Annotated in this window: 112 protein-coding genes and 1 pseudogene; 51 read left to right on the top strand and 62 right to left on the bottom strand. The window is 71.6% G+C overall.

What is annotated here, in order from left to right; all coding sequences use genetic code 11:
• Positions 1 to 733: 733 nt before the first annotated feature.
• The 3 genes from AB0B68_RS01870 to AB0B68_RS01860 all read right to left on the bottom strand — a co-directional run bounded on the left by AB0B68_RS01870 (position 734) and on the right by AB0B68_RS01860 (position 2,377).
• The gene (locus AB0B68_RS01870; RefSeq protein ID WP_007465523.1) at positions 734 to 988 is read right to left on the bottom strand and encodes a Smr/MutS family protein; all 255 of its coding nucleotides are present in this window, start codon (positions 986 to 988) and stop codon (positions 734 to 736) included.
• Positions 989 to 1,107: 119 nt separating this feature from the next.
• Positions 1,108 to 1,476: a tetratricopeptide repeat protein gene (locus tag AB0B68_RS01865; RefSeq protein WP_355005736.1), complete on the bottom strand. Its 369-nt coding sequence runs from the start codon at positions 1,474 to 1,476 to the stop codon at positions 1,108 to 1,110.
• Positions 1,477 to 1,606: 130 nt separating this feature from the next.
• Positions 1,607 to 2,377 carry an ROK family protein gene (locus AB0B68_RS01860; protein ID WP_124860484.1) on the bottom strand — a complete coding sequence of 257 codons (771 nt, stop codon included), beginning with the start codon at positions 2,375 to 2,377 and terminating at the stop codon, positions 1,607 to 1,609.
• Between the two features lie 62 nt (positions 2,378 to 2,439).
• Between AB0B68_RS01860 and AB0B68_RS01855 the strand changes: the two genes are divergently transcribed.
• From AB0B68_RS01855 to AB0B68_RS01845, 3 genes are all read left to right on the top strand, one after another.
• The gene (locus AB0B68_RS01855; protein ID WP_357257406.1) at positions 2,440 to 4,077 is read left to right on the top strand and encodes an ABC-F family ATP-binding cassette domain-containing protein; all 1,638 of its coding nucleotides are present in this window, start codon (positions 2,440 to 2,442) and stop codon (positions 4,075 to 4,077) included.
• Between the two features lie 38 nt (positions 4,078 to 4,115).
• Positions 4,116 to 4,424 (top strand): hypothetical protein, encoded by a 309-nt coding sequence (locus AB0B68_RS01850; protein ID WP_357196436.1) that lies wholly within the window; start codon positions 4,116 to 4,118, stop codon positions 4,422 to 4,424.
• A gap of 494 nt (positions 4,425 to 4,918) precedes the next feature.
• Complete coding sequence (locus AB0B68_RS01845; protein WP_357257404.1) at positions 4,919 to 5,644, top strand: methyltransferase domain-containing protein; 726 nt, start codon at positions 4,919 to 4,921, stop codon at positions 5,642 to 5,644.
• Between the two features lie 241 nt (positions 5,645 to 5,885).
• Here the strand turns inward: AB0B68_RS01845 and AB0B68_RS01840 are convergent, their stop codons facing one another.
• Positions 5,886 to 7,382: an amino acid permease gene (locus tag AB0B68_RS01840; protein ID WP_355005742.1), complete on the bottom strand. Its 1,497-nt coding sequence runs from the start codon at positions 7,380 to 7,382 to the stop codon at positions 5,886 to 5,888.
• A gap of 201 nt (positions 7,383 to 7,583) precedes the next feature.
• Between AB0B68_RS01840 and AB0B68_RS01835 the strand changes: the two genes are divergently transcribed.
• Positions 7,584 to 9,239: a family 10 glycosylhydrolase gene (locus tag AB0B68_RS01835; RefSeq protein WP_357257402.1), complete on the top strand. Its 1,656-nt coding sequence runs from the start codon at positions 7,584 to 7,586 to the stop codon at positions 9,237 to 9,239.
• 180 nt (positions 9,240 to 9,419) lie between these two features.
• Positions 9,420 to 9,956 (top strand): phospholipase, encoded by a 537-nt coding sequence (locus AB0B68_RS01830; protein WP_357196448.1) that lies wholly within the window; start codon positions 9,420 to 9,422, stop codon positions 9,954 to 9,956.
• A 185-nt stretch (positions 9,957 to 10,141) separates the two neighbouring features.
• Here the strand turns inward: AB0B68_RS01830 and AB0B68_RS01825 are convergent, their stop codons facing one another.
• The gene (locus AB0B68_RS01825; RefSeq protein ID WP_357196451.1) at positions 10,142 to 12,982 is read right to left on the bottom strand and encodes an NB-ARC domain-containing protein; all 2,841 of its coding nucleotides are present in this window, start codon (positions 12,980 to 12,982) and stop codon (positions 10,142 to 10,144) included.
• Between the two features lie 152 nt (positions 12,983 to 13,134).
• Complete coding sequence (locus AB0B68_RS01820; RefSeq protein ID WP_357257400.1) at positions 13,135 to 13,350, bottom strand: zinc ribbon domain-containing protein; 216 nt, start codon at positions 13,348 to 13,350, stop codon at positions 13,135 to 13,137.
• Positions 13,351 to 13,387: 37 nt separating this feature from the next.
• Here AB0B68_RS01820 and AB0B68_RS01815 point away from each other — a divergent pair, with 37 nt between their 5' ends.
• The 3 genes from AB0B68_RS01815 (at position 13,388) to AB0B68_RS01805 (ending at position 19,346) form a co-directional block, all read left to right on the top strand.
• Positions 13,388 to 14,884, top strand: a complete 1,497-nt coding sequence (locus AB0B68_RS01815; RefSeq protein ID WP_357257398.1) for a lytic murein transglycosylase — start codon at positions 13,388 to 13,390, stop codon at positions 14,882 to 14,884.
• 75 nt (positions 14,885 to 14,959) lie between these two features.
• A complete protein-coding gene (locus tag AB0B68_RS01810; protein ID WP_355006076.1) occupies positions 14,960 to 15,976 on the top strand; it encodes a GNAT family N-acetyltransferase in 1,017 nt (338 codons plus the stop codon).
• 91 nt (positions 15,977 to 16,067) lie between these two features.
• On the top strand, positions 16,068 to 19,346 hold the full coding sequence (locus AB0B68_RS01805; RefSeq protein ID WP_357257396.1) for a lamin tail domain-containing protein: 3,279 nt from the start codon (positions 16,068 to 16,070) through the stop codon (positions 19,344 to 19,346).
• A 68-nt stretch (positions 19,347 to 19,414) separates the two neighbouring features.
• On the opposite strand, the gene AB0B68_RS01800 is transcribed toward AB0B68_RS01805, so the two are convergent.
• The 6 genes from AB0B68_RS01800 to AB0B68_RS01775 all read right to left on the bottom strand — a co-directional run bounded on the left by AB0B68_RS01800 (position 19,415) and on the right by AB0B68_RS01775 (position 26,242).
• Entirely contained in the window at positions 19,415 to 19,903 is a 489-nt protein-coding gene (locus AB0B68_RS01800; RefSeq protein ID WP_357196460.1) for a helix-turn-helix transcriptional regulator, read from the bottom strand.
• A gap of 628 nt (positions 19,904 to 20,531) precedes the next feature.
• Positions 20,532 to 21,515: a porphobilinogen synthase gene (gene hemB, locus AB0B68_RS01795; RefSeq protein ID WP_355005749.1), complete on the bottom strand. Its 984-nt coding sequence runs from the start codon at positions 21,513 to 21,515 to the stop codon at positions 20,532 to 20,534.
• A 20-nt stretch (positions 21,516 to 21,535) separates the two neighbouring features.
• On the bottom strand, positions 21,536 to 23,116 hold the full coding sequence (locus AB0B68_RS01790; protein ID WP_355005750.1) for a uroporphyrinogen-III synthase: 1,581 nt from the start codon (positions 23,114 to 23,116) through the stop codon (positions 21,536 to 21,538).
• Entirely contained in the window at positions 23,113 to 24,081 is a 969-nt protein-coding gene (gene hemC / locus AB0B68_RS01785) for a hydroxymethylbilane synthase (protein WP_355005751.1), read from the bottom strand. The genes AB0B68_RS01790 and hemC overlap by 4 nt, the downstream gene beginning before the upstream one ends.
• Positions 24,078 to 25,475, bottom strand: coding sequence for a glutamyl-tRNA reductase (locus AB0B68_RS01780; RefSeq protein ID WP_355005752.1), 1,398 nt, complete (start codon positions 25,473 to 25,475; stop codon positions 24,078 to 24,080). The genes hemC and AB0B68_RS01780 overlap by 4 nt, the downstream gene beginning before the upstream one ends.
• The gene (locus AB0B68_RS01775) at positions 25,472 to 26,242 is read right to left on the bottom strand and encodes a redox-sensing transcriptional repressor Rex (RefSeq protein WP_357197600.1); all 771 of its coding nucleotides are present in this window, start codon (positions 26,240 to 26,242) and stop codon (positions 25,472 to 25,474) included. Before AB0B68_RS01775 ends, AB0B68_RS01780 begins: the two co-directional genes overlap by 4 nt.
• Positions 26,243 to 26,718: 476 nt before the next feature.
• On the opposite strand from AB0B68_RS01775, the gene AB0B68_RS01770 reads away from it, so the two are divergent.
• Positions 26,719 to 28,023, top strand: coding sequence for a sensor histidine kinase (locus tag AB0B68_RS01770; RefSeq protein WP_357257393.1), 1,305 nt, complete (start codon positions 26,719 to 26,721; stop codon positions 28,021 to 28,023).
• 215 nt (positions 28,024 to 28,238) lie between these two features.
• Complete coding sequence (locus AB0B68_RS01765; RefSeq protein ID WP_030329744.1) at positions 28,239 to 28,892, top strand: response regulator transcription factor; 654 nt, start codon at positions 28,239 to 28,241, stop codon at positions 28,890 to 28,892.
• Here AB0B68_RS01765 and AB0B68_RS01760 read toward each other — a convergent pair.
• Genes AB0B68_RS01760 through AB0B68_RS01750 form a run of 3 tightly spaced genes read right to left on the bottom strand, consistent with a single transcriptional unit; the run spans position 28,873 to position 31,407 of the window.
• Complete coding sequence (locus AB0B68_RS01760; RefSeq protein ID WP_357257391.1) at positions 28,873 to 29,535, bottom strand: HAD hydrolase-like protein; 663 nt, start codon at positions 29,533 to 29,535, stop codon at positions 28,873 to 28,875. The genes AB0B68_RS01765 and AB0B68_RS01760 overlap by 20 nt on opposite strands.
• A 20-nt stretch (positions 29,536 to 29,555) precedes the next feature.
• Positions 29,556 to 29,810, bottom strand: coding sequence for a glutaredoxin family protein (locus AB0B68_RS01755; RefSeq protein ID WP_030490173.1), 255 nt, complete (start codon positions 29,808 to 29,810; stop codon positions 29,556 to 29,558).
• Positions 29,800 to 31,407, bottom strand: coding sequence for an AMP-binding protein (locus AB0B68_RS01750; protein WP_357257389.1), 1,608 nt, complete (start codon positions 31,405 to 31,407; stop codon positions 29,800 to 29,802). The genes AB0B68_RS01755 and AB0B68_RS01750 overlap by 11 nt, the downstream gene beginning before the upstream one ends.
• A 587-nt stretch (positions 31,408 to 31,994) precedes the next feature.
• Between AB0B68_RS01750 and AB0B68_RS01745 the strand changes: the two genes are divergently transcribed.
• The 3 genes from AB0B68_RS01745 (at position 31,995) to AB0B68_RS01735 (ending at position 35,106) form a co-directional block, all read left to right on the top strand.
• The gene (locus tag AB0B68_RS01745; RefSeq protein WP_357197613.1) at positions 31,995 to 32,951 is read left to right on the top strand and encodes an ECF subfamily RNA polymerase sigma factor, BldN family; all 957 of its coding nucleotides are present in this window, start codon (positions 31,995 to 31,997) and stop codon (positions 32,949 to 32,951) included.
• Between the two features lie 289 nt (positions 32,952 to 33,240).
• Positions 33,241 to 34,110: a DUF5667 domain-containing protein gene (locus tag AB0B68_RS01740; RefSeq protein WP_357257387.1), complete on the top strand. Its 870-nt coding sequence runs from the start codon at positions 33,241 to 33,243 to the stop codon at positions 34,108 to 34,110.
• A 126-nt stretch (positions 34,111 to 34,236) separates the two neighbouring features.
• The gene (locus AB0B68_RS01735) at positions 34,237 to 35,106 is read left to right on the top strand and encodes an HAD-IB family hydrolase (protein WP_357257386.1); all 870 of its coding nucleotides are present in this window, start codon (positions 34,237 to 34,239) and stop codon (positions 35,104 to 35,106) included.
• A 28-nt stretch (positions 35,107 to 35,134) separates the two neighbouring features.
• Here AB0B68_RS01735 and AB0B68_RS01730 read toward each other — a convergent pair whose 3' ends face one another.
• The 11 genes from AB0B68_RS01730 to AB0B68_RS01680 all read right to left on the bottom strand — a co-directional run bounded on the left by AB0B68_RS01730 (position 35,135) and on the right by AB0B68_RS01680 (position 45,598).
• A complete protein-coding gene (locus AB0B68_RS01730; RefSeq protein ID WP_357197687.1) occupies positions 35,135 to 36,016 on the bottom strand; it encodes a lysophospholipid acyltransferase family protein in 882 nt (293 codons plus the stop codon).
• A 236-nt stretch (positions 36,017 to 36,252) separates the two neighbouring features.
• A complete protein-coding gene (locus AB0B68_RS01725; RefSeq protein WP_357197617.1) occupies positions 36,253 to 37,329 on the bottom strand; it encodes an NAD-dependent epimerase/dehydratase family protein in 1,077 nt (358 codons plus the stop codon).
• Between the two features lie 121 nt (positions 37,330 to 37,450).
• On the bottom strand, positions 37,451 to 37,552 hold the full coding sequence (locus tag AB0B68_RS01720; RefSeq protein ID WP_007465623.1) for an AURKAIP1/COX24 domain-containing protein: 102 nt from the start codon (positions 37,550 to 37,552) through the stop codon (positions 37,451 to 37,453).
• Positions 37,553 to 37,822: 270 nt separating this feature from the next.
• Positions 37,823 to 38,032, bottom strand: coding sequence for a helix-turn-helix domain-containing protein (locus AB0B68_RS01715; protein WP_007465625.1), 210 nt, complete (start codon positions 38,030 to 38,032; stop codon positions 37,823 to 37,825).
• Positions 38,033 to 38,244: 212 nt separating this feature from the next.
• Complete coding sequence (locus tag AB0B68_RS01710; protein ID WP_357197620.1) at positions 38,245 to 39,429, bottom strand: ABC transporter permease; 1,185 nt, start codon at positions 39,427 to 39,429, stop codon at positions 38,245 to 38,247.
• On the bottom strand, positions 39,426 to 40,412 hold the full coding sequence (locus tag AB0B68_RS01705) for an ABC transporter ATP-binding protein (RefSeq protein WP_357197623.1): 987 nt from the start codon (positions 40,410 to 40,412) through the stop codon (positions 39,426 to 39,428). Before AB0B68_RS01705 ends, AB0B68_RS01710 begins: the two co-directional genes overlap by 4 nt.
• On the bottom strand, positions 40,409 to 41,764 hold the full coding sequence (locus AB0B68_RS01700; RefSeq protein ID WP_357257514.1) for an efflux RND transporter periplasmic adaptor subunit: 1,356 nt from the start codon (positions 41,762 to 41,764) through the stop codon (positions 40,409 to 40,411). Before AB0B68_RS01700 ends, AB0B68_RS01705 begins: the two co-directional genes overlap by 4 nt.
• A gap of 79 nt (positions 41,765 to 41,843) precedes the next feature.
• Positions 41,844 to 43,133 (bottom strand): hypothetical protein, encoded by a 1,290-nt coding sequence (locus AB0B68_RS01695; RefSeq protein WP_357197626.1) that lies wholly within the window; start codon positions 43,131 to 43,133, stop codon positions 41,844 to 41,846.
• A 69-nt stretch (positions 43,134 to 43,202) separates the two neighbouring features.
• On the bottom strand, positions 43,203 to 43,778 hold the full coding sequence (locus AB0B68_RS01690; protein WP_357197629.1) for a WHG domain-containing protein: 576 nt from the start codon (positions 43,776 to 43,778) through the stop codon (positions 43,203 to 43,205).
• Positions 43,771 to 44,571, bottom strand: coding sequence for an alpha/beta hydrolase (locus AB0B68_RS01685; protein ID WP_357257384.1), 801 nt, complete (start codon positions 44,569 to 44,571; stop codon positions 43,771 to 43,773). Before AB0B68_RS01685 ends, AB0B68_RS01690 begins: the two co-directional genes overlap by 8 nt.
• 106 nt (positions 44,572 to 44,677) lie before the next feature.
• The gene (locus AB0B68_RS01680; protein ID WP_357257382.1) at positions 44,678 to 45,598 is read right to left on the bottom strand and encodes a proline dehydrogenase family protein; all 921 of its coding nucleotides are present in this window, start codon (positions 45,596 to 45,598) and stop codon (positions 44,678 to 44,680) included.
• A 106-nt stretch (positions 45,599 to 45,704) separates the two neighbouring features.
• Between AB0B68_RS01680 and AB0B68_RS01675 the strand changes: the two genes are divergently transcribed.
• Genes AB0B68_RS01675 through AB0B68_RS01665 form a run of 3 tightly spaced genes read left to right on the top strand, consistent with a single transcriptional unit; the run spans position 45,705 to position 47,752 of the window.
• Entirely contained in the window at positions 45,705 to 45,977 is a 273-nt protein-coding gene (locus AB0B68_RS01675) for a hypothetical protein (RefSeq protein ID WP_357257380.1), read from the top strand.
• A 1-nt stretch (position 45,978) separates the two neighbouring features.
• Positions 45,979 to 47,145, top strand: coding sequence for a glutathionylspermidine synthase family protein (locus AB0B68_RS01670; RefSeq protein WP_357197637.1), 1,167 nt, complete (start codon positions 45,979 to 45,981; stop codon positions 47,143 to 47,145).
• A gap of 19 nt (positions 47,146 to 47,164) precedes the next feature.
• On the top strand, positions 47,165 to 47,752 hold the full coding sequence (locus AB0B68_RS01665) for a CGNR zinc finger domain-containing protein (RefSeq protein ID WP_357197640.1): 588 nt from the start codon (positions 47,165 to 47,167) through the stop codon (positions 47,750 to 47,752).
• A gap of 29 nt (positions 47,753 to 47,781) precedes the next feature.
• Here AB0B68_RS01665 and AB0B68_RS01660 read toward each other — a convergent pair whose 3' ends face one another.
• Positions 47,782 to 48,588 carry a sugar phosphate isomerase/epimerase gene (locus tag AB0B68_RS01660; protein WP_357197643.1) on the bottom strand — a complete coding sequence of 269 codons (807 nt, stop codon included), beginning with the start codon at positions 48,586 to 48,588 and terminating at the stop codon, positions 47,782 to 47,784.
• A gap of 75 nt (positions 48,589 to 48,663) precedes the next feature.
• Complete coding sequence (locus AB0B68_RS01655) at positions 48,664 to 49,608, bottom strand: Ppx/GppA phosphatase family protein (RefSeq protein ID WP_357257378.1); 945 nt, start codon at positions 49,606 to 49,608, stop codon at positions 48,664 to 48,666.
• 80 nt (positions 49,609 to 49,688) lie between these two features.
• Here AB0B68_RS01655 and AB0B68_RS01650 point away from each other — a divergent pair, with 80 nt between their 5' ends.
• Complete coding sequence (locus AB0B68_RS01650; RefSeq protein WP_357197692.1) at positions 49,689 to 50,486, top strand: hypothetical protein; 798 nt, start codon at positions 49,689 to 49,691, stop codon at positions 50,484 to 50,486.
• Between the two features lie 39 nt (positions 50,487 to 50,525).
• On the opposite strand, the gene AB0B68_RS01645 is transcribed toward AB0B68_RS01650, so the two are convergent.
• Positions 50,526 to 51,104 carry a TetR/AcrR family transcriptional regulator gene (locus tag AB0B68_RS01645; protein WP_357197649.1) on the bottom strand — a complete coding sequence of 193 codons (579 nt, stop codon included), beginning with the start codon at positions 51,102 to 51,104 and terminating at the stop codon, positions 50,526 to 50,528.
• 406 nt (positions 51,105 to 51,510) lie between these two features.
• Between AB0B68_RS01645 and AB0B68_RS01640 the strand changes: the two genes are divergently transcribed.
• A complete protein-coding gene (locus tag AB0B68_RS01640; RefSeq protein ID WP_357257376.1) occupies positions 51,511 to 52,164 on the top strand; it encodes an NAD(P)-binding domain-containing protein in 654 nt (217 codons plus the stop codon).
• 61 nt (positions 52,165 to 52,225) lie between these two features.
• On the opposite strand, the gene AB0B68_RS01635 is transcribed toward AB0B68_RS01640, so the two are convergent.
• Positions 52,226 to 52,909 carry a response regulator transcription factor gene (locus AB0B68_RS01635; protein WP_030329696.1) on the bottom strand — a complete coding sequence of 228 codons (684 nt, stop codon included), beginning with the start codon at positions 52,907 to 52,909 and terminating at the stop codon, positions 52,226 to 52,228.
• 24 nt (positions 52,910 to 52,933) lie between these two features.
• The gene (locus tag AB0B68_RS01630; RefSeq protein ID WP_357197655.1) at positions 52,934 to 54,217 is read right to left on the bottom strand and encodes an ATP-binding protein; all 1,284 of its coding nucleotides are present in this window, start codon (positions 54,215 to 54,217) and stop codon (positions 52,934 to 52,936) included.
• 204 nt (positions 54,218 to 54,421) lie between these two features.
• Between AB0B68_RS01630 and phoU the strand changes: the two genes are divergently transcribed.
• Positions 54,422 to 55,075, top strand: coding sequence for a phosphate signaling complex protein PhoU (gene phoU / locus AB0B68_RS01625; protein WP_238666950.1), 654 nt, complete (start codon positions 54,422 to 54,424; stop codon positions 55,073 to 55,075).
• A gap of 80 nt (positions 55,076 to 55,155) precedes the next feature.
• Here phoU and AB0B68_RS01620 read toward each other — a convergent pair whose 3' ends face one another.
• The gene (locus AB0B68_RS01620) at positions 55,156 to 55,923 is read right to left on the bottom strand and encodes a phosphoglyceromutase (RefSeq protein ID WP_355005777.1); all 768 of its coding nucleotides are present in this window, start codon (positions 55,921 to 55,923) and stop codon (positions 55,156 to 55,158) included.
• A gap of 152 nt (positions 55,924 to 56,075) precedes the next feature.
• Here AB0B68_RS01620 and AB0B68_RS01615 point away from each other — a divergent pair, with 152 nt between their 5' ends.
• A complete protein-coding gene (locus AB0B68_RS01615) occupies positions 56,076 to 57,356 on the top strand; it encodes an MFS transporter (RefSeq protein ID WP_357197660.1) in 1,281 nt (426 codons plus the stop codon).
• Between the two features lie 74 nt (positions 57,357 to 57,430).
• The gene (locus tag AB0B68_RS01610; RefSeq protein ID WP_357257374.1) at positions 57,431 to 58,726 is read left to right on the top strand and encodes an MFS transporter; all 1,296 of its coding nucleotides are present in this window, start codon (positions 57,431 to 57,433) and stop codon (positions 58,724 to 58,726) included.
• 366 nt (positions 58,727 to 59,092) lie between these two features.
• On the opposite strand, the gene AB0B68_RS01605 is transcribed toward AB0B68_RS01610, so the two are convergent.
• The gene (locus AB0B68_RS01605; protein ID WP_357257372.1) at positions 59,093 to 59,416 is read right to left on the bottom strand and encodes a hypothetical protein; all 324 of its coding nucleotides are present in this window, start codon (positions 59,414 to 59,416) and stop codon (positions 59,093 to 59,095) included.
• Between AB0B68_RS01605 and AB0B68_RS01600 the strand changes: the two genes are divergently transcribed.
• Positions 59,400 to 60,224 (top strand): hypothetical protein, encoded by an 825-nt coding sequence (locus tag AB0B68_RS01600; RefSeq protein WP_357257370.1) that lies wholly within the window; start codon positions 59,400 to 59,402, stop codon positions 60,222 to 60,224. The genes AB0B68_RS01605 and AB0B68_RS01600 overlap by 17 nt on opposite strands.
• A 392-nt stretch (positions 60,225 to 60,616) precedes the next feature.
• Here AB0B68_RS01600 and AB0B68_RS01595 read toward each other — a convergent pair whose 3' ends face one another.
• Together AB0B68_RS01595 and mshA are read right to left on the bottom strand one after the other, a co-directional pair.
• Complete coding sequence (locus tag AB0B68_RS01595; protein WP_357197666.1) at positions 60,617 to 61,132, bottom strand: YbjN domain-containing protein; 516 nt, start codon at positions 61,130 to 61,132, stop codon at positions 60,617 to 60,619.
• Positions 61,133 to 61,191: 59 nt separating this feature from the next.
• On the bottom strand, positions 61,192 to 62,556 hold the full coding sequence (gene mshA / locus AB0B68_RS01590) for a D-inositol-3-phosphate glycosyltransferase (protein ID WP_357197669.1): 1,365 nt from the start codon (positions 62,554 to 62,556) through the stop codon (positions 61,192 to 61,194).
• A gap of 205 nt (positions 62,557 to 62,761) precedes the next feature.
• On the opposite strand from mshA, the gene AB0B68_RS01585 reads away from it, so the two are divergent.
• A complete protein-coding gene (locus tag AB0B68_RS01585; protein ID WP_357197672.1) occupies positions 62,762 to 63,523 on the top strand; it encodes an SDR family oxidoreductase in 762 nt (253 codons plus the stop codon).
• A 92-nt stretch (positions 63,524 to 63,615) separates the two neighbouring features.
• Positions 63,616 to 64,404 (top strand): class I SAM-dependent methyltransferase, encoded by a 789-nt coding sequence (locus tag AB0B68_RS01580; protein WP_357257368.1) that lies wholly within the window; start codon positions 63,616 to 63,618, stop codon positions 64,402 to 64,404.
• 234 nt (positions 64,405 to 64,638) lie between these two features.
• On the opposite strand, the gene AB0B68_RS01575 is transcribed toward AB0B68_RS01580, so the two are convergent.
• Positions 64,639 to 65,676 (bottom strand): UDP-N-acetylmuramate dehydrogenase, encoded by a 1,038-nt coding sequence (locus tag AB0B68_RS01575; RefSeq protein WP_357257512.1) that lies wholly within the window; start codon positions 65,674 to 65,676, stop codon positions 64,639 to 64,641.
• A 114-nt stretch (positions 65,677 to 65,790) separates the two neighbouring features.
• On the opposite strand from AB0B68_RS01575, the gene AB0B68_RS01570 reads away from it, so the two are divergent.
• The 7 genes from AB0B68_RS01570 to AB0B68_RS01540 all read left to right on the top strand — a co-directional run bounded on the left by AB0B68_RS01570 (position 65,791) and on the right by AB0B68_RS01540 (position 73,465).
• A complete protein-coding gene (locus tag AB0B68_RS01570; RefSeq protein WP_357197678.1) occupies positions 65,791 to 66,549 on the top strand; it encodes a maleylpyruvate isomerase family mycothiol-dependent enzyme in 759 nt (252 codons plus the stop codon).
• Positions 66,550 to 66,779: 230 nt separating this feature from the next.
• Positions 66,780 to 68,084 (top strand): extracellular solute-binding protein, encoded by a 1,305-nt coding sequence (locus tag AB0B68_RS01565; protein ID WP_357197681.1) that lies wholly within the window; start codon positions 66,780 to 66,782, stop codon positions 68,082 to 68,084.
• Between the two features lie 68 nt (positions 68,085 to 68,152).
• Positions 68,153 to 69,136, top strand: coding sequence for a sugar ABC transporter permease (locus tag AB0B68_RS01560; RefSeq protein ID WP_357202062.1), 984 nt, complete (start codon positions 68,153 to 68,155; stop codon positions 69,134 to 69,136).
• Positions 69,133 to 69,966: a carbohydrate ABC transporter permease gene (locus AB0B68_RS01555; protein WP_357202059.1), complete on the top strand. Its 834-nt coding sequence runs from the start codon at positions 69,133 to 69,135 to the stop codon at positions 69,964 to 69,966. The genes AB0B68_RS01560 and AB0B68_RS01555 overlap by 4 nt, the downstream gene beginning before the upstream one ends.
• A complete protein-coding gene (locus AB0B68_RS01550; protein ID WP_357257366.1) occupies positions 69,963 to 71,375 on the top strand; it encodes a GH1 family beta-glucosidase in 1,413 nt (470 codons plus the stop codon). The genes AB0B68_RS01555 and AB0B68_RS01550 overlap by 4 nt, the downstream gene beginning before the upstream one ends.
• A gap of 19 nt (positions 71,376 to 71,394) precedes the next feature.
• Entirely contained in the window at positions 71,395 to 72,402 is a 1,008-nt protein-coding gene (locus AB0B68_RS01545) for a LacI family DNA-binding transcriptional regulator (RefSeq protein WP_357202054.1), read from the top strand.
• 166 nt (positions 72,403 to 72,568) lie between these two features.
• Positions 72,569 to 73,465 (top strand): GNAT family N-acetyltransferase, encoded by an 897-nt coding sequence (locus tag AB0B68_RS01540; RefSeq protein WP_357257364.1) that lies wholly within the window; start codon positions 72,569 to 72,571, stop codon positions 73,463 to 73,465.
• A gap of 190 nt (positions 73,466 to 73,655) precedes the next feature.
• Here the strand turns inward: AB0B68_RS01540 and AB0B68_RS01535 are convergent, their stop codons facing one another.
• Both AB0B68_RS01535 and AB0B68_RS01530 read right to left on the bottom strand, forming a co-directional pair.
• On the bottom strand, positions 73,656 to 74,171 hold the full coding sequence (locus tag AB0B68_RS01535; protein WP_357257362.1) for an O-acetyl-ADP-ribose deacetylase: 516 nt from the start codon (positions 74,169 to 74,171) through the stop codon (positions 73,656 to 73,658).
• A 1-nt stretch (position 74,172) separates the two neighbouring features.
• Positions 74,173 to 74,964, bottom strand: a complete 792-nt coding sequence (locus AB0B68_RS01530) for an EI24 domain-containing protein (protein ID WP_357202044.1) — start codon at positions 74,962 to 74,964, stop codon at positions 74,173 to 74,175.
• Between the two features lie 200 nt (positions 74,965 to 75,164).
• On the opposite strand from AB0B68_RS01530, the gene AB0B68_RS01525 reads away from it, so the two are divergent.
• The 5 genes from AB0B68_RS01525 to AB0B68_RS01505 are packed head-to-tail and all read left to right on the top strand — an operon-like array spanning position 75,165 to position 79,729.
• Positions 75,165 to 76,073: an ABC transporter ATP-binding protein gene (locus tag AB0B68_RS01525; protein WP_357202041.1), complete on the top strand. Its 909-nt coding sequence runs from the start codon at positions 75,165 to 75,167 to the stop codon at positions 76,071 to 76,073.
• An 11-nt stretch (positions 76,074 to 76,084) separates the two neighbouring features.
• Complete coding sequence (locus AB0B68_RS01520) at positions 76,085 to 76,819, top strand: ABC transporter permease (RefSeq protein ID WP_357202038.1); 735 nt, start codon at positions 76,085 to 76,087, stop codon at positions 76,817 to 76,819.
• A gap of 11 nt (positions 76,820 to 76,830) precedes the next feature.
• Positions 76,831 to 78,099 (top strand): sensor histidine kinase, encoded by a 1,269-nt coding sequence (locus tag AB0B68_RS01515; protein ID WP_357202035.1) that lies wholly within the window; start codon positions 76,831 to 76,833, stop codon positions 78,097 to 78,099.
• Positions 78,096 to 78,737 (top strand): response regulator transcription factor, encoded by a 642-nt coding sequence (locus AB0B68_RS01510; RefSeq protein WP_357202032.1) that lies wholly within the window; start codon positions 78,096 to 78,098, stop codon positions 78,735 to 78,737. Before AB0B68_RS01515 ends, AB0B68_RS01510 begins: the two co-directional genes overlap by 4 nt.
• Positions 78,738 to 78,760: 23 nt before the next feature.
• Entirely contained in the window at positions 78,761 to 79,729 is a 969-nt protein-coding gene (locus tag AB0B68_RS01505; protein WP_357202029.1) for a YafY family protein, read from the top strand.
• Here AB0B68_RS01505 and AB0B68_RS01500 read toward each other — a convergent pair.
• The 6 genes and pseudogenes from AB0B68_RS01500 to AB0B68_RS01475 all read right to left on the bottom strand — a co-directional run.
• Positions 79,720 to 80,634: an SDR family oxidoreductase gene (locus AB0B68_RS01500; protein WP_357257360.1), complete on the bottom strand. Its 915-nt coding sequence runs from the start codon at positions 80,632 to 80,634 to the stop codon at positions 79,720 to 79,722. The genes AB0B68_RS01505 and AB0B68_RS01500 overlap by 10 nt on opposite strands.
• A 55-nt stretch (positions 80,635 to 80,689) precedes the next feature.
• Positions 80,690 to 81,427 (bottom strand): alanyl-tRNA editing protein, encoded by a 738-nt coding sequence (locus AB0B68_RS01495; RefSeq protein WP_357257358.1) that lies wholly within the window; start codon positions 81,425 to 81,427, stop codon positions 80,690 to 80,692.
• Between the two features lie 11 nt (positions 81,428 to 81,438).
• Complete coding sequence (locus AB0B68_RS01490; protein WP_357257356.1) at positions 81,439 to 82,326, bottom strand: alpha/beta hydrolase; 888 nt, start codon at positions 82,324 to 82,326, stop codon at positions 81,439 to 81,441.
• Positions 82,323 to 82,637, bottom strand: coding sequence for a DUF2516 family protein (locus tag AB0B68_RS01485; protein ID WP_334507220.1), 315 nt, complete (start codon positions 82,635 to 82,637; stop codon positions 82,323 to 82,325). The genes AB0B68_RS01490 and AB0B68_RS01485 overlap by 4 nt, the downstream gene beginning before the upstream one ends.
• A gap of 71 nt (positions 82,638 to 82,708) precedes the next feature.
• Positions 82,709 to 83,365, bottom strand: coding sequence for a hypothetical protein (locus tag AB0B68_RS01480; protein WP_357257354.1), 657 nt, complete (start codon positions 83,363 to 83,365; stop codon positions 82,709 to 82,711).
• Positions 83,366 to 83,478: 113 nt separating this feature from the next.
• Positions 83,479 to 83,949, bottom strand: a pseudogene (locus AB0B68_RS01475) (helix-turn-helix transcriptional regulator); the annotation flags it as partial.
• 112 nt (positions 83,950 to 84,061) lie between these two features.
• Here AB0B68_RS01475 and AB0B68_RS01470 point away from each other — a divergent pair.
• Positions 84,062 to 84,859, top strand: a complete 798-nt coding sequence (locus AB0B68_RS01470; protein ID WP_357257352.1) for an alpha/beta hydrolase — start codon at positions 84,062 to 84,064, stop codon at positions 84,857 to 84,859.
• A gap of 7 nt (positions 84,860 to 84,866) precedes the next feature.
• On the opposite strand, the gene AB0B68_RS01465 is transcribed toward AB0B68_RS01470, so the two are convergent.
• The 4 genes from AB0B68_RS01465 to AB0B68_RS01450 form a co-directional block, all read right to left on the bottom strand.
• Positions 84,867 to 85,826: an asparaginase gene (locus AB0B68_RS01465; RefSeq protein ID WP_355005806.1), complete on the bottom strand. Its 960-nt coding sequence runs from the start codon at positions 85,824 to 85,826 to the stop codon at positions 84,867 to 84,869.
• A gap of 94 nt (positions 85,827 to 85,920) precedes the next feature.
• Entirely contained in the window at positions 85,921 to 86,748 is an 828-nt protein-coding gene (locus AB0B68_RS01460) for a 3-keto-5-aminohexanoate cleavage protein (protein ID WP_357257350.1), read from the bottom strand.
• Between the two features lie 23 nt (positions 86,749 to 86,771).
• Entirely contained in the window at positions 86,772 to 87,884 is a 1,113-nt protein-coding gene (locus AB0B68_RS01455) for a folate-binding protein (RefSeq protein ID WP_357257348.1), read from the bottom strand.
• Positions 87,881 to 88,309, bottom strand: coding sequence for a Fur family transcriptional regulator (locus tag AB0B68_RS01450; protein ID WP_091402843.1), 429 nt, complete (start codon positions 88,307 to 88,309; stop codon positions 87,881 to 87,883). Before AB0B68_RS01450 ends, AB0B68_RS01455 begins: the two co-directional genes overlap by 4 nt.
• 68 nt (positions 88,310 to 88,377) lie before the next feature.
• Between AB0B68_RS01450 and AB0B68_RS01445 the strand changes: the two genes are divergently transcribed.
• A complete protein-coding gene (locus AB0B68_RS01445; RefSeq protein ID WP_357257346.1) occupies positions 88,378 to 89,259 on the top strand; it encodes an aminotransferase class IV in 882 nt (293 codons plus the stop codon).
• 3 nt (positions 89,260 to 89,262) lie between these two features.
• Here the strand turns inward: AB0B68_RS01445 and AB0B68_RS01440 are convergent, their stop codons facing one another.
• Positions 89,263 to 89,853: an FABP family protein gene (locus tag AB0B68_RS01440; protein ID WP_357202068.1), complete on the bottom strand. Its 591-nt coding sequence runs from the start codon at positions 89,851 to 89,853 to the stop codon at positions 89,263 to 89,265.
• Positions 89,854 to 89,914: 61 nt separating this feature from the next.
• Positions 89,915 to 90,019 (bottom strand): small membrane protein MtfM, encoded by a 105-nt coding sequence (gene mtfM / locus AB0B68_RS01435; RefSeq protein WP_030327764.1) that lies wholly within the window; start codon positions 90,017 to 90,019, stop codon positions 89,915 to 89,917.
• A 12-nt stretch (positions 90,020 to 90,031) separates the two neighbouring features.
• Here mtfM and AB0B68_RS01430 point away from each other — a divergent pair, with 12 nt between their 5' ends.
• From AB0B68_RS01430 to AB0B68_RS01420, 3 genes are all read left to right on the top strand, one after another.
• Positions 90,032 to 90,406: a DsrE family protein gene (locus tag AB0B68_RS01430; RefSeq protein ID WP_124820325.1), complete on the top strand. Its 375-nt coding sequence runs from the start codon at positions 90,032 to 90,034 to the stop codon at positions 90,404 to 90,406.
• A 79-nt stretch (positions 90,407 to 90,485) separates the two neighbouring features.
• The gene (locus tag AB0B68_RS01425) at positions 90,486 to 90,866 is read left to right on the top strand and encodes an SCP2 sterol-binding domain-containing protein (protein WP_357202000.1); all 381 of its coding nucleotides are present in this window, start codon (positions 90,486 to 90,488) and stop codon (positions 90,864 to 90,866) included.
• Entirely contained in the window at positions 90,863 to 92,917 is a 2,055-nt protein-coding gene (locus tag AB0B68_RS01420; RefSeq protein WP_357257343.1) for a glycogen debranching N-terminal domain-containing protein, read from the top strand. The genes AB0B68_RS01425 and AB0B68_RS01420 overlap by 4 nt, the downstream gene beginning before the upstream one ends.
• 10 nt (positions 92,918 to 92,927) lie before the next feature.
• On the opposite strand, the gene AB0B68_RS01415 is transcribed toward AB0B68_RS01420, so the two are convergent.
• From AB0B68_RS01415 to AB0B68_RS01385, 7 genes are all read right to left on the bottom strand, one after another.
• Positions 92,928 to 93,791: a hypothetical protein gene (locus AB0B68_RS01415; RefSeq protein WP_357201994.1), complete on the bottom strand. Its 864-nt coding sequence runs from the start codon at positions 93,789 to 93,791 to the stop codon at positions 92,928 to 92,930.
• 71 nt (positions 93,792 to 93,862) lie between these two features.
• Entirely contained in the window at positions 93,863 to 94,321 is a 459-nt protein-coding gene (locus tag AB0B68_RS01410) for a winged helix-turn-helix domain-containing protein (protein WP_357202065.1), read from the bottom strand.
• Between the two features lie 195 nt (positions 94,322 to 94,516).
• Positions 94,517 to 94,837 carry a DUF1416 domain-containing protein gene (locus tag AB0B68_RS01405; RefSeq protein WP_355005813.1) on the bottom strand — a complete coding sequence of 107 codons (321 nt, stop codon included), beginning with the start codon at positions 94,835 to 94,837 and terminating at the stop codon, positions 94,517 to 94,519.
• A 2-nt stretch (positions 94,838 to 94,839) separates the two neighbouring features.
• Positions 94,840 to 95,688 carry a sulfurtransferase gene (locus AB0B68_RS01400; RefSeq protein WP_355005814.1) on the bottom strand — a complete coding sequence of 283 codons (849 nt, stop codon included), beginning with the start codon at positions 95,686 to 95,688 and terminating at the stop codon, positions 94,840 to 94,842.
• Between the two features lie 206 nt (positions 95,689 to 95,894).
• Positions 95,895 to 95,972: an Ms5788A family Cys-rich leader peptide gene (locus AB0B68_RS01395; protein WP_310503780.1), complete on the bottom strand. Its 78-nt coding sequence runs from the start codon at positions 95,970 to 95,972 to the stop codon at positions 95,895 to 95,897.
• 105 nt (positions 95,973 to 96,077) lie between these two features.
• The gene (locus AB0B68_RS01390) at positions 96,078 to 96,866 is read right to left on the bottom strand and encodes a DUF2993 domain-containing protein (protein ID WP_355005815.1); all 789 of its coding nucleotides are present in this window, start codon (positions 96,864 to 96,866) and stop codon (positions 96,078 to 96,080) included.
• Positions 96,867 to 96,970: 104 nt separating this feature from the next.
• Positions 96,971 to 98,029 carry a hypothetical protein gene (locus AB0B68_RS01385; protein ID WP_357257341.1) on the bottom strand — a complete coding sequence of 353 codons (1,059 nt, stop codon included), beginning with the start codon at positions 98,027 to 98,029 and terminating at the stop codon, positions 96,971 to 96,973.
• Positions 98,030 to 98,270: 241 nt separating this feature from the next.
• Here AB0B68_RS01385 and AB0B68_RS01380 point away from each other — a divergent pair, with 241 nt between their 5' ends.
• The 7 genes from AB0B68_RS01380 to pstB all read left to right on the top strand — a co-directional run bounded on the left by AB0B68_RS01380 (position 98,271) and on the right by pstB (position 105,415).
• Positions 98,271 to 98,990 carry a response regulator transcription factor gene (locus tag AB0B68_RS01380; protein WP_184188346.1) on the top strand — a complete coding sequence of 240 codons (720 nt, stop codon included), beginning with the start codon at positions 98,271 to 98,273 and terminating at the stop codon, positions 98,988 to 98,990.
• Positions 98,991 to 99,222: 232 nt separating this feature from the next.
• Complete coding sequence (locus AB0B68_RS01375) at positions 99,223 to 100,023, top strand: polysaccharide deacetylase family protein (RefSeq protein WP_357206459.1); 801 nt, start codon at positions 99,223 to 99,225, stop codon at positions 100,021 to 100,023.
• 58 nt (positions 100,024 to 100,081) lie between these two features.
• On the top strand, positions 100,082 to 101,008 hold the full coding sequence (mshD, locus tag AB0B68_RS01370) for a mycothiol synthase (RefSeq protein ID WP_357206454.1): 927 nt from the start codon (positions 100,082 to 100,084) through the stop codon (positions 101,006 to 101,008).
• Positions 101,009 to 101,299: 291 nt separating this feature from the next.
• Positions 101,300 to 102,406 (top strand): phosphate ABC transporter substrate-binding protein PstS, encoded by a 1,107-nt coding sequence (gene pstS, locus AB0B68_RS01365; protein WP_355005818.1) that lies wholly within the window; start codon positions 101,300 to 101,302, stop codon positions 102,404 to 102,406.
• A gap of 38 nt (positions 102,407 to 102,444) precedes the next feature.
• Entirely contained in the window at positions 102,445 to 103,536 is a 1,092-nt protein-coding gene (pstC, locus tag AB0B68_RS01360) for a phosphate ABC transporter permease subunit PstC (RefSeq protein WP_355005819.1), read from the top strand.
• Complete coding sequence (gene pstA / locus AB0B68_RS01355; protein WP_357206456.1) at positions 103,533 to 104,621, top strand: phosphate ABC transporter permease PstA; 1,089 nt, start codon at positions 103,533 to 103,535, stop codon at positions 104,619 to 104,621. Before pstC ends, pstA begins: the two co-directional genes overlap by 4 nt.
• A gap of 17 nt (positions 104,622 to 104,638) precedes the next feature.
• On the top strand, positions 104,639 to 105,415 hold the full coding sequence (gene pstB / locus AB0B68_RS01350) for a phosphate ABC transporter ATP-binding protein PstB (protein WP_112584183.1): 777 nt from the start codon (positions 104,639 to 104,641) through the stop codon (positions 105,413 to 105,415).
• 207 nt (positions 105,416 to 105,622) lie between these two features.
• Here the strand turns inward: pstB and AB0B68_RS01345 are convergent, their stop codons facing one another.
• Positions 105,623 to 106,456 carry an NUDIX hydrolase gene (locus tag AB0B68_RS01345; RefSeq protein WP_357257339.1) on the bottom strand — a complete coding sequence of 278 codons (834 nt, stop codon included), beginning with the start codon at positions 106,454 to 106,456 and terminating at the stop codon, positions 105,623 to 105,625.
• Between AB0B68_RS01345 and AB0B68_RS01340 the strand changes: the two genes are divergently transcribed.
• Entirely contained in the window at positions 106,455 to 106,739 is a 285-nt protein-coding gene (locus tag AB0B68_RS01340) for a hypothetical protein (protein WP_357257337.1), read from the top strand. The genes AB0B68_RS01345 and AB0B68_RS01340 overlap by 2 nt on opposite strands.
• Positions 106,740 to 106,748: 9 nt before the next feature.
• The gene (locus AB0B68_RS01335; RefSeq protein ID WP_357206458.1) at positions 106,749 to 107,717 is read left to right on the top strand and encodes a Gfo/Idh/MocA family oxidoreductase; all 969 of its coding nucleotides are present in this window, start codon (positions 106,749 to 106,751) and stop codon (positions 107,715 to 107,717) included.
• A gap of 56 nt (positions 107,718 to 107,773) precedes the next feature.
• On the opposite strand, the gene AB0B68_RS01330 is transcribed toward AB0B68_RS01335, so the two are convergent.
• The 3 genes from AB0B68_RS01330 to AB0B68_RS01320 all read right to left on the bottom strand — a co-directional run bounded on the left by AB0B68_RS01330 (position 107,774) and on the right by AB0B68_RS01320 (position 110,481).
• On the bottom strand, positions 107,774 to 108,781 hold the full coding sequence (locus AB0B68_RS01330; RefSeq protein WP_357194058.1) for an inorganic phosphate transporter: 1,008 nt from the start codon (positions 108,779 to 108,781) through the stop codon (positions 107,774 to 107,776).
• A 4-nt stretch (positions 108,782 to 108,785) separates the two neighbouring features.
• Positions 108,786 to 109,412, bottom strand: coding sequence for a DUF47 family protein (locus AB0B68_RS01325; RefSeq protein ID WP_053655020.1), 627 nt, complete (start codon positions 109,410 to 109,412; stop codon positions 108,786 to 108,788).
• A gap of 127 nt (positions 109,413 to 109,539) precedes the next feature.
• Positions 109,540 to 110,481 (bottom strand): PPK2 family polyphosphate kinase, encoded by a 942-nt coding sequence (locus AB0B68_RS01320; RefSeq protein WP_355005826.1) that lies wholly within the window; start codon positions 110,479 to 110,481, stop codon positions 109,540 to 109,542.
• Between the two features lie 189 nt (positions 110,482 to 110,670).
• On the opposite strand from AB0B68_RS01320, the gene sigJ reads away from it, so the two are divergent.
• On the top strand, positions 110,671 to 111,636 hold the full coding sequence (gene sigJ, locus AB0B68_RS01315; RefSeq protein WP_357194054.1) for an RNA polymerase sigma factor SigJ: 966 nt from the start codon (positions 110,671 to 110,673) through the stop codon (positions 111,634 to 111,636).
• Between the two features lie 24 nt (positions 111,637 to 111,660).
• Here sigJ and AB0B68_RS01310 read toward each other — a convergent pair whose 3' ends face one another.
• On the bottom strand, positions 111,661 to 112,167 hold the full coding sequence (locus tag AB0B68_RS01310) for a DUF402 domain-containing protein (RefSeq protein ID WP_357194051.1): 507 nt from the start codon (positions 112,165 to 112,167) through the stop codon (positions 111,661 to 111,663).
• Between the last annotated feature and the right edge of the window lie 15 nt (positions 112,168 to 112,182).

Genomic DNA, 112,182 nt, shown 5'->3' with positions numbered 1-112,182 from the left:
CGCCCTCTGCGTCGAACTTCCACCGGAGCACCTTGCCGGTCTCCGAATCGTCAGCGCGGGCGATCACGTGCCATTGGACTTCCCTGGCAAGCCATACGTCACGCCGTGTGAGTCGTCCCCACACACCGTTCCACCAGCGGCCCTCTAGCTCTCGCACCACGGAGCGATCGTACATACGTGCGAGTCAGCGTGGCCGCTTCTGGCAGGCATCTGCCCGGACGTGGATGCCGCACCACGACGGCACGTCGACAGACCGCCATTGCTTACGCAGCTCGCCATGCCGGCGCTTGCCCAGAACGTCCGTGACAACCCCAACGCCGCGCCGGTACTTGAGGGGCAGGACCCGGACCAGCGCGGCGGACCCAGGAGAGGCTTCGCCCCCGCTCGGCCTCGGCCTGCTTCCGTTGCGCCGGTCGACCTGCTCTCCTTGGCTGGGGCGGTCGCCATCCTGGCAGTTCCTCCCCCACGGTCATCTCGGTCCTCCTGGACGGCGGAGAGCATCAGGGCTCTGTCGGCCTACCGGGGCCACGCGGACCCAGGCTTCACCCTCCGGACCTACACCCACCTACTGCCGGCCAGCGAGGATCGCACCCGCCGGGCCATCGACAAGGCACTCGGTGAGGACCAGGGCAGCGATGTTGCTCCGGAAGCCCTTGACGGCCTGGACACGGCATGATCATGGTTCATCGGCCCAGACAGCGGCTTGCTATGCAGGTCAGCAGCTATGCCGCTTCTACTTCCAGCGGAAGTGGACGAAGAGGCGGCCGAAGTTCTTCGAGTCCTTCTCCACGCGGTGGTAGAGCTGCTTGACGTCCTTCTGGTCGAGGAACCGCAGCACCCGCTTCTTGAGCTGGCCGGACCCCTTGCCGGGGATGATCTCGACGAGGGTGGCCTTCTTCGCCACCGCCTCGTCCATGATCCCGCGCAACGCCCGGTCGATGTCCTGGCCCTTGTTGAAGATCTCGTGCAGGTCCAGCTTGAGCTTCATGCCGCAGCCCCCGGCCGGTCAGGTCCCATGTCCGCCATCCTAGGCACGTCCGCCAGGTCGCCCGACGACGACGAAGGGGCGGCCCCGAAGGACCGCCCCTGCCACGTGGACTCGCACGCTCAGCGCCGGCCGCCCACTCGGGTCTCCACCCGCTCCAGCGCGGTCCGGTAGTCGTCGTTGGCCGCGTACATCGCTGCGGCGATCCGCAGGTGCCGCAGCGCGTCAGTGTGCCGGTTCAGCCGCTCCAGCGTCCGACCGAGCACGTGGTGCGCGTAGTGGTCGCTCGGGTCCCGTTCGACCAGCTCACGCAGGTGCTCCTCGGCCCGGTTGAGCTGGGCCGACTGGAAGTACGCCCGGGCCAGTAGTTGCCGGACCGCAGCGTTGCCGGGTTCGGCGTCGATGATCGGCTCCAGCAGTCGGGCTGCACCGCTGGGGTCACCGGTCTCGAAGAACATGGTCGCCCGCCGGTAGTCCGCCAGAAGATCCATCTGCCACCTCCTCGGGTCGCACCGTCACCTGTTCCGACGCTGGCACAACACCGGACGTTTGGCGACTGTTCCCGGGGTCGAGATCAGGTCACTTCCGGCCGCCGACGGCCGCCGAAGAGGCGTCGAACGGTCAGGTGCGGGCGTTGCGTCGTCCGGCGGAAAGTTCCCAGGCGCGGACACCGCCGACGATTCCGGCGGTGTTCGGCACCACCACCACGTCGTCGCCCATCCGGGCCAGCTGCTCGGGCCGGATCAGTCGGGAGTTGCCCCCACCCAGGTAGAGCCGGTCCCAGCGGAACACCGGGCGGAGCCCGTCCACCACCTGCCGGATCCGACGGGACCAGAAGGCGTCGCCGAGCCGCCGCCGTTCCGGCTCGCCGACGTACGTGTCGTAGGTGGTGCCCCAGCGCACGGGCGCGTGCGACAGCTCCAGGTGCGGTGCGAGCACCCCGCCGTCGAAGAGCGCGCTGCCCAGCCCCGTCCCCAGGGTCAGCACCAACTCGCAGCCGGTGCCGGCGACCACTCCGGCACCGTGCACCTCGGCGTCGTTGAGCACCAGCGCCGGCACCCCGAACGCGTCGGCCAGCGCGCCGCGCGCGTCCCAGCCGGACCACTCGGCGAGCAGGTCCGGGTCGACCCGACTGCGGGGGCCGCTGCGGGTCACGTAGTGCGGCGTGCTCACGACCACTCCGTGCCGGATCATCCCGGGTACGCCGACAGTGAGCCGGTCCGCCGTTGGCAGGCGCCCGCCGAGATCCAGCAGGGTCCGGACAAACAGCGCGGGCGGCAACGGGTACGGGGTGGGCACCCGCAACGGCCGGGCCCGCATCGTTCCCGCCTCGTCGAGCACGGACGCCTTGATGCCCCCGCCGCCACAGTCGATCGCCAGTGTGGTCACCACGTCGTTGAGTCTGCCCGCTGGGGAGCGGTGATATGCAGGCGGCCGGATAGGCTGCCGTCCTGATGAGCGCCACGATGATCGTCAAGGACCTGGCCGCCGGGCACGGCGACCGCCCGCTCTTCGCCGGATTGGACCTGGTGGTCGCCCCCGGCGACGTGGTCGGGCTGGTCGGGCCGAACGGGGCCGGCAAGTCGACGCTGCTGCGTACCCTCGCCGGGTTGTTGCCGGTCGAGGCCGGCAGCGTGCGACTCAGCCCACCCACCGCGAGCGTCGGGCACCTGCCGCAGGAGCCGGAACGGCGACCGGGCGAGACGGTACGGGACTTCCTGGCCCGCAGGACCGGGGTGGCCGCCGCGCAGGCGGCGTTGGACGCGGCGACCGAGGCGCTGACCGCCGGAGCGGCGGGCGCCGACGACGCGTACGGCGACGCGCTGGAGCGCTGGCTCGCCCTCGGCGGCGCGGACCTGGACGAGCGCGCCGAGCAGGTGAGCGCCGACCTGGGGCTCGCGGTCGACCTGGACCACCCGACGACGGGGCTCTCCGGCGGTCAGGCGGCCCGGGCCGGGCTGGCGTCGCTGCTGCTCAGCCGGTACGACGTGTTCCTGCTCGACGAGCCGACCAACGACCTGGACCTGGCCGGGCTGGAGCGGCTGGAGGAGTTCGTCACCGGGCTGCGCGCCGGCACGGTGCTGGTCAGCCACGACCGGGAGTTCCTCACCCGCACGGTGACCCGGGTGTTGGAGCTGGACCTGCCGCAGCAGCAGGTCAATCACTACGGCGGCGGCTACGCGGCGTACCTGGAGGAGCGCGACGTGGCCCGCCGGCACGCCCGCGCGGACTTCGAGGAGTACGCGGAGACCAAGGCTGGGCTGGAGGCTCGGGCCCGGACCCAGCGTGGCTGGATGGAGAAGGGCGTCAAGAACGCCCGCCGCAAGGCCACCGACAACGACAAGATCGGCCGCAAGTTCCGAGCCGAGTCGAGCGAGAAGCAGGCCGCCAAGGCCAAGCAGACCGATCGGCTGATCGAACGGCTCGACGTGGTCGAGGAGCCCCGCAAGGAGTGGGAGCTGCGGATGGAGATCGCCGCCGCGCCCCGCGCCGGCGCCGTCGTGGCCACGCTGCGCGGAGCCGTGGTACGCCGCGGTGGCTTCACCCTCGGCCCGGTCGACCTCCAGATCGACTGGGCGGACCGGGTCGCGGTGACCGGGGCGAACGGCTCGGGCAAGTCCACCCTGCTGGCCGCGCTGCTGGGCCGGCTGCCGCTGGACGAGGGCACCGCCTCGCTGGGGCCCGGCGTGGTGATCGGCGAGGTGGACCAGGCCCGCGGGCTGTTCCTCGGCGACATGCCGCTGATCGACGCGTTCGAGGCGGCCGTACCTCACCTGTCGCCGGCGGACGCGCGGACCCTGCTGGCCAAGTTCGGCCTGCGGGGGGCGCACGTGCCCCGGCCGGCGGCCACCCTCTCCCCCGGTGAGCGGACCCGGGCCGCGCTGGCCCTGCTCCAGGGCCGTGGGGTCAACCTGCTGGTGCTGGACGAGCCGACCAACCACCTGGACCTGCCCGCCATCGAGCAGCTCGAATCGGCGCTGGCCAGCTACCCCGGAACGCTGCTGCTGGTCACTCACGACCGACGGATGCTGGCCGCCATCGAGACCAACCGGCGACTGCGGGTCGACGCCGGGCGGATCGCCGAGGATTGATCCGTGCCCGCGGGCCGGCGCGGGGTGAGAATGACGCCATGCTCAAGTGGGAGTACGCCCTGCTGGTCCGCCGCCGCCAGGCCGCGACCACCGACCTCGGCTGGGAGGTCGTCTTCGTCTGGTACGGCCCGGACGGCTCGATGGTCGACGTGACGCCGTACGGCGACACCTCGCTGGCCCACCTGAACCGGGCCGGCGATCAGGGCTGGGAGTTGGTCGCGATGAGCGAGGACCCGTCCCTGCCCGGCAACCACGAACTGCACCGCTACCACCTGAAGCGGCCGAAGCCCGCCGACCCGCCACCCCGCCAGCGAATGCGCGGCGGCCGACGCACCATCTCCGGCTGACCCGACCGCTCCGAGGCGACCCCCTCCCCGGCCGGCGGCGAGGCGACCTGCCCTCCGTGCGTCGGGGTCAGCCGCGTGGACCGCTTCGCGGCTCAGCCGGTGCCGGGCGCGAAGCCGGTGCCGGCCGCTCAGCCGGTGCCGGCCGCTCAGCCGATGCCGGCCGCTCAGCCGATGCCGGCCGCTCAGCCGATGCCGGCCGCTCAGCCGATGCCGGCCGCTCAGCCGATGCCTGCGCGAAGCCCGTGCCCAGCGTGAAAGGCGTGCCGGCCTGAAGCGCATGCCGGCCTGAAGCGCCTGCCGGCCTGAAGCGCCTGCCTGGGTTGACCCTGATGTCGTGGAGTCATCGTGATGACTGTGTGACATCACGATGACTGCGCATCTGCCCGCAAGGCGCGACACGCGCGTGGGCGGACCGCGCCTCAACGGACGGCGAGGTGGACGAGTGGGGCATAACGGGCGGGATTGCGGGTATCGCGCGGCGGGAGGTGGCCCGAATGGTCGCTTTGGCACAGACTCCGCCCTCGGCCGACCGGCTGCGGGCGATAGATGATTTCCTCGCCCAGGCATGGGCGGATCAGGTCCAGCATGATGATCGGTTGCGGGGCCTGGCGGTCGAAGTGAGGTTCGACCGGGGGGTGGCGCATCTGAGCGGTGATGTCGCCGAGCCCGCCCAGCTACGGCTGGTGCGTGAGCTGGTCGGACGGCTGGCCGGTGTCTACGGCGTCTGGTGCCGGGTCGGCATCGGCGGGCGGGCACCGGTGGTGGTGGACCTCGGTTGTGGGCCGACCAAGCAGTGGTCGAGCAACCTGGGGCTGGACATCTACCCGGCGCCCGGCGTGGATGCGGTGGCGGACCTGTCCGGCTCGCTGCCACTCGCCGACAACTCGGTGGACGTCCTCTTCGCGGTGCACATCCTGGAGCACCTGATCGACTTCCTGCCGCTGGTCGACGAGTGTCACCGGGTGCTCCGCCCCGGTGGGGTGCTGCACGTGATGAGCCCCTGGTGGGGGCATGTGAACGCGGTGGCCGACCCGACTCACGTCCGGCTGATGGACGTGCAGACCTTCAAGGGGATCTGCCAGTTGCGGCCACCGGGGACACCGCGCTGGTACCCACTGCACGCGGGCTGCGACGGCGCCTCGATCTTCGCCGACCTGACGCCCCTCCCCCCGGACGCCGACCCGGCACCCCAGTCCCACCTGGCCCGTTTCTTCGACTAGCTGATCCGGGTCAACTCACGGAGTTCCAGGCGGTGGGGGGCGCGGAGTTCCTGGGCGGGGTCGGTGCGGTCACCGTCCAGGCGATTGGCGAGGAGTTGGACGGCCAGGCGGGCGACGGCCCCGCATCGCGGCCGCGCCGTCCGCGCGGTGCCAGGCCGGCGCGGACGCCACCAGGGACTGGTCATGGCTGCGCGGGTCGCGCGGAAGGGCCCCGCCGATCGGGCCCTTCCGCACCTTCGGGTCAGGCAGTCGGCTCACGGGGGGTCGGAGCGACGGCGGGCTCGTGCTGGGCCAGCCGGTTGCGGCGGTAGCCGTAGCCGAAGTAGATCAGCGCGCCGAGCAGCATCCAGGCCAGGAACCGCAGCCAGGTCTCCACGGACAGGTTGAGCATCAGGTAGAAGCAGGCCAGCGCCGAGACGATCGGCAGCACCGGTGAGAACGGCACCCGGAACGGCCGCTCCAGGTCCGGCCGCTTGCGGCGCAGGATCGGCACCGCCAGCGAGACGAGGACGAACGCGCAGAGCGCGCCGATGCTGACCAGGTCGGCCAGCGCGGACAGCGGCAGGAAGCCGGCCAGCAGCGCGACCGCCACCGTCATGATCGCCGAGATCCGGTACGGGGTACCCCAGCGCGGGTGCACCTTCGCGATCGAGGGCGGGATCAAGCCGTCCCGGGCGATGGCGAAGCCGATCCGGCCCATCGCCACCAGGTCGACCAGGATGACGCTGGTCAGGCCCGCGACCGCGGCGATGGAGACCAGCACTGCGGCCCAACCCGCGCCGACCGACTCGAAGGCCGACGCGATCGGGGCGCCCCGGTCGATCTCGGTGTACGGCACCATCCCGACCACCACCAGCGAGACGCCGATGTAGAGCACAGTGGAGATCAGCAGCGTGCCGAGCAGACCCAGGGTGAGGTCCCGCTTGGGCTTGCGCGTCTCCTCGCCCAGGTTGGCAACGGCCTCGAAGCCGGTGTACGCGAAGAAGACAACGGCGGCGGCGCTGAGCACCCCGACGAAGCCGAAGACCGACGGCTCAAGCCCGAAGAGCGCCTGGGTGACCGGCTGCTTGATGCCGTCGTCGCCGCTCCCGGCGGGCTCGGCCGGCGGGATGAACGGGGTGAGGTTGGCGGCCTTGACGAAGAACAGCCCGGCTACCACCACGAAGACGCAGATGGCCACCTTGACCAGCACCAGCAGGTTGGTGATCCGGGCGGATTCCCGGATGCCGACGATCGCCACGACGCCGAGGATCAGCACGATGGCGATGGCGCCCACGTTGACGGTGCTGCCCTCCTCGCCGAACCATCGGGTCGGCAGGTCGAGCAGTTCGGCGAGGTAGCCGGACCAGCCTCGGGCCACCACTGCGGCGCCGAGCGCGAACTCCAGCAGCAGGTCCCAGCCGATGATCCAGGCGACGATCTCGCCCATCGTGGCGTACGCGTAGGTGTAGGCGCTGCCGGCGGTCGGCACGCTGGAGGCCAGCTCGGCGTAGCAGAGGGCGGCGAGCAGGGCCACCACGCCGGCGATGGCGAAGGAGATCACCACGCCCGGCCCGGCGCTGTCCCGGGCCTCGATTCCGGTGAGCGTGAAGATGCCGGTGCCGATCACGATGCCGATGCCGAAGCCGGTGAGGTCGATCGCGCCGAGCCGTCGCTTCAGCCCCAACTGGCCGTCGCTGCCGTCCGCCTCGCCCTGGGCTATCACGTCCTTGATTGGTTTTGTGCGCAGCACGGACACCCGGTCACCCCTCCCACCGTGCGACCACCCCGTGGCGGCCGGTGACCGGCGTTGCTACCCAGCGGAGCGATTGGTCAACCACGAACTCTTGCGGCGTCGGCGAGATTGTGAAAATTTCCTACCAGCGATGCGGACATCGACGGCGAATCTTGCCGCGCACCGCGCGAAACATCCGGGAGCCCCAACGAAGGGACACACCGCATGAAAGCCACCCGACTCGGAGTCGCCGGGCTGGTCACAGCCCTGCTCGGTACGTTCGTCACCGCCACCCCCGCGAGCGCCGCGCCCAGCGCGGCCGACACCACCACCACCTGCGCCACCGACCCGGCCACCCCGAAACGGCAGTTCCGGGCCATGTGGATCTCGTCGGTGGTCAACATCGACTGGCCCAGCAAGGCGTCCCAGACCAGCCCCGACCGGATCGCCGCGCAGCAGACTGAGTACCGCGAACTGCTCGACCTGGCCGGGCGACTGCACCACAACGCCGTCGTGGTGCAGGTCCGGCCCACCGCCGACGCGCTCTGGCCCTCGCCGTACGAGCCCTGGTCGGAGTACCTGACCGGAGTACGCGGCCAGGACCCGGGCTGGGACCCACTGGCCTTCCTGGTCGACGAGTCGCACAAGCGGAACCTGGAGTTCCACGCCTGGTTCAACCCGTACCGCGTCTCCATGCCGGCCCCCGGTGGCGCCGGCGCGGACCTCGCCCAGCTCGCCCCCGGCCACCCGGCCCAGCAGCACCCCGACTGGGCCTTCGCCTACCCACCGGCCGGCGTGGCCGGCAGCCGGCTCTACTACAACCCCGGAATCCCCGAGGTACGCGAGTTCGTCCAGACCGCCATGATGGACGCCGTCAAGCGGTACGACATCGACGGCGTCCACTTCGACGATTACTTCTACCCCTACCCCAGCGGCACGTACCAGGTGCCGGACGACGCGACCTTCGCGGCCCACAACCGGGGCTTCACCGACCGGGCCGACTGGCGGCGGGACAACATCAACCTGCTGATCCAGGAGATGAACGGCAAGATCAAGGCGGCGAAGCCGTGGGTGAAGTTCGGCGTCAGCCCGTTCGGCATCTGGCGTAACAAGACCGCCGACCCGCTCGGTTCGGACACCACCGGCAGCCAGTCGTACGACATCATCTCCGCCGACACCCGTAAGTGGATCAAGCAGGAGTGGGTCGACTACGTGGTGCCGCAGCTCTACTGGTACATCGGCCAGTACCCAGCCGCCGACTACGCGCGCCTCGTGCCGTGGTGGGCCGAGACGGTGCGCGGCACCCGCGTGCAGCTCTACATCGGCCAGGCCGACTACAAGAGCGGAGACCCGGCGTACGGGCCGTACTGGCAGAACTCGCGTGAGCTGTCCGACCACCTGACGCTCAACCGGTCGTACCCGGAGGTGCAGGGCAACGTGCACTTCTCCGCGGTGCAGGTACGGGCCAACCGGCTCGGTGCCACCGACATCTACGCGAGTGAGCACTACTCCCGACCGGCGCTGGTGCCGGCCATGCCCCACCTGCCGGCGCGACCGCTGCTCTTCCCGGTGGTCACCAAGGCGACCCGGCAGGCCGACGGCGTCCGGCTCACCTGGCGGCAGCCCGCCGACGGCGTCGGCCCGCTCGGCACCGCCACCTCGTACGCGATCTACCGGTTCGACGGCACCACAGTGCCCGGCCGGTGCGCCACTGCCGACGCCGCGCACCTGGTCGACACCGTCCGGGCCACGCCCGGCAGCGTCCAGTCCTGGGTGGACACCTCGGCCGAGCCCGGTCGGCGCTACACCTACCAGTTGACCGCGGTGGACCGGTCGGCCAACGAGAGCCCCGCCAGCCCGCCGGCATTCGTCCTGCGCTGACCGTTCTCTCTGAATGCCCCGGACGCCCCGTGCGTCCGGGGCATTCGTCTGTTTCGACGCATGTCACCAATAGTTGGCGATGCGCATACCACCTAGTTGATCAGCTGATCGACACTCATCGACATCCGGTAACCCGCCGGTAACTTCCGTCCCACCCGCTCACCCCCGCGGAGGTAACCCGTGCCCCGACGTCTCGCCACCCTGCTCGCCTCGGGCGCGTCAGCGCTGCTCGCCACCCTCGCCATCGCCTCACCCGCCGCCGCCGTCACCCCCGCCCAGAAGCTCTCCGTGCTGTCCAGCTGGACCCAGACCAGCGCGTCCAGCTACAACTCGTGGAACAGCGCCCGGGTCAACCGGGCACCCTGGGCCGACTACAACTTCAACTGGTCCACCGACTACTGCTCGTCCAGCCCGGACAACCCGCTCGGCTTCACCTTCAACCTGGGCTGCTACCGGCACGACTTCGGCTACCGCAACTACAAGGCGGTCGGCCAGTTCTCCGCAAACAAGTCCCGCCTCGACAACGCCTTCTACGAGGACCTGAAGCGCGTCTGCACCACGTACAACTCGGTCGTCCGACCGGCCTGCTACAGCCTGGCCTGGACCTACTACCAGGCGGTCAGCATCTTCGGTTCGGTAGCGGCCGTCCAGCAGGCCGACATCGACCGCGCCGCCCGAATGAAGGCCCAAGCCGAAGCCAACGCCGCAACCCACTAACCCCGCAACCCGAGCCCTGCCCCGCGCCCTCGCACCTGGCGCCTCGCGCCCGCGCCCGCGCTCGCGCCCCGCGATCTTGCACTTTCGGTTGTCGATATGCCGCTTTGACACCGGTATCTCACGACAGAAAGTGCAAGATCGGCGGGGCAGGGCGGGGGCGCGGGGGCAGGGCAGGGTGGGTGGGGTTAGGCGCGTTCGGTTCGGGTGGCTGGGTGGCGGTCGGGGTCGGCGGGACGGCGGGGGGTTGGTTGGGACAGGCCGGTGCTGAAGCGGGTCGAGTCCGCCGCCAGGTCCGGGTGTTCCACGTCGAGTGCCAGCGCCGCGGCCTCGTCCAGCCCCAGCTCCGCACCCTCGCCGTACGCGTCGTCGAAGGCCGTGTCGCCCAGCACCGCGCGCAACTCCCCCTGCTGCTCGGCCCAGTAACCGCCGAAGATGCCGGGGGTGGCCCGCATGCTCGCCCGGGTGGCCTGCGCCGCCCCGAACAGGCGGGCGGCGGTCAACCGCTCCCCGCCGATCGCGCAGCGCACCGCTATCGCGTTCAAGGTGTCGCACGCCCGCCCGTGGTAGCCGTGACCCATCCGGGAGCGCAGCGCCACCAGCAGATGCTCGTGTGCGGCGATCACGTCGCCGCGGGCCAGCGCGACCATGCCGAGCAGCATGTCCACCGAACGCCGGCCCCGCTCCACGGGCCGGGCGGCCTCCACCGGGCGCACCGCGCCCAGCAGCTCGGCGGCCTCCTCCAGGGCACCCCGCCGCCAGAGCAGCTCGGCCAGGCTGAAGACCGCGAACAGAGCCTCACCGACCACGTCCTGCCCGTGCGCCCAGTCGATGACCTCCCGGCACACCCGTTCGGCCTCGGCGAACTGCCCCATGTCGACGAGCGGTGCCGCCCGGCCGGCGAGCACCCGAGCCAGCAACCCGGCGTCGCCGGCCTGCCGGGCCGCTGCCTCCGCCCGCTGGGAGTAGCGCAGTTCCTCGGCGAACTCACCGTCGGCGCTGGCATGCAGCGAATGCATGTGGTACGCCGCAGCCAGCTCCGCCTCCGGGATCCGCTCCCCCGTCTCAGCGATCCGTCCGTACAGCCGGAACAGCCACAGCCGCCCCTCGCGGGCCAGGCCCCGCTCCAGCCACCACTGGTCAAGCCCACCCGCCAGGCCGAGACCCGCACGGGCGCTGCCGCCGGTGGCGCACCACCGCAGCGCGGCGCGCAGCTCCCCGGCCAGTGGATCGAGGGCATACAGCGACAGCGTCACCGGCCGGCCGTCCTGGCCCAGGTGGGCCCGGTCCAACGCGTGCGCCGACCAGGCCACGTGCCGGTCCCGGGCGGCCTGCTCCTCGCCCGCCTCGGCCAGCCGTCGCGCCGCGTACGCCCGGATGGGGTCGAGCATCCGGTAGGTGCTGCCGGAGGCACGCGGCTCGGCCAACACCATCGACTTGTCCACAAGGACCGACAGCGGGTCCAGCGGATCGTCACCCAGCAGCCACTCCACCGTCGCCAGATCCACCGGGCCGGCGAAGACCGCCAGCCACCGCAGCAGGCGGGCGGCCCGGGGCCCCAGCGTCCGGTAGGACCAGGTGACGGTGGCCTGCATGGTCAGATGCCGTTCGGTGGCCGAGCGATGCACCGCTCGGCTGGCCGGTGAGGGTGGCGACGCTCCGGCCGCCGCGGCGACCAGGTCCACGGTGTCCTGCTGGTTGCCGGACCAGCCCCGCTCCACCGGCGGCGGATCCGGGTCCTCCCGGCCGGCGTCCAGGGTGCCGAGGACGTCGTCCAGGCGCTCGGCGAGCTGACCGACCGAGAGCACCCGTAGCCGGGCGGCGGCCAGCTCGATGGCGAGCGGCAGGCCGTCCAACCGCTGCACGACCCGACGCAGGTCGGCGGACTCGGCCGGGTCCGGCTGCCGACCACCACGGGCCGCAGCCGTACGGTCCAGCAGCAGCGCCACCGCGTCGCTCTCCGCGCCGTCCGCGCGCGGGTCGACCGAGAGCGGCGGAATCCGCCACACCACCTCGCCGGGCAGACTGAACGACTCGCGACTGGTGGCAAGCACCCGTACGCCGCTTCCACCGGACAGCAGCCGCGCGATCACCTCGGCGCAGGCGGCCGGTTGGGTGTCACAGGTGTCCAGTACGACCAGCATCCGACGGCCGGCCGCGTACTCGACGAGGGTGTCCAGCATCGGCCGACCGGGCTCGGGACGCAGGCCGAGCACAGCGGCGATGGCGAACGCCACCAACCCCGGGTCGGTCACCGAGGCGATGTCGACAAACCAGACCCCGTCCGGGTACGCCTCGACAACTCCGCTGGCCAACTCCACCGCGAGCCGGGTCTTGCCCGCGCCGCCGGCGCCCAGCACGGTGACCAGGCGGTTCTGACGCACCAGCAGGCTCAGCTCGATGCGCTCGGCCTGCCGGCCGACGAACGAGGTGACCTGGGTGGGGAGGTTGTGCGGCACCGCGTCGGCGGTGCGGGGCCGGGGGAACTGTCGCTCCAGACCCGGTGCGACCAGTTGGAACAGCCGTTCACGGTCGTCAAAGCCGCGTAGCCGGTGCAGCCCCAGGTCGAGCAGGGTCGCACCCGGCGGCATCGGCTCGGCCCGACGGGCGGTGGACGCCGTGCAGAGCACCTGCCCGCCGTGCGCGGCGGCCGCCACCCGGGCGGCCCGGTGCACCTCGGCGCTGGCGTACTCGCCGTCGCGTGGCTCGGCATAGCCGGTGTGCAGGCCCATCCGCACCCGGGGCGCGGCCTCGGGGGTGGGCCAGTCGTGGCTGGACAGTGCCCGCTGAGCGGTCAGGCACGCGGTCATCGCCGCGGAAGCTTCCTCGAAGGCCAGGAAGAACGAGTCGCCCTCGGTCAGCAGCTCCGCGCCACCGGTGCTGGCCAGCGTGCGGCGCAGCAGCCGTCGATGCTCGGCGAGCACCGGGCGGTAGTCCGGGCCGAGCAGCTGAGCCAGCCGTGTGGAGCCCTCGATATCAGTGAATACGAAGGTCACCCAACCGCTCGGGAGCTGGATCCGTGGCGACATGCGAGGAACCTCCGCCCGTGACGTCGGGTTCATGCTGCCTGAGTCCGAACGATCACACATCGTGAGAACGGCCGGGCAAGTGCCGCCTCAACGTGCCACTCGGACCCGCTCCCGGCAAGGCTGGCCCACCAGGCGGCGGCGAATTGACCCGATCAGCAGCCGCAGGCGCCGCCGCAGCAGCCACCACCACCAGCGGCGGGTGCCGGAGCACCACCACCGCTGCGACCGGTGACCGCGACCGCGGAAAGAAGCTTGACCGTGTCGGCGTGTCCCTGAGGGCAGCTGGCCGGCTCGCCGGCCGCCGCCATCGAACGGTTGACCTCGAAGGTGTCGCCGCAGGCGCGGCAGCGGAACTCGTACCGGGGCATGCCACCCAGGGTACGTGGATCTGACGGTTCGCGGAGCATGGGTGATACTCGACAGGTGGTGGACGGCGAGGACGACACGCGTGTGCAACCGTTACGACCGGCCGCGCCGCTGGACGGGCCGCTCGAAGGCTCCGGGGCCGCGCCCGACCAGGCGCGCAAGGTGCCCCGCCCCCGCCGCCCCTGGCTGAGCGGGCGTTCCGCCGGCGCGTCGAGCACGCCAGCGACCACCACGCCACCAGCCGCCACGGCGGTTCCGCCAGCGGTGAAGTCCTCCGCAGCCGACTCCGCCGGGTCCGAAGCGGACTCCCGCGCCACCGGCACGGAGGTTCCGGCCGGATCAGTCCCGACCGCAAGCCCCGCGGCCGACCCCCTGGCCGCGGCAGCCAACGCCGACGCCACGAAGGGCGACGCCGCGAAAGCCGACGCCGCGGAGGCGGACGGCAGCGCCAGTGGTCCGGCCGCGTCGAAGGCGGCCGGCGCGTCGAGCGCCGACGCGCCCGCCGACGCCGCGAAGACCGGTGCCGCAGGTCCGGCCAAGACCACTGTGGATGAGATCCCGGCCGTGCCGGCGTCCGACCCGGCGCGCCGACGGCGGGTGCAGTTCGCGCACGCGGTACGGCTGCCGCCCCGTCGGGCAGCAGCCGCAGCGACCCAGGCGACCCGCGCCTGGGCGCGCCGGCCGAGTGGTCGGCTGACCCTGCCCGGTGTCTTCCTGCTGGCACTGGTGGCGGCGACCGGTGCGGTGGGAGCGCTGCTCGTACCGGCCACGATCCGTGCACCGCGCCCGGTCGCCGTCGACGCCTCGGCCGCGCCGAGCGGGGTGGCAGCGCCTGGGATGCCCTCCGGCCTGCCGACCAGCCCGCTGCCCACCGGGCCGCTGCCGACCGGACCACTGCCGACCCTTCCGCTGCCCACCGGCGGGTTGCCCGGCAACGGGCTGCCGACCGGGTCGGTGGTCGGCGGCCGACCGTCGGACGCCCTGGCCGGCTGGGCGCAGCAGGTCGGTGCCAAGGTCGGTGTCCCGGCGGTGGCCATGCAGGCGTACGGGTACGCCGAGCTGGTGCTCGCCCAGACCAACCGCAGCTGTGCGCTGAGCTGGACCACGCTGGCCGCGATCGGAAAGGTCGAATCGGATCACGGCTCGACCAACGGGGCGCAGTTGGGGCAGGACGGCAAGGCGGTACCCAACATCTTCGGGCTGCCGCTGGACGGCAAGGACGGCCGGATGCGGATCATCGACACCGACCGTGGGGCGCTCGACGGGAACTCGACCCTCGACCGCGCCATCGGGCCGATGCAGTTCATCCCGACCACCTGGCAGGAGATCGGCGCGGACGCGGACAACGACGGCGTCAAGGACCCGCACGACCTGGACGACGCGGCCCTGGCAGCGGGGAACTACCTCTGCAAGGGCGGCCGGAACCTGAGCATCGCGGGCGACTGGTGGAACGCGATCCTCTCCTACAACGATGTACGGCGGTACGCCCAGGACGTCTACGACACCGCGAACCGGTACGGACGGGCCAGTCGCTAGTGAAGTGATCGTCTCGATACGTTGGAGAACTGGACACTTCCCCCGGGCCTCTGTTAGCGGCAAGCTAGACGGGTGATGGTGCGCGAGTGGGACCCCAGGACCGCGTCGTCCGCCGAGATCGCGTCGCTGTTGGCCACGCTGAACGCGGTCCTGGCGGCCGACCTGCCGCAGGATCCGCCCTGGCGGGAGGCTTCGCTGCGGGAGTACCTCGCCGAGGTGATGCCCGGCGAGCGGCGGATCTCCTGGATCGCCCAGGCCGAGCCGACGGATCCGGGCGACACGGGCGCTGTGATCGGCCAGGTGCACGTACTCCTTCTGGGTGACATCGGCGTGCTCGAGGTGCTGGTGCACCCGTCCGCGCGGCGCACCGGCCTCGGCCGTGACCTGGTGCTGCGTGCCGCGCGCCGGGTCTACCAGGAGGGTTTCCAGTCGATCGGGGTCGAGGTTGTCGGCGACACGCCGGCGGTCGGGTTCTACGAGTCGCTCGGCTTCACCCGGGAGTACGTGGAGACGCGCAGCGTGCTCGACCTGACGGCGGTGGACTGGGCCGAGCTGGCCGAGATGGCCACCGGCATCGGGGCGGGCTACCAGCTGGAGTTCTTCCCGGGCGGGCCGCCGGACGACCTGATCGAGGCGTACGCGCGGGCCAAGGCCGAGGTGCGCGACGTCGACGACGGTGAGCTGCGCCCCAGCTCCTACGACCCGGAGCGACTGCGGGACAGCCTCGACACGCTGCACCGGCGGGGCATGAAGCCGTACATCGTGCTCGCCCGGCACGAGCAGAGCGGCGAGGTGGCCGGCCTGACCGAGGTGGTGGTGCCGGCACAGCACCCGACCCGCGCCGACCAGTACGACACGATCGTCGCGCAGGATCACCGGGGCTACGGCATCGATCGGGCGATCAAGGCGCGGATGCTGCTGGAGTTGCGCTCCGCCGAGCCGGAGCTGATCGAGGTGCAGACCTGGAACGCGCAGGCCAACGAGGCGATGTTGAAGGTCAACGCTGAGCTGGGCTACCGCCCCGACCGGGACTGGTGCGAATACAGCGTCGACGTCGCTGAGCTGGTGCACCGCCTCGATCCACCGCGCTGAGAAATTCACGAAACTGTCCATTAGGGGATGGACGGTGGACAGTCGCGCACCTTAACGTGCGTTGACCCCATCCACCCATCGTGGAGGCCCTATGCGCCCGCGCCGCTCAATCGCCGCGCTCGCGACCGCCACCGCCGCCGTGACAGTCACGGCGCTCGGCGTCGCACCCACCGCGGCCAGCGCCGCGCCCACCGACCTGTTCATCTCGGAGTACGTCGAGGGTTCGTCGAACAACAAGGCGATCGAGCTGTTCAACGGCACGGGCGCCGCTGTCGACCTGACGGCCGGTGGCTACCAGTTGCAGCTCTACTTCAACGGCTCCACCACGGCCACCACGATCGCCCTGACCGGCAACGTGGCGGCCGGTGACGCGTTCGTGTTCGCCAGCGCCTCGGCCGGGGCCGCCATCCTCGCCCAGGCTGACCAGACCACCGGGGCGAGCCTCTTCAACGGTGACGACGCGATAGTGCTGCGCCGGGGCACCACAGTGCTCGACTCGATCGGCCAGGTGGGCGTCGACCCGGGCACCGAGTGGGGCGCCGGCGTCACCAGCACCGCCGACAACACACTGCGCCGGCTGGCGAGCGTTGCCGCCGGTGACACCGACCCGTCGGACGCGTTCGACCCCGCCGCACAGTGGGCCGGCTTCCCCGTCGACACCTTCGACGGGCTGGGCGCGCACACCGTGGACGGCGGCGGCCCGGTCGACGTGCCCGCCACGCTGACCTGCGGCGGGTCACTGGTCACCGCCGCCGGCACGGCCGTGAGCCGCGAGGTGACCGCCGCCGACCCCGACGACACGATCGTCGACCTGGCGGTGACCGCGATCAGCCCGAGCCCGACCTCCGGCTCGATCACCCGTACCGCGTTCACCCCCGCCGACGGGGTGGGCGGCACCGCCCGGGCCACGGTCGGTGTGAGCGCCGACCTCGCCGCCGGGGCGTACACCGTCACACTGACCACGACCGACGCGGGCGGTGGCACCGCGAGCTGCGCACTGGCGGTGCAGGTGACCCGGGAGCTGACCGTCGGCGAGGTGCAGGGTCCGACCACCGACACCGAGTCCGGTCCGAGCGACCGGTCACCGCTCGCACCGGCGAGCGGCAACGGCACGAGCAGCGCCCTGCACGACGTACGCGGCGTGATCACCCAGTTGACCCTGGCCCGCACCTCGGCCGGAGCGGAGCAGCACGGCTTCTTCCTGCAGAGCCGCGTTGGTGACACCGACGGCGATCCGACCAGCTCCGACGGCATCTTCGTGTTCATGGGTACGTTCTCCTCGCTGATCGGCGGTTACGTGCCGACGGTCGGCGACGAGGTCGTGCTGCGGGCGCGGGTGTCGGAGTACTACAACTTCACCCAGCTCTCCGGCGCGTCGCTGGTCCGCCTGATCGGCGGTGGGCTGGTCGTGGACACCGCGGTCGCGGTGGCCGACGCGGTGCCGCCCGCCGTGCTGACCGACGCGCAGCGCTTCTGGGAGCGGCACGAGGGCTCCCGGATGCGGGTACGCGCGGGCAGCGGCGCGGTGAGCGGCCGGGACGTCTTCTCCTCTACCGCCGACGCGGAGCTGTGGGTGGTCGACCGCGACGACCCGCTGCTGGACCGCGCCGACCCGTACTCCCGGCGGGTCTTCCGTGATTCGCACCCGCTGGACAACGACCCGACCCGCCGCTTCGACGACGGCAACGGCCAGCGGACGCTGCTGGGCAGCATGGGCGTGAAGGCCACCGCCGGGGACAGCGCCGCACTACTTCCGCCGACGCACACCTTCGACACGCTGCGGGCGGACGCGGTGGGCGGGGTCTACTACTCGTTCGAGAAGTACGGCGTCCAGGTCGAGCGGGCGGAGTTCGCCGCCGGGGCCGACCCGTCGAAGAACAACCCGCCCAAGCCGGCCGACCGGTCGCAGGAGGTGGCCGTGGCCACCTACAACGTGGAGAACCTGTACGACTACCGCGACGACCCGTTCGACGGCTGCGACTTCGCCGGCAACGCCGGCTGCGTGGGTGTCTCCCCGCCGTTCGACTACGTCCCGGCCAGCGAGGCGGAATACCGCGAGCAACTGGCCGCCCTCGCCGATCAGATCGTCAAGGACCTGCACGCACCCGACCTGATCCTGGTGCAGGAGGCCGAGGACCAGGACATCTGCACGATCTCCGGGACGGCGCTGAGCTGCGGCGACACCAACAACGCCGATGGCGCTCCGGACAGCATCCAGGAGTTGGCGCTCGCGGTGACGGCGGCCGGTGGGCCCGCGTACGCCGCCGCCTATGACCGGACCGGCGCGGACGCTCGCGGTATCACCGCGGCCTTCCTGTACCGCACGGACCGGGTGTCGCTGGCGGCCGCGACGGCGGCGGACCCCCTGCTGGGGTCGACACCGACCGTTCAGTACCGGGCTGCGGGGCTGCCGACCAACGCCGACGTGCAGAACCCGAAGGCCCTCAACGCGGTGCTGCCGGCGGACGTGGACACCTCGACCGGTCGGGACGGCAGCAACGTCTTCACCCGTGCTCCGCAGCTGGGCAAGTTCAGCGTGGCCGCGGCGCCCGGCTCGGCCGAGCGGTTCACCCTGTACGCGCTCAGCAACCACTACTCGTCCGGCCCGGACAGCCGGGTCGGGCAGCGGCGTGAGCAGGCGCGTTACGGTGCGGCGATCGTCACCGCGATCGAGGAGGCCGACCAGACCGCCCGGGTGGTCTACGGCGGGGACCTGAACGTCTTCCCGCGCCCGGACGATCCCATCGCGACCGGTGAGCAGCCCACGCCGTCGGACCAGCTCGCCCCGCTCTACGAGGCGGGCCTGCGCAACCTGTGGGACGACCTCGTCGCGGACGTGCCGGCCTCGGCCTACTCGTACAGTTTCGAGGGGCACGCGCAGACTCTCGACCACCTGTTCGTCAACGACGCGTTCCACAGCGACCTGGTGCAGGTGCGGGCGGCGCACATCAACGCCGACTGGCCGGCGGAGTTCGCCGGTGACGGGTCGCGAGGTTCCAGTGACCACGACCCGCAGGTGGCGCGGTTCCGGTCCCGGGCGTCGTTGACAGTGGCCGACTCGGCGGTGACCGAGGGCAACCAGGGCACCCGGCAGCTCACCTTCACCGCGACCGTGTCTCGGCCGCTGTCCCAGTCGGTGCTGCTCTGCGCCGCGACCGTCGGCCTCACGGCGCAGGTGGGCTCGGACTTCGACCCGTACGCCGGCTGCAAGGTGTTGGCCGCCGGGCAGACGTCGGTGGCGTTCCCGGTGTCGGTGCGCGGTGACCGCAAGCGGGAGGCGGACGAGAAGTTGACGTTGCTGGTGGCCGGCGTACCCGGCCTGCGGCTGGCTGATCCACTCGCGACCGGAACGATCACCAACGACGACTGATTCTGGAGCGGTCGTCGGCGGCCCGCCGAACCCCGCCCGGGGGCGGCGGGCCGTCGTCCGTCCCGCGGTCAGTCGTACCGCCAGCGCTGTGGCGGTGGTGGATCGCCGCGGTGCTTGGCTACCCGCACCTCCCATTGGCTACGCCGACGCATCGCGTCACGGACCTCCCGGTTGCGGTAGAACGTCTCGGGCGGGCGGGCCAGCCCATAGATGTCCGCCCACCACTCCCCCGGCTTCGGGTCGAGAATGGTGTCCAGGTGCGTCGGGTAGCGGCGCCCCGCACCGTCACGCGTGTCGTCCCAGTCCCGCATCGGCATGAGCACCCGGCCGAGGTCGTCGACGACGGCCAGCCGACACCCGGCGACGTCGATGATCCGGCAGAGCAGCTCGATGCTCGGAACAGTCCGACCGCCCTCGATGCGGCCGATGGTGGCGTGGTGCACCCCTGCCCGTCGGGCCAGCTCACGTTGGCTGAGGTCGGCGTGGCGACGGGCCGCCCGGACAATGCCAACGACCGGCCATAGGGTGTCGGAGGGCTCGCTCGGTAGGTCGTCCATGCCTCCACCGTCCCGGCTCGCCCCGTTTCTCGCAGTCCCGTTCGGCTGGCCTGTGGACAACGGAAGGACCTGTGGACAACGGGACAACCGTCATCATGGCGAGGGTGGCTTCCGCTCGGGCGACGAAGTCGTGGGCTTTGAGCAGCACGTCGTCCGCGCGACGGAGCGGGGAGGCAATCCCTGACCTATCCCCTTTGCTCTGCACCCTGATATGCGCCACCCCGCCGGCCCCTCTGAAGCGCGCCAGCAAGACGGGCCCTCTCATGCGCGCCACCAAGACGGGCCCTCTCGTGCGCCACCCCGGCACGCTCTATCCCTGCTGGTACGCGCCATCCTGGTCAGCGCCGGCCTAAGACCGTGGCTGGCGCATCCGCGGGTGCAGAGCAAAGGCAGCCGTGGAGACATCGGAGCCAGGGATCCGCACAGCCAGGAGCCGGTATCCGGCACAGTCAGGAGCCGGGATGCGCCGCAGTCAGGAGCCGGTATCCGCCGCAGTCAGGAGCCGGGATCCGGCCGACAAGAACTGGACCCCGCGCGAGCCAGGCCCCAGCGGTCACGGCCGCGTCAAGGCCCACCGTGCGCGTCACGATCGGCGCACGGCGGGACAGGATGGCCGCGGACGGGCCGCTCAGTAGCGCTGGCGGAGCAGGCCAGCGGCCTCGACGGCCCAGTAGGTGAGGATGACCTGCGCACCGGCCCGCTTGATCGAGGTGAGCGTCTCCAGCATCACCCGCTCGCGGTCGATCCAGCCGTTCGCGGCGGCCGCCTCGACCATCGCGTACTCACCGGAGACCTGGTAGGCGGCGACCGGGACGTCCACCGCGGCCCGCACCGCCGACACCACGTCGAGGTAGGGCAGCGCCGGCTTGACCATCACCAGGTCGGCGCCCTCGGCCACGTCCAACGCGACCTCGCGCAGCGACTCACGCAGATTGGCCGGGTCCTGCTGGTAGGTGCGCCGGTCGCCCTCCAGCGCCGACTCCACCGCCTCCCGGAACGGGCCGTAGAAGGCGGAGGCGTACTTCACCGCGTACGCCAGCACGGAGACGTCCTGGTGCCCGGCGGCGTCGAGGGCCCGGCGTACCACGCCGACCTGGCCGTCCATCATCCCGGACGGTCCGACCATGCCGACCCCGGCGGCGGCCTGGGCCACCGCCATGTCGGCGTACGCGGCCAGGGTCGAGTCGTTGTCGACCTCACCGTCGGGGGTGAGCAGCCCACAGTGCCCGTGCGAGGTGAACTCGTCGAGGCACAGGTCACTCATCACCACTGTGGCGTCGCCCACCTCGGCCACCACGTCGCGGATGGCGACGTTGAGGATGCCGTTCGGGTCGATGCCGCCGGAGCCGGTCGGGTCCCGCTGCTCCGGCACGCCGAAGAGCATGATCCCGCCGACACCGGCCTGGACCGCCTCGGCCGCCGCCTTGCGGAGCGAGTCCCGGGAGTGCTGGAGCACCCCCGGGAGCGACCCGATGGCGCGGGGCTCGGTCAGCCCCTCCTTCACGAACATCGGCACGACCAGCTCGGCCGGGTCGACCCGGGTCTCTGACACCAGCCGGCGGACCGCCGGGTTGCGGCGCAGCCGGCGGGGCCGGATCTCGGGGTACGACATGGCGGGCCCTCCTCGAACGACTACCGGAAGCGCAGAGCGGTCGGGCCCTGCACCTTCGAGCCACGGCGCTGCTTGGCCGGCATGGCGGCCAGCTTCTCCCGCAGTTCGACGGCGTAGGCGGCAAGCGCCTCCACCAGGTCGGGCACCGAGGCGTGCGGCGGCTGGACGTCGACGCGCAGGCCGAACTCCGTCGCGGTCTCCGCCGTCTTGGGCCCAATGACGGCAACAACGGTCCGGGCGTGCGGCTTCCCGGCGATGCCGACCAGGTTGCGCACGGTGGAGGACGAGGTGAAGAGCACCGCGTCGAACCCGCCCGACTTGATCGCGTCGCGGATCTCGGCGGGCGGCGGAGCGGCCCGCACCGTCCGGTACGCGGTCACGTCGTCGACCTCCCAGCCGCGCTCGGTGAGCCCGGCGGCGAGCGTCTCGGTGGCGATGTCGGCGCGCGGCAGCAGCACCCGGCCCACCGGGTCGAGGATCTCGTCGTGCGGCGAGAACTCGGCCAGCAGGCCCTCCGAGGACTGCTCCCCGGCGGGGATCAGCTCCGGCTGGATGCCGAACGCGCGGACCGAATCCGCGGTGGCCTCACCGATGCAGGCGATCTTGACGCCGCCGAAGTGCCGGGCGTCGAGGCCGTGCTCGGCGAACTTCTCCCAGACCGCGCGGACCGCGTTCACCGACGTGAAGATCACCCAGGCGTACCGGCCGTCGACCAGGCCCTTGACCGCCCGCTCCATCTGCGCCGGGGTACGCGGCGGCTCGACCGCGATGGTCGGCACCTCACACGGGATGGCCCCGTACGCGCGCAGCCGGGCGCTCATCGCGCCGGCCTGCTCCTTGGTCCGGGGTACGAGCACCTTCCAGCCGTACAGCGGGCGGTTCTCCCACCAGCTCAGCTTGTCGCGCTGCCCCACGCCCACACCGACGGTGAGCACCACCCGGCCGGTGAAGCCGAGCGCGGCGGCCACGAAGCTGTCCACTGTCGACGTGGTCGTGTACTGGGTCTCGCCGGTGCCGTCGCCGGTCACGCCGACGCCGGTGGTGCCGTCGACCCCGGCGGCGAGCAGCCCGTCCCGGACGGCGGCGAGGTCACCGGCGTCCACGGCGAGCGCGAGCGAACCCCGGCCGACGGCCGTGGCCAGCGCCTCGAAGTCCAGCACGCTGACGTCCTCGACGTCGGCGGCCGTACGCACACCCGGCAGCGGGACCCCGGCGTAGGTGGCCACACCCTCGGCCTGGCCGACGCCGGGCACCACCTCGAAGTGGGCGGCGGTGCGGGCCACCGCCTGCACCTCCTTGACCACCGAGTCGTGCCCGAACGGGTCGCCGGCGACCAGGTGCACCGCGTTCAGCCCGGAGCGGGCCGCGGAGATGAGCACCTTCGCCACGTCCCCCGGCGCGCCCTCGGCCGGGGTGAATTCGGCATCAGCGGAGGCCTCGGCGCGCACGACGGCGAGCAACGACTCCGGGACTCCCCGGTCGTAGATCACCTGGTCGGCGTCGACCAGGGCGTCGTGGGCCCGACGGGTCAGCAGGCCCGGGTCACCGGGGCCAGCCCCGACGAACGCGATACGGCCGACGGGCTTACGGGTGCGGGTCATTCTGTGCTCCCAAATTGCTGGGTCCCCGGGCCGGTGTGTCCTTCGTGGCCGAGGATCGAGTCGGCGCCGAGGTCGAGGAGTTCGGCGGCGAGTGCCTTACCGATCTCCGCCGCGTCGGCGGGCGTTCCGGTGCGGGACAGCCGGAGGTCACGAGTGCCGTCCGGGCTGATCACCGCCCCGCGCAGGTAGATCTCATCGCCGGTCTCGCCTTCGGCGAGTTCGGCATAGGCGGCGACGGGTGCGCTGCACCCGGCCTCCAGGGTTGCCAGAAACGCACGTTCCGCGGTGACCGCGGAACGCGACGGTGCGTGGTCGAGCACGGCGAGCAGCTCGACCAGGTCCCGGTCGTCGACCCGGCACTCCACGGCCAACGCGCCCTGAGCGGGAGCGGGCAGCATGAGCATCGGGTCCAGCGACTCGGTGATCACGTCGAGTCGGCCAAGTCGGGCCAGACCGGCCCGTGCCAGGACGACGGCGTCGAGATCGGCTTCGGGGCCGAGCACCCGCCCCAGGCGGGTGTCGACGTTGCCGCGGATCGGGGTGACCTCCAGTTGCAGGCCGAGGGCGTGCAACTGGGCGATCCGACGCAGCGCGCCGGTGCCCACAGTGGCCCCGGGCGGCAACTCGGCGAGCGTTCGGCCTTCGCGGGCCACCAATGCGTCGCGCGGGTCCTGCCGGGCTGGCACCGCCGCGATGTGCAGCCCACCGGCGGCGGCCGTGGGCAGGTCCTTGTACGAGTGCACAGCGAAGTCGATCGTCCCGGCGGTCAGCGCGTCGCGCAGTGCGGAGACGAACACCCCGACGCCCAGCCGGTGCACCGGCGCGTTGGAGCGGTCGCCTGCGGTGACCACCTCGACCAGTTCGACGGGGCGACCGGTGGCGACGGTCAACGCCTCGGCGACCTGGCCGGACTGGGCCATCGCCAGGGCGCTGCCCCGGGTGCCGAGGCGCAGTGGGGCGGTCATCGCGCACCTCCGCTGGGTGGGGTGGGCTCGGCGGCGTCGGCTCCGGACAACGGGTCGGTGCCGGGGAGCGCCATGCCGAGGTCGGGGGTCAGCACGTCCGGGACGGTGTCCACCGGCGAGGTCTGCGGCACCTCGAGGTCGAACAGCTCGCGCAGCAGTGCCGCGTACTGGTCGCCGCCGGGCTCCGCGGCCAACTGGCGAACCTTCACGGTGGGCTGGTGCAGCAGCCGCTGCACGACCCGGTGCACAGTGCGGGCCACCTCGGCCCGCAGGTCGTCGCCGAGGTCGGGGCGACGCTGGGCCAGTCGGCGCAGCTCGGCGGTGACCACGTCGTCGGCCCGGCCGCGCAGCGCGGCCACTGTGGGTGCCACGTCGGCGCCGCGCAGCCAGGTGAGGAAGCCCTCCACCTCGCCGAGGACGATGCGTTCGACGGCTGCGGCGTCGGCAGCCGCCGGGCCGTCGGCGAGCAGCGCCGCCATCCGGTCGATGTCGATCACCTCGACGCCGGGCAGCTCGGCGACGCCCTCCTCGACGTCGCGCGGAACGGCAAGGTCGAGCAGGACCAGCGGGCCTCGGGACCTGTCGCGTTCGGCCAGCGCCGCGGTGACCACGGACCGGGTGAGGACCGGTTCGGTGGACGCGGTGGCGGCCACTACGATGTCCACTGTGGAGAGGGTGTCGGCCAGCTCGGTCATCGGCGCGGCACTCGCCCCGTACGACTCGGCGAGCCGGACGGCCCGGTCAGCGCCCCGGTTGCTGACGGTGAGCGGCCCGGCGCCCAGCCGGGACAGCGTGGCCACCCCGAGCGAACCCATCGCACCGGCGCCGACCACCAGGGCCGGGTGGCCGACGAGGTCGCCGTCGAGGTGCCCGGCGGCCAGCTCCAGGGCGGCGGTGACGACGCTCTGGCCGGCCCGGTCGATGCCGGTCTCGGCGTGGGCCCGCTTGCCGACCCGCAAGGCCTGCTGCATCAGCTCGTGCAGCAGCCGGCCGGCCGAGTCGGCGCCGGTGGCCCAGTGGTACGCGTCACGCAGCTGGCCGAGGATCTGCGCCTCGCCCACCACCATCGAGTCCAGACCGGTGGCGACCCGGAAGACGTGGTCCACGGCCGCTGTGTCGTAGTGCACGTACAGGTGGCTGGCGAGCGCGGTCGGCGAGCTGCCGGCCTGCTCGGCCAGCACGGCGCAGACGTCGCCGAGCCCACCGTGGAAACCGGACACGGCGGCGTAGACCTCCACCCGGTTGCAGGTGGAGACGATCACCGCCTCGGCCACGTACGGCTGGGCGACCAGGCGGTCCAGTGTGCGGGTCAGGTCGGCGGGGGGCACGGCCAGCTGCTCCAGCGTGGCGACCGGGGCGGTCCGGTAGGACGCGCCGACGACGAGCAGTTTCACGTGCCTATCGCCTCCTGGGTATCGGTGGCCGCGAACCCGCCCGGCAGGGCCGTGAGAGCGGACCCGCCGGTGGCGGGCAGCGCGGTCAGCGACGCCTTGCGGTGCTCGTGGAAGGACAGAATCTGCAGCTCGATGGCGAGGTCGACCTTGCGCACGTCGACCCCCTCCGGAACCGAGAGTACGCACGGCGCGAAGTTGAGGATGCTCGTCACGCCGACGGCGACCAGTTGGTCGGCGACCTGCTGGGCGGCGGCGGCCGGGGTGGCGATCACGCCGATCGCGAGGGATTCCTCCGCGGCGACCGTCGGCAGGTCGTCAATATGCCTGACGACCAGGCCGTTGATCTCCTCACCGACCCGTGAGCGATCGGCGTCGAGCAGTGCGGCGATCCGGAAGCCCCGGCTGGCGAAGCCGTCGTAGCCGGCCAGAGCGTGACCGAGATTACCCACGCCGACCAGGGCGACCGCCCGACGTTGGGTGAGCCCGAGCACATACTCGATCTGCTCGATCAGCAGCGCGACGTCGTAGCCGACGCCCCGGGTGCCGTACGAGCCGAGGTGGGAAAGGTCCTTGCGGAGCTTGGCGGAGTTGACCCCGGCGGCGGCGGAGAGACCCTCGCTGGAGACCGTCTCGTGCCCGGTGTCGGCGAGGTTGTGCAGCGCGCGCAGGTACTCCGGGAGCCGAGCGACGGTCGCCTCGGGCAGATCCGGGAGCGCCGGTACGGCACCGGCGCGGCCGGGCGCGCCTGGGTGACGGTGCTGACTCATGAGACTCCGTGCGGTGCGATCCTCGGCCAACTCCGCTGGTCGGCCGTTTGTGGACTCCCGCTGGCGACCGAGATTGCCGGCTGTGCTAGCAGGGCGCGTCGGAGTCACAGCGTAGGCGCTTGTGAAGACGTGCACAAATCGCGATCTTGTCGCTGCGTGGCGCGACCTCACCAGCCCCTCCATTCCACAAGATCGATTGAACGGCCTGGTCCGCTCACCGCCCGGGCGATTATTGCTCAATCCCGACTTCTCTGACCAATCCCGCGCCGGCCCCACCGCCACGTCCCGCGATCTTGCACTTACTGCTCTCGCTTCTCGCCCATTCAAGGGCAATTCACCAACACAAACTGCAAGATCGACGCCGTAGGGCGGGTGGGGTGGGGTGGGGTCGGGTGGGGTGGGGTGGGGGTAGCACTACGGCGGAGAGGCGGGGTTTCGGGATGGGTCCGGCGAGGCCACATGCCTAGCCTTTGGGCATGACCGCCGTTGCCGCCGCCAGCGACCGACCGACGCTGGCACCGAGCATTCCCCGCCAGCTCTTCGTCGACTCCGGGTACGTGCTGCTCGGCCTGCCCCTGGGGCTGACCAGCTTCATCGTCCTCGTCGTCGGCCTGTCGGTGGGCGTCGGCCTGGTCGTCACGGTGATCGGCCTGCCGATCCTCAGCGGCACCCTGTACGCCGCCCGTGGCCTGGCCGACATCGAGCGGCTGCGGATGGCCGCGGTGCTCCGGCAGCCCCGGATCCGGCCGAACTACCGGCTGCCCGAGGCGGGCGCGAACGCCTGGCGCCGGATCTTCGTGCCGATCCGGGACGCCCAGTCCTGGCTCGACCTGGCGCACGGCATCCTGCGGTTGATCGCGGCGGTGGGCACCTTCGTGGTCACGTTGTCGTGGTGGGCCGCGGCAATCGCCGGCTCGCTCTACTGGGCGTACGACTGGGCCATCCCCCACCCGTCCGGTGAGGGTGACCAGGATCTGGCGCAGCTCCTCGGCCTGGGCGACTCGACCACCGCCCGGATCGGGCTGAACACCGCGCTCGGGGTGTTCTTCCTGATCACCCTGCCGATCGTGGTGCGGGGCTGCGCACTGCTCCAGGCGAGTTTCGCCAAGGCCATGCTGACCGGGGTGGCCGAGATGCGCGACCGGATCACAGTGCTGGAGGAGCAGAAGCGGGCCGCCGTGTCCGCTGAGGCCTCCGCGCTGCGCCGGTTGGAGCGTGACATCCACGACGGTCCCCAGCAGCGCCTGGTCCGGCTGGCGATGGACCTCAGCCGGGCCCGGATGCAGCTCGCCTCGGACCCGGACGCGGCCGGCCGGACCATCGACGAGGCGGTCAGCCAGACCCGGGACACGCTTGCCGAGCTGCGGGCGTTGTCCCGGGGCATCGCCCCGCCGATCCTTGTCGACCGGGGCCTGCCCAGCGCCCTGGCCGCGATCGCCGCCCGCGGGCTGATCCCGATCGAGCTCCAGGTGGACCCGCAGCTCGGCACCCCGGCCGGGCGGCTCGACCCGGCGGTGGAGAACACCGCGTACTTCGTGGTGTCCGAGGCGCTGACCAACGTCGCCAAGCACAGCCGGGCCACCGAGGCCACCGTGACGGTGACCCGGCGGGGCTCCCACCTGCAGGTGTGGGTGGGCGACGACGGGCAGGGCGGCGCGCACCTGGCGAAGGGGCACGGGTTGGCCGGCATCGCCGACCGGGTCCGGGCCGCGGGTGGCGAACTGATGGTGGCCAGCCCGACCGGAGGCCCCACCGAGATCCGCGCCGAGCTTCCCCTGTGAGCGCGAGGAGTGAGCGGGGTTTGCGAGCCCCGCAGTCGCGAACCAAGAAGATGCTGTGAGCGCGAGGAGTGAGCGGGGTTTGCGAGCCCCGCAGTCGCGAACCAAGAAGATGCTGTGAGCGCGAGGAGTGAGCCGGGTTTGCGAGCGAACCAAGAAGATGCCGTGAGCCGCCGGAAGCCGCCGCGATGGTGAGCGACGTGGTAGACACCACAGCCATGCGCATCGTGATCGCCGACGACGCCGTCCTGCTCCGGGAGGGGTTGGTCCGGCTGCTGACCGAGAGTGGGCACCAGGTGGTGGCCGCCGTCGGGGACGGTGACGCCCTGGTCGAGGCGGTGGTCGAGCACCGGCCCGACGTGTCGATCGTTGACGTCCGGATGCCCCCGTCGCACACCGACGAGGGGCTGCGGGCTGCGGTGGAGGCGCGCAGGTTGGTGCCGCGTACGCCGATCCTGGTGCTCTCCCAGTACGTCGAGGTCTCGTACGCCGATGATCTGCTCGCGACCACCGGCGGCGCCGGCGGCGGGATCGGCTACCTGCTGAAGGACCGGGTGGCCGCGATCGACGAGTTCCTGGACGCGCTGCGCCGGGTGGCGGGCGGCGGCACGGTGCTCGACCCGGAGGTGGTCGGTCAGCTCTTCGCCCGACGCCGCCGTGACGACCCGCTGCGGGAGCTGACCCCCCGCGAACGCGAGGTGCTCGCCCTGATGGCCGAGGGACGTTCGAACACCGCGATCGCGCGCGCCCTGGTGGTCAGCGACGGCGCGGTGGAGAAGCATGTGCGCAACATCTTCACCAAGCTCACCCTGCCACCGGACACCGAACAGCACCGGCGGGTGCTGGCCGTCCTCACCTACCTGCGGAACTGACCTCCCGGGCCAGGGCCACCGCGTCGGTGAGGGTGTCGGCGACCGGGTGACCGGAGGCGCGCAGCCGGCCCGGGTCGGTGAACCCGCCGGTGTAGAGCACGGCACGGCCGCCGACCGCGAGCGCCGCGTCGGCGTCGTCGATGGAGTCGCCGATCAGCACCACCGAGGCGCCGTCCACGCCCAGTTCGGCCAGGTGCAGCTGGAGCGACTCGGCCTTGTAGCCGCCGCCGACCGTGGCCCGCAGCCCGTCAACGCGGGTGAAGTGGCTGGTCAGACCGTACGTGTGCACGGTCGGGACCAGTTCCTCGTGGAACCACATGGAGAGCAGGCTCTGGGTGCCCGGCCAGGAGGCCATCGCGCCGCGTGCGTCGGCGGCCAGCTCACAGGTGGTCAACCCGGTGCGGTACGCGTCGTGGAAGATCTTGTCCAGTCGACCGAACTCGTCGTCGTCCACTGCCTGCCCGAGCACGTCGGCGTAGTACTCGGCGATCGGCCTGCGGAACCGCACCCGGTGCTCGTCCAATGTGACAGTCGGCCCGCCCAGGCTCGCGAACACGACGTTGGTGGCGGACACCACCAGGCTGAGGTCGTTGAGCAGAGTGCCGTTCCAGTCCCAGACGAGGTGCGGGTGCGCGGAGGTCATCAGAGCACCATAGGTACCGGTCAGAGCTGCGGCGTGGTCAGGTCCCGCAGCAGCCGGTCCTCCTCGACCCGCCAGTAGCCGTGCTCCTTGCCGTCGAGCATGACCACCGGTAGCCGGTCCCCGTACTCCCGCTCCAGCCCCTCGTCGCCGGTGACGTCCCACTCGACCCACTTGTCGCCGGTGACCGCGACCACCCGGTCGAGCGCCGCCTTGGCGTCGTCGCACAGGTGGCAGCCGGGTCGGGTGATCAGGGCGAGTCGGGCGTCACTGGCCATCGGTTACCTCCGTGCGGTCGGTCGGCGGCGCCGACCGGAGTTGGGTCTTGCGTACCTTGCCGATCGCCGAGTGCGGCAGGGCGTCGACGAACTCGACACCGGTCGGGCACTTGAACCGGGCCAGGTTCCGTGCGCAGTGGGCGAGCAGTTCCTCGCTGGTCACCGGTCGGCCCTGCGCCGGCACCACGTACGCCCGCACAGTCTCGCCGGTCCGCGGGTGTGGCACACCCAGTACCGCCGACTCGACCACCCCGGGGTGCCCGGCGAGCACCAGCTCGACCTCGTGCGGGTACACGTTGAACCCGTTGACCAGGATCAGCTCGCCGAGCCGGTCGACCAGGAAGAGGTCACCGTCCTCGTCGGCGTACGCGATGTCACCGGTGCCCCACCAACCGTCGGCGTCCGGGCCACCCCGACCGTCGGGCCAGTAGCCGGTGAAGAGGTTCGGGCCGGACACCACGATCTGCCCCGGGTCGGTGCCCGGAGCCACGTCGGAGATGTCCAGCTCGTCGGGGTCGTCGTCGGGGACGGCCAGCCCGTCCCGCCACAGGTCCGTCCCGTCGGCGCCGACCAGGCGCAGCCGCACCCCGGGCAGCGGCCGGCCGATCGAACCCGGCTTGGCCACGCCGCCGACCAGGGTGGAGGTGAGCACCGGCGCGGTCTCGGTGAGGCCGTACCCGATGTGGACCTGATGCCCGGTGACCTCGGTGAAGCGCGCCGCGACAGCGGGTTCGAGCGGTGCCGCGCCGCAGACCGCCACCCGCACCGACGCGGTCGCCGCGCGGGCCGCGGCCGCGCCGGCCCAGGTCAGGAACATCGACGGTACGCCGACCAGCACGCTGACCCGGTGCCGCGCGACCTCGTCCAGCCCTGCCGTCGGGCCCGGCTCGTCGAGCAGCACACCCGTCGCGCCGTGGTGCACTACCGCGCCGAGCCCCGAGTTGAGCCCGTACGCGTGGAACAGCGGCAACGCCAGGAGAACGGTGTCGGTCGGCCCGACCACCGGCGGCTCGATCCCGTCGACCTGTTCGTGGTTGGCGAGCAGGGCCTGGTGCGAGAGCATCGCTCCCTTGGGTCGCCCCTCGGTGCCGGAGGTGTAGAGCAGAACAGCAAGGTCGGTGCCGCCACGTCGCGGGCGGGGTGCCGGTCCGGGCGGGTCGACGGTCGGTGGCGTGCCGTGCACCGAGGCGAGCGCGGGCAGTTCGGCGGCCACGTCGGCGACCAGGCCTCGAACGTGGTCGGTGGCGATGAGCACCGACGCGCCGGAGTCGGCGAGCACGTGCCGTAGCTCCGGGGCGGTGAGGCCGGGGTTGACCGGCACGGTGACCAGTCCGGCGCGGAGGGCGCCGAGCCAGGCGATCACGAAGTCCGGTGTGTTGGGCAACGCGATGGCGACGCGTGGCGGGGTACCGCCGGGGTCGGTGGGTGGCGCGGCGGCGGACAGGCCGCGGGCGGCGGCGTCCACAGCGGTGTCCAGTTCGGACCAGCTCACTGAGTGTTCACGCCAGTGCAGCGCGGGCCGGTCGGCGCTGTCGAGAGCCGCCCGGCGGACCCGGTCGGCGAGGTTCGGCGCGGGGCTTTCCGAGACGTCCTGCACGGTGATCGAGTCTGGCACAGCGGACCCCGGCGGGCCACGCCCGATGGTGGTGCGCCACGCCCGGAGGACGACACTGCGACAGTCCCATGTACGGGACTGTCCGGTGTGCCACCGGCGATCAGATCAGGTCCTGTCGATGGGACGTGCGACGCTGACCAAGGGCGGTTCGGCCGCCACCGTCCGGCCGGCCGGCGCGGTGGGTCAGCCGAACGGCCGGAAAGCCTCCGACCTGGGGATCCATCCTGGAACACCGAGCCGACGGAAAGTCAATCGCACACGACGGACAACCGGTCCGCCACCGGTGCGACGGAGCGGGAAATACTTCCGCCTTGTGTAACGGACTTGCCACGCGCGGGTGACGTTGGCCCTATCATCACTCGGGTCGGCTCACCCCATTTGCCGTGAGTCGACACCCCTCAGCCCGAGGAGGCCCCCGTGCCTGTGAGCGCATTGGACCAGCACCTCCACGGGAATTGCCGCGCGTCGGCAACTCCCGTGACCGTCCTGCCCGACCGGTCACCCGGCCGGTCCGCCCCGACGAGACCCAGACCGGCCCGCCCGGCGACCGACGGGACGGGGGCGACGCGATGACCACCTTCGGATACGCGGAACGTCCGGTCGGCCTGACCGGTCAACCCGCCCGCTCCCACGTCAACGAGCGGCCCGCGGCCCGTGCCCCGTCTGACGAACAGCACGGCGGCGTCGTGCGAGGTGACGGCGCGGCGCAGCGGATCCGCAGCCGGCCACACCACAACGAGCCACCGCCGCGACCCGCGGTGCCCGGTGGAAACGCGAAGCCGGCCGGCGGCCGGGTCGCCGTACCGCCGCGACCCACGATGCCTGTGCAGGGGCGTCGGGTAAGCGACACACCGGCGGTCACCACCGACCCGGCGGCGGGCGAGACAGCGGTGATCCCGGCGGTGCCGGCCACCACCGCGACCACTCCGACCGGTTTCCCGAGCCGCCCGGACCCGTCCGACCCGGCGACCGAGGTCTGGACGCTGATCGAGCGGGCCCAGGCCGGTGAGTCCGAGGCGTTCGGTCTGATCTACGACCGCTACGTGGACACCGTTTTCCGGTTCGTCTACTTCCGGGTAGGCAACCGGCAACTCGCCGAGGACCTCACCTCGGACACCTTCCTGCGCGCGCTCAAGCGGATCGGCAGCTTCACCTGGCAGGGCCGCGACCTCGGCGCCTGGCTGGTGACGATCGCCCGTAACCTCGTCGCGGACCACTTCAAGTCGGGCCGGTACCGGCTGGAGGTCACCACCGGCGACGTGCTCGACGCCGACCGGGAGGACCGGGGCCCGGAGGGCAGCCCGGAGGCGGCGGTGGTGGAGCACATCACCAACGTCGCGCTCCTCACCGCCGTCAAGCAGCTCAACCCGGAGCAGCAGGAGTGCATCGTGCTCCGCTTCCTCCAGGGCTTCTCGGTCGCCGAGACGGCCCGCGCGATGGGCAAGAACGAGGGAGCCATCAAGGCCCTCCAGTACCGCGCTGTCCGCGCCCTGGCCCGGCTGCTGCCCGACGGCTTCCAGCCGTAGTTTGTTACGGCGGGACCGACGGACGTCGATCAACGTCCGCGCAGCTCAGAGTCGGTCCCGCCCGGTGATGACCATCACTTTCTGTAATTTCCGCCCCGCCAGGCCCGTAACCCGTGCCCGGTCCGCCGCGTTTCTCCGGGTGCGACCGGTGGATGTCCCGGCAGGCCCGGGTCACCGAGGTCCGACCGGCATGCCGGCGGCACCTCACCTCCGTGGTGTCACACTGCCGCCCGGTCGCTGGCAACGACGGCGGCCGACCGGCCGTGACCAGCGAGAGGAGGTGCCTGCGGTGGACAACACCCTCTTCTCCCGCCGGCGCGCGGAGCGCTTCGCGCAGCTTCTCGACGAGGCCAACGGCGCTCGACGACACCACGTGCGATCCCGGGTGGACGGCCAACTGGCGCCGCTCGTCGCAGTGGGTCAGCGGCTCAGCGTCGACCCCCCGGCTGTCGAGGTGGACCAGGATTTCCGTACCGGCCTGCGGGCGATGCTGCTCGCAACCGCCGAGCGGGAAGGGCTGGGCAACACGCCGGCGACGGTCAGCGAACCGGCCGCCACCACCACCCGCGGGCGGCTGCTGCCGGCGGTCACCGCACGGCGGGCCCGAGCCCGGGGCGCGATCCTGGTCGGCATCGCCGCCGGGGCCATCGCCGTCTCCGGAATCTCCGCCGCCAGCGAGAACGCGGTGCCCGGTGACGCGCTGTACGGCATGAAGCGCTCCACCGAACGGGCACAGCTCGCCCTGGCCAGCTCCGACATCAGCAGAGGCCAACTCTTCCTGGACTTCGCCCGGACCAGAGTCGGCGAAGCCGCCAAGCTGCGCGGCGACCGGATCGGCTACAGCGCGGTCCTCGACGACATGGACGCCGACAGCCGGCAGGGAGTTCGCCTGCTGACCTCCGCCGCCGTGCAGCGGGCCGAGCCGGGCAGCCTGGACACTCTCAACACCTTCGTGTCGAGCCAGCGCCGGGCCGTACGCGGTCTGCTCGACGGGAGCACCCGGGTCGACCGGGAACGGACCCAGCGGTCGCTGGTGTTGCTGGACAGCATCCGGGAACGCTCGGACGACCTGCGCGCGGCGATCGCCTGCGGTCTGCCGGCACCGACCGCCAGCGACGCCCTCGGGCCGAACCCGAACACCTGCCCCGGGGCCCGCTGACCCGCGTCCCCATACCGCACGTCCGACCGGCCGCGCCACAGTTCGCTGTGTGCCCGGCCGGTCGCCCGTCTACGGCGGATACGCTCGCGGGGCAGCATCCGTCGTACCGGTGAGGAAGGGATTCGCGTGGCGCGCAGCCGTAAGGTGACGGTCAGCACCGACGCCGAGGGGCACACCGCAGCCTGGGCGGAGACCGACCTGGCCCCGGTCAGCGCACCCGATCCGAGCGCCGCGGCGTTCTTCGACGTGGACAACACGATGATGCAGGGCGCGTCGATCTACTGGTTCGCCCGTGGGCTCGCCTCCCGAAACTACGTGACGACCGCCGACCTGGCCCGATTCGCCTGGCAGCAGCTCCGCTTCCGGCTGCTGGCCCGGGAGCACGCCGGTGACATGTCACTGGCCAAGGAGGCCGCGCTGGCGTTCGTGCAGGGCTGGCGGGTCAACGAGGTCGAACACCTCGCCGAGGAGATCTTCGACGAGATGATGGCCCCCCGGATCTGGGCCGGCACCCACCAGCTCGCGCAGCGTCACCTGGACGGCGGTCAGCGGGTCTGGCTGGTCAGCGCCGCCCCCGTCGAGATCGGCCGGGTGATCGCCGCCCGGCTCGGCCTGACCGGTGCCATCGGCACTGTGGCCGAGGTGCTGGACGGGGCGTACACCGGACGGTTGGTGGGTGACCTGATGCACGGGCCGGCCAAGGCTGAGGCGGTCACCCAACTCGCCGCCGTGGAAGGGCTCGACCTGTCCCGCTGCGCGGCCTACAGCGATTCGGCGAACGACCTGCCGCTGCTCCGCGCGGTGGGCCGGGCCGTGGCCGTCAACCCGGACGGCACCCTGCTGCGGCAGGCCCGCCAGCACGGCTGGGAGGTGCGGGACTTCCGCAGCGGTCGCCGGGCTGTGAAGATCGCCGTACCGTCGACGGCGGCCGCCGGGCTGGTCGCGGGCGCGGTCACCGCCGGCCTGGCCCTCCAGCGCCGCCGCCGAGCCGGCTGACCTCACGCGACACGTCGCGCCGGCTGGTTCAGGGGCCGAACGGGTCGGGGCGTCGCTCCAGCAGCGTGTGCAGGGTCTGCTGGATGGTCTCCCGCACCTGGTCGGCGAGGTTGAAGACCACCAGCGGGTCGTCCGCCGAGTCGGTCAGGTGGGCGGTGGGGATCGGCGGGCAGAACTCGATCAGCCACTTGCTGGGTAGCGGCACCATGCCCAGCGGGCCGAGCAGCGGGAACGTCGGCGTGACCGGGAAGTAGGGCAGCTTCAGCAGCCGCGCCAGGGGCTTGATGTCGGCGAGCATCGGGTAGATCTCCTCGCCGCCGACGATGGCGACGGGCACGATCGGGGTGCCGGTACGCAGCGCCGCCGAGACGAACCCGCCCCGCCCGAAGCGTTGCAGCTTGTACCGGTCGGCGTAGAGCTTGCCAATGCCCTTGAAGCCCTCGGGGAACACACCGACCAGATCGCCGCCGCTGAGCAGCCGCTCGGCGTCCGGGTTGCAGGCCACGGTGCCGCCGGTCTTGCGGGCCAACTCGGAGACCACCGGCATCCGGAAGACCAGGTCGGCGCCGAGCAGCCGCAGGTAGCGGTGGGCGGGATGCTTGTCGTGCAGCGCCGCCGAGAGGATCAGGGCGTCCAGTGCCACAGTTCCGGAGTGGTTGCCGACCACCAGCGCGGGCCCGTCCACCGGGACGTGCTCCACCCCACTGACCTCGGTGCGGAACCAGTCGCGGTAGAGCAGCCGCAGCAGCGGGTGGAAGACCGCGTCGGTCAGCTCCGAGTCGAACCCGAACTCGTCGACCTCGTAGTCACCGGAGAGCCGCCGGCGCAGGAACGCCAACCCGTTCGCGACCTTGCGGTCCCAGTGGTCCCCGGGCCGGTCCGACACCGCCGACTCGGTGCCGCCGGACAACCCGCCGCCGACCCCGTCGGCCGGGGCTGGGGCCGGCGGTGCGGCCGGAGCCGGGGCCGGCGGTGTACTGGGGGTCGGGGGTGCGGTCGAGGCCGGCGGCGCGGCCGGGGTCGGCGCGGCCTGCGCGGCCGGTCGGTGCCCGTTGCGCCGCGCCGGCTCCGCGTCCGGAGCGGTCACCCGCTCGGGTACGTCGAAACGCCCGACCGACTGCGGGTCGCGCCCCTCCTCGAAGCCGCTCATGATGCCCGCTCCCGGACCGCTGAGCGCACCTGCCGGATGCCGTCCAGGACGAGTTGCTCGGCGGCGGCCAGCTGATCCCGGGTGACCACCACGCCACCGTGGTGGGCCCGGATGAAGTCCTCGAACGCCTCGGCTGTCGACCGGGGCGTGAAGCCGTACTCCTGCTCGAGCCGGCTGGTGTCGACCACCCGGCCGTGCACGAAGAGGTCGACCTGGTCCAGGCCGTAGCGGCCGAAGCCCATGGTGCGGGCCAGCGCGGCAGCCCCGGAGAGACCCGGCTCCAGCACCGGCACGGCGACCCGGCCGGCGCGCCGGATCGCCTGGGACAGCGACAGCACGCCGGGGCCGGCGACGTTGTAGGTGCCGGGATGGTCCTCCACGATCGACCGGTGCAGCACCTCCAACGCGTCGTCGAAGTGCAGGAACTGCAGGCGGGGGTCACGGCCGAAGACGGTCGGCACGAACGGCTGCGAGAAATAGCGGGTCAGCGTGGTGTCTGCGGTCGAGCCGATGAACGGGGCGAAGCGCAGCACCGTGGCGGTGACGTCGGACCGACGGCGGCGGAAGCCGCGCACGTACCCCTCAAGGTCGAGGATGTCGCGGCCGAAACCACCGCGCGGCACCTCGCGGGGTTCGGTCTCCTCGGTGAAGACCGCCGGGTCCCGGAACGACACCCCGTAGGCGGCGGTCGACGAGCGGACCACGAGCTTGCGCAGTCGGGGTGCCCGCTGGCAGGCGGCGAGCATCTGCATGCTGCCTATGACGTTCTGGTCCTTCATCCCGGACCGGCCGCCGTGCTGCGGGTCGGGTGAGGTGACGAGCGCGAGGTGCACCACCGCGTCGACGTCCAGGTCGGCGAGGAGGCCACCGAGGGAACCGTTGTCGACGCGGATCCGTTCGACCCGGTCCAGCAGGTCGGTGAACTCGATGCCGGAGTCCGGTGCGTCGACCCCGATGACCCGTTCGATGCGCGGGTCGGCGGCCAGACGGGCGGCCACGTGGGCTCCCAGGTAACGACCCACTCCGGTGACGACGACGACCCCCGGAGCACCTGAGGTGCCACCGGGGGTCATCTGACGCACCTACGCCGGCAGGATGGACCGAGCCGGGACGACCACGGCCTGATCACCTGAGCCTCCGGAGGTCGACAGTTTGGCAAGTGACGCCGAACGCCGGGCCTGAGCCCGGCGGCGATCACTTGCCGAGACGGCGACGCTGGACGCGGGTCTTGCGCAGCAGCTTGCGGTGCTTCTTCTTAGCCATGCGCTTACGGCGCTTCTTGACCACCGAGCCCATACGACAGCCTTTCGATACAACGTGCGGGGCGGACCGGATGACACCACGCAGGTGGCGACGGCGACCGCTTGCGGACAACGGACCGGACCAGTCTGGGCGGCGGGGCGCACCGGTGGGGTCTCGGTCGGGTTCCAGGGTAGCCGCAGGGCGTCAGCCGGACCAACGCGCCCCCGCCGCGGCCGCCTCTGGCGCACGACCGCAGGGCGCGCGAGCTCACTCCTCACGCCCACCGACGCCGGTCAACCGACGATCGGAGGGTGAGGCGGTGGCTCAGGCGGTCTCCTGAAAGGCACCCCGGAGATATTCGTGCACCGCATGCTCGGGCACCCGGAATGACCGACCGACCCGGACGGCGGTGAGCTCACCGCTGTGCACCAGGCGATAGACGGTCATCTTCGACACCCGCATGACCGTCGCCACCTCCGCAACGGTCAGGAACTTGACCTCCGACAGCCGTCCGTCGGACTGTGACCCGGCCATGGCTCACCGACCCATCCCATGCCCGGCGCGTGCCAACCCGACGGATGCTCCGGGCCGGGCCGACGACGCGCGTGTTACCAGTACGGTAGCGGGGCGGTTGTGACCGGCGCGATCCCTTCCTGCAACTGATCATGCTCAGGTGGCCGGTTCACCCGATCCGTGCTCCCGGTATCCGCCCGTCCGCGTCCGTCGTCCGGTTGTTCCTTTGCCGCTCATTCGGTGCGTAGCGCGACCACCGGGTCGAGACGGCCGGCGCGCTGCGCGGGAACCACCCCGAAGACGATGCCCACCACCGCCGAGACCCCGAAGGCGAGCGCCAACGACCACCAGGTGATCGCAGCCGGGATCGGCGACAGCGCGTCGACAAGCAGGGCGGTGCCCACGCCCAGCGCCATCCCGGTCAACCCGCCGATCGTGGTGAGCAGCACCGCCTCCAGCAGGAACTGCACGCCGATGTCGCGGGGACGCGCCCCGACGGCCTTGCGCAGCCCGATCTCCCGGGTCCGCTCCCGGACGCTGACCAGCATGATGTTGGAGACGCCGACGCCGCCGACGAGCAGCGAGATGCCGGCGATGGCCGCCAGCACGCCGGTGAGGACACCGAGGATGTCGCCGAGCACGCCGAGGATCTGCTGCTGGGTGACGGCGCTGAACTCGGTGTCCGGGTGGCGGCGGTTCAGCTCGGCGACGATCCGTTCGCCTAGCTCGTCGATCCGCTCCCGGTCCGGCGCCTTCACCGCGATGCCGTCGACCCGCTGGGTGCCCCAGAGTCGTTGCGCGGCGGTCACCGGCACGTGCACCTCGTCGTCCCGGTCGACGCCGAGGCTCTGCCCGAGGGGCGCGAAGACACCGATCACCCGGAACCGCACCCCGGCCAGCGCCACCTGCTGGCCGAGCGGGTCCCGGTCGGGGAAGAGCGCACGGGCGACCGAGTCACCGAGCACCGCCACCCGGCGGCTGGTGTCCACGTCGGTGCCGGTGAGGTAACGTCCGCGCGCCAGCGAGCGGGTGAACACGGCCGGGGTCGTCTCCAGGACGCCCTGCACCGTGGTGAAGTCGGAACGGGCGCCGGCCCGCGCGGTCGCCCCCGAGGCGACGGTGACCGCCACCCGATCGGGGTCGCCGACCACCCGGGTGACGGCGTCCACGTCCTTGAGGGTCAGCGGCGAGACGACTGGCGCGTTGCCCACCTCGATGCGGCCGGGGACGACCAGCAGCAGGTTGGAGCCGAGCCCTTCGACCTGTTGCTCGACCTTCTGCTTGGTGCCGGTGCCGATCGCCACCAGCAGCACCACCGAGGCCACCCCGATGATCACCCCGAGCATCGTCAGCGCGCTCCGCATCCGGTTGGCCCGCAGGGCGTCCAGCGCCACCCGCCACGCCTCGGCGACCCTCACGCCGTACCTCCGGGCCGCTCGACCCCGCGCGAGCCCGCAGCGTTCTCACGCGCCTCGCCCGGGTCGGCCTCGGGCCGCTCGACCTCGCGCGGAAGGCGCCCGGTGGCTCCGGCGGCGCCACCGGAGCCACCGGACGGGTGCCCCGGACCGCTTCCGGACGCGGACCGGGGCTCCGCGCTGGGAGCGGGGACCAGTGTCGCAGGTCGACCGTGATCAACGGACGGCGGTCGATCATGAGCGGAGCGCGGGTCGCCGCTGTCCGCCACCACCACCCCGTCGCGCATGGTGATCCGACGATGGGCGCGGGCCGCCACCTCCTGGTCGTGGGTGACCATCACCAGCGCCACCCCCGACTCCACGTTCAGTTGTTCCAACAGCCCCAGCACGGCGGCGCCGGTGGCACTGTCCAGGTTGCCCGTGGGTTCGTCGGCCAGCAGCACCGTCGGCTCGGTGACCAGCGCGCGGGCGATCGCCACCCGCTGCTGCTCACCGCCGGACATCTGGTTGGGCCGGTGGTCCAGCCGGTGCCCGAGGCCGACCCGGCCCAGCATCGCCGCCGCCCGCTCCCGCCGCTGCCGGGCCGGGAGTCCCCGGTAGACCAGAGGCAACGCCACGTTCTCCACCGCCGAGGTACGCGGCAACAGGTGGAACGCCTGGAAGACGAAGCCGATGGTCTCGTTGCGCAGGGTCGCCATCTCCGGTGGGGCGAGGGCGTTGACGTCGCGTCCGCCGATCACCAGGCGGCCACCGGTGGGCCGGTCCAGCCCGCCGAGGAGGTGCATGAGGGTGGACTTGCCCGAGCCGGACGGACCGACCAGGGCCACGTAGTCCCCCGGCTGCACGGTGAGCGACACCCCGCGCAGCGCCTCCACCGACACCCCGTCGAGCTGGTACGTCCGGGACACGTCCACCGCCTCGATGGCCGGGACACGCTCCCCTGCCGGCGGATCGCCGCGCGGATCCGCGACGGCGGGTTCGCTCACCGGACTTCCTGGCCGTCGCGGACCTGGTCGGCGCCGCGCACCACGATCCGGTCGCCGGGCTGCACGCCGTTGAGGATCTGCACCAGGTCGGACCCCTGGACGCCAACGGTCACCGACGCCCGGCCCGCCTTGCCGTCACGGACCACCCAGACCGCGTCCCGGCCGTCGGCGGAGAACACCGCCGACGCGGGGACCGTCACCGCGTCGGCGGCCTCGCGTACGCGCAGGTGCACGATCGCGTTCATGCCGGGGCGGGGCATCGGAGCGGGCTCGTCCTCGGCCAGCTTTCCGGCGCCCAGCGCCAGGCGGACCCGGTAGGTGACGCCGCCCTGCGCGGAGTTGGTGGGCAGCACGTCGACCGATCGGACGACCGCGTCGTAGCTGGCGCCGGTGACGGCGTCCAACTCGACGGTGGCCGGCACGCCGGCCTTGACCAGCAGCACGTCGGTCTCGTCCACCTCGGCGAGCAGACCCAACTGCCCGGTGTCGACAACGGTCAGCACGGGGGTGCCGGCGGTGACCTGACCACCGACCGCGACGGCGTCGTCCACGCCGGGCGGCGGCCCACCCTGGCTGGGGGCCAGCACGGACGGGTCGAGGCCGGCCGCCTGTGCGCCACCGGCCTGCTCCAACAGCCCGGCCAGACCAGCATTCGCCCCACCGCCGGCCCGGGTGCCGCCGGGCTGCACCACCCCGGCGATCGGGGCGCGCAGGGTCAGCGCGTCGACCGTCGCCTTCGCCAGCTCGTACGCCTGCTGGGCCTGGAGCCGTTGCGCCGCCGAGAGAGCGCCGACGGCGGAACTCAACCCGTTGATCCCCCGCTGCACGGAGCGGACCGCCTGGTCGGCGCTGCGCGCGGCGGCAGCGTACTGGCGTTGCGCGGACGTCACCTGGGTGAGCAGCGCGTCGCGCAGTTGCGGGTCGGCGATCTTCTCGGCCGCCGTGCGGGCCGCGTCGAACGCCTCGTCGGCGGCCTTGTCGGTGCCACGCCGGCTGCTGGTCAGGCTGCCAGCGCCGACGCCTCGGCTGGCGCGCTTCGCGGCGGCCAGCGCCTCTTTGGCCTGACGGAGGCGCTGTTGCGCGCTCGGCGAGTCGACCACCGCCAGCACCTGACCGCGCTTGACCCGCTGTCCGGGTTGGACGCGCAGGCTGGAGAGGGTGCCGTCGGCGGGAGCGGTGAGGGTGGCGGCGGCTCGGGCGGTGACAGTGGCGGGTGCGTCGATCACCTCGGTGACCGGGTTCCGGGTGGCCGACGCCAGCGCGAGATCGGGGCCTTCGTCGCCGCAGGAGGCGGCGGTGGTGGCGGTGAGGACGACGACGGCGGTCAGGGCGATGAGCAGGCGGGGCCGCATGGTGCTGGCGGGCCGTGACGACTGGGAACGGCGCACCCATCGATGGTACGGCGCACCGCCGCACCGCCTGCGAGCTGCGTCAGGCGGCGGTGGCGCGGACGTACGCCACGCACTCGTCGTGCAGCGTCGACCACTGCTCACCGAACGCCTTCTCGGAAGCCGCGTCGATGGTCCTGCCGTCGTGCACCACGGTCTTGAAGAAGGTGAGCAGCCGCAGCGGCCCGTACCTGTCGACGAGGTGCCGAACGGCCAGGTAGCCGATGCCGTAGCTGGCGGCGACCCGTTCGGCGGACGCGTCGTCGGCGGGGTTGACGCCCTCCAACTTGCCGTCCCAGCCGCCCCGGACCATCTTGCGCACGTCGGCGATCCCCTCGTACCGGTCGACCGCCTGGCCGCCGGCACCGGCGAACTCGGCCAGGCCCTCGACCAGCCACCAGGTGAGCTTGCCCGGGTAGCCGCGCTCCGGCAGCGACGCCGCGTGGGTCAGCTCGTGCCGCAGCAGGTCGTCTGTGCCGCTGTTGGTGAGCCCTTCGGCGTTGAGCACCACCTCGTGGTGGCCGCCGCCCACCGTCACCGCGTAACCGCCGGTCCATTCCGGACGTTCCCCGCCGTACCAGCGTTGCCACTCGGTGCGCCCGGCGTAGAAGATCCGGTACCGGTCCGGCGGTGAGCCGGTCACCGCGTACCCGTCGGCGACCTTCGCCGCCGCCTCGGCCTGCGCGAGCAGGCCGGGCAGCTTGCCACGCAGGGCCGGGGTGGTGGCGACGATGGTCCGCGCGCCGATGGCGACCGCCAGGTTGCTGATCTCCCACGGTCGGGTGCCGGTCTCCACCGACTTGGATTCCTCCATGGCGACCATCCGGGGCTGGTCGCCGTTCTCCCGCCACCGGGTGCCGATCAGCACCGGGCTGGGCCGGCAGTTCGGCGTGACGAAGCAGTACTGGAAGCGCACCAGCAGCCGCCACTCGCCGGGCTTGCCGATGATCGGCACGGGCAGGCCACTCGGCTCGGCCCGCCAGCCGGTCACCTTGAGCTCGCGCAGTGCGGCGAAGCGTCGACGCAGGTCGTTGTGGGCGGCGGGGTCGGCGACGGCGAGGAACCCGGCGCGGTCGCCGCCCAGGAGTGCCGCTGACTGCCGGTGGAGCTGGGCGGTGATCCGGTCGGACAGCCCCCGGGCCACGGCGGTGGCCGGGTCGTCGGCCGCCGAGGCGCCGACCCGGCTGACGGTGGCGCGCGAGCCTGTCTCACGGATCACTCCGACGACGAGCGCCGCCGGCAGGCCGCAGCCCAGCAGCAGGACGACCACCACGAGCACCGTCCACAGCGGCCAGAGCCGCCGCGGTGCTGGCTGCTGCACCTCGTCAGTCACCCGCCGAAGGGTACGACCACTACCTGGACGCGGCGAGGCCGCCCCGGGCCGATCGGCCCGGTGGCTCGTTCACCCGCCGGTACGCGGCCAGGAGCGGAACGAGATGTCCATGCTCGCGACCAACTGGTGGTACGAGCGGTCGACGTCACGGGGCAGACCGAAGCCCCCAGCGGCCTCCAGGGTCACGAAGCCGTGCAGGGCGCTGCGCAGCGCGCGGGTCGCGTCCACCGCGTCGTCCCCGGTGAGCCCGTACCCGCGCAGCACTGCGAAGACGGCACCGACGGCGCGTTCGCCGGCCTCGACGTGTTCCGGGTCGGCCGGGTCCGGCACCCGCTGGGTGGTCGGGTAGCGGCCGGGGTGCCGGAGGGCGTAGCCACGGTAGGCGTCCGCCATGGCCCGGAGCGCGTCGCCACCGGAGCGGCCGACGGCGGCGGTCGTCATTTCGGTGGCCAGTTCGGCGGTCGCCAGGGCGGCCAGTTTCTGGGTCAACGCGTCCGCCCCCCGTACGTGCTTGTAGAGGCTGGGCAGCGCCACCCCGAGCCGGCTGGCGAGCGCGGCGAGGGTGAGCTGCGGGAAGCCGACCTCGTCGGCGAGCCGGGCCGCCTCCCGTACGACGGTCTGCTGGTTGAGGCCGACCCTAGGCACCGGCGCACACCGCCAGGAAGCCGAGCAGCTCCTCGGCGGTGCGTTGCGGCCGGTCGGCTTGCGGGTAGTGGCCGGACTCCTCGATCATCCGAGCTTCGGCGGTGCCGAAGAGCCGCCGGGCGGCCCGCGCCTCGGCTCCCGGGTCGGGGAAGTCCGGGTCCTTGGAGCCCATCAGCACCAGCACCGGTTGCCGCACCTGCGGGGCACGGGCGGTCCAGTGCGGCTCGGCCGGTGCGATCACGCCGCGCGTCGCGGCCATCCGACCGGGCTCGCGCAGGTTGGCCACCATCGAGCGGCGGTACGCGGCGTCGTCGACGGGCCGGTGCACCGGGAAGAGGGTGTTGTGGAACATCCCGAACAGTCGAGGATTGTGCAGCACCGACCACATCGCCATCCGCAGCAGCGGGTTGAGCTTCGGCTGACCGACGAACGCGCCGATCTGCACAATGCCGGTGACCAGTTCGGGTGCGTCGGTGGCGGCGAAGACCACCGCCGCCGCGGCGGACGAGCTGCCGACCAGCACGGCCGGACCGGCGTCGAGGTCGCGGACCACGGCCAGCAGGTCCCCGCCGACCTCCGCCGGGGCGTACGTGGGCCAGCCGGCGCTGGACTCGCCGTGCCCCCGGACGTCGACCGAGGCGACCCGGTGACCGGCGGTCACCAGCAGCGGCACGAGGTGCCGGAAGCTCGCCCTGTTCTCGCCCATGCCGTGCGCGAGGACCACCAACGGCCCCTCGCCCTGCACCTCGTACGCGATGTGTCCACCGTCCCGCCGCACCTGGCTAGTTGTCATAGCTTTAAAGCTAATCTACTTAGCCAACGTTGGCAAGCCGGATAGCCGAAACGGGCCGGCAGTGACCCGACAGGTCACCGCCGGCCCGTCGGCCGAACCGGAGGAACTACTTCTTGGAGATCAGGGCACGGCCGAAGAAGACCAGGTTGGCGGGGCGCTCGGCGAGCCGGCGCATCAGGTAGCCGTACCACTCGTCGCCGTACGGGACGTAGGTGCGCACCGTGTAGCCCTCGCCGGCCAACCGGGCCTGCTCCTCGGGGCGGATGCCGTAGAGCATCTGGAACTCGAAGCGCTCGGGACCCCGGTCGAACCACCGGGCCCGGTCCTCACCGATGGCGATCATCCGCGGGTCGTGGGTGGCCAGCATCGGGTAACCGTCGCCGGACATCAGGATGTTCATGCAGCGCACGTACGACTTGTCCACCTCACGGGCCGACTGGTACGCCACCGACTCCGGCTCCTTGTAGGCGCCCTTGCACAACCGCACCCGGGACCCGGCCGAGGAGAGCTCCCGGCAGTCCGACTCGGTCCGCCGCAGGTACGCCTGGAGCACCGCGCCGGTCGACGGGAAGTCCTTGCGCAGCCGGCTCAGCACCTCCAACGTCGAGTCGGTGGTGGTGTGGTCCTCCATGTCCAGGGTGACAGTGGTGCCCGCCGCGTCGGCTACCGCGCAGATCGCCCGCGCGTTGTCGTACGCCAACTGCTCGTCGAACATCTGGCCGAGGGCGGAGAGCTTCACGCTCACCTCGGCGGCCGGGGTGAGCCCAGCGGCGCCGAGCATCTTCAGCAGTTTCAGGTATTCGTCCCGGGTGGCGGTGGCCTGCTCGGGGCGGACGGTGTCCTCACCGAGGTGGTCGAGGGTGACCGCGAGGCCGTCGTCGACGAGCCCGCGGGTCGCGCGCAACGCGTCGTCGGTGGCGGCGCCGGCGACGAACCGGCGGACGACGTCCCGGGTGTACGGGGCAGTCGCGACGAGCCGCTCGACCTGGGATGACCGGGAGGCGGCGAGGATGACGGAACGGAGCATGAGCCGAGCGTAACGCCCCTGTGAGGGGCCCCGCCGAGGGGCGGCCGGGCCACCTCGGCCCGGGGGCGGGGCGGCGGCGGTGGCGTTGATCGGCTACAACGATGCCGTGGACCAACGCCCCCGCCGCCGACTCCGCTCGGCCTCCGTGCAGCTCGGCGCGCTCACCGCTCTCGCGCTCGCTCTCTCTGGCTGCAACATGACCTCGGACGACGACGATGACGACGACTGCGCCCTCGGGCCGGTCGGCGGCGGCGGCACCGTCGCGCTCGCGATGCGGGTCAGCGACCCGGCCGCCGGTCGCTCCGCCCCGGAGCCGACCACCGCCGCCCTGCCCGAACGCGGTGGATTCGGCACCCACCTCGCCGCCTGCGGCGGCTGACGTGCGCCGCGAGACGGTCACGCCGCGCCCCGACTGGGACGCCACCATCCGGTCGCAGGGTCTGGTCTACGTCGACACCGAGCTGCCCGACGGCGGGATCATGTCGTACTGGGACGAGACCGCCGCGTACGCGTTCGACCTGGACGAGGTGCTGCGGCTGGAGGAGGCCACCGAGGAGCTGCACCGGATGTCGGTGGCCGCCGCCGAGCACGTGGTGACGCAGCGCCGGTACGCCGAGTTCGGCATCCCGGAGTGGGCGGCCGAGGCGGTGGCCCGGTCGCTGCGGGAGGCGCCACCGACCCTGTACGGGCGCTTCGACCTCGCGTACGACGGCACCTGGCCTCCGAAGATGTTGGAGTACAACGCGGACACCCCCACCGCGCTTGTCGAGGCGAGCATCATCCAGTGGTACTGGTTGGAGCAGACCCGGCCGGAGCTGGACCAGTGGAACAGCCTGCACGAGCGACTGGTCGGCGCCTGGGCCAAGATCGGGGCGGGGTTGCACGACCCCCTGGTGCACGTGCTCTGGTCGAACGAGGAGGAGTCCGGCGAGGACCACATGACCGCCGGCTACCTCGCCGAGACCGCCCGGCAGGCCGGTCTGAGCGTCGAGCTCCAACCCATCCAGGAGATCGGCTGGGACGGCCGACGCTTCGTCGACGCGGACGACCGCCCGGTGACCACCTGCTTCAAGCTCTACCCGTGGGAGTGGATGCTGGCCGAGCCGTACGGGCCGGCGGCCCTGGCCCCGGGCACCCCGACCACCTGGATCGAGCCGGCCTGGAAACTGCTGCTCTCCAACAAGGCACTGCTCGCTGTCCTCTGGGAGCTGTACCCCGGCCACGAGCTCCTGCTCCCTGCGTACCTCGACTCGCCGCGCGGCATGCCGGAGTACGTCGCCAAGCCGCTGCTCGGCCGCGAAGGCGGTTCGGTACGCATCGTCACCGCCGATGAGGAGATCACCAACCCGGGGATCTACGGCGACGAGGGCTGGTGTTACCAGGAGTTCCGGGCGTTGCCGCAGTTCGCCGGCAACCGGATGGTGCTGGGCAGCTGGATCGTGGATGGCGAGTCGGCAGGCGTGGGCGTGCGGGAGAGCGCCAGTCTGATCACTGACGGCTACGCGCGGTTCCTGCCGCACTACATCGACGCGCCGCGCACCCGCTGAGTCGTCTACCGTTGGGGGTGTGAACTTCGACGCGTACGCCCGGACCGGTGTTGACCTGGTCAACGCCCGCCTGGACGACCTCGACGACCTGCGGGCCCTCTTTCCCGACGAGAACGGTTGGATGCGCGACGAGGTCGCCGACCGGGACGTCGCCATCTTCCGCCGGGCGCAGAAACGGTTGCGCGACGTCTTCGAGTACGGCACCTCGGGGCGCGACGCAGAGGCGGTCACCGAGCTGAACGCGCTGCTCGAGGCGTTCCCGGTGCAGCCGCGCATCTCCGGGCACGACTCCAGCGACTGGCACATGCACGTGACCAGCCGCGGCGCCTCGGTCAGCGCCGAATACCTGGCCGGCGCGGCCTGGGGGCTGTCGGTCTGGCTCTGCGAGTACGGCAGCGCCCGGTTCGGGGTCTGCGCCGACGAGCGGTGCGGCAACGTCTACCTGGACACGTCGTCCAACTGCTGCCGGCGGTTCTGCTCGGAGCGCTGCGCCACCCGCTCACACGTCGCCGCGCACCGGGCCCGCAAGCGGGCGGCGGTCGGCGAGCAGGTGACCGTCGCCCCGCAGCAGACCTCCGCCACCGACTCCCTCTCACCGGTCAGCTGACCGACACCGCCCGATCGTGGGCGGACGGGTCAGGCGTCGACAGGTGACGGCGCGGTCAGGTGCTGGCGGGCGAACTCCAGCGCGGCGCGCAGGTCCGCCTCGCGCACCGCGCGGCTCTTCGCGCCCCGGGTGGCGACCTCCACCGCGACCGCCCCGGTGAAACCCCGGCCCGCCAGCGAGGAGAGCAGTTCCCCGCAGGGCTGGGTGCCGCGCCCGGGCACCAGGTGCTCGTCGCGGCCCTCGCCGGTGCCGTCACCGAGGTGCACGTGCGCCAGCCCGGCGCCCATCCGGTCGGCCATCTCCAGGGGGTCGCTGTGCGAGGCCGCGCAGTGCGACAGATCCAGGGTGTACGACGGGTAGCCGGCGTCGGTCGGGTCCCAACCGGGCACGTACGGGACGAACTGCCGGCCCGCCATCCGCACCGGGTACATGTTCTCCACAGCGAAGCGCAGCCCGCTGAACCGGTCCGCGACGCCTGCCAGACCCTCGGCGAAGTTGCGCGCGTAATCGCGCTGCCAGGTGAACGGTGGGTGCACCACGACGGTCGGCGCGCCCAGCGTCTCGGCCAGCTCGGCGGCCTTGCGCAGGCGCTCCCACGGGTCCGGGCTCCACACCCGCTGGGTGACCAGCAGGCAGGGCGCGTGCACCGAGAGCACCGGCACGTCGTAGTGCGCGGAGAGACCGCGCAGCGCACCCGCGTCCTGGCTGACCACGTCGGTCCAGACCATCACCTCGACGCCGTCGTAGCCGAGCGCCGCGGCCAGTTGGAACGCCGCCGCGGTCGGCTCGGGAAAGACCGACGAGCTGGACAGGAGCACGGGAACGCGGGAAGTCACATCAGCCAGCGTAGCCCGGCAGCGCCGGGGGCATCGTGACGAGCGCCGGCAAAACGGCCGAAAACGGCCGCCGGATCAGATCGGCTCCAGTTGATCGAGTCGACGGAGGATGACGCCCTCCCGCAGCGCCCACGGGCAGATGTCCAGCGAGTCCAGATCCAGGCGGCGCATCACCGCCTCGGCGACCACGGCACCGGCCAGCAACTGGTGGGCCCGACCCGTGCTGACCCCCTCCAACTCCATCAACTGCGCCGGTGGGATGTGCCGGATGAAACCGATCACCTGCCGCAGACCGGCCCGGGTGAGGCTGCGTCGCGCCCACAGCCCGGCACCGGACGGGGCGGCCCCGGCGAGTCGAGCCAGCGTGCGGAACGTCTTCGAGGTGGCCACCGTCCGGTCCCAGCCGACCTGGGTGACCTGGTCGACGACCTTGTCCAGCCGGCTGTCCACGTACTCCCGGAGCTTCTCGACGGCCTCCGCCGACGGCGGCGCCGCGCTGGCCGGGTCGACCCGCAGCCGCTCGCGGGTCAGCCGGCCGGCACCGAGCGGCAGGGAGACCGCGACGTCCGGGTCCTCGTCGATGCCGGCGGCGATCTCCAACGAGCCGCCACCGATGTCGAGCACCAGCAACCGGCCGGCCGACCAGCCGAACCACCGCCGGACGGCCAGGAACGTCGACCGCGCCTCGTCCGCCCCGGAGAGCACCGCCAGGCGTACGCCGGTCTCGTCCCGGACCCGGGCCAACACCTCGGCCGCGTTCGTGGCGTCGCGCACCGCGGACGTGGCGAAAGCGATCAGGTCGTCGGCGTCCAGCCCGGCAGCCGCCGCCTTGGCCATGCCCACGGCCTTGACCAGGCCGTCGGCACCCGCCTCGGTCAGCGCGCCGTCGGGGCCGATCTGCTCGGCCAGCCGGAGCACCACCTTCTCGGAGTGCGCAGGCCACGGGTGTGCGCCGTGGTGCGCGTCCACCACAAGGAGATGCACCGTGTTGGATCCGACGTCGAGGACACCCAGTCGCATGGTGAAGACAGTAGGCGCAACACGTTTGCGCGGCTCACCGGCCTGCGGACGTCACCGCGCGTACGCTGGGCCGAGTGACGATGGAGCTCCGTGTGCTGGTGGACGACCCGGGTGACCCGCGCAGCCGCGAGGTGCCCCTGGACTTCCCTCGGGAATGGATCGAGTTCACCGATCCGGCCGACGAGACGCACCTGATCCGGGCCGACCTGACCTGGCTGCTCTCCCGCTGGACCTGCATCTTCGGCAAGGGCTGCCACGGCATCATCGCCGGCCGGGCCGCCGACGGGTGTTGCTCGCACGGCGCGTTCTTCACCGACTCGGACGACGAGAAGCGGGTTCGCAACGCCGTCCGGCGGCTCACCCCGTCGACCTGGCAGCACTTCCGGCGCGGGTTCAAGAACTGGACCGACGAGGACACCATCGACGGCAAGAACCCGGCCCGCCGCACCGCCACCCAGAGCCCCGACGCTCCGTGCGTGTTCCTCAACGACGCCGACTTCGCCGGCGGTGGCGGTTGCGCCCTGCACGCCCAGGCGCTGCGCGACGGGGTGCACCCGTTGGAATACAAGCCGGACGTCTGCTGGCAACTGCCGATCCGCCGCGATCAGGACTGGGTGAAGCGACCGGACGACAGCAAGGTGCTGGTCTCCACCCTGTCCGAGTTCGACCGGCGAGGCTGGGGAGCCGGCGGGCACGACCTGGACTGGTGGTGCACCTCCTCGACGGACGCGCACGTCGGCACCGAGCCGATGTACCTGTCGTACGCCCCGGAGTTGACCGCGCTGATCGGCGCTGCCGCGTACGAGCGGCTGGCCGAGCTGTGCGCGACCAGGACGAAGCAGGGCATGATCGCCCCGCACCCGGCCGACCAACTCTAGGGATCTTGGCAGCATTCCCGCTGCCCCGGCGGTCGCCGCTCAGCGCAGGGCGGCGTCGACAAGCGTGCGAGCGCTGCGTTGGGCCGCGTCGGCGATCAGGGGGTCGCCGTCCAGCACACCGGCGACGAGCCCGCCGTCCAGCAGCAGGGTGAGCTGCTGGGCGAGCAGTTCCGGGTCGGCCGCGCCGGCCCGGCGGGCCAGCTCGGTCACCCAGGCACGGACCACGGTCTTGTGCTCGACCGTCCGGGCGTGCACCGGCCCAGCGGCGGACGACTCGGCCGCGGTGTTGATGAACGCGCAGCCGTGGTAGCCCTCCCGGCGACAGGCGCCGGTCAGCGCGTCGAACATCCCCACCAGTTGGTCGCGTGGCTCGTCGCCGGCATCCCGGGCCGCGGACCGCAACGCGCCGAACCACGCTTGGTCGACCCGATCGAGGTACGCCAGCACGAGGTCGTCCTTGCGCGGGAAGTGCTTGTAGAGCGTCGCCTTGGCCACGCCCGACTCGGCGATCACCGTGTCCACCCCCACGCCGCGCGGCCCGTGCGCGTAGAAGAGCCGGAACGCGGTGTCCAGGATCCGGTCCCTGGCCGAGCCGGCCGGAGTGCGGGGCGCGGGCATCGGTGCTCCCTCGTTCTGCTGACGACAGCCCTGATCCTATAGACGGCTTCGTCTACGGAGGCAGTGCCCTCGGCTCCGGCGACCCCGCGAGGGCCGCGCGACTACGGCACGACGGCCTCGCGAAGGCCTCGCGGACGAGGGGCGCGGGACATTGGTCCTGGGCGCTTTGGAGCTGAATCGCTTGTGACATCAGCGGAAGACACCGACTGGCGGCGGCGGATGACTCGTTTGTGACATCAGCTCCAAAGGACTGCCAACCGCACTGCCGCCCCTCCGGACGTCCAGTGCGGGCTGCACGCCGACACCTCTGCGACTCGACGGGAGGGCTGTGGTAGACAGACCTGTCTGTTAGCCTGCTTGCGATCGGCACGAGCCGATTCGATGTCCCGACGGAGGATCGATCGACATGCGTATCGCAGTTCTCGGCACCGGCTCGGTCGGTCGAGCCATCGCCGCCCGCACGGCGGAGTTGGGTCACCAGGTGACCATCGGCACCCGCGACGTCGCGGCCATCCGGGCCGGCGACCACGCCCACTGGGTGGCGCAGCACCCCGAGGTCGGCCTGGCGACCCTCGCCGAAGCCGCAAGCGGCGCCGAGCTGGTGGTGAACGCTACAAACGGCAACGGCTCGCTCCCGGCACTGGCCGCAGCCGGCGCGCCGAACCTGGCCGGCAAGGTTCTGCTCGACATCGCCAACCCGCTCGACTTCGGTGCGGGTTTTCCACCCACCCTGTCGGTGTTCAACACCGACTCCCTCGCCGAACGCATCCAGCGCGAGTTTCCACAGACCAGGGTGGTCAAATCCCTCAACACGGTGACCGCCGAGCTGATGGTGCACCCGCATCAGCTCGCCGAAGGTGCGCACAGTGTCTTCGTCTCCGGCGACGACGCGGAGGCCAAGCGGATCGTCACCGGACTGCTCGTCAGCTTCGGCCACACCGACGTGATCGACCTCGGCGACCTCTCCACCGCGCGGGGCACCGAGATGCTGCTGCCGCTCTGGTTGCGGCTCTACGGTCGACTCGACACCGCGAACTTCAACATCAAGGTGGTCCGCTGACCGAGTGGAAACAGCCCGAAGGGGGCCCGCGTCGAGCGCAGACCCCCTTCGCGTACGCCGATCACGGCTCGAACTTGTAGCCCAGACCCCGCACCGTGACGATGAAGCGCGGCGCGGACGGCTCCGGTTCGATCTTGGAGCGCAGCCGCTTGACGTGCACGTCGAGCGTCTTGGTGTCACCCACGTAGTCGGCGCCCCAGACCCGGTCGATGAGCTGGCCGCGGGTGAGCACCCGGCCCGCGTTGCGCAGCAGCAGCTCCAGCAACTCGAATTCCTTCAGCGGCAGCTGCACGGCCCCGCCGTCGACTGTCACCACGTGCCGCTCGATGTCCATCCGCACCGGGCCGGCGGCGAGCGTCGGCGCACCCGCCTCGGCCACCTCCGGGCTCTGCCGGCGCAGCACCGCCCGGATCCGGGCGACAAGTTCCCGCGGAGAGTACGGCTTCGTGACGTAGTCGTCGGCGCCGATCTCCAGCCCGACCACCTTGTCGATCTCGCTGTCCCGAGCGGTGACCATGATGATCGGCACGGCGGAGCGCTGCCGCAGTTGCCGGCAGACCTCGGTCCCCGACATCTCGGGCAACATCAGGTCGAGCAGCACGATGTCGGCGCCGGTCCGGTCGAACTCGGTGAGGGCGTCGGTGCCGGTCGCGGCGACCGAAACCTCAAAGCCCTCCTTACGGAGCATGTACGACAAGGCGTCGGAGAACGACTCCTCGTCCTCGACCACGAGAACGCGGCTCAACGGGGATTTCCTTTCCATCTGCTGTCAGACCTGCCGTAGACCAGTCGGACCGGACTCGATCCCAACCGGCGGCAGTGTCGCCAGGAGGTCATCCGGTGGACTGGCGGGCAGCCGGAGGGTGAACGTCGATCCACCACCAAGAGTGCTCGACACCTCGACCCGTCCGCCATGGTTGCTCGCAATGTGTTTCACGATCGCCAGGCCGAGCCCGGTGCCGCCGGTGGCACGCGAGCGGGCCTGGTCGGCCCGGTAGAACCGCTCGAAGATCCGGTCCACGTCGGTGGGGGCGATACCGATGCCCTGGTCGGCGACGGCGACCTCGACGTGCTCGTCGTCGCCCCGCAGGGTCACCCGCACCGTGGTGTCCTCGCCCGAGTAGTTGATGGCGTTCTCCACCAGGTTCGCCACCGCCGTGGCGAGTTGGGAGTCGCTGCCGTACGCGGTCAGGCCACGTTGCCCGTCCACGATCACCGCGACACCCCGGGCGGAGGCCGTGGTGCGGGTCCGGTCGACCACCTCGGCGATCACCCAGTCCAGCGCGACTGGCTCCGGTGGCGGCTGCGGCTCAGCCCCCTGCAACCGGGTCAGTTCCAGCAACTCCTGCACCAGCCGACCCAGCCGGGTCGACTCGTGCTGGATCCGTTCGGCGAACCGACGGGCGGCCACCAGGTCCTCGGAGAGGTCGGGCGCTGCGGCGTCGGCCGGCTCGGTCGCGTCCAGCAACGCCTCGGCGAGCAGTTGCAGGGCACCGATCGGGGTCTTCAGCTCGTGGCTCACGTTCGCCACGAAGTCGCGTCGTACCCGGGTCAGCCGGTGCGACTCGGTCACGTCGACCGCCTCGACCGCGATGAACCCGTTGCCGAGACCCATTGCCCGCAGGTGCACACCGAGCGGGTTCTCCCCCGCGCTGTCGCGACCTCGGGGCAGGTCCAGCTCGATCTCGCGTCGTACGCCGGTGCGTCGCACCTGACCGGCGAGGGTACGGATCAGCGGGTGCGCGGCGATGGAGCCGGGTGTGCTGCCGGTACGCAGCAGCCCCATCGCGCGGGCGGCCGGGTTGATCAGAACGGGGACATCGTCGTTGTCCAGAACCACGACACCGGCCCGGAGGGAGTCGATCGTCCGACGACCGAGCCCGGCCTGCTGCTCGTCGACTATCGCGGGCCTCCCCCTGTTCCAGCGGAAGCTGACGCTCCCCGTCGACGTGGAGCGACCGTCCCGCCTCGGCAGGAACCGGGGCAGCAGCAAGCCGGCGGCCATCCCGGCCACCAACGCCACGGCCACCACGACCGCCACCGTCCACTCCACCCGGCGATCGTAGGGTCATTGTTAACCTGGCTACCACACAGAACGGGACGAACTACCCTCACTTACGGAAGTGTTCACCCCCACGTCTGGCGTCGTTCACCGTGGTTCATCCGGGATCCGTCCGAGCGCCCTACCGTTGGCGTCGCACCTGCTCAACCCCCTGCGCCGGCACCCGTCGGCGGCGACCGACCACAGGACGTGATGATGCGCGACGAGTTCCGGGCCGACCTCCAGATCGTCAGCCAACTGCTGGTGGACATGGCGGAGGGCGTCCGCGCCGCCATGCGCCAGGCCACCCGGGCCCTGCTCACCGCCGACCGGCAGGCCGCCGAGACGGTCATCGAGCGGGACGCCGAGATCGACGACCTCTACCGGCACGTCGAGGAGCGGGTCTGTGACCTGCTCGCCCGACAGGCGCCGGTCGCCTCCGACCTCCGGGCGATGATCACCGCGCTGCACGTGGCCGCTGATCTGGAGCGGATGGGCGACCTGGCCGAGCACGTGGCGAAGACCGCGCTGCGCCGGCACCCCTCTCCCGCCGTCCCGGCCGAGCTGCGGACGGTCTTCACCGAGATGTCCGAGATCGCCGACCGGATGGCCGTCAAGATCGGTTCGGTGCTGGCGAAGCCCGACGCCGACCTCGCCGGCGAGCTGGACCGCGACGACGACGCCATGGACGAGCTGCACAAGAACCTGTTCGCCGTGCTGCTCGGCGACGACTGGCCGTACGGGGTGGAGACGGCGATCGACGCCACCCTGCTGGGCCGCTTCTACGAGCGCTTCGCCGACCACGCGGTGAACGCCGGCGAGCACGTGATCTACCTGATCACCGGGGAGAGCGCCCCCAGCGGTAATTGACCGGCAGGCAGAGGGCCCCTCACCATCGCTGTTCGCGATGACGAGGGGCCCCCTTCTCTGGTGGCTCAGCTTCTGGTGGCTCAGCGCCCCTGGTTGGCCACCGCCGCGGCGGCTGCCTTCGCGGCGGTCGGGTCGAGGTAGGTGCCGCCCAAGGTGAGCGGACGCAGCTGCGGGTCGAGGTCGTAGCGCAGCGGGATGCCCGTCGGGATGTTCAGCTTGGCGATCGCCTCGTCGGAGATCTGGTCGAGGTGCTTGACCAGGGCGCGCAGCGAGTTGCCGTGCGCGGCCACCAGCACCGTCCGGCCGGCCAGGATGTCCGGCACGATCGAGTCGTACCAGTAGGGCAGCATCCGGTCGACGACGTCCTTGAGGCACTCGGTGCGCGGCATCAGCTCGGTCGGCAGCAGCGCGTAGCGCGGGTCACCCACCTGCGACCACTCGTCGTTGTCGTCGATCGGCGGCGGTGGCGTGTCGTACGACCGGCGCCAGAGCATGAACTGCTCCTCGCCGTACTCGTCGAGGGTCTGCTTCTTGTCCTTGCCCTGCAGGGCGCCGTAGTGCCGCTCGTTGAGCCGCCACGACCGGCGCACGGCGATCCAGTGCCGGTCGGCGGCGTTGAGCGCCAGCTCGGCGGTGCGGATCGCCCGGCGCATCAGGCTGGTGTGCACGACGTCCGGCAGCAGGCTGTGCTCGCGCATCAACTCGCCGCCGCGCCGCGCCTCGCCCTCGCCCTTCGCGGTCAGGTCGACGTCCACCCAGCCGGTGAAGAGGTTCTTGGCATTCCAGTCGCTCTCACCGTGGCGCAGCAGGACCAGCGTCCCGACGGTGGGCCCTTCGCTCGCAGTCATGCGGATCATCCTGCCTCAACCGCCCGGCGGACACGCGGGCAGCCGTCGTGACGACCACCACGTGAAAAAGCTGATGACCAGCGGATCCGGCCGCCACTAGGGTTGTAAGGCACGCCAGTCAGATCGGTCATTACTTGCAAGCGGGGCGCCATATGCGGACGATGCGGAGTTGGTTCCGGGACACCACCGGCGGCCTACCGACCACTTTCTGGTACCTGTGGTCGGGCACCCTGATCAACCGACTCGGCTCGTTCGTCCTCGTCTTCCTCGCCATCTACCTGACCCAGGAACGTGGCTTCTCGGCCTCGCAGGCCGGCCTGGTGATCGGCCTCTGGGGCGTCGGCGGGGCGTTCGGCACCACCGCCGGCGGCACCCTCGCCGACCGGTGGGGCCGCCGGCCGACGCTGCTCACCGCCCACGTGGGCGCGGCGGCCATGATGCTCGGGCTCGGGCTGGCCCGGGATCTCTGGGCAGTGGCGCTGGGCGCGCTGCTGCTCGGCATGTTCGCCGAGGCGGCCCGGCCCGCGTTCGGGGCGATGATGATCGACGTGGTGCCGGCGAAGGACCGGCTGCGTGCCTTCTCGCTCAACTACTGGGCGATCAATCTCGGTTTCGCCTGCGCCGCCGTCCTCGCCGGCCTCGCCGCCCAGGCCGACTACCTGCTGCTGTTCGTGGTCGACGCCGCCACCATGCTGATCACCGCGTTGATCATCTTCAGCAGGGTGCCGGAGACCCGACAGGCCGGTCCCGCCGCCGCCGTCACGGCAGCGGCGGCTCCGCGCGGTGCCCTGCGCACCATCCTCACCGACCGGGTCTACCTCGGCTTCGTGGCACTCAACCTGTTCGCCGCGCTGGTGTTCCTCCAGCACATCTCGATGCTGCCGATCGCGATGGGCGACGACGGTCTGAGCCCCGCCACCTACGGCTCCGTGATCGCGCTCAACGGCATCCTCATCGTGGTCGGCCAACTCTTCGTGCCTCGACTGATCCGGGGTCGGAGCCGCTCACACGTGCTCGCGCTGGCGTCAGTGGTGATGGGGGTGGGGTTCGGACTGACCGCGTTCGCCGGCACCCCCTGGTTCTACGGGCTGACAGTGCTGATCTGGACGGTCGGCGAGATGCTGAACTCGCCCTCCAACTCCACGCTGATCGCCGAGTTGTCCCCGGCCGAACTGCGCGGGCGCTACCAGGGTGTGTTCTCCCTCTCGTGGCAGATCGCAGGGGCCAGCGCGCCGATCCTCGGTGGCCTCGTGCGCGAGCACGCCGGAAACGACACCCTCTGGTACGGCTGCGCCGCACTCGGCCTGCTGACCGCGGTGGCCCACCTGGTGTCCGGGCCGGCCCGGGAACGGCGTGCGGCAGCACTGCGCCACTCCGGCGAGGCACTGGCACCGACGACCGTCTCCCGCACGGCACAGCCCGCCGAGGCGTAACGAGTGGCGCGGCGGTGCCGGATTTCCTACTGTGCAGGTTGAATAGTTAAGAACCTGAACTGTCGGGAGGTTGGGTGCACGCCCTGCGGCGCTGGTGGCACGACACCGCAGGCGGACTACCCGCCACCTTCTGGTACCTGTGGGCCGGCCTGCTAATCAACCGGGCCGGCGCGTTCGCCATGCTCTTTCTCTCGCTCTACCTCACCGACGTACGCGGCGCGAGCGAGGCGCTGGCCGGCACCGTGGTCGGCGCGTACGGGGCCGGCGGGGCGGCCGGCGTACTGCTTGGCGGGGTGCTCGCCGACCGGTGGGGCCGCCGGGCGACCCTGCTCGCCGCGCACCTGGCCACTGTCGGTCTGATGGTGGCGCTGGCCTTCACCCGACCCCTGCTGCTGATCGCGGTGCTCTCGGCGCTGATCGGCGTGGTCCACTCGATGCCCAGCCCGGCGTTCGTGGCAGCGATCGTCGACGTGGTGCCCGCCGAACGCCGCTCGCGCGCGTTCAACCTTCAGTTCTGGGCGTTCAACCTGGGCATGGCGGTCGCCTCGCTGCTCGCCGGGGTGCTGGCCGAGGCGAGCTTCACCGCGCTCTTCCTGGTCGACGCGGGCGCCACACTGACCGCCGCCGCCGTGATCGCCTGGAAGGTGCCCGAAACCCTGCGGCTGGCCCGGCCAGCGGCCGGCCCCACGCCCACCACCAGCGCGGCAGCGAAATCCGTCCGGGCCCGTCGGCCTGGACTGCACACCGCGCTCACCGACCGCACCTTCCTGGTCTTCGTCGGGCTCACCTTCGTGCTGGCCGTACTCACCATGCAGACGTCGACCATCATGCCGCTGGCCATGCGCGCGGACGGCCTGGGCCCATCGGCGTACGGGCTGGTGGTGGCGCTCGGCGGCGCGCTGATCGTGGTCGGGCAGTTGTTCGTGCCCCGGCTGATCGACAGGCACCGCAAGGACGTGGTGCTGGCTGCCTCCACGGCGCTGCTCGCGCTCGGTTTCGGGGCGCTCGCCATCGCCGACGAACTGGCCATCTACCTGGGTGCCGCTGTGGTCTGGACGGTCGGCTCGATGCTCGCCGCCCCGCCCAACGCGCAGATCAACGCGGACCTGGCGCCGCCGCTGCTGCGAGCCCGCTACCAGTCGGTCTTCTACCTGACGTTCCCCGCCGCGGCGTTCGTCGCGCCCACCCTCGGCGGGGTGAGCCTCCAACACCTCGGCGACCGGCACTGGCTGATCGTGGGCGGGCTGGGTCTGCTGGCCGCGCTCGGACACCTGCTCGCCGGACCACCCCGGGAGCGGCACGTCGCCGCGCTGCGTCGGAATGTCGACCCAAAGCCGACAATCGACGCGGACCGCGTACGGATCGGATGACCGACGCAAAGCGCCCACCACGTCCCTGAGGTCGTGGTGGGCGCTCGAAGGCGGGGCCGGCGGCGGCGGGCAACACTCACCCCCGTAAGCATCGCCCGCTCACGCCGCCGGTCCAAACAGGTGGGAAACCGTCCCCCAACGGTTGTTCCACCCGTCCCCTCGCGCCTCGTCTGGTGCGCGGATCTGATCGATCCGCCGCTCCCCCGAACGTTTCCAAACGTGGCGCGGTGCAATAAAGCTAGTTCGCCCGGATTCTGGATTCAACCCAGAACGGCTGTCTCGCCGGTCACAACTGGCGAGTATCCGCTGCTCCAGCCTCGTCCGTTGGCAACAGCCGGGTACCCGTCGGCCATTCCCGCAAACACCTCAACCGTCTTCCCGATCGGGTGACTCGGTCCGGAAGAAGCTGCTCTGACGGCCGTTCCGCAACTGTTCCTGATAAATCAGGTTCAGCCGCCGCAGGTCAAACGTGTAGAACCACTCATCCCAGGTGATCTCGCGAATCCGGCTGCTTTCCCGGTATCCGGGAATGTTGAAGGTCAACACACCCGCACGGCCATCCCGCTCGGTGCCGGCGATGGTCGCCGGCTTGGCCCCACGTTCCCGGGCCCACCGCTGAATCACCTCGTGGTTCGCCGTGATCAAACTCCGTCCCGGCCGCTCCGGCCGGTCCGTGATCGACGAGATCACCTGCGAACTGCGGACCGACCGCCCCGTACCCCGTCCGGTCCGGATCCCGCCGGCCGCCGTCCCGCCACCGGCCGACGGCGTCAACGTGCGCTTGGCCGCCGCGCTCTTGGCCGGTGCGGTGCGCTTCGCTGTCGTACGCTTCGCCGCCGCGCTCTTGGCCGGTGCGGTGCGCTTCGCTGTCGTACGCTTCGCCGCCGCGCTCTTGGCCGGCGTCGCGCGCTTCGCTGCCGGCCGCGCCGGTGCCTTCTTCGCCGGTGCCTTCCGCGCGGGCGCCGTACGCGCCGTCGCTGTCTTGCGGGCCGCCGTGCTCTTCCGCGCCGCAGCGGTCTTCCGGGCGGCGGTGGTCCTGCTCGCGGCCGTTGTCCTGCTCGCGGCCGTGCTCTTGCGGGCGGCCGTCGACGTCGCCGCTGTGGTCTTCTTCGCGGCCGTCGCCTTCTTCGCAGGTGCCCTCTTCGCCGCCGCCGTCGACTTCCGCCCGGCTGTCGCCTTCGTAGCGGCGGCCCGCTTCGCGGGCGCGCTCTTGTTCGCCGGCGCGGCCTTCGCGCGGCTCGACGCCGGCCTGGCCGCCGACTTCCTGGTGGCGGCGGCACGACCCGCCGACGCCCTGGTGCCGGCGGCCCGGCCCGACGGGCCCGTGCTGCTCCGACCCGCGCCGGCCCGCATCGAACGCACCAACTGTTTCACCAGCTCCGGCTTGCGCAGAGCGGAGATCCCGGAGACGCCGCGTTTGCGCAGCTGCCCACGGATGTCGTCCACCCGCATCCGGGAAATCTCCGACTCGGAGACTCCGGGCGTACCCGGCGTCTGATTGCCGGACTGTCGCTTCGTCCTGGTCGCAGTCGCGCCGCGACCTGAGCTGTTCCGCTGAGCCATGGGACGCTCCGCTCCTTGGCACTCCGTCATCGGCGCGCGGGGGTCCCTTGCCGCACCGCGCGGAGCGGCATACCCGTCAGGAGCACTCCGAACCACCGCCAACTCGCCGTAGCGCCTTGCCCGCGCCGATCTTGCGTTTTCGGTCGCGGAAAAGCGAGGAATGCCCGCTACGCCGGGACAGTAAGTGCAAGATCGCGGCTAAACCTGGTCGATCATGGAGTTGTGGTGCCTGGTTTGGTGTGATGCGCGGACTTTGTCACCCACCACAACTCCATGATCGACGAGGCTGGGGCGGGGTGCCCCGGGGCGGGGGCGGGGGGGCGGGGGTCAGGTTGGGTCGGGGGCGGCGGCGGAGGGCTCGAAGAGGTGGGCGAAGGCGGCCAGGTTGGCTGTCGACTCGCCCCGCTTCACCCGCCACTCGTACTCACGCCGGATCGAACTGCCGAAGCCGATCTCCAGCATCGTGTCGAACGACTCGTCGGCGTACGTGAGGACCGCGCCGAACAGCCGGTCCAACTCGTCGGCGTCCACGCCGGCCGGGTTGACCCGACCGGTCAGGTACACGTCGCCGACCGCGTCGGTGGAGAAGGAGACGCCGTACATCCGGGCGTTGCGCTGCAACAGCCAGGCCCACAGCTCCTCGCGGCGCTCGTCCGGCTGGCGCATCACGAACGCCTCGATCCGCAGCGCGTGCTCGCCGACGATCAGGTTGCAGATCGTCTTGAGTTTGTGGGTGCCCGGCAGCGTCACCGCGTACGAGCCGGGGCCGGTCGACTCCCAGGCCAGGTCCCGCTCGGCGCAGACCGATTCGATCAGGGTCGCAAGATCGCTCTTCGGGCTCACCGGACCCACTCTACGACCGACTCGGCTCACGCACCGGGTGACAGCCGGCCCCCCGGGGGTCACCAGGAGCAGGAGAGCGCTGGGTCGCCCGCCAGGTCGGCGGCGAACCGGGCGCGGTGCCCGGCGATCGCCTCGCCGTAGACGCCGAGCAGACCGGCGACCGTGCGCTCCCAGGAGAAGTGCCGGGCGTGCTGCTCGGCACCTCGGGCCAGCACCGACCGGAGCGCCCGGTTCGGCAGCAGGCTGCCCATCGCACGGGCCCAGTCGACCGGGTCGTGACCGTCGATCAGTACGCCACTGACCTGGTCCCGCACGGCGGTGACCAGTCCTCCGACGGCGGCGGCCAGCACCGGTGTACCGCAGGCCTGCGCCTCCAGGGCGACCAGCCCGAACGATTCGTTGTGCGACGGCACCGCGACCAGGTCCGCCGCCCGGTACAGGGCCGGCAGGTCGTCCCCGGTGAGCGGCGGCAGGAACCGCACCCCGTCGCTGACGCCGAGCTTGGCGGCCAACTCGATCAGGGCGGTTGGCCGATCCAGCCCACTGCCGCTGGGTCCGCCGCAGATCACCACCGTCACCTGATCGGCCAACGCCGGATCGCGCTCCCGCAGCGCGGCGATCGCGCGGATCAGCACGTCGGGGGCCTTGAGCGGCTGGATCCGACCGACGAAGGCAACCACGTACCCGTCGACTGGAAGCCCCAGCCGGCGACGGCCCTGGCGGGCGGCCGCGGACCTGTCACCCGGCGCGGGCCGGAACCGGGCCAGGTCGACACCCGGCTGCACGACGGACACCCGGGTCGGGTCGGCGTCGTACCGGTCGAGCAGGTCGCTGGCCTCGACCCGGGTGTTGGCGACCAGCCGATCTGCCTCGGCGACGACCTGTTCCTCGCCGATGACCCGGGCCTTGGGCTCCGGCCGGTCCCCGGCCGCGAGCTGGGCGTTCTTGACCTTCGCGAGGGTGTGCGCGGTGTGCACCAGCGGCACCCCCCAGCGTTCCTTGGCCAGCCAACCGACCTGGCCGGAGAGCCAGTAGTGGGAGTGGATCAGGTCGTAGTGGCCGGGCGGACGGGACGCCTCGGCACGCAGCACCCCGGCGGTGAAGGCGCAGAGCTGACCGGGCAGCTCCTCCTTGGTGAGGCCCTCCAGGGGGCCGGAGGTGATGTGTCGAACCTGCACGCCGGGCGCCATCTCGACCACCGGGGGGAGGTCACCGGAGGTGGCCCGGGTGAAGATCTCCACCTCCACGTTGGCCTCGGCGAGACGCCGGGCGACTTCGAGGATGTAGACGTTCATCCCCCCTGCATCACCCGTGCCGGGCTGATGCAGGGGGGAGGTGTGTACCGACAGGGTCGCGATGCGGCGAGGCCGGGGCCACGGTTGGGCACCTCGCTGACGCCCGACACCGGTGTGCATTTCCGCCACATCCGCTCCTTCTTCACGGTTGATGCCGTCTCGCACGACCGGCGCTTCTCGGTCAACCTGCACGCCGGACGTCATCTTCCCCATCGGGCTTCGGAAATTCCCCGGCGCGGCCCCTCGGCGTGACGGACCTCATCACCGAACACGCGCCCATGACTGCCGCACGCCCGGTCGGAACGGGTCGTACGCCCGCTGTGACAATGTCGGGATGACAGCAGTCGCCATCGTCACCGGAGCGTCCAGCGGGATCGGCGCGGCCACCGCCCGCCGGCTCGCCGCCGAGGGCTTCCACGTGCTCGCCGCCGCCCGCCGCGCCGAACGGCTCACCGAGCTGGTCGCCGACATCACCGCCGCCGGTGGGCAAGCCACCGCCGTGACCTGCGACGTCACCTCGGACGAGTCGGTGGCCCGGCTGGCCGAGGCTGCCGGGAAGGCACCCGGGCCGGTCACCCTGCTGGTCAACAACGCCGGCGGAGCGCGCGGGCTGGACCCGGTGGAGTCCGGCTCGGTCGCCGACTGGCAGTGGATGTACGACGTGAACGTCCTCGGCACCCTGCGGGTCACCCAGGCGCTGCTGCCGGCGCTGGAAGCCTCCGGCTCCGGCACCATCGTGGTGGTCTCCTCCACCGCCGGCCTGACCGTGTACGAGGGCGGGGGCGGCTACACCGCCGCGAAGCACGCGCAGACCGCCATCGCCGGCACGCTCCGCCTGGAGCTGTGCGGCCGGCCGCTACGGGTCATCGAGATCGACCCGGGCATGGTGAAGACCGACGAGTTCGGGCTGGTCCGCTTCGAGGGCGACGCGGAACGGGCCGCAGCCGTCTACGCCGGGGTGCCGGGGCCGCTGGTCGCCGAGGACGTCGCCGACTGCATCGCCTGGTGCGCCACGCGTCCCGAACACGTCAACATCGACCGGCTGGTGGTCCGGCCTCGGGCACAGGCCGCCCAGCACAAGGTGCACCGGATCTAGCAGAGCTGCGCGAGGCGTGAGCCCGGTTCGCGAACGGTGAGCCGGGTCTGCGCGCCCCGCAGTCGCGAACGGAGATTGGCCCTGAGGTCGACATGAGCCCTGCGGCGCGGCGCCGGCCGGTCGGCGTGGTCACGCGCGGCACGACGAACCCGAACCGGCTCCGTCGGGTCGACAACTGGATCGTCGCCACCTGCGCCGACCGGTTGGTGACGGCGGACGACCCCCTGGTGGTCGACCTCGGTTACGGCGCCACCCCGGTGACCGCTGTGGAATTGCGCGCTCGACTCGCGGCCGGGATCCGCCCGGACGTACGGCTGGTCGGGTTGGAAATCGACGCGGCCCGGGTGGCGGCCGCGGCGCCGGCCGCCGACCCACCCGGGCTGACATTCGCCCGGGGTGGGTTCGAGTTGGCCGGGCTCCGGCCGGTGCTGGTCCGCGCGTTCAACGTCCTGCGACAGTACGACGAGAGCCAGGTCCCCGAAGCCTGGCAGACGATGACCGCCGCGCTCGCCCCCGGCGGAGCGCTCGTCGAGGGCACATGTGACGAGTTGGGGCGGCTCGCCAGTTGGCTGCTGATCGACGCCGACGGCCCGCGGACGCTGACCCTGGCCGCGAAGCTCACCACGCTGGGCAGCCCTGCCGAGCTGGCCGAGCGGCTACCCAAGGCGCTGATCCACCGCAACGTTCCCGGTGAGCCGGTGCACGCGCTGATCCGCGCCCTGGACGACGCCTGGCAGGCCGCCGCCCCGTACGCCACCTTCGGCCCTCGCCAACGTTGGCTGCACGCGGTGACCCGCCTCCGCGAAACCGGCTGGCCCATCCTCGACAAGCCCACCCGCTGGCGCCAAGGCGAACTAACCCTCCCCTGGCCCCTCCCCTAACCGCCCCGCCCCGCCCTCGCCCCACTCCGCCCCCGCCCGTCGCCCGTCGCCCGTCGCCCGTCGCCCGTCGCCCGCCGATCTTGCACTTTCGGTCAACGATTTGTTCCCTTAGAGCACCTATGTCCCAGCAGGAACTGCAAGATCGCCGGGGCGAGGCCGGGGCCGGAACGGAGGTCCGGACGGGCGGCGCGGGGGCTGGGGTACGGCCGTGGCACGCCGGGGGTGGTGGGTGGGTTAGAGGGTGCAGTTGATGAGGACTGGTTCGGGGTGCAGGGTCACGCCGAAGCGGGCGTGGACCTGGTCGCGGATGGTGCGGGCCAGGGTGAGCAGGTCGCTGGTGTGGGCGGTGCCGCTGCGGTTGGTCAACGCCAGGGTGTGCTTGCTGGAGATGGCCACTCCACCCTCGCCAGGATGGCCCTTGGTGAAGCCGGCCTTGTCGATCAGCCAGGCGGCGCTCACCTTGACCAGGCCGTCCGCCCCGGGCCAGGCTGGCGGGTCGCCCCGCTCGGTGGAGCGTTCCAGGAGCTGTTCGTACGTCGCGCGGTCGAGCACCGGGTTGGTGAAGAAGGAGCCGACCGAGCGAGTGTCCGGGTCGTTGGCGTCGAGCACCATTCCCTTGCCCGCCCGCAGCCGCAGCACCACCGTGCGGGCGTCGGCCAGCGGCACCTGCTCGCCCACCTCGACACCGAGGGTTCGGGCCAGCTCGGCGTAGCGCACCGGCCCGGAGAGCGGGGACCTGGTGAGTCGGAAGTCGACCGAGAGCACCACCCAGCGGTCCACGTACTTGAAGATGCTGCCCCGGTAGGCGAAGCCGCACTGGGCTGCGGGGATGACCTGGCGGGTGCCCTCGACCCGGTCGTACACCTCGACGCCGGTGATCGTCTCGGCGACCTCCTGGCCGTACGCGCCGACGTTCTGGATCGGGGTGGCACCGGTCGAGCCGGGGATGCCGGACAGGCATTCCAGCCCGGCCCAGCCGTTGGCGACAGTGGCGGCGACGAGGTCGTCCCACGGCTCGCCGGCGTCGACTCGTACGGTGACCGAGGTGGCGTCCTCGGCGATGACCCGCATGCCACGGGAGCGCACCAGCACGACGGTGCCGGGGAAGCCGGCGTCGCCGATCACCACGTTGCTGCCCCCGGCCAGGATCAGGACCGGCTCCGTCGCGGCGCGTACCGCGTGGACGAGCTCGTCGGCGCTGCCGGCGGCCACGATCCGCTCGGCCGGTCCACCCGTTCGCAGGGTGGTGTAGCCGGCGAGTGGACCGGGGATGGCACGATCGGCGTCGGTTGTCGGCTGGGCGGAGGCGTCTGGCACGCCCTTCACCTTAGGCTGACAAGTAGCCGTGGCACCCACTGGTCGCCCGGCACCCCCGGGAGGATGGCGATGAGCAGACTGCAGGGCAGCAAGGATTTCTGGATCGGGGCGCTCCGGACGGAGGGTCCGGCTTTCGCGGCAGCGGTGGCCGAGGCGCCGCCGGAGACACCGGTGCTGTCCTGTCCGGGCTGGACGGTCAACGACCTCACACTGCACCTGGCCGGCTTCTACCACTGGGTGTCGTCGTTCGCTGGTTCCGGCCAGACCAGCCAACCGCCCCGGTGGGAGAAGGCCGAGCCCGACCCGGGCGTGAACGCGCTTCAGCTGTGGCAGCAGGGTTACGACCGGGTGATGACCCTCTTCGACGGGCTTGACCCCGAGGCACCGGCGTGGAACTGGGCCCCGCAGCCGAAGAAGGCCGGTTTCTGGCCGCGACGGACGGCGCACGAGACGGCTGTGCACCGCTGGGATGCCCAGCTCGCCATCGGCGCCGGCGACCCGGTGGAGGCGAAGCTAGCGGCCGACGGGGTGAGTGAGGTGCTGGACACCTGGCTGCCGGCGGGCCGGCGGCAGGTGCCGGGTGACTGGCACGGGGTGGTGCAGCTCCGCGCGACCGATGCGGACCAGGAGTGGTATCTGCGGTTGCGCGGCGAGGGGGTGGCGCTGCTCGACACCGCGACCATCTTCGACCACGACGATCACCACGCCCGAGCCCAGGTCAGCGGCACCGCGAGCGACCTGCTGCTGGCGCTCTGGGGGCGGGTGAGCTTCGAGACGCTGGACGTCGTCGGTGACCGCGGGCTGTTGGACGGTCTGCGCACCGGCTGAGCGATCCACCACGAACGAGGGCGTCACCCCATTGGGGGTGGCGCCCTTTGTCGATGTCGGGGGTTGCCCTCGTCTGCCGGGCGCCGCACTGGCGTTGAGCGTTGATCACGGGACCACAACGCTGAGAGAGCGCTCTCTTGACAGGGGGTTGGCGACACACCACCCTGTCGTGAGAGCGCTCTCTTAGCCATCTGCCACCACCCGCCTGCCTTGAGAGAGGTCGATAAACCATGGCTGTCTTCCCGCGCCGCCGCCTCGCCGCGGTGGCCCTCGCCGCCGCCACCGCCCTGCTCGTCACCGCTGGCTGCGGCGGCGGCGACGAGCCCGGCGACGGATCGATCACCCTAACCGTCGACGTCTTCGGCCAGTTCGGCTACGAGCAGCTCTACCAGGAGTACATGACCGCGAACCCCGGCGTGAAGGTCGTCGAGCGCGGCACCGGCACCAACCTCGACGAGTACTCGCCGAAGCTCACCCAGTGGCTCGCCGCTGGCCGGGGCGCCGGCGACGTGGTGGCCATCGAGGAGGGTCTTCTTGTCGAGTACAAGGCCAATCCGGCGAACTTCGTCAACCTGCTGGATCACGGTGCCGCCGAGCTCAAGGGCAACTTCCTGGAGTGGAAGTGGAACGCCGGCCTGACCGCCGACGGCAAGCAGCTCATCGGCCTCGGTACCGACGTCGGCGGGATCGCCATGTGCTACCGCAAGGACCTTTTCCAGAAGGCCGGCCTGCCCACCGAACGTGACGAGGTCTCCAAGCTCTGGCCGACCTGGCCGGACTACATCGCCACCGGTGAGAAGTTCGTCGCGGCCAAGACCGGGGCGTCCTTCCTCGACGCGGCCACCAACACCTTCAACACCATCCTGCTCCAGACCGCCGGCAACACCTCCGGCTACAGCTACTACGACACCAGCGAGAAGCTGGTCGTCGACAGCAACCCGGCCGTGCGACAGGCATACGACACCACAATGGACATCATCGACTCGGGCCTCTCCGGCAAGTACGGCTCCTGGTCCGAGGAGTGGGTGTCCGCCTTCAAGCAGTCGAAGTTCGCCACCATCGCCTGCCCCGCCTGGATGACCGGTGTCATCGAGCAGAACTCCGGACCGAGCGCCCAGGGCAAGTGGGACATCGCCCGGGTGCCCGGCAACGGCGGCAACTGGGGCGGATCGCACCTCGCCGTGCCCAAGCAGAGCAAGCACCAGGCCGAGGCGATCAAGCTGGCCAAGTTCCTGACCAGCGCCAAGGGTCAGATCGGCGCGTTCAAGGCCAAGGGCCCGCTGCCGTCGTCGCCGCAGGCCCTCGACGACCCGGCGATCGCCCAGTCGACGAACGCGTACTTCTCCGGGGCACCCGTCGGCTCGATCTTCGGCACCGGCGCGAAGAGCCTGAAGCCGGTCTACATGGGCCCGAAGAACCAGGCCGTACGGACCGAGGTGGAGAACGCCGTACGGACCGTGGAGCTGGGTCAGCGCAGCCCCGCGCAGGGCTGGACCGACGCGGTGACCAACGCGAAGAAGGCCGCCGCCAAGTAGCCCAACCAGCGTGCGGGCGGGCTCCGACGAAGGAGTCCCGCCCGCACGGCGGAAAGGAGTTTCCGGGCATGACCGTCCAGCTCGACGCCCGTCCGCCGGTCGTACCGGCACCCCAGCGCCCGTCAGGTCGGCTCAGCCGGCTCGACACCCGGTTCTCGCCGTACCTCTACATCGCCCCGTTCTTCCTGATCTTCGGCGTCTTCGGGGCGTACCCGCTGGCGTACACCTTCTGGGTCTCGCTGCACGACTGGGACCTGCTCGGAGTCGACCGCCCCTTTGTCGGGGCGGAGAACTACACCCGGCTGCTGGCCGACGCCGACTTCTGGCACGCGCTGGTCAACACGCTGGGGATCTTCGTGATCTCGACCGTCCCGCAACTGCTCGCCGCGCTCTGGCTGGCCAACCTGCTCAACCGCGGCCTGCGGGCGCGTACCGGTTGGCGGATGGCGGTGCTCGTCCCCAACGTCACGTCCACGGCCGCGGTGGCGATCGTCTTCGGGGTGCTCTTCGGCCGCGAGTTCGGCATGATCAACTGGTTGCTCGACCTGGTCGGGCTGGACGCGATCGAGTGGAAGTCCAACCGGCTGGCGTCCTGGGTGGCCATCTCCGCCATGGTCGACTGGCGGTGGACCGGCTACAACGCGCTGATCCTGCTGGCCGCGATGCAGGCCATCCCCCGCGACCTGTACGAGGCGGCGGCGATCGACGGCGCCAGCCGGGCCCGACAGTTCTGGTCGGTCACCGTGCCGATGCTCAAGCCGACGATCATCTTCTGCACCATCATCGCCACCATCGGCGGCCTGCAACTCTTCACCGAGCCCCGGATGTTCAACTCCGGCACCAACCCGATCCGCGGCGGGCCACTGCGCGAGTCGCAGACGCTGACCATGTACATGTTCGAGAACGCGTTCGCCCCGCACTACAACTTCGGGTACGGCTCGGCAGTGGCCTGGCTGCTCTTCGCGCTCATCGCGATCGTCGCGGCGGTCAACGTGCTCATCCTGCGCCGCCTCGGTGGCGGGGACCGATCGCAGAAGGGAGCCGCGCGATGAGCCGACTCTGGCGGGCCAGCCCGCTCACCTACCTCGCCCTGGTCGTCGCCGCCGGCCTGTCGGTGTTTCCGATCTGGTGGATGTTCGTCGTCGCCAGCCGCAGCAACGACGCGATGGGCCAACTGCCACCCCCGGTCACCCCCGGCGGCAACCTGGGCGCGAACATCGCCCGCCTGTTCGACAACACCGACGCGTACTTCATGACCGGCCTGATCAACTCGGCGGTCGTCGCCACCACTGTGACCGTCTCCGTGGTGTTCTTCTCCAGCCTGGCCGGGTTCGCCTTCGCCAAGCTCAGGTTCCGCGGCCGTAACGCCATGCTGCTGGTGATCATCGCGACCATGATGGTGCCGACGCAGCTCGGCGTGATCCCGCTCTATCTGCTCATGAGCAAGCTGCACTGGAACGACCGGCTGCCCGCGGTCATCGTCCCGGTGCTGGTCACCGGGTTCGGGGTGTTCATGATGAGGCAGTACGCCGGCCAGGCCATCAGCGACGAACTGATCGAGGCCGCCCGCATGGACGGCTGCGGCACCGCCCGGATCTGGTGGCATGTCGTGGTGCCCGCCCTGCGTCCCGCCGCCGCCGTCCTCGGTCTGCTCACCTTCATGACCACCTGGAACGACTTCCTCTGGCCGTACGCTGTACTGAACGACCCGACGAATCCAACAGTGCAACTGTCCCTACGCGCACTGTCGGACGGGTATTACCAGGACATGTCGCAGGTGTTCACCGGAACGGCCATCGCGACGCTGCCCCTGCTACTGGTCTTCGTGTTGTTCGGCCGGCAGATCATCGGCGGAATCATGGAAGGTGCGGTCAAGGCGTGAACGAGCGGAGCGAGTCAACCAACCGGCCCGGCAACGAGATCCGGTTTCCCGAACACTTCCTCTGGGGGACGGCCACCGCCGCGTACCAGATCGAGGGCGCGGCACGCGACGACGGTCGCGGTCCGTCCATCTGGGACACCTTCAGCCGTACGCCGGGCAAGGTGTACCAGGGTCACACCGGCGACGTCGCCTGCGACCACTACCACCGGTACGCGGACGACGTGGCGCTGATGGCCGAGCTGGGCCTGCGGGCGTACCGGTTCTCGGTGGCGTGGCCGCGGATCCAGCCCGACGGCACCGGCCCCGCCAACCCCCGTGGACTGGACTTCTACGACCGGCTCACCGACACGCTGCTCGACCGGGGAATCGACCCGATCGTCACCCTCTACCACTGGGACCTGCCGCAGGCCCTGGGCGACCGGGGTGGCTGGACCAACCGGGACACCGCCGAGCACTTCGCCACCTACGCCACAGCGGTGTACGCCCGCCTCGGCGACCGGATCGACGTGTGGACCACGCTGAACGAGCCGTGGTGCTCGGCCTACCTCGGTTACGCCAACGGCCTGCACGCTCCCGGCGAGCAGGATCCGGCGGCGGCCTTCACCGCCGTACACCATCTGCTGTTGGGGCACGGCCTGGCGGCGCGGGCGTTGCGGGCGGCCGGCGCGCGCAGCGTGGGCGTCACCGTCAACCCGGCCGACGTACGCCCGGCAGACCCGCAGAGCGCGGCCGACGCCGCAGCGGTCCGCCTGGTCGACGGCCTGCACAACCGGATCTTCCTCGACCCGCTGCTGGCCGGCGGCTACCCGGACGACGTCCGCGAGCACGTGGCCCGGATCGTCGAGCCGACGTTCATCCGCGACGGCGACGAGAAGGTGATCGCCGCCCCGATCGACCTGCTCGGCATCAACTACTACGCCCCGACCTACGTGGCCGGTCGGCCCGACGGCGGCGGCAACGGCGCGTACCCGGGCACCGAGGGTGCTGTGCACTTCCTGCCACCGGCCGGGCCACTCACCGACATGGGTTGGATGATCGAGCCGGCCGGGCTCACCCGGCTGCTGGAGCGGATCGCCGCCGACTACCCCGGTGTGCCGCTGCTGATCACCGAGAACGGTGCGGCGTTCCCCGACAAGCCCGGCGCCGACTCGCCCGACGGCCCGACGCAGGTGATCGACGCCGATCGCATCGCCTACCTCGACGGGCACCTCCGCGCGGCGCACGAGGCGATCTCCCGGGGCGTGGACCTGCGCGGTTATCTCGTATGGTCATTCCTGGACAACTTCGAGTGGGCGGAGGGTTACCGCAAGCGGTTCGGGATCGTGCACGTCGACTACCTGACCCAGCGGCGCACACCGAAGGCCAGCGCCCGGTGGTACCAGGAGGTGATCTCCCGGAACGGGCTGTGACGAGCGGGGGGAAAGCGCGATGACGACGGCGCAGCGGCCGACGCTCGAAGCAGTGGCAGCGCGGGCCGGAGTGTCCCGCGCCACCGTTTCCCGGGTGGTCAACGGCTCCACCACCGTCGCCGAGCCGATCCGCGAGGCGGTCACCCGGGCGGTCGCCGAGTTGGGGTACGTCCCCAACCTGGCGGCCCGCAGCCTGGTCACCCAGCGCACCGACTCGATCGCCCTGGTCATGCCGGAGGCGGCCACCCGGGTCTTCTCCGACGACCAGGTCTTCCCCGGCATCATCCGGGGCGTCAGCCAGGAGTTGGAGGCGGCTGACAAGCAACTGGTGCTGATGCTCGCCGGCTCGCCGGCCGGGCACCACCGGGTCGAGCGGTACACCACAGGCCGGCACGTCGACGGCGTGCTCTTCGCGTCGCTGCACGGTGCCGACCCGCTGCCCGGCACGCTGGCCCGACTCGGCATCCCGGTGGTGGTCAGCGGTCGGCCGCTCGGCGACGTGCCCGTCCCGTACGTCGACGTCGACCACGTGGCCGGGGTGACCGCGGCCGTCCGGCACATGATCGACAGCGGTCGTCGACGGATCGCGACCATCGCCGGGCCACAGGACATGGTCGCCGGGATCGAACGGCTCAGCGGCTACCGCAGCACTGTCGCCGACGCGGGGCTGCCCGAGATGGTCGCCATCGGTGACTTCACCAGGGAGTCCGGGTCGGCGGCGATGCGGCACCTGCTCACCGAGCACCCCGACCTGGACGGCGTCTTCGCCGCCTCCGACCTGATGGCGCACGCCGCCCTGCGGACGCTGCGCGAGGCAGGTCGGCGGGTGCCCGACGACGTGGCGGTGGTCGGCTTCGACGACATCGAGACAGCCGCCTACACCGAGCCGCCGCTGACCACCGTCCGGCAGCCGATCGTGGAGCTCGGCCGCCGGATGACCCGCCAACTGCTCCGGCTGGCCGCCGGGGAGACCATCGAGCAGGCGATCATGCTGCCCACCGAGCTGATCCGTCGGGCCTCCGCCTGACCTGCTGGTCGGTGGCCGGTGCGGGAGCACGCGGTTAATGCGTCGTCCGGGCAGACGATCTTGGTTAGCCTCGCCGACATGCCGGATCCTGTCGCACTGCTCAGCTGCTCCCACCAACTCGTCGAGGTAGAGGCCGTCCTCGCGGCCGTACGGATGGGGGCCTGACGTGCGCATTCGTGTTGCGCAGCCGGACGATGCTCCGGGCGTGGTGGCGCTGCGGGCGATCGTCTTCCCGTACCAGGTGCGCGGCGTCGAGTCGACCCGGAAGATGATCGCCGATCCGGTACCGGGCCGGGACTGGGTCGCCTTCGTGGCCGAGGTCGATGCCCAGGTCGTCGGTTGGGTGACTGCGCAACGCAATGACTCGACCTCAACGGCCGGCTTCGGTGACATCTCCCTCCTGCACGTGCACCCGGAGCACCGGCGGCGGGGCATCGGCACCGCGCTGCTGACGACCGCGACAGGTCACCTTGCCCCGCTGGGGGTCCGCCGGCTCCGCGCCTTCGCTCAACCGGAGGCGCTGCCGTTCGCCCGTCGGCACGGCTACGAGCCCAGTCGTGAGCTGCGCTTCTCTGCGCTCGAACTGAACCCGGCACCCGAGCTGCCGGAGCCGCCGCCGGGCGTACGGCTGCTCCCGATCTCCGACCTCGACCCGCATCGCCTCTATGCGGCGGACGTGGCGGCAGCGCTGGACGAGCCGGGCGACGTACCGGTCGACTCGATCAGCTACGAGAGCTGGCAGTACGACGTCTGGGACAACCTGGGCCTGGACAAGGAGTCCAGCACCGCTGTCGAAGTCGACGGGGAGGTGGCCGCCTTCAGCCTGGTGAAGCGGGACGGGGACCGGATGTGGTCGGACTTCACCGGCAGTCTCCCGGCGTACCGGGGGCGGGGCCTCGCCCGGCTCGCCAAGACGGCAGCGCTGCACCGGGCCGCCGCGAACGGCGTGCGCGTCGCGTACACCTCGAACGACGAGGCGAACGGGCCGATGCTCGCGATCAACACCCGGCTGGGCTACCGCCCGGTGGCATCCGAGTGGTCCTGCCTGTCCGACCTGACCTGATCTGACGGCACACCCTGCGTCGATCTTGCACTTCCTGTCCCGACACAAGGGACACAGGCCCTCATGTCGACAACCGAAACTGCAAGATCGGCGGGGCGGGGCGGGGCGAGGGCGGGGCGGGGCAGGGCGAGGGCGGGGCGGGGCAGGGGCGGGGCAGGGGCGGGGCGGGGCGGGGCGGGGCGAGGCGAGGTCAGGGTGTTTCGAAGATTCTGCGGGCGGTGGCGTAGGTATTCGCCCCGAACAGCACCAGGCGGGCCTCGGTGACGGTGGCGGGCGTGGCCGGGCGCAGCACCGTCAGGGCCTGGCGGACCGCGTCGTCGACCGGCCAGCCGTAGATGCCGGCAGAGATCAGCGGGAAGGCCACAACGGCCGCGCCCAGTCCGTCGGCCACCCGCAGGCTGTTGGCGTAGCAGTCGCGCAACAGCGCCGACCGGTCCTCCGTGGCCGACCAGACCGGCCCGACGGTGTGGATCACCCAGCGGGCCGGCAGCTCCCCGGCCGTCGTCGCCACCGCCTGCCCGGTGGGCAGGCCCCTGCCGTAGCGGGACGCCCGCAACGCCCGGCACTCCGCGAGGATCGCCGGCCCGCCGCGCTGGTGGATGGCACCGTCGACCCCTCCGCCGCCGAGCAGGGACGAGTTCGCGGCGTTCACGATGGCGTCGACCCGCTGGGCGGTGATGTCGCCCTCGACCAGGGTGATCTCCACGTCAGTCCTTCTCGATGGATTGGCCGAGCGATCGGCGGGCCAGCAGGGTGGCGCCCGCGACCGCCGCCGGCATGATCAACACCGCGCCGAGTGGGATCAGGAAGCAGAGGAAGACGGCCACTCCGAAGCCGAGCGCGGTGGGTCGGTCGGCCTTCAGGATCGTCCGGCGCTGCGGCAGCCGCATCCCCCGTCGGTAGAACGGTGCACCTACCAACTCCACGGCGAGGAACCACCCGCCCACGGCCGCCCCGATGACCGGGACGACGGTCTGGCCGACCACCGGGATGAAGCCGGCGACGAAGAGCGGGATGCCGACCAACGCCGTGAGCGCCAGCAGGCGTACCGAGTCGGCGAGGCTACGGCGCAGCGACGACCAGAAGGGCACGTCCACAGCGCCCGGCGTGCCCCCGTACCGCTGCTCAACCTGCTCGGAGATCTTCTCGTAGAACGGGTCGCCGATGACCAGGGTGACGGCGGTGAAGGTGAGCACGCCAAGCAGGCCGCCGACCCCCAGGAAGGCCAACCCGGCGATCACCCGGACCAGGCTGCGTCCGGTGCTCGACCAGTCGTCGGCGAACGGGGTGACCAGCGCGGCGAGATCGTCCACGAAGTACACCAGTGTGGCGAGCGCGGCCAGGAAGAGCACGCCGGAGATCAACGCCGGCACGATGCCGAGCAGCATCAGCCCCGGGCTGCGGACGTAGAGGCCCAACCCACGCAGGAGCAGCCCTGCCCCGGCGAGGAAGCGTCCGACGACCCCGGTCACCGGGCTGGCGATTCTGCTGGCATCCACGATCGAGCAGCCTAACCAGCGGTGATCGGATCCGCCGGGCGGAGCGCTAGCAGCGAGCCGCCGCGTGCACATCAACCGGTTGACGGACGGCAGCGGTCCACCGGGGACGCCGAGGTTCGTCGCTGACCGGTCGATTCGCCGGCGGGCCACCCCGACCACCCTTGAGGGGTACGAAGTCAGCGGCGGCGAAAGGCGACACGATGCCGGTCATCGAGGTGACCCACCTGAAGAAGCGGTACGGCGACCTGGTGGCGGTGGACGACGTGTCGCTCGCCGTGGAGGCCGGGGAGATCTTCGGCGTTCTCGGCCCGAACGGCGCCGGCAAGACCACCACCGTGGAGTGTGTGGCCGGGCTGCGTGTCCCCGACGGGGGCGGGGTGTCTGTCCTCGGGCTCGACCCCCGCCGGGACGCGGCCCAGCTACGCCAGCGGGTCGGGGTGCAACTCCAGGAAAGCCAACTGCCGGACCGGTTGCGGGTGGCCGAGGCGCTGGAGCTGTACGCCTCGTTCTACCGCAACCCGGCCGACCCGGCCGAGCTGATCGACAAGCTGGGCCTCGGCGACAAGCGGAACACCGCGTACAAGAAGCTCTCCGGCGGCCAGAAGCAGCGGCTCTCCATCGCGCTGGCCCTGGTCGGCAACCCGGAGATCGCCATCCTCGACGAGCTGACCACCGGGCTGGACCCGCAGGCCCGCCGGGACACCTGGGGCCTCATCGAACAGGTCCGCGACAGCGGGGTGACGATCGTGCTGGTCACCCACTTCATGGAGGAGGCCGAGCGGCTCTGCGACCGGGTCGCGGTGATCGACCGGGGTCGGGTGGTCGCCCTGGACACCCCGGCGGGCCTGGTGTCGACGGTGGCTCCGGAACAACGGATCCGGTTCCGGCCCTCAGCTCCGGTCGACGACCGGCTCCTCACCGACCTGCCCGAGGTGTCCGCCGTGCAGCGAACCGGCAGCCAGGTGGTGGTGACCGGCACCGGCGAGCTGCTGCACGCCGTCACGTCGGTGCTCGCCCGCCACCAGATCGTCGCCGCGGACCTGCGGCTGGAGCAGTCCACCCTCGACGACGCCTTCGTCGAGCTGACCGGGCACCGGCCCGCCAACTGAGAGGAAGCACAATGCACGCCTTCCGCCAGATTCTGAGGGTCGAGGCGCGGCTCTACCTGCGGGACCTGCCGACGCTGCTCACCATAGTCGGGCTGCCCACACTGATCCTGGTGGTGCTCGGGTTGATTCCCTCGCTCCGCGAGCCGGATCCGAACTTCGACGGGCAGAACTTCGTCAATTACTTCGCCCCGTCGCTGTTGGTGGTCACCCTGGCCATGGTGGGGGTGAACACGATGCCCATGGCGCTGGCCACCTACCGGGAACGCGGCGTGCTGCGTCGGCTGGCGACCACTCCGGCGCACCCGGGCGCTCTGCTCGCCGCCCAACTGGTGGTGGCCCTGGCCGCGATCCTGGCCAGTGCGTTGCTGCTCATCGTCGTCGGCCGGTTGGCGTTCGAGGTGCCGCTCCCCCGGCACCCGTTCGGCTTCACCCTGGCGTTCGTCCTCGGCACGGCGGCGCTGCTGGCGCTCGGCCTGCTGGTCGCCGCCGTGGCCAAAACCACGAAGGCGGCACAGGCCCTGGCCGTCCCACTGTTCCTGCTCACCATGTTCTTCGGCGGGGTCTACCTCCCCCGGTTCCTGCTCCCCGACGTCGTGGCGCGGATCGGCGACTACACGCCGCCCGGGGTGCAGGCGCTCCTCGACGCCTGGACCGGCACTGCGCCACAGCCGCTGCACCTGGGAATAATGGCGGTGATCGCCGTGGCGGCCGGTGCCGGCGCGGCGAGACTGTTCCGCTGGGAGTGAGCGGGGATGCGATGACACGCGACGGTGGGCACGACCGTCTGGCCAGCTGGCGAGAACGCGAGGCGGTCCTCTACCGCGTCTTCCCCTTCGGTGGGCTGACTCTGGGCACCCTGCTGGCCCTCGTCGCACCGGCACCTGACCAGCCCGGGGCGTTGCCCACCCTCGCCGTCGCCGTGGCGGCCGGAGGCTGGGTCGCCTGGTTCGTCATCCTGCACCCCGGCTGGCAGAGCCGGCGCAGACCGATGGCGGTCTACTACGCCGGGCTGCTCACGTTCGCCGCCGCGCTGGTTGCGGCCAGTCCGTGGTACGGCTTCTTCGCCTGGATCGGGTACATCCACGCCTTTCCGGTGCTGCCCGGGCGCTGGCGCGTCGCGGGCGTGGTCACCACGGCCACCCTGGTCGCCACGTCGCAGGGCGGTGGTCTGTCGGTGGTGGTGTCGCACCTGCCGCTGTGGCTGTTGCTGGTGCTGTTCAACCTGGTGGTGGCCGGCTCGGTGAGCTGGTTCGCAATGATCGCCGAACAGGAGGACGCCAAACGCAAACGGTTGATGGCGGAACTCGGTGAGACCAACCGTCAGCTCACCGAGACGGTGAATGAGAACGCCGGGCTGCACGCCCAGCTGCTCACCCAGGCCCGGGAGGCCGGCGTGCTGGACGAGCGGCAACGAATGGCGCGGGAGATCCACGACACCCTGGCGCAGGGATTGACCGGCATCATCACCCAACTGGAGGCGGCCGAGCAGAGCCGCGACCGGTCGGCCGACTGGCGCCGGCACGTCGACAACGCGCTCGCCCTGGCTCGGGAGAGCCTCACCGAGGCCCGCCGCTCGGTGCAGGCGGTCCGCCCGGAACCGTTGGAAACGGCCCGGCTACCCGACGCCCTGGTCGAGCTGGGCGGGCGTTGGTCGGCCCTGAACGGGGTACGGGCCGACGTGGCCACTACCGGCACGCCCCGCCCGCTGCACCCGGAGGTGGAGGTGACCCTGCTGCGGGCCGCCCAGGAGGCGCTGTCAAACGTGGCCCGGCACGCCGCCGCGTCGCGGGTCGGGCTGACCCTGTCGTACATGGCGGACGTGGTCACGCTCGACGTCCGTGACGACGGGGCGGGCTTCGACGTCGCCGACCAGCCGGCGTCCCGTGAGCCGGGCGGCGGGTACGGGTTGACCGCCATGCGGCAACGGGTGACAAGGGTCGGTGGCGAGTTGGCCGTCGAATCCGAGCCGGGCAGCGGCACCGCCATCTCGGCGTCCGTTCCCGCGCTACCCGGAGGTGCCGGTTGACCGCCCCGATTCGGCTGCTGATCGTCGACGATCACCCGGTGGTGCGGGACGGCCTGCGGGGGATGTTCACCGGTGACCCCGATTTCGAGGTGGTGGGCGAGGCGGCGGACGGCTCGGAGGCGTTGGCCCTGGTCGCGTCGCTGCAGCCGGACGTGGTGCTGATGGATCTACGGATGCCCGGCATGGACGGGGTGACAGCCATCGGCAGGCTGGCTCGCACCGGCAGCACCGCCCGGGTGCTGGTGCTCACCACCTACGACACGGACGCGGACGTGCTGCCGGCGATCGAGGCAGGTGCGACCGGATACCTGCTCAAGGACACACCTCGGGAGGATCTGGTTCGCGCGGTCCGAGCGGCGGCCCGGGGCGAGTCGGTGCTGGCGCCGAGCGTCGCCGGCCGGCTGATGGGTCGGCTGCGCGCTCCCGCCGAGGAACCGCTCAGTCAACGGGAGCTTGAGGTGCTCACCCTGGTGGCCCGGGGCGCCTCCAACCGGGAGGCGGCGACCCGCCTGTTCATCAGCGAGGCCACCGTCAAGACGCACCTGCTGCACGTGTACGCCAAGCTCGGGGTCAACGACCGGGCCGCTGCGGTGGCCACCGCGTACGACCGGGGGTTGCTGACGCCCGGCGGGCGGTGAGCGGCACCGGGCAGGATGGGCGGATGCGCGCGTCCCGACTGATCTCGTTGCTGTTGCTGTTGCAGTCGCGCGGGTCGATGACAGCAGGCGAGCTGGCGCGGGAGTTGGAGGTCTCCGAGCGGACCGTCTACCGGGACGTTCTGGCGCTCTCCGCAGCGGGCGTGCCGGTCTACGCCGACCGAGGGCGGGCCGGCGGCTACCGCCTGCTCGGCGGGTACCGCACCCGGCTGACCGGGCTGACCCGGGACGAGGCGGAGGCGCTCTTCCTCGCCGGGCTGCCCGGACCGGCCGGCGAGATGGGGCTCGCCGACGCCGTCGCGTCCGCCGAGCTGAAGGTGCTCGCCGCGCTGCCACCCGCACTGCGCGACGCGCCGGCCCGAGCCGGGCAGCGGTTCCACCTGGACGTACCGGGCTGGTTCCGGCAGAGCACGCCACCGCCCTGGCTGCCCGAGCTGGCCCGGGCGGTCTGGGGCGACACTGTGGTGGAGCTGCGCTACCGACGCGGCGACCAGGAGGTGACCCGCCAGGTCCAGCCGTACGGCCTGGTGCTCAAGAGCGGGGTCTGGTATCTGGTCGGCCGCGTCGGCGACGATGTGCGCACCTACCGGGTGGACCGGGTCACCGGGGTCGAGGTGGGCGACGAACACTTCGACCGCGACGAGGGCTTCGACCTGGCCGGGCACTGGCGCGAGCAGGCCGGGTCGTTCCTGCGGACCATGCTGCGGACCGAGGTCGCCGTCCGCCTGAGCCCCGCCGGCCTGCGCCAGCTCCGGCACCTGGTCGACGCCCCCTTCGTGTACGACGAGGTGGTCGCCACCGCCGACGAGCCCGACGGGCAGGGGTGGGTCGTAACGCGGCTGCCCGTCGAGTCGGTCCCGGTGGCGTACCACCAACTGCTGGGCCTCGGCCCCGAGGTCGAGGTCATCGACCCACCTGAGCTGCGGCGGTTGTTCGCGGAGAGCGCCGAGCGGCTCGCCGCGCTCTACCGGTAGCCGGTCACGTCCGCCGGCTTGCCCGCGTCGACCACCTCGGTGATGTAGCGGAAACCCTCGGGTTGGCTGCCGTCGAGGTCGGTGAAGCCGTACACCTTGGACAGGCTGCCGGCGTCGACGGACCTGCCGTTCCAGCGGGCCTTCTCCTCGTCGGCGGCGAGCGCGGCCACCGCCCGGCCGACGAAGGCCGGGGTCTCCGAGATGAGGAAGTTCGGGTCGGTGGCGGCCCCGTCGCGCCAGTTCTCCTCGGTCACTCCGAAGTGCTCCAGCATCGCCTCGGAACGGATCCAGCCGGGGGTCAGTGCCACGGCCGTGCAGCCGTGCGGCTTCAGTTCGTGCGCCTGACTGAAGGCGAGCCGGTTGACCGAGACCTTCGCCAGGTCGTAGAAGACCGACAGCCGGTAGTTCTCGTCGTTGTACGCCTTGGTGCCGTCGCCCATCTCCACCACCAGGCCACCGGGCTTGCGGATCAGCAGCGGCAGGGCGAAGTGGCTGGTGATGATGTGCGTGTCGACGGCCAGTCGCAGGGTACGGAAGCCGGCGTCGAGCGGTTGCTCCCAGACCGGCTTGTCCCAGGTGACCAGTGGGTCGCCGCCCCAGATGTCGTTCACCAGCACGTCGAGTTGGCGGTGCTCGGCGTCGATCCGGGCGACCAGGTCGCGGACCTGATCGGGCACCAGGTGGTCGACCTGGACGGCGATGCCGGTGCCGCCGGCCGCGGTGACCAGCTCGGCGGTCTCCTCGATGGTCTCCGGTCGATCCATCTCGGAGCGGCCGGCCCGGGAGCTGCGACCGGTGGCGTAGACAGTGGCCCCGGCCGCGCCGAGCTGAACGGCGATCTGCCGCCCGGCGCCACGGGTGGCACCGGCGACGAGCGCGATCTTTCCGGTTAGCGGTTGTGTCATGCCTGCGACGTTGTCAGGGATACCTGACAACCGACGTCCGAATTCGGTACTCGATCTAGTCGACCAGTCGGACCCGGACCCGGCGGTTGGCCCGGCCCTTGCTCTCCACCTTCACGACCTGGACCTTGCCGATCTGGGCGGTGGAGGCCACGTGGGTGCCGCCGTCGGCCTGCACGTCCAGCCCGACGATGTCGACGATCCGGACCTCCTGCTCATCCGGCGGGATGAGGTTGGACTGGGTACGGATGATGTCCGGCAGGGCCAGCGCCTCGGTGCGCGGCAGCACCCGGGTGGCGACCGAGCGGTCGGCGGCCACCTCGGCGTTGACCAGCTCCTCGATGCGACTCTTGAAGTCCGGGGGCACCTCGGGGAGGTTGAAGTCCATCCGGGCCTCGCCCGGTTCCATGGAGTTGCCGGTCACGAGCGCGCCGAAGTCGCGGAACACCACACCGCAGAGCACGTGCAGCCCGGAGTGGGTACGCATCAGCCGGCTGCGGCGCTCGTCCTCCACCGCGCCGACGACCTCGGTGCCGACCGGCGGCAGCGGATCACCTTCGGCGGGAATCAGGTAGGGGTCGTCGCCCTTGCGGGTGCCGACGATCCGGGTCTGCACGCCCTGCCAGAGCAACACACCGTGGTCGGGTGGTTGGCCACCACCACCCGGGTAGAACGCCGAACGGTCCAACACGATGCCCTGCTCGGCATCGGAGTGCAGGACCGTGCACGTCCATTCGCGCAGGGTCGGGTCGGCAAGGTCCAGCCGGTGCGTCCGGCCGTGCTGTGTGACGCCCATGACAGGGCAGGTTACTCGTTCAGGAAGCCGGAGATGCGGTCCCGCAGATCGGCGCGTTCCGACCAGAGCACGCCGGGCCGGTCGTACACGTGCAGGGTGGCCTGGGGCAGCGCCACGGCGAGCCGCTCGGCGACCTCGACCGGGTGCAGGTCGTCGCCCGCGCAACCGATCACCAACGCCGGTGCGGTGACCGCCGTCAGGTCACCGATCTGGCGCAGCGGTGTCTGGTCGGTGAGCGTGGCCAGACCGTCGGCGAGACCGTCGCGGAGCAGTTGGTCGAGTCGTTGTCGCAGGTAGGCCCAGCCGGCCGGGGTGTTACGCACCGCCGGGGGCAACTCCAGCGTGACGATGTCGGCGACCGCCGAGGCGTCGCCGCTCTCCACCGCTTCCAGGAGGTCTGTGATGCGCTCCCGGGCGGCCGGCCCGCGTGGCTCGTCGAGGACCGCCGGCAGGAAGAAGACCAGCTTGTCGAAGCGCTCCGGGCTCTCCACGAGGAGTCGGCAGAGGGCACCCGCGCCGAGACTCGCGCCGAACGCCCTGCTGGCGCCCGCGAGGTCGGCGATCGCTCGCAGATCCCGGGCCAGGTCCAGGTAGTCCCAGGGCCCGTCCGGGGCTTCGGAACGGCCGTGCCCACGGAACTGGAAGAACACCTTGCGACCGTTCACCCCACTGCCGAACGGTCGGGTGGTGGCGATGCCGTTGCCCAACCCGTGCGCGAACACGGTGACCGGGTCACCGGTGCCGGTGACCAGCCGTTCCAGCCGCACGCCGTGCGGGGTGGTGATCAGCTCGGTCTCCGGCTCCGGCAGCGCCGGCCGGCCGGTCCGCGGCCCACCCGGCCCGGGACCCCAGGTGCGGGGCCCACTGTCGGGTGGGGGCGGCCAGCGAAAACCTCTCACCAGAACCCTTTGCCGTCACCGAGTTCGCGGAGGCCGATTCGGACATCGAGCAGGTAGATCAGACCGGCGGCGATGCCGACCAGCCCGAACAGGCTGATCGGACCGAAGCCGAGCAGGGTGAGCACGAGGCAGACCGCCAGGATGGCGATCCAGCCGCCCTTGGGCAGCGTCCCGATGGCGGGGAAGGCGTCGGAGCGCTGCGTGATCGCGTGCACCAGGGCGACACCCTGAACGATCAGCGCGAAGACGAGCAGGATCAGCTGGATCACTTCACGGACGGCGAAGGCGAAGATCGGCGCGGCGTTGGCCATGCCGGCCAGTTTATGTCCACGACCCCGGCTACGTCCGACAAGGACGCCACCGGGGTCGCGGCCACGGTGAACTACTCGGCTGCCGGACGGGTCCGCTTGGTGGCCCGGGGAAGCTTCGCTGACGGGGTCTCGACCGGCTTGGCGGCCTTCGGCGCGCGGGCGGCCTTCTTGACGGCGGCCGGCTTGGCCTCGGCGATCTCCGCCACGTCGGCCGGGGTCGGCGCGTCGGTGGGGGCCGCAGCGGTGGGGATGGCCGCAGCGGTGGGGGTGGCGGCAGCCGTGGGGGTGGCGGCCGGCGTCACGGCCTCGGTGGCCTCGATGTCGGCGTTGACCGTCTCGGCGGCCTCCAGCACGCCGGCACCGACGACCCGCTCGCCCCGGGCGACCAGCGCGCCGTACGCCGCGAACGCACGCTCCTGGGCGACCTGGGCGCCCGCGACCACCAGGGCGGCGTTGCGGGTCGCGGCGGCGCGCAGCTTGTCGATGTCGGCGGCCTCGCGCAGCTTCGCCAGGTCGGCGGTCTCGTTGGCGGTGCGCAGCGTCTCGGTGGCCTTCTGCTTCAGCTCGAAGCCGGTCAGCACGGCCCGGCCGCCCAGGTCGGCGACGACCCGGGTGCTGAGGACGCCGACCACGGCCGGCAGCTTGCGCAACTGCTCGATGGCCAGTTCACCGGCGCCGGCTGCGGCGTAGATCGGGGCGGGGATGCGGTTGGTCTTCGGCTCGCTCATGACGTCTCCTCTTCGGCCGCCTCGGCGGCCTTCTTCTTCTGGGGGATGCTGGTGCTGCCCGGGGCGGGGGCGGTGCCCGCCTCGGTGACGGCGACCGACTCGAGCACGGCCTCGGTCGGGGTGCCGCCGACGGTGGTGGGGCCGGTGGCGGCCACATTGGCAAGGTCCGCGGCCTGGCTGGCGGGCTGGTCGGCAGGCTGGTCGGCCTGTGCCGTCTCGGCTTCGGCCTGGGCCTCGGCCAGCCGGGTGTTCTCCCGGCGGAACGTCTCGTAGATCTGACTGAGCGACTGCTTCTGCGCCATCGTCAGGTCGGCGTCCACGGCGATGGCGGCGAGCACCCCGTGGCCTTCCTTGTCGTCGAGCAGACCGGCGCGCAGGTACATCGCCGGCGTGGACACCCGCAGCGCGCTCGCCAGTTGCTGGAGCACCTCGGCGCTGGGCTTGCGCAGGCCGCGCTCGATCTGGCTGAGGTACGGGTTGCTGACCCCCGCCTGCTCGGCGAGCTGCCGTAGCGAGATCTTGGCGTTGCGCCGAAGATCGCGGATGAACCCGCCGACGTCGGGAAGGTCCTTGGGTGTGGCCATGGCAGCGACGCTAACCGCCCGCGCTAGCTGTTGCAAGCAAAACGCTAACCATAGTTAGCAAGGTCTCAGGACCCCGTTTGCGCGCCGCTCAACCGATCCGTACGGTCCGTCCGTGGACAAGATCACAGTCAATGGAGCAAGCATCGCGTACGACGAGGCCGGCACCGGTTCGCCCGTCGTTCTGCTGCACGCCGGAATCGCCGACCGGCGGATGTGGCGGGGGCAGGTGTCCGCGCTCGCCGCCCGGCACCGGGTGATCGTTCCGGACCTGCGCGGCTACGGAGACTCCGAGCTCCCCCCGACCCCGTTCACGCACCACGACGACGTGGCCGGGCTGCTGGACGCGCTCGACCTGCCCCGGGCCGCCCTGGTCGGCTGCTCCTTCGGTGGGGCGGTCGCCATCGACACCGCGCTGGCCCACCCCGACCGGGTGAGCGCGCTCGCGCTGTTCGACACGGCGGTCTCCGGGAACGAGTGGTCCGACGAGGCGAACGACCTCTGGGACGACCTGGTCGGCGAGGTCGACCCGGACGACTTCGTCGCCGGTGCGGCCGGTGAGGTCCGGTTCTGGGTGGTCGGCCCGCGACGCCAGCCGGAGGACGTCGACCCGGAGCTGGTCGCGTTCGCGCAGGAGATGGACCAGCGTGCCCTCGCCGCAGAGCTGGCGCTTGGCGCGGTCGAGGTGGGAGAGCTGTCGCCACCGGCGATCGGTCGTCTCGGTGAGCTGAAGATCCCCGTCCTGGTCACCGCCGGCGCGGCCGACGTGCCGGACATCAGTCGGCTCGCCGACCGGATCGCCGCCGAGGTCCCCGGCGCGGTACGACTGCCCGACGTGCCGGACGCCGCCCACCTGCTGCCGCTGGAGCGCCCGGAGCCGGTCAACGCCGCACTGCTCGACTTCCTGAGCTAGAGCGCGCTCACCAGAGCGGGCGGACCGCCCCGACCGGTACCCCACCACCGAAGAGCGGCACCTCGGCGTACTCGGTCAGCACCGGAGCGTCCACGCCGAGCCGGCGCAGCGCGGAGACCAGTACCGGCATCCGGGCCCGGTCGGCGCCGTCGTCGATCTTCAACGCGACGGCGCCGACGCCCGGCAGCGCCACGGCGATCACGCCCTCGGCACCGACCTTGGCCAGCGCACCCGGGACACCACGCATCAGCCGGGTGTCGTCGGCCTGGGTGCCACCCACGATCTCCGGGTACGCCCGCATCGCGTCGGCCACCGTGCGCGGCACCGAGCCGGGCTCGGCGTCGACCAGCCGGAGGTACGCCCCGGCCAGACCGGCCAGCGACACCGCGAGGACCGGCGCGCCGCACCCGTCGACCCCCACCGCCGCCGCCTGCTCGCCGGTGAACTCCTCGATGGCGGCCCGCAGCCGCTGCTGAAGCGGGTGCTCCGGCCGCCAGTAGCCCTCCCGCGACCATCCGGCGGCCTCGCAGGTCAACAGCATCCCGCTGTGCTTGCCGGAGCAGTTCATCTGCACCCGGGTCGGGCCGCCACCGGCCCGGAGCACCGCCTCCCGGGCCGCGGCCCCCACCGGCAGGTCGGGCGGGCAGTGCAGCGCCGACGCGTCCAGCCCGGCGCGCTCCAGCAGCGCACCGACCCGGGCCAGGTGGAACTCCTCGCCGGCGTGGCTCGCCGAGACCAGCGCCACGTCGGCCGGGTCGGTCAGGGCCAGGCCGGCCCGGAGCATCCCGATCGTCTGCATCGGCTTGCTGGCCGAGCGGGGAAAGATCGGCGAGGTCACGTCCCCGGCGGACGCCACCGCGACACCGGCGGCGTCCAGCACCACCACCGAGCCGCGGTGCGCACCCTCCACGAACCCGGACCGGACCACCTCGGCGAGCGGCGCGCCACCCTCGTACGTCTTCGTCACGCGCTGGACGGTACCGACGGTCCGGGGGTGCCCGGCGGCGGGGTGACCAGGAGGTCCACCGCCCGGGTGACAGGGGCGCGGGACAGACCTGCCCTTACAGCCCGAGCAGTTCGCGAGCCTCGGCGGTGGTCAATGGCGGGCGCTGGGCGAGCTGGGCGAAACCCACCGCGCGGGCCACCAGTTGCATGTTCGACTCCACCGGACGGCCCTTGGCGTACGTCACGGTGTCCTCCATGCCGACCCGCAGGTGCCCGCCGGTCGACAGAGCGGCCAGCATCACCGGGATCGTGCTGCGGCCGACGCCGGTGGCCGAGAAGGTGGTGCCCTCGGGCAGGTCCCGCAGCATCCGGTGGGCCGCGACGAGGGTCTCGGTGGTGCCCGGCATCCCGCCCGGCACGCCCATCACGAAGTCGACGTGCACGTGCCCGCCGGCCGGCAGCCCGTACTTGCCGAGCAACCGCTGCAACGCGGACAGGTGGCCGAGGTCGAAGATCTCGTACTCCGGCACGATCCCGCGTTCCTGCATCCGGGTGTGCAGGTCGACGATGAACTCCCAGCGGTTGAGGAAGACGTCGTCGCCGAAGTTGACAGTGCCCATGGTGCAGGAGGCCATGTCCGGACGGGCGTCGAGCACGGCGAGCCGGGCGGCCTCCGGGTCGGTCACCGCGCCACCGGAGGAGAGCTGCACGATCAGGTCGGTGCTCTCCCGCAGCGCCGCTACGGTGTCGGCCAGCCGCACCGGGTCGAGCGTCGGCCGGGCCTCGTCGTCGCGGATGTGGACGTGGATCACGGCGGCGCCGAGCGCCTCGCACTCCTTGGCGGTGAGCAGCAACTCGTCGAGGGTCACCGGCAGCGCCGGCACCTCCGCCTTGGCCGACTCAGCGCCGGTCGGGGCTACCGTGATCAACGTCCCTGTCGTCATGCCGGCGATCCTAGACGGCCCGCTCAGGAGGGGTCGATCGCCGCCGCGGTCTCGCCGATCAGCAACGCGGCGTCGTCCGGGACGTTCCGCTTTATTACCGCGAGCGCGACCTGGCCCAGCTCGTGGTGCAGCACGGCGGTGCCGACGAAGCCGACCGCCCGGCCATCGAGCGTCACCGGCGTACCGGCCACCGGCGGCTGATCGGTGGTCACCCCGTCCAGATGCAGGAGTACGAGGCGACGCGGCGGCCGGCCCATGTTGTGCACCCGTGCCACCGTCTCCTGCCCCCGGTAGCAACCCTTGTCCAGATGCACCGCCGGGGCGATCAGGTCGACCTCGGCCGGGATGGTCCGGTGGTCGGTGTCCACCCCGACCCGGGGCTGCCGGGCGGCCACCCGAATCGCCTCGTACGCCCACAGCCCCGCGAGCGGCACGCCGGCGCCGCGCAACTCCGCCACCACCTGGTCCATCGCCGACCGGGGCACCAGCAGGTCCACCCCGAGCGGGCCACGTCGGGCCCAGCCGCCGATCGGCAGCGGTCGTACGTCGTACCGTGCGCTCGCCCGTGGTGGCACGGCACCGTGCGGGAACTTCGGACCCGGCACCGCGACCACGTCCGGTGCGGCGAGCCCGGTCACGCCGAGCGTGCCGAGCGCCTCCATGGCCGCCGGCCCCACCAGCGACAACAGCGCGCGGTCGGCCGTCGCGTCGCGTGGCTCGACCTTGCTGAAGAACCGCATCTTCTCCAGGTAGGTCAGCAGGCCCTCGGTCGCACCCGGCTCGGTGTCGAGCCAGGCGGTCTCGCCGTCCTCGGCGACCATGGCGTGCTGCTCGACGTGGCCGTGCGGGGACAGCACCAGCAACTCGGTGCCCTCGCCTGCGGAGAGCGCGGTCAGGTGCTGCGAGGTGACAGTGTGCAGCCAGCCGGCCCGCTCTTCCCCGGGCACCGCGATGACCCCCCGGTGCGACCTGTCGACCAGACCGACAGCGGTGTCGAGGGTGCGCTGCTCGCGCAGCGGGTCGCCGTAGTGCGCGGCCACCCCCCGCACCCCGGCCGCGACGTGCGCTGGATCCGGCTGGTCACGGCTGGCCTCGTCGATGCTCTCGACTGCCACCGCGCCCGCGATGTCGATCATTTCTCGTCCCCGTTCTCGCAGCGTACGCAGACGCCGAAGAGTGACACGTGCCCGATGTCCACCCGGAACCCGCGCTGCGCGGCCAACTGGTCGGCGAGCGGGCGGAGCAGCTCCGGATCGATCTCGTCGATCGCGCCACACTCCCGGCAGACCAGGTGGACGTGTTGGTGCTCACCGGCGGCGTGATAGGTCGGTGAGCCGTGCGACAGGTGCGTGTGGGTGACCAGACCGAGCCGTTCCAGCAGCTCAAGCGTGCGGTAGATGGTGGTGATGTTGACGCCGGCGGCCACCTCCCGGACTGCGGTGTGCACCTGCTCCGGGGTGGCGTGGCCCAGATCGAGCACCGCCTGGAGAACGAGCTGCCGCTGGGCCGTCAGCCGCAGCCCACGGGCCCGCAGCATTTCCGCGAGGGAGGATTCGGACACGCTCCGATCATAGTTCGGCCACCAGGCTGTCCCCCGCACCGCGATCGATCACCGCTACGCTCGCGGTCATGGTGACGTCGTCCGTCGGCAATGTCCCGGCTGCTCCCAGCCCGCGGATCGCCGTGCTCGGGCGGGGCCTCATCGCGACCAACGAGCCCGTGCTCCGCGGCGACGACCTGGGCGTTCTGCGCGGCGACGGGCTCTTCGAGTCCATGCACCTGCGCCAGGGCCGGCCGTGGTTGCGCGACGAGCACCTGGCCCGAATGACCACGGCTGCGGCGGCCGTCGACCTGGATCTGCCCCCCGCCGACGCGCTCATCGACCTCCTCGACACGGTGCGTGCGGGCTGGCCCGCACCGGTGGAGGGCGCGCTACGGCTGGTCTGCACCCGGGGCTCCGAGGCCGGCGGCCCGCCGACCGTCTACGCCACGCTGACCGAGGTGCCGGCGTCGTCGCGGGCGGCCCGGCGGAACGGGATCACAGTGGCCACCCTGCCGTTGGGGGTGCCCGCCGACGCGCGTACCGGGCTCGACTGGTTGCCGGCCGGGATCAAATCCACGTCGTACGCGGTGAACAGCGCCGCCCGCCGCTGGGCACAGCGGGCCGGCGTGGACGACGTGCTCTGGGTCTCCTCCGACGGGTACGCCCTGGAGGGGCCGATCGCGAACGTGGTGTGGCTCACCGCGGGCACGCTCTGCACCGTGCCGGCCGCGACCACCGGCATCCTGCCCGGCACGACAGCGGCCTGGCTGCTCGCCCACGCTCACGAGCTGGGCCTGGACGCCGCCGAACGGATGGTCACCCCGGCCGAGCTGCACGCCGCCGAGGGGGTCTGGTTCAGCTCGTCCGTGCGCGGGCTCGCCGAAATCCGAATGCTGGACGGGGTGCGCCGGAACCCTTGCCCGCGCACCCCCGCCCTGCACTCACTGCTGGGCTTCCCCGTCGGGTAGCGGTCAGCCGCCGACCCGGACGAGTCGGGCGGAGAGGTGCGGGCTGAGCCCGTGCCCCATGGCGGCCATCTCCTGGGCGTAGAGCAGCGCACCCTCGACGATGCCGAAGAGCCGGTGCCCGCCGGTGACCTCCTTGGCGGTCGGAGTCCGGACCACCGCGTCGGTGGCGAATTCGATCTGCGTGCCGGTGCGCTTGCCCAGGTGCAGCTCCATGATCCCGGTCGGGGTGGTGATCAGCGCCTCCAGCTCGTCGGTCGCCCGCCCGTCCACCAGCACCGGTCGCCACCAGCCCGCCTCGCGGCCGGCCGGACGGACCGGCTTGCTCTGCTCGTCGAGGATCCACGCACGCGACTCGTAGTGCAGGAACGGGCGGCCGTCGTGGCTGATCCGGATCTCCTGCGCGTAGTCGAAGTCCTCGATGGTGGGGAAGCCACCCTTGCCCCGACCGCGCCACAGACCGATGTACGGCAGCAGGGCGTCCAGCGCGGGGTGCAGCTTCGGCCCGACCCGCAGGTCGTGGCTCTCCTCGAACGGGTACTCCTCGACCGGCGGCGCGTTCAGCCACGGCGGCTGCAGCGGGTTCTCGCTCATCAGCGTCACCTTGCCTCTTTCGTTCGCGACTGCGGGGCTCGCAAAACCGGCTCACTCCTCGCGCTCACCAGCGTCCTCTCGAAATGCGTACGGCAAGGTAGACCAGGCCACCGGCGAGCCCGCCCAGGCCAGCGACCAGCAGGCTGACAAACCCGATCTCGGTAACCATCCCGGCCATCCTATGCTGGGCCACATGGCCCGCAATCTCGTCGTGAAGGCCACCGCGGGGGCGGACGCCCCGGAGCGGTGCGCGCAGGCATTCACCGTCGCCGCGACGGCGGTAGCGGCCGGGGTGGACGTCTCGCTCTGGCTGACCGGTGAGTCCACCTGGTTCGCGCTGCCCGGTCGCGCCCAGCAGTTCGACCTGCCGCACTCCGCGCCCCTGGCCGAGTTGTTGCACGTCATCCTGACCAGCGGCCGGGTGACCGCCTGCACGCAGTGCGCGGCCCGTCGGGAGATCGGCCCGGACGACGTACTCCCCGGCGTCCGGATCGCCGGTGCAGCGGTCTTCGTCGAGGAGGCGTTGGCCGAGGGCGCGCAGGCGCTCGTCTACTGACCGCACGGCGGCGGCCTGTCGATCCGAGCGGAGTGCCGATACCGACCCGACATCTCGGACGGCTGCCTACGATTCGGATGTGACCGAGGCGGCGGAGAGGTTCTTCGAGACACTGCCGTCGCGCGCAGCCGAGGTTCTGGGCGGCCTGGCCGACGGCACCCTCCAGATCGACCTCGGCGACGACCACCGCACCGAACACTGGCTGGTCCGGATGCGGCCCGGGTCGGTGCAGGTCACCCGGGAGCGTGGGCCGGCCGACGCGATCTGGTACAGCAGCGCCGCCCTCTTCGACCGGCTGATCAGCGGCGAGGCCCAGGGGGTCGCGGCGGTGCTGCGCAACGAGAGCACGTTCAGCGGGAACGTGGTGCTCTTCCTCGCCTTCCGCCGGTTCTTTCCCAACCCGCCCGGCACCCGCGACCCCCGCGAAACGGCCCGCCGAGCAGCGGGGCGACTTCGGTGAAGGACCTCGTCAGCATCCTGGACGGCAACACCTTCCTGGTCAGCGACCGGCGTGGCGACATCGAACCCTCCTACGACTTCCCCACCGGGATGTTCTCCTTCGACACCCGCTTCCTGTCCACGTGGGTGCTCACCCTGGACGGCCAACGGCTGCACGCCCTCTCCGTCGACGATGCCGAGTCGTACCGCACCCGGTTCTTCCTCGCCCCCGGCGAACCCACGCACTATCTGGACGCCAAGGCGTCGGTGATCCGCAGCCGGGCGATAGTGGGCAGCTTCGAGGAGGAGCTGACAGTGCTGAACCACCTCGGCGCGGAGGTCGAGTGCACCCTCCGGATCGAGATCGGGGCCGATTTCGCCGACCTGTTCGAGATCAAGAACTCTCGGCAGAAGCGGGGACGGACCACGATCACGGTCGCCGAGAACGAATTGCGGCTGTCCTACCGGCGAGAGGCGTTCCACCGGGAGATGGTGGTCAGCACCACCGCGCCGGCGCAGGTCGACGACACCGGAATGACCTTCCGGATCCGGATAGCCCGCAACGACAGCTGGACCACCAGACTGCACGTGTCCAGCGTCGTCTATGGCGCCCGGGGCGAGGACATCCGGGCCACCCTCCCGTACGGCGGCAGCCGCAGCGCGGACGCGATCCGGGCCGAACAGCAGGAGCTCATCGACCGGGCGCCGAAGCTCGGCTGCGACTGCGAGCCGCTGGCCGGGGCGTACCGGCGCAGCCTCAACGACCTGGCCGCGCTGCGCTACGAGTCGATCGCCCTGGGCGTACGGCTGATCGCCGCGGGACTCCCCTGGTTCATGACCCTGTTCGGCCGGGACAGCATCATCACCTCGTTGCAGGTGCTGCCGTTCCTGCCGGAGCTGGTCCCGCCGACGATCCTGATGCTGGCCGGACTACAGGGGGAGCGGGTGGACGACTTCCGGGACGAGGAACCCGGCAAGATCCTGCACGAGCTCCGGTACGGGGAGACCGCCGGCTTCGAGGAGCAGCCACACTCGCCGTACTACGGGTCGGCCGACTCGACGCCCCTGTTCATCATCCTGGTCGACGAGTACGAGCGGTGGACCGGTGACGCGGCACTCGTCCGCAAGCTGGAACCGCAGATCCGCGCGGCGCTGGAGTGGATCGACACCTACGGTGACCTGCTCGGCACCGGTTACCTCTGGTACCAGACCCGCAACCCGGAGACCGGCCTGCAGAACCAGTGCTGGAAGGACTCCTGGGACGCCATCTCGTACGCCGACGGTCAACTGCCCGGCTTCCCCCGGGCCACCTGCGAGTTGCAGGGCTACGCCTACGACGCGAAGGTCCGAGCCGCCCGGCTGGCTCGGACCTTCTGGAACGACCCGGAGTTCGCCGACGAGTTGGAGCGGCAGGCCGCCGACCTGAAACGGCGGTTCGACCGCGACTTCTGGATCGCCGACCGCGAGCACTACGCGCTCGCGCTGGACGCCGACGGCCGGCAGGTGGACGCGCTGACCTCGAACATCGGGCACCTGCTGTGGAGCGGCATCGTGGACGAGTCCCGCGCCGGCAAGGTGGTCGAGCACCTGCTCGGGCCACGGCTGTTCTCCGGCTGGGGGGTGCGGACGCTCGCCTCGGACGAGGGGCGGTACAACCCGATCGGCTACCACGTGGGCACCGTCTGGCCGTTCGACAACTCGATCATCGCCTGGGGGTTGTGGAGGTACGGCTTCCGGGAGGAGGCCGGGTTGCTCTGCGAGACGATGCTGGCCGCGTCCCGGTACTTCGGGGGTCGGCTGCCGGAGGCGTTCGCCGGCTACGCCCGTGACCTCACCGACTATCCGGTGGAGTACCCGACCGCATGCAGCCCGCAGGCCTGGTCGGCAGGCACCCCGCTGCTGCTGCTGCGCGTGATGCTGGGGTTGGAGCCGCAGGGCGAGCACCTGATCATCGACCCGGCCGTGCCGCCGGGCATGGGCCGGGTGGAGCTGCTGGACATCCCCGGCCGGTGGGGCAAGGTCGACGCGTTGGGGCGCAGCCGTGGCCCCGAGGACCAGCCGGACGGCCGCTGACCCGCCCGGCTCAGCTCGGGCAGCCGACGGTGGCGGCGAGTCGGGTGGCGTCCGGGCTGATCTCGGCCAGCACCGTGACGGCGCCGCTGCGGTACGCGTACACCGGGGGTTGGTCCAGCAGTGGGGCGTTGCCGGCCAGCGGGGCGAGGGCGACCGTCGAAGCCGCCGGGCCCTGACCGTCGACGAACCAGGCGGTACGGGCGAGCCCGCCGCCCGGGCAGGGCGCGGTGGCCAGCTCCGGCGTGGCGTCGCCCGGCCGGTCGAGGGCTTTCAGCGCGGCGGTCAGCGCGGCGGCCTCCGGGCCGGCAGCGGTGGCCGGAGCCGGCGTGTAGCCGGCGCCGACGGGCCGGCAACCGGTGTCGACGACCAGTCGCACCCGGCCGTCGACGGTCGGCCGGCCCTCGACGGCCACGAAGTCTCCTGCGTCGGCGCGCAGCTCGGGGCCGTCCATCCCGGGCCCGACCCCGGCCCGCCAGCTCGCCGGCAGCCGCTCGGCGATGCCGGCCAGCACGGCCCGCTCGTCACCGGTGGCAGCCAGCACCCCGACTTCGCGTCGCAACCTCGCCCCGTCGGCGAACGGGGTGACCCGGCAGCCGGACGCGACCCGCGCCGGGCTCAGTTCCAGCAGTCCAGCCGCACCGGCCGCGCGAGCCAACTCGCCGACCGCCCGGTCGACCACCGGGCCAGCCTGATCGAGGGAACGCTGCTCGCGGACTGTCGGCGGGTCGTTTCGCACCGATATCCAGGTGAGCCCGGCCAGCAGCACCGCCCAGGCCACTGTCACGGCCAGCAGCCAACGCCGCCGCGACCGGGCCGGTGTCGGCGCGGCGGGGCCGGCCGAAGAGGCCCAACCCGTCTGGACAGCACCGCTCACCCGGCCATGGTGTCACGCGCCCGCTGCCGGGCCGGCAGCGGAGGCGGTCGGCCCGACGGAGCGACAGCGGGTCAGTGGTCGTTCAGCCGGGGCGGCGGGTCGAGCCGGTAGCCGACGCCCCGCACGGTGTGCACCTGCGGGCCGCCCGGTAGACCCCGCAGCCTGCGGCGAAGCCGCCTGACGGTGGATTGCAGCGCCGCGGTGTCAGCGCCACCCAGCGCGGCGACGCAGAGCCGTTCGTAGCTCCACACCACCAGCGGTGGACCGATGAGCAGGGTGAGCAACTCCCGTTCGGTGGGGGTCAGCGGGAGCACCTCGCCGCGCCAGGTGACCCGATGTCCGGCCCGGTCGACGACCAGCTCACCCCACTTCACCAGGCCCCGCGCCTCGTTGAGTGGAAGGACCGTGGGGCTGACCCGCGCCGGACCCGCCGGCGACGACAACAGCTCGCGTAGCTCGGTCAGATCGGAACAGCTGAGCACCGGGGCACGCCCGTCGAGTTGGCTCAGCACCCGCTCCCGCAGCGACATGTCGGTGCCCACGCAGAGGACGATGGGGACCGCTTCGTCGGACCCGCCGCTTTCATCCCTGAAATTCACCAGTAGATAGTGACGCACGCCGATGGATTTCGGCACCCGCCTCGGCGTGCCGGCACGCCGAGGACAAACGACCGGGGCCAGCCACCCCCGGGAGGGTGACCGGCCCCGGTCGATCAGAGCAGTGGGTCAGGCGACGGTGACGGCAACCTCGTTGACGCCTCGGCCGGCAGTGACGGCGGTGTCGCCGTTGCCGTGCCGGGACAACGCCCGCAGCGTCCAGGAGCCCGGTGCGGCGAAGAACCGGAACTGCCCGGCGGACGAGGTGACCACCTCGGCGGTGAACTCACCGGTCGAATCGAGCAGCCGGACGTACGCGCCGGGCACCGGCTCGGCCTCGGCGGAACGGACGATGCCGGTGATCACGGTTTCCTTCTCCAGGTCCAGGCTGGCCGGCAGCGGCGCGGCCTGGTCCGGTGCGGCGCAACCCGCGGCGGTGGGAAGAGTCATGATCATGCCTCCCCGGGTTCGTCGCCGAGCGCGACAGGCACACCGACCAGCGAGCCGTACTCGGTCCAGGAGCCGTCGTAGTTCTTGACGTTGCGGTGACCCAGCAGCTCCTGGAGCACGAACCAGGTGTGCGACGAGCGCTCACCGATCCGGCAGTACGCGATGGTCTCCCTGCCGTCGTCGAGCCCCGCGTCGCCGTAGATCCTGCGCAGCTCGTCGTCGGACCGGAAGGTGCCGTCCTCGTTGGCCGCCTTGGACCACGGCACGCTGATCGCGGTGGGGATGTGACCGGCCCGCTGCGCCTGCTCCTGCGGCAGGTGGGCGGGGGCGAGCAGGCGACCGGCGAACTCGTCGGGGCTGCGCACGTCGACCAGGTTCTTGGTGCCGATCGCCGCGACGACCTCGTCGCGGAACGCCCGGATGGACGTGTCCGGCTCCTGCGCGACGTACTGCGTCGCCGGGCGGGACACCGCGTCGGTGACGAGCGGACGGGCGTCCAGCTCCCACTTCTTACGGCCGCCGTCGAGCAGCTTCACGTCCCGGTGGCCGTAGAGCTTGAAGTACCAGTAGGCGTACGCGGCGAACCAGTTGTTGTTGCCGCCGTACAGGACGACGACGTCGTCGTTGCTGATGCCCCGCTCGGAGAGCAGCGCCTCGAACTGCGACTTGTTGACGAAGTCCCGGCGGACCTGGTCCTGGAGGTCCGTCTTCCAGTCAATCTTGATGGCGCCGGCGATGTGGCCGGTCTCGTAGGCCGAGGTGTCCTCGTCGACCTCGACGAAGACGACGCCCGGGGCGTCGAGGTTCTTCTCGGCCCACTCGGCCGAAACGAGTGCGGTGTCGCGACTCATCGAATCACTCCCTGGTGAGGATGGATGGTGAGCCAACGCGCGGAGATCGATGGATGCAACTGTCGCACCACGCGCGGGACCCAGCGGAAGGACGGGATCACGGGTTCGTGCGACGGCGCCGCTGCCGGGCGTTCGGTGGGATGACCGGAGGGTGTGAGAACCCTGTGCCGGTGGCCGCCGTCAGGCGGCCGGAGACAGCCCCGCCGTCAGATGACGGGGCGACACAGGCAGGTGGCCACGCGGCACAGGTCGACCGCGCGCCGTTTGGTGAGGTGGGTCCCCATGGCCAGGGAGCTTACCAGCCAGTGACCGTGCTGCCACTGGGCCGACCACCATCCGGGAATCGCCGGGATCGCCGGGGACTCCGGCGTCCCACCGCGCCTCCGGTGTCAGCCAGCGGAGTTGATCGGCACGTTCTTCGCGTCGACGGTGACCGCCAGCCCGTCCGGCAGTGGACGGACCTCGCGGACCGCGAGCTGGAACGGCAACTCCGGCAGGGGAACATCGATGGAGATGCTCTTGGCGTAGTTGCTCAGAAAGGCCCGGGCCAGCGGCAGGTTCGGCAGACCGGCGGCGTCCAGGTCGTTGAACCGCAGGGCGACAGCGCCGTTGTCGGCGACGGTGACGTCGGCGGTGCCGCTGATGGTGAGCTTCTGACCGAGGATGTCGGCCGGGGCCGTGACGGTGAGCTTGCCGTTCTGCTCGCCGAGCGTGAGACCCGGGCGCTTCAGCAGCGCGGCCAGACTCTCGTAGCTGATCGTGCCGGCGCCGTTGACGGTGTCCGCCACGATGTCACCCTGGCCGGTGCGCAGGGTGTCCAGCGAGGCTCGCACCTTGCGGGCGGTCACGTCGAGCACCGGGAGCCGAACGGCTTCGCCCTCGACCGGGGCCTGCACGTCCCGCAGGTTGATGGTGATCCGCTGGTAACGGCCATCCAGCACCTGGGTGAGGAACGGGGTCCCGCCCACCTCCACCTCAGGAGCGGCGGACTGCGCGCCCTGCTTGGTGATCTCCTGACGGACACGGTCGGCGATCATCCGCTCGGCGACCCCGACCGCGACCCGGTCGGCGACCACCAGCAACCCCGCCAGCAGCAGGAGCAGCACGAACAGCCCGATGAGCAGCTTGCGGCCACGCCGTCGGGGTCGCGCCTGGTCCACCGGATAGTCCTGCGCCACGCCGCCTCCTGTCTCCGCCCGTCGCGCCGCGACGGGTCGTTCATACCGACGCCGCAGGGCGGCGCACCCGTAGGTACCCGACCGGCGAAGTGCTCAACCGCGACTCAGAGGAGAAGCATGCACATGGCGTACGCGGCGGGCGCCGCCAGGGCGAAGCCGCCGAGCGGGCCCTGCATGTGCCGGGCCACCCACATCGTGGGCGGTTCACCGGCCATCAACCGGCCCGCCTCCGCGTACCCCACGGCGAGGTCGGAGAGGACGGCGGTGACCGCCGCGACCAGGCCGATCACGGCGGCCCGGGTCGGCGTGAAGGGAGCCACCAGGTAGCTGCCGAGGAGGGCGCTGGTCAGCGTGCCGACCATCGCGCCGGCCACCACGCCGGCGGCGCCCCGGGGCACCTGCGGTGCGAGCCGAGGCCAGGGCAGAACGGCGTCGGTGAGCCGGGCCACGGTGAGCGCGACACCGCTCGCGGTCAGGCAGACGGTGATCGCCTGGGTGCCGGCCGGGATCCGGCTGAGCACGATCAGGGTGCCGAAAGCCACCACCCCGACCACGATGAGCAGTGTGGAACCGAGGGAGTCGGTGACCCGGACCCGGTCGACGCGACGAACCAGTTGGCCGAGCACCGCGGCGAGGAAACCACCGGCGGCCAGGTAACCCAGCGGCGCCAGGCCGGCGACGTCGGTCTGCACCGCCGCGATGTCGACCAGCGCCGCGACAACGGCGCTGATCCCGGCGACCACCAACAGCGCGGGCGGACGCATCGCCATCGTCCAGGCGAGCACGAAGAGCAGTTGGACGCCGAAGATGATGAAGGCGAACGGCAGCCGGTGACCGGGACCCGACGTCTGCGCGCCGAGCACCAGGCCGACGCCGAGCAGGGCGGCGAAGCCGGCGATGGTCAGCGCCAGTTGACGGTGCACCGCGACCGGGGGAATGACCTCCTCTTCCGGCTCGTCGATCTCGTCTTCGGATCGGCGGGCCGGCTCGCCGGAGCGGCGGGCACGGCGCGGCCCACCCCGTTCGCGGCGGTCGCCATCGGTGGTGGCCGGACCGGTACGCGGCGCGGGCGGTTGGCCGCGCGTCGCTGCGGCGGCCGGACCCGGTTGGGGCCCGGCGGGCCACGATTCGCGGCCGGCCTCGGGCGAGGTGGAGGGAAACACGACCCGATCGTGCCAGACCGACGGCCCGACGCGGTGGTCAAGGGTTTCAGCGACGTTAAAAACCGGGCCACGATCAGGGGCAAGCTAGACAAACGGGAAATGGCCTGACGGCGCGGCCGAGGCGATCGGTTAGGCTCAACGCGTTACCCGCCCGTCAGCGACGCCGGGACCACGCAATTTCTCAGCGCACTCCTTGATGAGTGCGACTGGTCGCGTGCGGCCTCGCGCCGCCGGGACGGAGGTGATCGTGGAGATCCTGCTGCTGGTGACCGCGCGCGCAGGAGAACCGTCGGCTGTGCTGCCGGCGCTCGACCTGCTACCGCACTCGGTCCGCACCGCGCCGCGTGACGTTCGCACACTGGTCGCGGGCCCCAGCCCCGACGCGGTGATGGTGGATGCCCGATCGGAGTTGAGCGAGGCCCGGGCGACCTGCCGGATGTTGCACGCCACCGGGCTCGGCGTGCCGTTGGTCGCGGTGGTGACCGAGGCCGGCCTGATCGCACTCAACGCCGACTGGGGCGTCGACGACGTCATCCTCGCCTCGGCCGGCCCCGCCGAGGTCGAGGCACGGCTGCGGCTGGCCGTGGGCCGGCTCAGCAACGCGACCGCTGGCGCGGGTGGCTCGATCCGGGCGGGCGAGTTGACCATCGACCCGGACACCTACGCGGCCAAGCTCAAGGGCCGTCCGCTCGACCTCACCTACAAGGAGTTCGAGCTGCTCAAGTTCCTGGCCCAGCACCCGGGCCGGGTGTTCACCCGGGACCAGCTCCTGCGCGAGGTCTGGGGCTACGACTACTTCGGCGGCACCCGCACGGTGGACGTGCACGTCCGGCGACTGCGCGCCAAGCTCGGCTCGGAGTACGAGTCGATGATCGGCACCGTTCGCCAGGTCGGCTACAAGTTCGTCGTGCCTCCGTCGCGGTCGCTTGCCGAGGCGGAGCACGCGCCCCTGCCGGTCTGATCCGGAGACGGCTCCGGGCGATTTCCCATATGCCCTTTTTGCACAGCTTGGCAGCTCTATTCTGACTGCCGGGTTTGTCGGAGAAAGGGGCGACGGTGCGCGCACTGACCACGGGGGCGACGGGCCGGCGTGACCGGCAAACCAGGCGGAAGTCGTGACGCGGGGCAGCACCACCGCCCGGGCCGCGGGGATCGTGACGCTGGTGGTGGCGGGGCTGCTCGGCTCCGCGTACATGCTGGGCCGCAGCCTCGTCCCCGACCAGACGCCTCGGCATTCCACCGGTGTCACCACGAGCGCCGACGGACCGCACTACGCCGACCAACCCAGCGTCGGCGAGCCGGGCGGAGCCCCGAGCGCCAGCGCGAGCGCGGTCCAGACCGGCCCGGCCGAGACCGGCCAGGACGGGTCCGGACGGGTGGCCGGAGGCGACAACCTGTTCGGCGCGCACGCCACCACCGGCACCCCGCGGCTCGCGCTGACCTTCGACGATGGGCCGGACCCGCGCTACACGCCGCAGGTCCTCGCCCTCCTGCGCGAATACGACGTGCGCGCCACGTTCTGCGTCGTCGGCGAGAACGCGCAGAACCACCCCGACCTGATCCAGTCGATCGTGGACGACGGGCACACCCTGTGCAACCACTCCTGGCACCATGACGTCGGCCTGGGCACCCGGTCGGCCGACGCGATCCGCTCCGACCTTCTGCGCACCAACGCGGCGATCCGGGCGGCGGTGCCGAACGCGCCGATCGTCTGGTACCGCCAGCCTGGCGGAGCGTGGACGTACCCGGTGGTGTCGGTGGCGCGGCAGCTCGGCATGACCCCGCTGCACTGGTCGGTGGACCCGTCGGACTGGGAGCTACCCGGCGCCACCAAGATCACCGCGACGGTGCTGAGCCAGGCCGCGCCGGGCTCGGTGGTGCTGCTGCACGACGCCGGTGGGGACCGGCAGGGAACGATGGACGCGCTGCGCCGCATCCTGCCCGACCTGACCGCCCGGTTCGAGCTGGAGGCACTCCCCACCGACCCGACGTGAGCCGGGGCTTTACGGAGACGCTCCGGGCGTCACGACACGCAACGGATACGGTGGCGGGATGAGCAGCGCGGAGCCGACCAGCGACCAGGTGACCCGGAGCGACCAGCTGGCGCCGGCGGAGATCGCCGACGTACTCGCCCTCGCCGGCGCCGCAGGTGACACGGACGGAGCCGACCCGCTCGACGAACACGTCCTGCTGCGGCTGCGCGACCCCGACGCCCCCGCCGTGCATCTGATCGCCCGCGCCGACGACGGCACCCTCACCGGGTACGCACACCTGGACACCACCGACCCGGTCGGTGGAATCGGGGTGGAGCTGGTCGTGCACCCCGCGTACCGGCGGCGGGGCACCGGGCGGGCGCTCGCCCGGGGCGTACTCGCCTCGGCCACCGGGCCGCTGCGGGCGTGGGCGCACGGCGACCACCCCTCGGCCGCCGCGCTCGCCGTCGACCTCGGCTTCGCCCGCGCCCGGGTGCTCTGGCAGCTGCGCCGGCCGTTGGCGGCCCCGCTGGGTGAACCGCGCCTGCCCGACGGGGTGGCGCTGCGCGCGTTCCGGCCCGGGGCGGACGACGCGGCCTGGTTGGCCCTCAACGCACGGGCCTTCGCCGAGCACCCCGAACAGGGCCGGTGGACGTCGGACGACCTACGGGTCCGCCTCGCCGAGCCGTGGTTCGATCCGGCAGGCTTCCTGCTCGCCGAAGAGACCGCGACCGGCCGACTGCTCGGTTTCCACTGGACCAAGGTGCACGAGCGGCCGGGGTCGGCCCGGATCGGCGAGGTGTACGTCCTGGGGGTCGAGCCGACCGCGCACGGTGGCGGGCTGGGCCGGGCCCTGACCACCGCCGGGTTGGCACACCTGCGGGACAAGCGTGGCCTCGACCGGGTGATGCTCTTCGTGGACGACTCGAACACCGGGGCCGTCGCGCTCTACGAGCGGCTGGGCTTCGCCCGGTGGTCCGCGCACATCAACTACCACCTGGGCTGACCGTCGGCCGTCGCTCCGAGCGCGTCACCGATGGGTAACGGGCGAGCGTCGGCGGGATAACGCCGAACCAGAAATATGGCCATACTTCCGACAGGTGTATCCGGGTTCACTTAACGGACAACTCACCCTCAGCAAGCGGTCATCTCAGGGGCCGTACGTGTTCACCTTGCGTTCACTTGCGACCGGCGAACCGGCTACCTGGCACTTCTAACTTTCGTGTCAGCCGGTCAGTGCCGGTCCTCGGGCCCCGGGATCGGGGCGCCAAGTCAGACGCGAAGGGAAACCCCTCAGGTGAAGCTCCAGCGGTACGGCACTATTGCCTGCCTCGCTCTTGCCGCGACGCTCGGCCTCAGTGCATGCGGCTCGGACAACAACGAGCCCGCCTCCGGCGCGAGCGCCTCGGGCTCGGCCGCCGCGGTCGACTGCGCTACCGGCACGCTGAACGCCCAGGGCTCGTCGGCGCAGAAGAACGCCATGGCCGAGTGGATCAAGGCGTACCAGCAGAAGTGCCAGGGCACCACGATCAACTACGAGGCTTCCGGCTCGGGCGCCGGCATCCAGGCGTTCATCGCCGGGACCGCCGACTTCGCCGGCTCCGACTCCGCGCTCAAGCCGGAGGAGCAGCCGCAGGCGGACGCCAAGTGTGTCGGTGGCAAGGCCATCCACCTGCCGATGGTGATCGGCCCGGTGGCCGTCGCCTACAACGTCAGCGGCGTGGACAACCTCCAGCTCAAGCCGGCCACCCTGGCGAAGATCTTCGCTGGCAAGGTCACCAAGTGGGACGACGCCACGATCAAGGCCGACAACCCGGAAGCCAAGCTCCCGGCGACCACGATCCAGACCGTCCACCGTTCGGACGAGTCGGGCACCACCGACAACTTCACCAAGTACCTCTCGAAGACCGCTGAGAGCGACTGGACCCTGGGCAACGCCAAGGCGTGGAAGGCCCCGGGCGGCACCGGCGCCAAGGGCTCGGACGGCGTGGCCAGCCGGGTCAAGGGCGCCGACGGCTCCATCGGCTACATGGAGTGGTCGTTCGCCGAGAACGCCGGTCTGAAGATGTCGAAGATCGGCAACGGCAACGGCGAGTTCGCCGCGCTGACCGCCGAGGCGGCCGGCAAGACCATCGCGGGCGCTGCCATCGAGGGGCAGGGCGACGACCTCAAGCTGAAGATCGACTACAACACCAAGGAGGCCGGGGCCTACCCGATCGTCCTGGCCACGTACGAGATCGTCTGCAGCAAGGGCCTCGCGGCCGACAAGCTGAAGCTGGTCAAGGGCCTGCTGGGCCACGCCGCCAGTGCCGAGGGCCAGGCCTCTCTCACCGAGCTGGGCTACGCCCCGCTGCCGGAGACGGTCCGCACCAAGGTCGAGACCGCGGTCAAGAACCTCTCCTGACCCGATTCCACACCTCCGCAACCGAATCGAGCGAGCAGATGGGTGAAACCCCTCACCGCTCGGCCGACGCCGGCACCGGCGGGACGCGCGTGACCCAGAGTCACGAGTGGCCCGCCGGTGCCTCGGCGCGTGTGGCCGAGGCACCAGTCAGCACCCGTTCCCCGGGCGGCACCGGGCTGGGCGGCGGCGGCGCGCTGCCGCGCAGCCGTAAGTTCGGCGCCGAGCGGGCCTTCCGCGGCCTCACTCTGGCCGCCGGCACCGCCGTTCTGGTCATCATCGCCGCCATCGCGATCTTCCTGGTCGCCAAGGCGGTGCCGGCCCTACGCGCCAACACCGAGAACTTCTGGTCCTACGAGGGCTGGTCCCCCAACGACACCGAGCCGAAGTTCGGCATCGGTGCGCTGGCCTTCGGCACCGTGCTCAGCTCGGCCCTCGCACTACTCATCGCGGTGCCGGTGGCGCTCGGCATCGCGCTCTACCTCTCGCACTACGCGCCGCGCCGGTTGGGCACCGCGCTCGGCTTCCTGGTCGACCTGCTGGCCGCCGTACCGAGCGTGGTCTTCGGCCTCTGGGGGCGGGACGTCTTCAGCAGCCCCGTCCGGGACTTCTCGGTCTGGCTGAACCAGCACTTCGGCTGGATCCCGCTCTTCGGTGGCGACGGCCCCTTCGGGGCGTCCGTCATGCTCGGTGCCCTGGTGCTCGCGATCATGGTGCTGCCGATCATCACCTCGCTCTCCCGCGAGGTGTTCCTCCAGACGCCGACGGCGAACGAGGAGGCCGCCCTCGCCCTGGGCGCCACCCGCTGGGAGATGCTCCGCACCGCGGTGCTCCCCTACGGCCGTCCCGGCATCATCGCCGCGATGATGCTCGGCCTCGGTCGTGCGCTCGGCGAGACCATCGCCCTGGCGCTGACCCTCGGCATCACCTTCGGCATCTCGTTCAACCTGATCCAGAACGGCGGCAACACCATCGCCGCCAACATCGCCAACGCGTTCGGCGAGGCGAACGAGACCGGCCGGGGAGCGCTCATCGCCTCCGGTCTGGTGCTGTTCACCATCACGCTGATCGTCAACATCACGGCGCGGGCGATCATCTACCGCCGCCGGGAGTTCACGGAGTCGGCCGCATGACCACAACCGCCACCTCCCACCGCACCCGGCCGCCGGCCCAGCCCGACTCGCTGCGGGCAAAGCGACTTCCCTGGTACGCCGCCCCGGCCATCGCCGTGGCGGCCCTGGCGCTCTCCGCCGTGGTCGTCTACGGCACCAGCATCGGCGGCCCGGTCCTCGTGGTCGTCCTCGGCGCGATCCTCTACCTGGTCGGGCTCTTCGCCGCCGCCAACGCGGTCGAAGGACGCCGATCGGCCCGCAACCGCACCTGGAGCGCACTGATCCACTCCGCCTTCGTGCTGGCGGTGCTGCCGCTCGTGTCGGTGGTCTGGACGCTGGTCAGCAAGGGTGCCGACCGACTCGACGTCAACTTCTTCCAGACCTCGATGAACAACATCGGGGCCCGGGACGCCAACGGCGGCGCGTACCACGCGATCGTCGGCACGCTGGAGCAGGTCGGCATCGCCACCCTGATCACCGTCCCGCTCGGCGTTCTCTGCGCGATCTACATCGTCGAGTACGGGCGGGGCAAGTTCGCCTTCGCGATCCGGTTCTTCGTGGACGTGATGACCGGCATCCCGTCGATCGTCTCCGGTCTCTTCGTGCTGGCGTTCTGGGTGCTCATCGTGTCGCCGTGGTTCAACGACGGTCGGCCCAGCTTCTCCGGCTTCGCCGCCGCGCTCGCGCTGAGCGTGCTCATGCTGCCCACCATCGTCCGGTCCACCGAGGAGATGCTCCGCCTCGTACCGGCGCCACTGCGCGAGGGCGCGTACGCGCTCGGCGTACCCAAGTGGAAGACCATCCTGCGGGTGGTCCTGCCGACGGCGCTGCCCGGCATCGTCACCGGCGTCATGCTCGCCATCGCCCGCGCGGCCGGCGAGACCGCCCCGGTGCTGCTGGTCGCCGGCGGTGGGGCCGCGATCAACACCAACCCCTTCGAGAACAACCAGTCGTCGCTGTCCCTCTTCGTCTACCAGCAGGCCGGCGACGCGTCGAAGTACGCCCCGGCACGGGCGTGGACCGCTGCACTCACCCTGGTCGCCCTCGTGCTCATCCTGACGATCGCGGCGAAGCTGCTGGCCCGTCGCAACAGGCTCAGCCGATGAACCCCGGAGGTACCACCATGGCCAAGCGCGTCTCCGCCTCGAACGTCACCGCGTACTACGGCGGCTTCAAGGCGATCGAGAACATCAACCTGACGGTCGAGCCGAAGACGGTCACCGCTCTCATCGGGCCGTCCGGTTGCGGCAAGTCGACGTTCCTGCGGTCGATCAACCGGATGCACGAGGTGCTGCCGGGAGCCCGGGTCGAGGGCAGCCTGACCATCGACGACCAGGACATCTACGACCGGGACGTGGACGTCACAGCGGTCCGGCGCACCATCGGCATGGTCTTCCAGCGGCCGAACCCGTTCCCCACCATGAGCATCTTCGAGAACGTGGTGGCCGGGCTGAAGCTCAACGGGGTCCGCAAGAAGTCGATCCTGGAGGACGCGGCCGAGAAGGCCCTGCGCGCCGCGAACCTGTGGGGCGAGGTCAAGGACCGGCTGGGCAAGCCCGGCGCGGGCCTCTCCGGCGGTCAGCAGCAGCGGCTCTGCATCGCCCGGACCATCGCGGTCGAGCCGCAGGTCGTCCTGATGGACGAGCCGTGCTCCGCCCTGGACCCGATCTCCACGCTGGCGATCGAGGACCTGATGTTCCAGCTCAAGGACAAGTTCACGATCATCATCGTGACGCACAACATGCAGCAGGCAGCGCGTGTCTCGGACCGGACCGCCTTCTTCTCGATCGAGAAGACCGGCGACCCGGGCCGGCTGATCGAGTACGACAACACCCAGAAGATCTTCAGCAACCCGAGCGTGAAGAAGACCGAGGACTACATCACCGGCCGCTTCGGCTGAGCCGACCTCGTCCGGTCACCGGCGCCCCGCCTCCCGGCGTGGCGCCGGTGCCATGTCCGCCGCCGACACCGCCCCGCCGGCCGGCCGGCCGCGTAGTGCGGCCGGGCCATCACGCCGCCGGCCCCGTCCCAGGGTCGCGGTGGCGGGCATCGAGGGCGCGCAGACAACGAACGGGGCCGGGCCGGGACTGCGGCACGGTGTGTGGGCTCAGCCCAGGACGAAGCGGGGTTCACCGTCCGGGGGCAGGTCCAGGCGCGGGATGACCGGAGTGATCGCGTCCCGATCGGCCGCCGCCCGCGCCACCCCGGCCAGGTCACCGGCAGCCGCCACCTGGGCCAGCGTGACCAGGGTCGGTGGCAGCATCGTCAGCTCGCCGGCCTGCGCGCGGGCCAACGCGTCCGCCGGGCGGATCCACAGGGTGTGGTCGGCCTCGCCGGAGACGTCGCGGGTCCGCTGGCCCGCCGGCAACAGGGCGACGAAGAAGTACGTGTCGAAGCGGCGCGGCTCGAACTCGGGAGTGATCCACCGACTCCAGGGCAGCAGCAGGTCCGACCGAAGCGTGAGCTGACGGTCGGCGAGCAGCGCCGCGAAGCCCAGCCGGCGTCCCTCCAGGTCCTGTCGGGCCGCCTCCCAGTCGTCGCCGCTGACGTCGCCCACCACGGTCTCCCGGTCCGGGCCCGCGAGCAGCACACCGGCCTCCTCGAAGACCTCCCGCGCTGCCGCGCAGACCACCGCCTGCGCGGCCTCCGGGGCCACTCCGAGACGGTCCGCCCACTCGCCCGGCGTCGGGCCGGCCCAGTCCAGGTGCGCCTCCGAGTCGGAGCGGTCCACCCCGCCTCCGGGGAAGGCGTACATCCCGCCGAAGGTCATCGCGGCGACCCGACGGATGACGTACACCTCGAAGTCGGCGTCGGTCGGACGCAGCAGCAACACGGTGGCCGCGACCCGCGGCGTCGCCGGGGTGCCGCCCTCGGCCTGGAACCGGCGGGCGTGCTCGACCAGGGCGGCCGGGGCGGGGAAGCCGTCACTGTCGATCGTCATGCCCGCGAGCCTAGTTCCCGCCTGGGGAACGCCGGCCGCGCGCTGGGCGGTCGGCGCGGTCGGCGCGGTCGGCGCGGTCGGCGCGGTCGGCGCGGTCGGCGCGGTCGGCGCGGTCGGCGCGGTCGGCGCGGTCGGCGCGGTCGGCGATTCGAGCGTGATGACCCTGAGACATCAATATGCCTCTGAGTCATCACGCTCATCACGGCGTCAGGCCCGGAAGCGCCGGGCCGGGATGTGGTCGCGTCGCAGGCCGGGCAGCGGGCGGTTCACCTGGCTGGGCTAGCGTTCCGGCATGACTCGTTGGGGCATCCTGGCCACCGGCCACATCGCCAGCCGTTTCGCCGAAGACCTCCGGCTGGTGCCGGACGCCGAGTTGGTCGCGGTCGGTTCCCGCGCCGCGGAGAGCGCACAGCGCTTCGCCGACACGTACGGCGCGAAGCGCGCCTACGGCTCCTGGGTGGAGCTGGCCGCCGACCCGGAGGTGGACGCGATCTACGTGGCGACCCCGCACTCCGCGCACTACGAGGCGGCGATGACCTGCCTCACCGCCGGTCGGGCGGTGCTGTTGGAGAAGCCGTTCACCCTCGACCTGGCCACCAGCACCGAGTTGGTGGAGACCGCCCGCGCCGCCGGGGTCTTCCTGATGGAGGCCATGTGGATGCGGCTGAATCCGATGATCCTGCGGGTCGTCGAGCTGATCGCGGACGGGGCGATCGGCACGGTGACCGGCGTCCGGGCCGACTTCGGGGTGGCCGGGCCGTTCCCGCCGGAGCACCGGATGCGCAACGCGGCGCTGGGCGGGGGCGCCCTGCTCGACCTGGGGATCTACCCGATCAGCCTGGCCCACCTGCTGCTCGGGGTGCCGCAGCACATCAGGTCCTGGGCGCAGCTCGGCCCGGAGGGGACGGACGAGAACACCGGCATGCTGTTCGGCTACGACACCGGAGCCCTGGCGACCCTGAGCTGCGGCATGGTCGGGCTGAGCGGGCAGACCGCCTCGATCACCGGCACCACGGGGCGGATCGACCTGCCCGAGCCGTTCTTCCGGCCGGGTTCGGTGACAGTGCACCGGGCCGGCGCGGAGCCGGAGACGCTCGTCGCCGACGGGGCCGGCAACGGCTACCAGTACGAGGCGATCGAGGTGCAGCGCTGCCTGGCCGCCGGGCTGACCGAGAGTCCGGTGGTGCCGCACGCCACGACCCTCGAGGTGATGAGGCTGCTGGACACGGTCCGCGAGCAGATCGGCGTGCGCTACGTCTGAACAGCGGAAGGGCCCCCGGCCACGGCTGAACCGTGACCGGGGGCCCTTCCGGAGACTCAGCCGAAGAGCGGCCGGACCAGCAGGTACGTGACGCACGCGATCAGCGCGGCGGCCGGGAACGTGATGATCCAGGCGAGCACGATGTTGCCGGCCACGTTCCAGCGAACCGCGGAGAGTCGCTTGGTCGCGCCCACACCCATGATCGCCGAGGTGATGGTGTGGGTGGTGGAGATCGGGGCCTTCAGGACCAGGGCGTTGAAGTAGAGCACAGCGCTGGCGACGGTCTCGGCGGCGAAGCCCTCGGGCGGACCCAGGTCGATGATCTTGCGACCGAGGGTACGGATGATCCGCCAGCCGCCGGCGTAGGTGCCGAGGGCGAGCATCGTCGCCGAGGTCCAGAACACCCAGCCCGGGATGTGCGTCTTGCTCTCCTGGAAACCGCCGGTGTAGAGCGCCAGCACCACGATGCCCATGGTCTTGGCGGCGTCCTGCATGCCGTGGCCGACCGACATGGCGGCTGCCGAGGCGGTCTGCGCCCAACGGAAGCCCCGGTTGAGCTTGCCCGGCTGTCCCTTTCGGAACAGCCACAGGATGGCCAGCATCAGCAGGTAACCGAGGGTGAGGCCGACGATCGGCGACAGCACCATCGGCAGCAGCACCTTCACGCCGATGTTGCCCCACTGCACGATGCCGCCGGTGGAGAGCAGGGTGGCGCCGACCAGGCCGCCGAAGAGCGCGTGCGAGGACGACGAGGGCAGACCGAAGTACCAGGTGATCAGGTTCCAGGCGATCGCTCCGAGCACCCCGGCGAAGACCACGCCGAGGCTGCTCACCCCGGTGGGGAGGGTGACCAGACCGTCACCGACGGTCTTGGCGACGCCGGCACCGAAGTGGGCGCCGATGAAGTTGCCGACCGCGGCGAGCCCGAGGGCGATCCGCGGTGTCAGCGCCCGGGTGGAGACGCTTGTGGCGATCGCGTTGGCGGCGTCGTGGAAGCCGTTGGTGTAGTCGAACGCCAGGGCCACCGCGATCACCGCCAGCACGGCGATGAGTTCAGGGGACACCGGCTCAGGACTCCTTGACGGCGATGGTCTCGACGGTGTTGGCCACGTGCTCGAAGGCGTCGCAGGCAGCCTCCAGCTCGTCGGCGACCTCCTTCATCTTCAGCACCGTCAACGCGTCGTACTCACCCGAGAAGAGGCGGACGAGCAGCTGCCGGTTGATCCGGTCGCCCTCATTCTCCAGCCGGTTGCACTCGATCCAGTAGTCCTCGAGGTCCTTCATCGACTTCAGCCGGGGCATCGCGTCGGCGGTCAGCTTGGCCTGCTGGTCGAGCACGTTGACCATCTCGTGCAGCTCGCGGGGCAGCGCCGGAAGCTCGGTCAACCCGTACAGGTAGAGCAGGTCGCCCACCGCTTCCAGGTGGTCCATCACGTCGTCCAGCAACGAGCCGAGCCGGTAGATGTCCTCCCGGTCGAACGGGGTGATGAAAGTCGAGTTGATCTTCTTGTACAGGTCGTGGGTGATCTGGTCGCTGTCGTGCTCGACCTCGGTCAGCCGCTCGCTGACGGACTGCACGTCCACGCCGGGCAGGGCCAGTTCGTTGAGCAGCGCGGTGCCCCGGACCAGGTTCTGCGCGGCCCTGGTGAAGAGCTCGTAGAAGGCGCCCTCGGTGGGGCGGAAGGAAAACTTCACAGCACAGACCTCGTCGCGTCGGTGGAAGGGTGGCGGTGCCCGAGAGCGCCCGCTCGGTGAATGCTAGGAAACGGCGGAACCGGGAATTCGCCGGCCCACCCCTGGCCAGGCGTCATTCACCGCTCGTTCACCTGCCGTTCATCTCGGCCGCCCCACCAGCACCCGCTCCCCCAGCCAGGAGGCGCTTCCGCTCCCGCGCCACGTCGAAATCGGCAGCCGGATACCCCAGTTCGAGCGTGTCGAACGTCTCACGCAGCAGGTGGGCCACCGCCCAGTCCCGGTACCACTTGCGGTCCGCCGGCACCACGAACCAGGGCGCGGCGTCCGTGCCGCACCGGCTCAGGGCCTCGGCGTACGCAGCCTGGTAGTCGTCCCAGTGCCCTCGCGAGTCGATGTCGGAGGGGTTGTACTTCCAGTGCTTACGCGGGTCGGTGAGCCGATCCATCAGGCGCTTGCCCTGCTCGGCGTACGAGATGTGCAGCATCACCTTGATCAGGGTGACGCCGCCCTCGGTCAGCTCCTGCTCGAACGAGTTGATCTCGTCATAGCGGGCTCGCCAGGTCGTCTCCGGCACCAGCGAGCCGACCCGGGCGATCAACACGTCCTCGTAGTGCGAACGGTTGAACATCCCCACGTAGCCCTGCGGTGGCAGCTCACGCCGGATCCGCCAGAGGAAGTCGTGCCGCAACTCCTGGCGGGTCGGCGGTCCGAACGAGCGGATGTGCAGGCCCAGCGGGTTCATCGCGCCGGCCACCCGCTTGATCGTGCCGTCCTTGCCGCCGCAGTCCATGGCCTGGAGCACCAGCAGCACCCGCTGCGCCGGCCGTTCCGACCCGGTCTTGGCCATCGCGAAGAGCATCTCCTGCTGCCGGCCCAGCTCCTCGCCGACCAGTTCCACCTGCTCCCGCGCCCAGGTCTTACGGTGCTCGCCGCGGCCTGCGGGCTCCGGTAGGCCGGGCATGGACCGCGGGTCGATCGCGCCGAGATCCACCGGCGCGGTGACCCGCAGCAGGTCCCGCACGGAACCGCCCTCGGGTGCCACGACCTGCCCTTGCTGGGGTGCGCTCATGCACGGATCATCGCCCACCCACCGCCGTTCCGCCCGCCGAGGCCCACCTCCGAACCTGGCCCGCCGATCGGCACCGACCGACCTGCGCCCACGGCGAGCACCGGTTTGCCGGGCCGTCTCGGGGCAGCCGTGGAGCCCGCTCGGCGGGAGGATGTAGTCCGGGACGCCGACCGGAAGGGGTGGTGGGTCGTGCGGGAGCTGGCGACGGAGTTCGAGGCCGAGCGGGGCCGGTTGCTCGCGGTGGCCCACCGGATGCTGGGCAGCCGCAGCGAGGCGGAGGACGCCGTACAGGAGACCTGGCTGCGCTACGCCGGGGCGCTGGCCGACCCGGCGGCCCGCGCCGAGATCAGAGACCTGTCCGCCTGGCTGACCACCACCTGCGCTCGGATCTGCCTGGACGTGCTCCGCTCGGCCCGGGTCCGCCGGGAGGCGTACCCGGGGCAGTGGCTGCCGGAGCCGGTGGTGAGCCCATTGGGCGGCCGGTCGCCGGCCGACGGCTACGCGCCCGACCCGGCGGAGCGGGCGGTGCGCACCGACGAGGTCGGCACGGCGCTGCTGGTGGTGCTGGAGCGGCTCGCGCCGGAGCAACGGGTCGCCCTCGTCCTGCACGACGTGTTCGCGCTGCCGTTCGCCCGGGTCGCGGGGGTGCTCGGCACCACCGAGGTGGCGGCCCGGCAGCTCGCCTCCCGGGCCCGGCGGGCGGTCACCTCGCCGGACGTACCCCGGCACACCGCCGACCCGGCCGAGCAGCGTCGGGTGCTCGAGGCGTTCGTCGCCGCCACCGAGTCCGGCGAGTTGGATCAGCTGCTTCAGGTGCTCGCGCCGGACGTGGTCTTCGTCGGCGACTCGGGCGGGCACTTCCCGGCCGCCCGCTGGCCGGTGTTCGGCGCGGACCCCGTGGCTCGCCTCACGCTCGGCCTGTTCGGCCGGACCGGCCGGTACACCGGCCGGGTGCTGGCTCGGCCCGTGCTCGTCGACGGCATTCTCGGCCTCCAGCTGGAGACCACGCACAGCGATGGTCGACCGATCCGCCTGGTCACCGCGTTCGCTGTCGACCAGGGCCGGATCACCGCCATCTACAACCAGCTCAACCCGGAGAAACTGACCGACCTGCCACCACTGGGCGCCGACGACGGCTGGCCGCCACGCTGGTGAGCCGGCCAGACCGGCCGTGCGGCCTCAGACCACCAGGGCCAACCACTTGCGGTACGCGGTGGCGAACGGCTCGGTGCCGTCGCCGAGCGCCCTCAGCAGCCGTTGTGCCGCGGCCTCGGCCTCGGCCACCACATCCTCCGGGTAGCCGAACCGGGCCCGGTGCTCGGCGAACTCGTCCTCGTCGAGCAGCTCCACCAGGCCGGTGGCCCGACGCCTGACGACGTCCAGGTCCAGGTCGATCAGGTGGACCGTGTCGTCGGACTCCCAGCGGGCCGGGGTGGTGATGTCGCAGTAGACCTCGCTGGTGCGGGGTGGGGGGTTGAACATGCCCGTCCACCAGGCGCGGTGTGGCACCAACAGCACGAACGGGATCTTCTCCACCGAGGGCCGGCCGTGGTAGACCGACTCGGTGCCCTCCGGCACGCCGAGCCAGACGCCGAGATCGTCCTCGGTGAGCCGACGGGCCGGGTAGTCGCGGTGGGCGCTGCCGTCGTACTTGCGGTAGATCACTCGGACCATGTCGCTCGGCATGATTCGCACCCTAAC

The sequence above is a fragment of the Micromonospora sp. NPDC049049 genome, from assembly GCF_040649115.1.
In the GTDB taxonomy this organism is placed as follows: Bacteria; Actinomycetota; Actinomycetes; order Mycobacteriales; family Micromonosporaceae; genus Micromonospora.
The sequence above is the reverse complement of the archived record's forward strand: the minus strand, read 5'-3'. Positions and strand labels throughout refer to the sequence as shown.

Coding starts and splice junctions, on each gene's coding strand:
- AB0B68_RS01525 (WP_357202041.1), top strand. CDS start 75,165: ATGCCGGTCATCGAGGTGACCCACCTGAAGAAGCGGTACGGCGACCTG.
- AB0B68_RS01685 (WP_357257384.1), bottom strand. CDS start 44,571: ATGACAACTAGCCAGGTGCGGCGGGACGGTGGACACATCGCGTACGAG.
- hemB (WP_355005749.1), bottom strand. CDS start 21,515: ATGTCGTACCCCGAGATCCGGCCCCGCCGGCTGCGCCGCAACCCGGCG.
- phoU (WP_238666950.1), top strand. CDS start 54,422: ATGCGCGACGAGTTCCGGGCCGACCTCCAGATCGTCAGCCAACTGCTG.
- AB0B68_RS01815 (WP_357257398.1), top strand. CDS start 13,388: ATGGGTGATACTCGACAGGTGGTGGACGGCGAGGACGACACGCGTGTG.
- AB0B68_RS01865 (WP_355005736.1), bottom strand. CDS start 1,476: ATGGATCTTCTGGCGGACTACCGGCGGGCGACCATGTTCTTCGAGACC.
- AB0B68_RS01725 (WP_357197617.1), bottom strand. CDS start 37,329: ATGACCCCCGGTGGCACCTCAGGTGCTCCGGGGGTCGTCGTCGTCACC.
- hemC (WP_355005751.1), bottom strand. CDS start 24,081: ATGACCGCCCCACTGCGCCTCGGCACCCGGGGCAGCGCCCTGGCGATG.
- AB0B68_RS01410 (WP_357202065.1), bottom strand. CDS start 94,321: ATGTCGCTGCGGGAGCGGGTGCTGAGCCAACTCGACGGGCGTGCCCCG.
- AB0B68_RS01870 (WP_007465523.1), bottom strand. CDS start 988: ATGAAGCTCAAGCTGGACCTGCACGAGATCTTCAACAAGGGCCAGGAC.
- AB0B68_RS01570 (WP_357197678.1), top strand. CDS start 65,791: ATGAGCAGACTGCAGGGCAGCAAGGATTTCTGGATCGGGGCGCTCCGG.
- AB0B68_RS01560 (WP_357202062.1), top strand. CDS start 68,153: ATGACCGTCCAGCTCGACGCCCGTCCGCCGGTCGTACCGGCACCCCAG.
- AB0B68_RS01310 (WP_357194051.1), bottom strand. CDS start 112,167: ATGCCGAGCGACATGGTCCGAGTGATCTACCGCAAGTACGACGGCAGC.
- AB0B68_RS01320 (WP_355005826.1), bottom strand. CDS start 110,481: ATGAGCGCACCCCAGCAAGGGCAGGTCGTGGCACCCGAGGGCGGTTCC.
- AB0B68_RS01500 (WP_357257360.1), bottom strand. CDS start 80,634: ATGACACAACCGCTAACCGGAAAGATCGCGCTCGTCGCCGGTGCCACC.
- AB0B68_RS01400 (WP_355005814.1), bottom strand. CDS start 95,688: ATGAGTCGCGACACCGCACTCGTTTCGGCCGAGTGGGCCGAGAAGAAC.
- AB0B68_RS01580 (WP_357257368.1), top strand. CDS start 63,616: ATGAGCCCTGCGGCGCGGCGCCGGCCGGTCGGCGTGGTCACGCGCGGC.
- AB0B68_RS01480 (WP_357257354.1), bottom strand. CDS start 83,365: ATGAGCGAGCCGAAGACCAACCGCATCCCCGCCCCGATCTACGCCGCA.
- AB0B68_RS01845 (WP_357257404.1), top strand. CDS start 4,919: ATGGTCGCTTTGGCACAGACTCCGCCCTCGGCCGACCGGCTGCGGGCG.
- pstC (WP_355005819.1), top strand. CDS start 102,445: ATGGGTGAAACCCCTCACCGCTCGGCCGACGCCGGCACCGGCGGGACG.
- AB0B68_RS01760 (WP_357257391.1), bottom strand. CDS start 29,535: ATGACCTCCGCGCACCCGCACCTCGTCTGGGACTGGAACGGCACTCTG.
- AB0B68_RS01645 (WP_357197649.1), bottom strand. CDS start 51,104: ATGCCCGCGCCCCGCACTCCGGCCGGCTCGGCCAGGGACCGGATCCTG.
- AB0B68_RS01810 (WP_355006076.1), top strand. CDS start 14,960: ATGGTGCGCGAGTGGGACCCCAGGACCGCGTCGTCCGCCGAGATCGCG.
- AB0B68_RS01800 (WP_357196460.1), bottom strand. CDS start 19,903: ATGGACGACCTACCGAGCGAGCCCTCCGACACCCTATGGCCGGTCGTT.
- AB0B68_RS01715 (WP_007465625.1), bottom strand. CDS start 38,032: ATGGCCGGGTCACAGTCCGACGGACGGCTGTCGGAGGTCAAGTTCCTG.
- AB0B68_RS01700 (WP_357257514.1), bottom strand. CDS start 41,764: ATGCGGCCCCGCCTGCTCATCGCCCTGACCGCCGTCGTCGTCCTCACC.
- AB0B68_RS01555 (WP_357202059.1), top strand. CDS start 69,133: ATGAGCCGACTCTGGCGGGCCAGCCCGCTCACCTACCTCGCCCTGGTC.
- AB0B68_RS01790 (WP_355005750.1), bottom strand. CDS start 23,116: ATGACCCGCACCCGTAAGCCCGTCGGCCGTATCGCGTTCGTCGGGGCT.
- pstA (WP_357206456.1), top strand. CDS start 103,533: ATGACCACAACCGCCACCTCCCACCGCACCCGGCCGCCGGCCCAGCCC.
- AB0B68_RS01805 (WP_357257396.1), top strand. CDS start 16,068: ATGCGCCCGCGCCGCTCAATCGCCGCGCTCGCGACCGCCACCGCCGCC.
- AB0B68_RS01650 (WP_357197692.1), top strand. CDS start 49,689: ATGGAGCTCCGTGTGCTGGTGGACGACCCGGGTGACCCGCGCAGCCGC.
- AB0B68_RS01430 (WP_124820325.1), top strand. CDS start 90,032: ATGCTGGGCCACATGGCCCGCAATCTCGTCGTGAAGGCCACCGCGGGG.
- AB0B68_RS01395 (WP_310503780.1), bottom strand. CDS start 95,972: ATGGGGACCCACCTCACCAAACGGCGCGCGGTCGACCTGTGCCGCGTG.
- AB0B68_RS01825 (WP_357196451.1), bottom strand. CDS start 12,982: ATGTCGCCACGGATCCAGCTCCCGAGCGGTTGGGTGACCTTCGTATTC.
- AB0B68_RS01835 (WP_357257402.1), top strand. CDS start 7,584: ATGAAAGCCACCCGACTCGGAGTCGCCGGGCTGGTCACAGCCCTGCTC.
- AB0B68_RS01405 (WP_355005813.1), bottom strand. CDS start 94,837: ATGACTCTTCCCACCGCCGCGGGTTGCGCCGCACCGGACCAGGCCGCG.
- AB0B68_RS01455 (WP_357257348.1), bottom strand. CDS start 87,884: ATGATCGACATCGCGGGCGCGGTGGCAGTCGAGAGCATCGACGAGGCC.
- AB0B68_RS01505 (WP_357202029.1), top strand. CDS start 78,761: ATGCGCGCGTCCCGACTGATCTCGTTGCTGTTGCTGTTGCAGTCGCGC.
- AB0B68_RS01855 (WP_357257406.1), top strand. CDS start 2,440: ATGAGCGCCACGATGATCGTCAAGGACCTGGCCGCCGGGCACGGCGAC.
- AB0B68_RS01850 (WP_357196436.1), top strand. CDS start 4,116: ATGCTCAAGTGGGAGTACGCCCTGCTGGTCCGCCGCCGCCAGGCCGCG.
- AB0B68_RS01820 (WP_357257400.1), bottom strand. CDS start 13,350: ATGCCCCGGTACGAGTTCCGCTGCCGCGCCTGCGGCGACACCTTCGAG.
- AB0B68_RS01340 (WP_357257337.1), top strand. CDS start 106,455: ATGCCCGCGAGCCTAGTTCCCGCCTGGGGAACGCCGGCCGCGCGCTGG.
- AB0B68_RS01770 (WP_357257393.1), top strand. CDS start 26,719: ATGACCGCCGTTGCCGCCGCCAGCGACCGACCGACGCTGGCACCGAGC.
- AB0B68_RS01445 (WP_357257346.1), top strand. CDS start 88,378: ATGGTGACGTCGTCCGTCGGCAATGTCCCGGCTGCTCCCAGCCCGCGG.
- AB0B68_RS01585 (WP_357197672.1), top strand. CDS start 62,762: ATGACAGCAGTCGCCATCGTCACCGGAGCGTCCAGCGGGATCGGCGCG.
- AB0B68_RS01335 (WP_357206458.1), top strand. CDS start 106,749: ATGACTCGTTGGGGCATCCTGGCCACCGGCCACATCGCCAGCCGTTTC.
- mshD (WP_357206454.1), top strand. CDS start 100,082: ATGAGCAGCGCGGAGCCGACCAGCGACCAGGTGACCCGGAGCGACCAG.
- AB0B68_RS01720 (WP_007465623.1), bottom strand. CDS start 37,552: ATGGGCTCGGTGGTCAAGAAGCGCCGTAAGCGCATGGCTAAGAAGAAG.
- AB0B68_RS01745 (WP_357197613.1), top strand. CDS start 31,995: ATGACCACCTTCGGATACGCGGAACGTCCGGTCGGCCTGACCGGTCAA.
- AB0B68_RS01640 (WP_357257376.1), top strand. CDS start 51,511: ATGCGTATCGCAGTTCTCGGCACCGGCTCGGTCGGTCGAGCCATCGCC.
- AB0B68_RS01375 (WP_357206459.1), top strand. CDS start 99,223: ATGCTGGGCCGCAGCCTCGTCCCCGACCAGACGCCTCGGCATTCCACC.
- AB0B68_RS01620 (WP_355005777.1), bottom strand. CDS start 55,923: ATGACTGCGAGCGAAGGGCCCACCGTCGGGACGCTGGTCCTGCTGCGC.
- AB0B68_RS01460 (WP_357257350.1), bottom strand. CDS start 86,748: ATGACGACAGGGACGTTGATCACGGTAGCCCCGACCGGCGCTGAGTCG.
- AB0B68_RS01755 (WP_030490173.1), bottom strand. CDS start 29,810: ATGGCCAGTGACGCCCGACTCGCCCTGATCACCCGACCCGGCTGCCAC.
- pstB (WP_112584183.1), top strand. CDS start 104,639: ATGGCCAAGCGCGTCTCCGCCTCGAACGTCACCGCGTACTACGGCGGC.
- AB0B68_RS01655 (WP_357257378.1), bottom strand. CDS start 49,608: ATGCGACTGGGTGTCCTCGACGTCGGATCCAACACGGTGCATCTCCTT.
- AB0B68_RS01565 (WP_357197681.1), top strand. CDS start 66,780: ATGGCTGTCTTCCCGCGCCGCCGCCTCGCCGCGGTGGCCCTCGCCGCC.
- AB0B68_RS01765 (WP_030329744.1), top strand. CDS start 28,239: ATGCGCATCGTGATCGCCGACGACGCCGTCCTGCTCCGGGAGGGGTTG.
- AB0B68_RS01515 (WP_357202035.1), top strand. CDS start 76,831: ATGACACGCGACGGTGGGCACGACCGTCTGGCCAGCTGGCGAGAACGC.
- AB0B68_RS01615 (WP_357197660.1), top strand. CDS start 56,076: ATGCGGACGATGCGGAGTTGGTTCCGGGACACCACCGGCGGCCTACCG.
- AB0B68_RS01775 (WP_357197600.1), bottom strand. CDS start 26,242: ATGAGTCAGCACCGTCACCCAGGCGCGCCCGGCCGCGCCGGTGCCGTA.
- AB0B68_RS01680 (WP_357257382.1), bottom strand. CDS start 45,598: ATGCTCCGTTCCGTCATCCTCGCCGCCTCCCGGTCATCCCAGGTCGAG.
- mtfM (WP_030327764.1), bottom strand. CDS start 90,019: ATGGTTACCGAGATCGGGTTTGTCAGCCTGCTGGTCGCTGGCCTGGGC.
- AB0B68_RS01495 (WP_357257358.1), bottom strand. CDS start 81,427: ATGGGCGTCACACAGCACGGCCGGACGCACCGGCTGGACCTTGCCGAC.
- AB0B68_RS01545 (WP_357202054.1), top strand. CDS start 71,395: ATGACGACGGCGCAGCGGCCGACGCTCGAAGCAGTGGCAGCGCGGGCC.
- AB0B68_RS01345 (WP_357257339.1), bottom strand. CDS start 106,456: ATGACGATCGACAGTGACGGCTTCCCCGCCCCGGCCGCCCTGGTCGAG.
- AB0B68_RS01485 (WP_334507220.1), bottom strand. CDS start 82,637: ATGGCCAACGCCGCGCCGATCTTCGCCTTCGCCGTCCGTGAAGTGATC.
- AB0B68_RS01520 (WP_357202038.1), top strand. CDS start 76,085: ATGCACGCCTTCCGCCAGATTCTGAGGGTCGAGGCGCGGCTCTACCTG.